General features: G+C 71.1%; 92 protein-coding genes, 2 pseudogenes and 1 riboswitch. Of the genes and pseudogenes, 30 read left to right on the plus strand and 64 right to left on the minus strand.

Annotated elements, in window-relative coordinates:
- Positions 1 to 357: 357 nt before the first annotated feature.
- From ACIBK6_RS34355 to thyX, 3 genes are all read right to left on the minus strand, one after another.
- On the minus strand, positions 358 to 2,043 hold the full coding sequence (locus ACIBK6_RS34355; protein ID WP_399056044.1) for a ribonuclease J: 1,686 nt from the start codon (positions 2,041 to 2,043) through the stop codon (positions 358 to 360).
- 126 nt (positions 2,044 to 2,169) lie between these two features.
- Positions 2,170 to 3,069, minus strand: coding sequence for a 4-hydroxy-tetrahydrodipicolinate synthase (dapA, locus tag ACIBK6_RS34360; protein WP_399056046.1), 900 nt, complete (start codon positions 3,067 to 3,069; stop codon positions 2,170 to 2,172).
- Positions 3,070 to 3,281: 212 nt separating this feature from the next.
- Positions 3,282 to 4,022: an FAD-dependent thymidylate synthase gene (gene thyX, locus ACIBK6_RS34365; protein WP_399056048.1), complete on the minus strand. Its 741-nt coding sequence runs from the start codon at positions 4,020 to 4,022 to the stop codon at positions 3,282 to 3,284.
- Between the two features lie 199 nt (positions 4,023 to 4,221).
- Here thyX and ACIBK6_RS34370 point away from each other — a divergent pair, with 199 nt between their 5' ends.
- Positions 4,222 to 4,461, plus strand: coding sequence for a hypothetical protein (locus tag ACIBK6_RS34370; RefSeq protein ID WP_399056050.1), 240 nt, complete (start codon positions 4,222 to 4,224; stop codon positions 4,459 to 4,461).
- Positions 4,462 to 4,577: 116 nt separating this feature from the next.
- The gene (locus ACIBK6_RS34375) at positions 4,578 to 5,138 is read left to right on the plus strand and encodes a hypothetical protein (RefSeq protein WP_399056052.1); all 561 of its coding nucleotides are present in this window, start codon (positions 4,578 to 4,580) and stop codon (positions 5,136 to 5,138) included.
- Positions 5,139 to 5,271: 133 nt separating this feature from the next.
- Here the strand turns inward: ACIBK6_RS34375 and ACIBK6_RS34380 are convergent, their stop codons facing one another.
- The 6 genes from ACIBK6_RS34380 to eccD all read right to left on the minus strand — a co-directional run bounded on the left by ACIBK6_RS34380 (position 5,272) and on the right by eccD (position 12,433).
- Entirely contained in the window at positions 5,272 to 5,724 is a 453-nt protein-coding gene (locus tag ACIBK6_RS34380; protein WP_399056054.1) for a hypothetical protein, read from the minus strand.
- A gap of 17 nt (positions 5,725 to 5,741) precedes the next feature.
- Positions 5,742 to 6,494 carry a 4-hydroxy-tetrahydrodipicolinate reductase gene (dapB, locus tag ACIBK6_RS34385; RefSeq protein WP_399056056.1) on the minus strand — a complete coding sequence of 251 codons (753 nt, stop codon included), beginning with the start codon at positions 6,492 to 6,494 and terminating at the stop codon, positions 5,742 to 5,744.
- A gap of 19 nt (positions 6,495 to 6,513) precedes the next feature.
- A complete protein-coding gene (locus ACIBK6_RS34390; protein WP_399056058.1) occupies positions 6,514 to 7,893 on the minus strand; it encodes a M16 family metallopeptidase in 1,380 nt (459 codons plus the stop codon).
- On the minus strand, positions 7,890 to 10,109 hold the full coding sequence (locus ACIBK6_RS34395; protein ID WP_399056060.1) for a polyribonucleotide nucleotidyltransferase: 2,220 nt from the start codon (positions 10,107 to 10,109) through the stop codon (positions 7,890 to 7,892). The genes ACIBK6_RS34390 and ACIBK6_RS34395 overlap by 4 nt, the downstream gene beginning before the upstream one ends.
- Positions 10,110 to 10,443: 334 nt before the next feature.
- Positions 10,444 to 10,734 (minus strand): 30S ribosomal protein S15, encoded by a 291-nt coding sequence (rpsO, locus tag ACIBK6_RS34400; protein ID WP_344078972.1) that lies wholly within the window; start codon positions 10,732 to 10,734, stop codon positions 10,444 to 10,446.
- 196 nt (positions 10,735 to 10,930) lie between these two features.
- Positions 10,931 to 12,433, minus strand: a complete 1,503-nt coding sequence (gene eccD / locus ACIBK6_RS34405; RefSeq protein ID WP_399056063.1) for a type VII secretion integral membrane protein EccD — start codon at positions 12,431 to 12,433, stop codon at positions 10,931 to 10,933.
- A gap of 253 nt (positions 12,434 to 12,686) precedes the next feature.
- Between eccD and eccCa the strand changes: the two genes are divergently transcribed.
- Entirely contained in the window at positions 12,687 to 16,658 is a 3,972-nt protein-coding gene (gene eccCa, locus ACIBK6_RS34410; RefSeq protein WP_399056065.1) for a type VII secretion protein EccCa, read from the plus strand.
- Between the two features lie 132 nt (positions 16,659 to 16,790).
- Positions 16,791 to 17,096 carry a DUF397 domain-containing protein gene (locus tag ACIBK6_RS34415; protein ID WP_399056067.1) on the plus strand — a complete coding sequence of 102 codons (306 nt, stop codon included), beginning with the start codon at positions 16,791 to 16,793 and terminating at the stop codon, positions 17,094 to 17,096.
- Positions 17,097 to 17,171: 75 nt separating this feature from the next.
- Here the strand turns inward: ACIBK6_RS34415 and ACIBK6_RS34420 are convergent, their stop codons facing one another.
- The 7 genes from ACIBK6_RS34420 to eccB form a co-directional block, all read right to left on the minus strand.
- Positions 17,172 to 17,474 (minus strand): WXG100 family type VII secretion target, encoded by a 303-nt coding sequence (locus tag ACIBK6_RS34420; protein WP_399056069.1) that lies wholly within the window; start codon positions 17,472 to 17,474, stop codon positions 17,172 to 17,174.
- Positions 17,475 to 17,659: 185 nt separating this feature from the next.
- On the minus strand, positions 17,660 to 18,025 hold the full coding sequence (locus ACIBK6_RS34425; protein ID WP_399056071.1) for a WXG100 family type VII secretion target: 366 nt from the start codon (positions 18,023 to 18,025) through the stop codon (positions 17,660 to 17,662).
- A 49-nt stretch (positions 18,026 to 18,074) separates the two neighbouring features.
- Positions 18,075 to 19,199: a S8 family serine peptidase gene (locus tag ACIBK6_RS34430; RefSeq protein WP_399056074.1), complete on the minus strand. Its 1,125-nt coding sequence runs from the start codon at positions 19,197 to 19,199 to the stop codon at positions 18,075 to 18,077.
- 135 nt (positions 19,200 to 19,334) lie between these two features.
- Positions 19,335 to 21,014 (minus strand): hypothetical protein, encoded by a 1,680-nt coding sequence (locus ACIBK6_RS34435; protein ID WP_399056076.1) that lies wholly within the window; start codon positions 21,012 to 21,014, stop codon positions 19,335 to 19,337.
- A 2-nt stretch (positions 21,015 to 21,016) separates the two neighbouring features.
- Positions 21,017 to 21,439, minus strand: coding sequence for a hypothetical protein (locus tag ACIBK6_RS34440; RefSeq protein WP_399056078.1), 423 nt, complete (start codon positions 21,437 to 21,439; stop codon positions 21,017 to 21,019).
- A gap of 248 nt (positions 21,440 to 21,687) precedes the next feature.
- Positions 21,688 to 22,878, minus strand: coding sequence for a type VII secretion-associated serine protease mycosin (mycP, locus tag ACIBK6_RS34445; protein WP_399056225.1), 1,191 nt, complete (start codon positions 22,876 to 22,878; stop codon positions 21,688 to 21,690).
- A 68-nt stretch (positions 22,879 to 22,946) separates the two neighbouring features.
- Positions 22,947 to 24,473, minus strand: coding sequence for a type VII secretion protein EccB (gene eccB / locus ACIBK6_RS34450; RefSeq protein ID WP_399056080.1), 1,527 nt, complete (start codon positions 24,471 to 24,473; stop codon positions 22,947 to 22,949).
- Between the two features lie 183 nt (positions 24,474 to 24,656).
- Between eccB and eccE the strand changes: the two genes are divergently transcribed.
- The 8 genes from eccE to ACIBK6_RS34490 all read left to right on the plus strand — a co-directional run bounded on the left by eccE (position 24,657) and on the right by ACIBK6_RS34490 (position 36,907).
- Positions 24,657 to 26,009, plus strand: a complete 1,353-nt coding sequence (eccE, locus tag ACIBK6_RS34455) for a type VII secretion protein EccE (protein WP_399056082.1) — start codon at positions 24,657 to 24,659, stop codon at positions 26,007 to 26,009.
- On the plus strand, positions 26,009 to 26,740 hold the full coding sequence (locus tag ACIBK6_RS34460) for a hypothetical protein (protein WP_399056085.1): 732 nt from the start codon (positions 26,009 to 26,011) through the stop codon (positions 26,738 to 26,740). Before eccE ends, ACIBK6_RS34460 begins: the two co-directional genes overlap by 1 nt.
- 361 nt (positions 26,741 to 27,101) lie before the next feature.
- Complete coding sequence (locus tag ACIBK6_RS34465) at positions 27,102 to 30,803, plus strand: SCO5717 family growth-regulating ATPase (protein WP_399056087.1); 3,702 nt, start codon at positions 27,102 to 27,104, stop codon at positions 30,801 to 30,803.
- Positions 30,804 to 31,056: 253 nt separating this feature from the next.
- Positions 31,057 to 32,904, plus strand: coding sequence for an ABC transporter substrate-binding protein (locus ACIBK6_RS34470; RefSeq protein ID WP_399056089.1), 1,848 nt, complete (start codon positions 31,057 to 31,059; stop codon positions 32,902 to 32,904).
- A 3-nt stretch (positions 32,905 to 32,907) separates the two neighbouring features.
- Positions 32,908 to 33,972 (plus strand): ABC transporter permease, encoded by a 1,065-nt coding sequence (locus ACIBK6_RS34475; RefSeq protein WP_399056091.1) that lies wholly within the window; start codon positions 32,908 to 32,910, stop codon positions 33,970 to 33,972.
- 40 nt (positions 33,973 to 34,012) lie between these two features.
- Complete coding sequence (locus ACIBK6_RS34480; RefSeq protein ID WP_399056093.1) at positions 34,013 to 34,921, plus strand: ABC transporter permease; 909 nt, start codon at positions 34,013 to 34,015, stop codon at positions 34,919 to 34,921.
- Positions 34,918 to 35,865 carry an ABC transporter ATP-binding protein gene (locus ACIBK6_RS34485; RefSeq protein WP_399056095.1) on the plus strand — a complete coding sequence of 316 codons (948 nt, stop codon included), beginning with the start codon at positions 34,918 to 34,920 and terminating at the stop codon, positions 35,863 to 35,865. Before ACIBK6_RS34480 ends, ACIBK6_RS34485 begins: the two co-directional genes overlap by 4 nt.
- Before the next feature lie 43 nt (positions 35,866 to 35,908).
- The gene (locus ACIBK6_RS34490; protein ID WP_399056097.1) at positions 35,909 to 36,907 is read left to right on the plus strand and encodes an oligopeptide/dipeptide ABC transporter ATP-binding protein; all 999 of its coding nucleotides are present in this window, start codon (positions 35,909 to 35,911) and stop codon (positions 36,905 to 36,907) included.
- A 4-nt stretch (positions 36,908 to 36,911) separates the two neighbouring features.
- Here the strand turns inward: ACIBK6_RS34490 and ACIBK6_RS34495 are convergent, their stop codons facing one another.
- The 9 genes from ACIBK6_RS34495 to rimP all read right to left on the minus strand — a co-directional run bounded on the left by ACIBK6_RS34495 (position 36,912) and on the right by rimP (position 48,683).
- Positions 36,912 to 37,871 carry a bifunctional riboflavin kinase/FAD synthetase gene (locus ACIBK6_RS34495; RefSeq protein WP_399056099.1) on the minus strand — a complete coding sequence of 320 codons (960 nt, stop codon included), beginning with the start codon at positions 37,869 to 37,871 and terminating at the stop codon, positions 36,912 to 36,914.
- 44 nt (positions 37,872 to 37,915) lie between these two features.
- Positions 37,916 to 41,491 (minus strand): trypsin-like peptidase domain-containing protein, encoded by a 3,576-nt coding sequence (locus ACIBK6_RS34500; protein WP_399056101.1) that lies wholly within the window; start codon positions 41,489 to 41,491, stop codon positions 37,916 to 37,918.
- A gap of 192 nt (positions 41,492 to 41,683) precedes the next feature.
- Complete coding sequence (gene truB, locus ACIBK6_RS34505; protein ID WP_399056103.1) at positions 41,684 to 42,589, minus strand: tRNA pseudouridine(55) synthase TruB; 906 nt, start codon at positions 42,587 to 42,589, stop codon at positions 41,684 to 41,686.
- Positions 42,586 to 43,029: a 30S ribosome-binding factor RbfA gene (rbfA, locus tag ACIBK6_RS34510; RefSeq protein WP_399056105.1), complete on the minus strand. Its 444-nt coding sequence runs from the start codon at positions 43,027 to 43,029 to the stop codon at positions 42,586 to 42,588. Before rbfA ends, truB begins: the two co-directional genes overlap by 4 nt.
- A gap of 33 nt (positions 43,030 to 43,062) precedes the next feature.
- Positions 43,063 to 43,356 carry a DUF503 domain-containing protein gene (locus ACIBK6_RS34515; RefSeq protein WP_399056107.1) on the minus strand — a complete coding sequence of 98 codons (294 nt, stop codon included), beginning with the start codon at positions 43,354 to 43,356 and terminating at the stop codon, positions 43,063 to 43,065.
- A 154-nt stretch (positions 43,357 to 43,510) separates the two neighbouring features.
- Entirely contained in the window at positions 43,511 to 46,630 is a 3,120-nt protein-coding gene (gene infB / locus ACIBK6_RS34520) for a translation initiation factor IF-2 (protein ID WP_399056109.1), read from the minus strand.
- A 148-nt stretch (positions 46,631 to 46,778) separates the two neighbouring features.
- On the minus strand, positions 46,779 to 47,057 hold the full coding sequence (locus ACIBK6_RS34525) for a YlxR family protein (RefSeq protein WP_399056111.1): 279 nt from the start codon (positions 47,055 to 47,057) through the stop codon (positions 46,779 to 46,781).
- 106 nt (positions 47,058 to 47,163) lie between these two features.
- Positions 47,164 to 48,162 carry a transcription termination factor NusA gene (nusA, locus tag ACIBK6_RS34530; RefSeq protein WP_399056113.1) on the minus strand — a complete coding sequence of 333 codons (999 nt, stop codon included), beginning with the start codon at positions 48,160 to 48,162 and terminating at the stop codon, positions 47,164 to 47,166.
- Positions 48,163 to 48,164: 2 nt separating this feature from the next.
- The gene (gene rimP / locus ACIBK6_RS34535) at positions 48,165 to 48,683 is read right to left on the minus strand and encodes a ribosome maturation factor RimP (protein WP_399056115.1); all 519 of its coding nucleotides are present in this window, start codon (positions 48,681 to 48,683) and stop codon (positions 48,165 to 48,167) included.
- 191 nt (positions 48,684 to 48,874) lie between these two features.
- Between rimP and ACIBK6_RS34540 the strand changes: the two genes are divergently transcribed.
- The 3 genes from ACIBK6_RS34540 to ACIBK6_RS34550 are packed head-to-tail and all read left to right on the plus strand — an operon-like array spanning position 48,875 to position 50,766.
- Positions 48,875 to 49,402: a hypothetical protein gene (locus tag ACIBK6_RS34540; RefSeq protein ID WP_399056118.1), complete on the plus strand. Its 528-nt coding sequence runs from the start codon at positions 48,875 to 48,877 to the stop codon at positions 49,400 to 49,402.
- Positions 49,399 to 49,848, plus strand: a complete 450-nt coding sequence (locus ACIBK6_RS34545; protein ID WP_399056120.1) for a ferritin-like domain-containing protein — start codon at positions 49,399 to 49,401, stop codon at positions 49,846 to 49,848. Before ACIBK6_RS34540 ends, ACIBK6_RS34545 begins: the two co-directional genes overlap by 4 nt.
- Positions 49,849 to 49,866: 18 nt before the next feature.
- Positions 49,867 to 50,766: an aminoglycoside phosphotransferase family protein gene (locus ACIBK6_RS34550; protein ID WP_399056122.1), complete on the plus strand. Its 900-nt coding sequence runs from the start codon at positions 49,867 to 49,869 to the stop codon at positions 50,764 to 50,766.
- Positions 50,767 to 50,834: 68 nt separating this feature from the next.
- Here ACIBK6_RS34550 and ACIBK6_RS34555 read toward each other — a convergent pair whose 3' ends face one another.
- The 10 genes from ACIBK6_RS34555 to ACIBK6_RS34600 all read right to left on the minus strand — a co-directional run bounded on the left by ACIBK6_RS34555 (position 50,835) and on the right by ACIBK6_RS34600 (position 66,545).
- Complete coding sequence (locus tag ACIBK6_RS34555) at positions 50,835 to 52,535, minus strand: proline--tRNA ligase (RefSeq protein WP_399056124.1); 1,701 nt, start codon at positions 52,533 to 52,535, stop codon at positions 50,835 to 50,837.
- A 73-nt stretch (positions 52,536 to 52,608) separates the two neighbouring features.
- Entirely contained in the window at positions 52,609 to 53,172 is a 564-nt protein-coding gene (locus tag ACIBK6_RS34560; protein WP_399056127.1) for a GNAT family N-acetyltransferase, read from the minus strand.
- A 15-nt stretch (positions 53,173 to 53,187) separates the two neighbouring features.
- Entirely contained in the window at positions 53,188 to 54,030 is an 843-nt protein-coding gene (locus ACIBK6_RS34565; protein WP_399056129.1) for a GNAT family N-acetyltransferase, read from the minus strand.
- 212 nt (positions 54,031 to 54,242) lie between these two features.
- Positions 54,243 to 55,400 (minus strand): flavodoxin-dependent (E)-4-hydroxy-3-methylbut-2-enyl-diphosphate synthase, encoded by a 1,158-nt coding sequence (gene ispG, locus ACIBK6_RS34570; protein WP_399056131.1) that lies wholly within the window; start codon positions 55,398 to 55,400, stop codon positions 54,243 to 54,245.
- Positions 55,401 to 55,650: 250 nt separating this feature from the next.
- Positions 55,651 to 56,952, minus strand: a complete 1,302-nt coding sequence (locus ACIBK6_RS34575) for a M50 family metallopeptidase (RefSeq protein WP_399056133.1) — start codon at positions 56,950 to 56,952, stop codon at positions 55,651 to 55,653.
- Positions 56,949 to 58,199 (minus strand): 1-deoxy-D-xylulose-5-phosphate reductoisomerase, encoded by a 1,251-nt coding sequence (gene dxr, locus ACIBK6_RS34580; protein ID WP_399056135.1) that lies wholly within the window; start codon positions 58,197 to 58,199, stop codon positions 56,949 to 56,951. The genes ACIBK6_RS34575 and dxr overlap by 4 nt, the downstream gene beginning before the upstream one ends.
- 406 nt (positions 58,200 to 58,605) lie before the next feature.
- On the minus strand, positions 58,606 to 60,531 hold the full coding sequence (locus ACIBK6_RS34585; protein ID WP_399056137.1) for an acyl-CoA dehydrogenase family protein: 1,926 nt from the start codon (positions 60,529 to 60,531) through the stop codon (positions 58,606 to 58,608).
- A gap of 181 nt (positions 60,532 to 60,712) precedes the next feature.
- The gene (locus ACIBK6_RS34590; protein ID WP_399056139.1) at positions 60,713 to 62,158 is read right to left on the minus strand and encodes an aldehyde dehydrogenase family protein; all 1,446 of its coding nucleotides are present in this window, start codon (positions 62,156 to 62,158) and stop codon (positions 60,713 to 60,715) included.
- Between the two features lie 382 nt (positions 62,159 to 62,540).
- Positions 62,541 to 64,088 carry a PucR family transcriptional regulator gene (locus ACIBK6_RS34595; RefSeq protein ID WP_399056141.1) on the minus strand — a complete coding sequence of 516 codons (1,548 nt, stop codon included), beginning with the start codon at positions 64,086 to 64,088 and terminating at the stop codon, positions 62,541 to 62,543.
- 111 nt (positions 64,089 to 64,199) lie between these two features.
- Complete coding sequence (locus ACIBK6_RS34600; protein WP_399056143.1) at positions 64,200 to 66,545, minus strand: ATP/GTP-binding protein; 2,346 nt, start codon at positions 66,543 to 66,545, stop codon at positions 64,200 to 64,202.
- A gap of 256 nt (positions 66,546 to 66,801) precedes the next feature.
- On the opposite strand from ACIBK6_RS34600, the gene gabT reads away from it, so the two are divergent.
- Positions 66,802 to 68,136, plus strand: coding sequence for a 4-aminobutyrate--2-oxoglutarate transaminase (gabT, locus tag ACIBK6_RS34605; protein ID WP_399056145.1), 1,335 nt, complete (start codon positions 66,802 to 66,804; stop codon positions 68,134 to 68,136).
- Between the two features lie 108 nt (positions 68,137 to 68,244).
- Entirely contained in the window at positions 68,245 to 69,066 is an 822-nt protein-coding gene (locus tag ACIBK6_RS34610; protein ID WP_399056147.1) for a phosphatase PAP2 family protein, read from the plus strand.
- Positions 69,067 to 69,117: 51 nt separating this feature from the next.
- Here ACIBK6_RS34610 and ACIBK6_RS34615 read toward each other — a convergent pair whose 3' ends face one another.
- From ACIBK6_RS34615 to ACIBK6_RS34645, 7 genes are all read right to left on the minus strand, one after another.
- Positions 69,118 to 69,573 carry a hypothetical protein gene (locus ACIBK6_RS34615; protein WP_399056149.1) on the minus strand — a complete coding sequence of 152 codons (456 nt, stop codon included), beginning with the start codon at positions 69,571 to 69,573 and terminating at the stop codon, positions 69,118 to 69,120.
- Between the two features lie 189 nt (positions 69,574 to 69,762).
- On the minus strand, positions 69,763 to 71,184 hold the full coding sequence (locus ACIBK6_RS34620) for an NAD(P)/FAD-dependent oxidoreductase (protein ID WP_399056151.1): 1,422 nt from the start codon (positions 71,182 to 71,184) through the stop codon (positions 69,763 to 69,765).
- A 30-nt stretch (positions 71,185 to 71,214) separates the two neighbouring features.
- Complete coding sequence (locus ACIBK6_RS34625) at positions 71,215 to 72,018, minus strand: ABC transporter permease (protein ID WP_399056153.1); 804 nt, start codon at positions 72,016 to 72,018, stop codon at positions 71,215 to 71,217.
- Positions 72,018 to 72,932, minus strand: coding sequence for an ABC transporter permease (locus ACIBK6_RS34630; RefSeq protein WP_399056155.1), 915 nt, complete (start codon positions 72,930 to 72,932; stop codon positions 72,018 to 72,020). The genes ACIBK6_RS34625 and ACIBK6_RS34630 overlap by 1 nt, the downstream gene beginning before the upstream one ends.
- The gene (locus tag ACIBK6_RS34635; protein ID WP_399056157.1) at positions 72,929 to 74,080 is read right to left on the minus strand and encodes an ABC transporter ATP-binding protein; all 1,152 of its coding nucleotides are present in this window, start codon (positions 74,078 to 74,080) and stop codon (positions 72,929 to 72,931) included. The genes ACIBK6_RS34630 and ACIBK6_RS34635 overlap by 4 nt, the downstream gene beginning before the upstream one ends.
- Positions 74,081 to 74,231: 151 nt before the next feature.
- Positions 74,232 to 75,518, minus strand: a complete 1,287-nt coding sequence (locus tag ACIBK6_RS34640; protein WP_399056159.1) for a spermidine/putrescine ABC transporter substrate-binding protein — start codon at positions 75,516 to 75,518, stop codon at positions 74,232 to 74,234.
- Positions 75,519 to 75,571: 53 nt separating this feature from the next.
- Complete coding sequence (locus ACIBK6_RS34645) at positions 75,572 to 77,095, minus strand: gamma-aminobutyraldehyde dehydrogenase (protein ID WP_399056161.1); 1,524 nt, start codon at positions 77,093 to 77,095, stop codon at positions 75,572 to 75,574.
- A gap of 151 nt (positions 77,096 to 77,246) precedes the next feature.
- Between ACIBK6_RS34645 and ACIBK6_RS34650 the strand changes: the two genes are divergently transcribed.
- A complete protein-coding gene (locus ACIBK6_RS34650) occupies positions 77,247 to 77,840 on the plus strand; it encodes an NADAR family protein (protein WP_399056163.1) in 594 nt (197 codons plus the stop codon).
- Positions 77,841 to 77,893: 53 nt separating this feature from the next.
- Here the strand turns inward: ACIBK6_RS34650 and ACIBK6_RS34655 are convergent, their stop codons facing one another.
- Positions 77,894 to 78,646, minus strand: a complete 753-nt coding sequence (locus ACIBK6_RS34655) for a DUF4190 domain-containing protein (protein ID WP_399056165.1) — start codon at positions 78,644 to 78,646, stop codon at positions 77,894 to 77,896.
- Between the two features lie 141 nt (positions 78,647 to 78,787).
- Between ACIBK6_RS34655 and ACIBK6_RS34660 the strand changes: the two genes are divergently transcribed.
- The 5 genes from ACIBK6_RS34660 to ACIBK6_RS34680 all read left to right on the plus strand — a co-directional run bounded on the left by ACIBK6_RS34660 (position 78,788) and on the right by ACIBK6_RS34680 (position 83,836).
- Positions 78,788 to 79,819 carry an adenosine deaminase gene (locus tag ACIBK6_RS34660; RefSeq protein WP_399056168.1) on the plus strand — a complete coding sequence of 344 codons (1,032 nt, stop codon included), beginning with the start codon at positions 78,788 to 78,790 and terminating at the stop codon, positions 79,817 to 79,819.
- Positions 79,820 to 79,875: 56 nt separating this feature from the next.
- Positions 79,876 to 80,559, plus strand: a complete 684-nt coding sequence (locus ACIBK6_RS34665; RefSeq protein ID WP_399056171.1) for a glycerophosphodiester phosphodiesterase — start codon at positions 79,876 to 79,878, stop codon at positions 80,557 to 80,559.
- A 109-nt stretch (positions 80,560 to 80,668) separates the two neighbouring features.
- On the plus strand, positions 80,669 to 81,820 hold the full coding sequence (locus ACIBK6_RS34670; protein ID WP_399056228.1) for a sensor histidine kinase: 1,152 nt from the start codon (positions 80,669 to 80,671) through the stop codon (positions 81,818 to 81,820).
- Positions 81,817 to 82,476, plus strand: coding sequence for a response regulator (locus ACIBK6_RS34675; protein ID WP_399056173.1), 660 nt, complete (start codon positions 81,817 to 81,819; stop codon positions 82,474 to 82,476). Before ACIBK6_RS34670 ends, ACIBK6_RS34675 begins: the two co-directional genes overlap by 4 nt.
- Positions 82,477 to 82,624: 148 nt before the next feature.
- On the plus strand, positions 82,625 to 83,836 hold the full coding sequence (locus ACIBK6_RS34680; RefSeq protein ID WP_399056175.1) for a serine hydrolase domain-containing protein: 1,212 nt from the start codon (positions 82,625 to 82,627) through the stop codon (positions 83,834 to 83,836).
- Positions 83,837 to 83,996: 160 nt separating this feature from the next.
- On the opposite strand, the gene ACIBK6_RS34685 is transcribed toward ACIBK6_RS34680, so the two are convergent.
- From ACIBK6_RS34685 to ACIBK6_RS34695, 3 genes are all read right to left on the minus strand, one after another.
- Entirely contained in the window at positions 83,997 to 84,842 is an 846-nt protein-coding gene (locus tag ACIBK6_RS34685) for an MOSC domain-containing protein (RefSeq protein WP_399056177.1), read from the minus strand.
- A gap of 90 nt (positions 84,843 to 84,932) precedes the next feature.
- Entirely contained in the window at positions 84,933 to 86,129 is a 1,197-nt protein-coding gene (locus ACIBK6_RS34690) for a spermidine/putrescine ABC transporter substrate-binding protein (protein ID WP_399056179.1), read from the minus strand.
- A gap of 151 nt (positions 86,130 to 86,280) precedes the next feature.
- The gene (locus ACIBK6_RS34695; RefSeq protein ID WP_399056181.1) at positions 86,281 to 87,729 is read right to left on the minus strand and encodes a gamma-aminobutyraldehyde dehydrogenase; all 1,449 of its coding nucleotides are present in this window, start codon (positions 87,727 to 87,729) and stop codon (positions 86,281 to 86,283) included.
- A 181-nt stretch (positions 87,730 to 87,910) separates the two neighbouring features.
- On the opposite strand from ACIBK6_RS34695, the gene ACIBK6_RS34700 reads away from it, so the two are divergent.
- The 6 genes from ACIBK6_RS34700 (at position 87,911) to ACIBK6_RS34725 (ending at position 94,036) form a co-directional block, all read left to right on the plus strand.
- Complete coding sequence (locus tag ACIBK6_RS34700; protein ID WP_399056184.1) at positions 87,911 to 88,456, plus strand: Lrp/AsnC family transcriptional regulator; 546 nt, start codon at positions 87,911 to 87,913, stop codon at positions 88,454 to 88,456.
- Positions 88,441 to 89,820, plus strand: coding sequence for an aspartate aminotransferase family protein (locus tag ACIBK6_RS34705; protein ID WP_399056187.1), 1,380 nt, complete (start codon positions 88,441 to 88,443; stop codon positions 89,818 to 89,820). Before ACIBK6_RS34700 ends, ACIBK6_RS34705 begins: the two co-directional genes overlap by 16 nt.
- A 171-nt stretch (positions 89,821 to 89,991) precedes the next feature.
- Positions 89,992 to 90,729 (plus strand): ABC transporter ATP-binding protein, encoded by a 738-nt coding sequence (locus ACIBK6_RS34710; protein WP_399056189.1) that lies wholly within the window; start codon positions 89,992 to 89,994, stop codon positions 90,727 to 90,729.
- Positions 90,711 to 91,868, plus strand: a complete 1,158-nt coding sequence (locus ACIBK6_RS34715; RefSeq protein ID WP_399056191.1) for a hypothetical protein — start codon at positions 90,711 to 90,713, stop codon at positions 91,866 to 91,868. Before ACIBK6_RS34710 ends, ACIBK6_RS34715 begins: the two co-directional genes overlap by 19 nt.
- A 19-nt stretch (positions 91,869 to 91,887) precedes the next feature.
- The gene (locus tag ACIBK6_RS34720) at positions 91,888 to 93,012 is read left to right on the plus strand and encodes an LOG family protein (protein ID WP_399056193.1); all 1,125 of its coding nucleotides are present in this window, start codon (positions 91,888 to 91,890) and stop codon (positions 93,010 to 93,012) included.
- Positions 93,013 to 93,124: 112 nt separating this feature from the next.
- Positions 93,125 to 94,036 carry a hypothetical protein gene (locus ACIBK6_RS34725; RefSeq protein ID WP_399056195.1) on the plus strand — a complete coding sequence of 304 codons (912 nt, stop codon included), beginning with the start codon at positions 93,125 to 93,127 and terminating at the stop codon, positions 94,034 to 94,036.
- A 51-nt stretch (positions 94,037 to 94,087) separates the two neighbouring features.
- On the opposite strand, the gene ACIBK6_RS34730 is transcribed toward ACIBK6_RS34725, so the two are convergent.
- From ACIBK6_RS34730 to rpsB, 9 genes are all read right to left on the minus strand, one after another.
- Entirely contained in the window at positions 94,088 to 95,110 is a 1,023-nt protein-coding gene (locus tag ACIBK6_RS34730; RefSeq protein WP_399056197.1) for an ABC transporter ATP-binding protein, read from the minus strand.
- Entirely contained in the window at positions 95,110 to 96,723 is a 1,614-nt protein-coding gene (locus ACIBK6_RS34735; protein WP_399056230.1) for an ABC transporter permease, read from the minus strand. The genes ACIBK6_RS34730 and ACIBK6_RS34735 overlap by 1 nt, the downstream gene beginning before the upstream one ends.
- Positions 96,724 to 96,770: 47 nt before the next feature.
- Entirely contained in the window at positions 96,771 to 97,862 is a 1,092-nt protein-coding gene (locus ACIBK6_RS34740) for a thiamine ABC transporter substrate binding subunit (RefSeq protein ID WP_399056199.1), read from the minus strand.
- Between the two features lie 82 nt (positions 97,863 to 97,944).
- Positions 97,945 to 98,064, minus strand: a riboswitch (TPP riboswitch).
- 49 nt (positions 98,065 to 98,113) lie between these two features.
- The gene (gene rlmN / locus ACIBK6_RS34745) at positions 98,114 to 99,220 is read right to left on the minus strand and encodes a 23S rRNA (adenine(2503)-C(2))-methyltransferase RlmN (RefSeq protein ID WP_399056202.1); all 1,107 of its coding nucleotides are present in this window, start codon (positions 99,218 to 99,220) and stop codon (positions 98,114 to 98,116) included.
- Between the two features lie 90 nt (positions 99,221 to 99,310).
- Positions 99,311 to 100,420 (minus strand): phosphatidate cytidylyltransferase, encoded by a 1,110-nt coding sequence (locus tag ACIBK6_RS34750; RefSeq protein ID WP_399056205.1) that lies wholly within the window; start codon positions 100,418 to 100,420, stop codon positions 99,311 to 99,313.
- Entirely contained in the window at positions 100,420 to 100,977 is a 558-nt protein-coding gene (gene frr, locus ACIBK6_RS34755; protein WP_399056207.1) for a ribosome recycling factor, read from the minus strand. The genes ACIBK6_RS34750 and frr overlap by 1 nt, the downstream gene beginning before the upstream one ends.
- Before the next feature lie 124 nt (positions 100,978 to 101,101).
- On the minus strand, positions 101,102 to 101,890 hold the full coding sequence (gene pyrH, locus ACIBK6_RS34760) for a UMP kinase (protein ID WP_399056209.1): 789 nt from the start codon (positions 101,888 to 101,890) through the stop codon (positions 101,102 to 101,104).
- A gap of 160 nt (positions 101,891 to 102,050) precedes the next feature.
- The gene (gene tsf, locus ACIBK6_RS34765; RefSeq protein ID WP_399056211.1) at positions 102,051 to 102,887 is read right to left on the minus strand and encodes a translation elongation factor Ts; all 837 of its coding nucleotides are present in this window, start codon (positions 102,885 to 102,887) and stop codon (positions 102,051 to 102,053) included.
- A 120-nt stretch (positions 102,888 to 103,007) separates the two neighbouring features.
- Positions 103,008 to 103,937: a 30S ribosomal protein S2 gene (gene rpsB, locus ACIBK6_RS34770; RefSeq protein ID WP_399056213.1), complete on the minus strand. Its 930-nt coding sequence runs from the start codon at positions 103,935 to 103,937 to the stop codon at positions 103,008 to 103,010.
- Between the two features lie 293 nt (positions 103,938 to 104,230).
- Between rpsB and ACIBK6_RS34775 the strand changes: the two genes are divergently transcribed.
- Entirely contained in the window at positions 104,231 to 104,698 is a 468-nt protein-coding gene (locus ACIBK6_RS34775) for a M23 family metallopeptidase (RefSeq protein WP_399056215.1), read from the plus strand.
- 60 nt (positions 104,699 to 104,758) lie between these two features.
- Here the strand turns inward: ACIBK6_RS34775 and ACIBK6_RS34780 are convergent, their stop codons facing one another.
- From ACIBK6_RS34780 to ACIBK6_RS34820, 9 genes and pseudogenes are all read right to left on the minus strand, one after another.
- The gene (locus tag ACIBK6_RS34780) at positions 104,759 to 105,316 is read right to left on the minus strand and encodes a TetR/AcrR family transcriptional regulator (protein WP_399056232.1); all 558 of its coding nucleotides are present in this window, start codon (positions 105,314 to 105,316) and stop codon (positions 104,759 to 104,761) included.
- An 82-nt stretch (positions 105,317 to 105,398) separates the two neighbouring features.
- Positions 105,399 to 106,241: an RNA polymerase sigma factor WhiG gene (whiG, locus tag ACIBK6_RS34785; protein WP_053727942.1), complete on the minus strand. Its 843-nt coding sequence runs from the start codon at positions 106,239 to 106,241 to the stop codon at positions 105,399 to 105,401.
- 350 nt (positions 106,242 to 106,591) lie between these two features.
- Positions 106,592 to 107,758: a DNA-processing protein DprA gene (gene dprA, locus ACIBK6_RS34790; protein WP_399056217.1), complete on the minus strand. Its 1,167-nt coding sequence runs from the start codon at positions 107,756 to 107,758 to the stop codon at positions 106,592 to 106,594.
- Positions 107,755 to 108,273: pseudogene (locus ACIBK6_RS34795) on the minus strand (ATP-binding protein); the annotation flags it as partial. The gene dprA and the pseudogene ACIBK6_RS34795, both read right to left, overlap by 4 nt.
- A gap of 94 nt (positions 108,274 to 108,367) precedes the next feature.
- Positions 108,368 to 108,772 (minus strand): hypothetical protein, encoded by a 405-nt coding sequence (locus ACIBK6_RS34800; RefSeq protein ID WP_399056219.1) that lies wholly within the window; start codon positions 108,770 to 108,772, stop codon positions 108,368 to 108,370.
- Positions 108,769 to 110,856, minus strand: coding sequence for a hypothetical protein (locus ACIBK6_RS34805; RefSeq protein WP_399056221.1), 2,088 nt, complete (start codon positions 110,854 to 110,856; stop codon positions 108,769 to 108,771). Before ACIBK6_RS34805 ends, ACIBK6_RS34800 begins: the two co-directional genes overlap by 4 nt.
- Positions 110,853 to 112,715 (minus strand): hypothetical protein, encoded by a 1,863-nt coding sequence (locus tag ACIBK6_RS34810; RefSeq protein ID WP_399056223.1) that lies wholly within the window; start codon positions 112,713 to 112,715, stop codon positions 110,853 to 110,855. Before ACIBK6_RS34810 ends, ACIBK6_RS34805 begins: the two co-directional genes overlap by 4 nt.
- Before the next feature lie 50 nt (positions 112,716 to 112,765).
- Complete coding sequence (locus tag ACIBK6_RS34815; RefSeq protein WP_399056234.1) at positions 112,766 to 114,340, minus strand: integrase; 1,575 nt, start codon at positions 114,338 to 114,340, stop codon at positions 112,766 to 112,768.
- Positions 114,306 to 114,860, minus strand: a pseudogene (locus ACIBK6_RS34820) (ATP-binding protein); the annotation flags it as partial. The gene ACIBK6_RS34815 and the pseudogene ACIBK6_RS34820, both read right to left, overlap by 35 nt.

Genomic DNA, 114,860 nt, shown 5'->3' on the forward strand with positions numbered 1-114,860 from the left:
TTTGGCACGCTGTTGAGTTCTCAAGGAACGGACGCTTCCTTCGTACTCACCCTCTCGGGCTTTCCTCCGGGCGCTTCCCTTCGGTATTTCGTGTTTCCGACTCTATCAGACTCTTTCGTGTCCGATTCCCCGTCGAAATTGGGGTTCGCTTCGAGTTCTTCGCTTTCGCGTTTCCCTTTCGGCGTGACCCGACTTTATCAGAGAACCTGAGTCGGAATTTCCCGCCCCGTTCGGGGACTCCCGTGCGCACACGAGTGTGCTGGGGTTCCCGTTCAGGCGGAGACATAAACGTACTGGAGCGGGGCGCCCCGACGCAAATCGAGGCGCCCCGCTCCGGGCGTGCAACCGCTGTGAGCGTCAGACCTCGACGACCACGGGGAGGATCATCGGACGCCTGCGGTACGTGTCCGAGACCCACTTGCCGACCGAGCGGCGGATCAGCTGCTGGAGCTGGTGCGGCTCGACCACGCCGTCCTGGGCGGACCTGTTCAGCGCTTCCTCGATCTTCGAGACCACCGGGCTGAACGCGGAGTCCTCGATGCCGGAACCACGCGCCTGGATGTGCGGCCCGCTGGTGATCTTGCCGCTGCTGGAGTCCACCACCACGTACACCGAGATGATGCCCTCGTCGCCGAGGATGCGGCGGTCCTTCAGGGAGGACTCCGTCACGTCGCCGACCGAGAGGCCGTCGACGTACACGTAACCAGCCTGGACCTTGCCGACGATCCTGGCGGCGCCGTCGACCAGGTCGACCACCACGCCGTCCTCGGCGATGACGATGTGGTTCTTCGGCACGCCCGTGAGGGCTCCGAGCTCCGCGTTCGCCCGCAGGTGGCGCCATTCGCCGTGGACCGGCATCAGGTTCTTCGGCTTGCAGATGTTGTAGAAGTACAGCAGCTCGCCGGCCGAGGCGTGGCCCGAGACGTGCACCTTGGCGTTGCCCTTGTGGACGACGTTGGCGCCCCAGCGGGTCAGGCCGTTGATGACGCGGTAGACCGCGTTCTCATTGCCCGGGATGAGCGACGACGCGAGGATCACGGTGTCGCCCTGGACGATCCGGATCTGGTGGTCGCGGTTGGCCATCCGGGACAGCGCGGCCATCGGCTCGCCCTGCGAACCCGTGCAGACCAGTACGACCTCGTCGTCCGGCAGGTCGTCCAGCGTCTTGACGTCCACGACGAGGCCGGCCGGGACCTTCAGGTAGCCGAGGTCCCGCGCGATGCCCATGTTGCGGACCATCGAGCGGCCGACGAAGGCGACCCGGCGGCCGTACTCGTGCGCGGCGTCCAGGATCTGCTGGATGCGGTGCACGTGGCTGGCGAAGCTGGCCACGATGATGCGCTTGTCGGCGTTGGCGAAGACGGTGCGCAGGACGTTGGAGATGTCCCGCTCCGGCGGTACGAAACCGGGGACCTCGGCGTTCGTCGAGTCGGAGAGGAGGAGGTCGATGCCCTCCTCGCTCAGCCGGGCGAAGGCGTGCAGGTCGGTGAGACGGCCGTCCAGCGGGAGCTGGTCCATCTTGAAGTCGCCGGTCGCGACGGCCATGCCCGCAGGGGTGCGGATGGCGACGGCGAGGGCGTCCGGGATGGAGTGGTTGACCGCGACGAACTCGCAGTCGAAGGGGCCCAGGCGCTCGCGGTCGCCCTCGGCGACCTCCAGCGTGTACGGGCGGATCCGGTGCTCCTGGAGCTTGGCCTCGATGAGCGCGAGGGTCAGCTTGGAGCCGATCAGCGGGATGTCCGGCTTCTCGCGGAGCAGGTACGGGACGCCGCCGATGTGGTCCTCGTGGCCGTGCGTCAGGACGATGCCCTCGATGTCGTCGAGGCGGTCCCGGATGGAGCTGAAGTCCGGCAGGATCAGGTCGATGCCGGGCTGCTCCTCCTCGGGGAACAGGACACCGCAGTCGACGATGAGCAGGCGGCCGCCGAACTCGAAGACCGTCATGTTCCGGCCGATTTCGCCGAGACCGCCGAGCGGTGTGACGCGCAGGCCGTTCTTGGGAAGCTTCGGCGGGGTGCCGAGTTCAGGATGCGGATGACTCAAAAGACTCTCCTCACCACACGCGCCACGTACCTGTAGGGCACGTGGCGCGTATGTCATTCGTGCACTTGCTGTTATGTATGGGTTTCGCGCGTTCGTCTGGCGCGTATTCAGTTGTGAAGTCTGTGGTTAGAGCTGTACCCCACCGGCCGCCAGATCGAGCCCCAGCTGGCGGGATTCTTCCGCCGTGAGCTCGACCAGGGGAAGGCGCAGCGGTCCGGCCGGAAGCCCCTGCAGGGCGAGGGCGGCCTTGGTGGTGATGACGCCCTGGGTGCGGAACATGCCGGTGTAGACCGGGAGCAGCCGCTGGTGGATCTCGGTGGCCTTGCGTACGTCGCCGGCGAGGTACGCGTCGAGCAGGGCGCGCAGCTCGGGGGTGACCAGGTGGCCCACCACGGAGACGAAGCCGCAGGCGCCGACCGAGAGCAGCGGCAGGTTGAGCATGTCGTCGCCGGAGTACCAGGCGAGGCCGGAGCGGGCGATGGCCCAGCTGGCGCGGCCGAGGTCGCCCTTGGCGTCCTTGTTGGCGACGATCCTCGGGTGCTCGGCGAGCCGGACGAGTGTCTCGGTGTCGATCGGGACGCCGCTGCGGCCGGGGATGTCGTACAGCATCACCGGGAGTTCGGTGGCGTCGGCGATGGCCGAGAAGTGCCGGAAGAGGCCCTCTTGCGGGGGCTTGTTGTAGTACGGCGTCACGGCGAGCAGGCCGTGAGCGCCGGCACGCTCCGCCGTACGGGCGAGTTCGAGGGTGTGGTGCGTGTCGTTGGTGCCGATTCCGGCCACGACATGGGCGCGGTCTCCGACGGCTTCCAGTACGGCCCGTACGAGCTGGTCTTTCTCCGCGTCGCTGGTGGTCGGGGACTCGCCGGTGGTGCCGTTGACGATCAGCCCGTCGTTGCCTGCGTCGACCAGGTGGGCGGCCAGCCGCTGGGCGCCGTCGAGGTCGAGTGCGCCATCCGCCGTGAAGGGCGTGATCATGGCGGTGAGGACCCGCCCGAAGGGGGTCTGCGGAGTGGAGATCGGAGCCATGGGTAACACGCTACTCGCTGCTCAGCGCCGGGTCCCCCCTCGGGGGCAGGTGACAAAGGGAGCCCGGCACTGCCTGCTCGGGGGTTCAAGCAGTGCCGGGTCCGTTTGATCAGCCTAGATGAACTTCACGAAACGCCGCAATACGGACACTTTGCACGGCCTATCCGCACATCTGTGCCGGTATGGGCGCGATCAGCCGTCAACCCGTGCGGTTACGGGGCCACCCGGCCGTTGGTGTTGAAGGCCGCGTGGGTGAGCGGCATGAGCCGGGCCCACTCCTCTTCCATCTTCTCGCCGACCATCTCGATCTCCCGCTGCGGGAAGGACGGGACCTTCGCCAGCTCGTGCTGGGTCCGCAGGCCGAGGAAGTGCATCAGGGAACGCGCGTTGCACGTCGCGTACATGGAGGAGAAGAGGCCGACGGGGAGCACGGCCCGGGCCACCTCGCGGGCGACACCGGCCGCCAGCATCTCCTGGTACGCCTCGTACGCCTGCTGGTAGGAGTCCTCCATCGCGCGGGCGGTCAGCTCCTGCTGCTCCGCCGAGCCGTCGACGAACTCGTACTTGCCGGGGCGGCCCTGCTGCACCAGCTTGCGCTCGGCGCCCGGTACGTAGAAGACCGGCTGGAGCTCCCGGTACCGGCCCGACTCCTCGTTGTACGACCAGCCCACGCGGTGCCGCATGAACTCGCGGAAGACGAAGATCGGGGCGCTGATGAAGAAGGTCATCGAGTTGTGCTCGAAGGGGCTGCCGTGCCGGTCCCGCATCAGGTAGTTGATGAGGCCCTTGGAGCGCTCGGGGTCCTTCTGCAGCTCCTCCAGGGACTGCTCGCCCGCCGTGGAGACACGGGCTGCCCACAGCACGTCGGAGTCGGACGCCGAGTGCTTCACCAGCTCGACGGTGACGTCGCTGCGGAAACTGGGCTTGAGGTCTGAGGCGGGGGTGTCGGTCACCGGCGGGTCCTTCCCATTGCGTCGCTCGGGCGGCGCCCACTCTACGGCCCGGCACTGACAACTCCAGCCCTGACGGGTCGTCACCACATTCTTCGGCCAATTCGGCGAATTCGGGCACCAATCGGCAGTTCCGTGCGTCTGTATCAATAAGCAGCAGCAAGTTCGGCAGCCCCTCGAGTTTCCCAGGAGATGTGCCCCCATGTTCCGCCGGCGTGAGCCCGTTCCGTTCGCATTCGTCGCTGAGGCCGACCGGTACCGCAGCAACGTCGAGCCACCGCCGCGCGAGCGCGCGAGCGCAGGTCAGCTCGTCGGCCGGACCCTGGTCGGGCTCACCGTCATAGCCGGGCTCACCGGTGCGCTGCTCTTCGGGATGCCCGCCATGGAAAGCCCCCGGTCCCCCGGGCAGAGCCAGCAGTCCGAGGCCTCCACCGGCCGCTGACCGGCTCCGAACCGCGCCGACGCGCGCCCGGACCCCGGAGGTGGCCGCACGGTGACCTCCTGGGTAGCCTCACCCCGAGCAGCCCAATCGAGCGTGCTTGTGAGTGAGGATCAGTCGTGCCCCTGCCCTTCCTGACGGCCGACCGCGCAGTTGACGCACCCGGTGAGTACTCCGACGACATCGCGCTGCCCTTCGACGACCACGATCGCTGGCGGCGCCCTTACCGGCCCGGCCCGTGGCGGGTCGCCGCGGCGGCCCTGCTGCTGCTCCTCGCCTCGTTCGTGCTGCTCGCCGCGGTGATCATCGCCGCCGCCGGGGAGCCCGTGGGCGGGCTGGTCGTCCTGGCGGTCGCCGTGCTCGTGATCACCTCGTCACTGCGGCTGCTGCGGGTCGGGGCCTGGGTCAGCCGGGCCGGGCTGCGGCGGGTCGCCTTCTTCTCGACCAGCACGGTGGCGTGGCAGCAGATCCGCGGCGTACGGACGGTTCAGCAGCCGGTGCGCTGGCTCGGGCTGCCGCGGACCGTGCAGGGGCAGGCGCTCATCGCCGAGCGACAGGACGGCCGGGTGCTGCCGCCGCTGCTCACGGATCGCAGTGCGGACTTCCTGGCCCGGGGCGAAGCCTTCGACCGTGCCGCGGACCTGGTGGAGGCCTGGGGCGACGAGTACCGGGCCCGCTGACCCGAAGGCCCTGTTCCGACGGCCCGCCCCCGAAGGCCCGGATTCCAAAGCCCCAGTTCCGAAGACCTGCTCCCGAAAGCCCGGATTCCGAAAGCCCGGTTCCGAAGCCCCGATTCCGAAGCTCCGGTCGGGGCTATGCCCCGGCCGGCTCGCACTCGCGCAGGGCGATCGCCCGCTGCATCGCCTTGCGGGCCCGCGGGGTGTCGCGGGCGTCCTGGTAGGCGATGGCGAGACGGAACCAGCAGCGCCAGTCGTCCGGGGCGTCCTCCGTCTCCGCCTTGCGGCGGGCGAAGACGGCATCGGCCGAGTCCCGGTCGATGCGGCCGCCCGCCGTGCGGACCAACTCGTCGACGGGCAGGCCGCCTTCGGCGTCCAGCTCGGCGGCGAGCTTGTTGGCCTTGGTGACGAACCGGGTGTTCGCCCAGAGGAACCAGATGCCGATCAGCGGCAGGATCAGCACGGCCACCCCCATGGTGACCGTGATCCAAGTGCCCTGTTCGATGAGCATCACGCCACGGCTGCCGGCCAGGACGAAGTAGAAGACCAGGACGGCGGCCGTGATGAGGTAGGTGATTTTCGCGCGCATGGGACCGACGGTGCCGCTCAGTTGAGGTCGAGGAAGTGTTCCAGGCCGAAGGTGAGGCCCGGAGTGGTCACCACGCGGCGGACGCCGAGCAGGATGCCCGGCATGAAGCTGCTGTGGTGGAGGGAGTCGTGGCGCACGGTGAGGGTCTCGCCCTCCGCGCCGAGCAGTACTTCCTGGTGGGCCAGGAGGCCGCGCAGCCGGACGGCGTGCACCGGGATGCCGTCCACGTCGGCGCCCCGGGCCCCGGCGAGCGCCGTGACCGTGGCGTCCGGCGCCGGGCCCACGCCCGCCTCGGCGCGGGCCGCCGCGATGAGCTGGGCGGTGCGCGTCGCGGTGCCGGACGGCGCGTCGACCTTGTTGGGGTGGTGCAGCTCGACGACCTCGACCGACTCGAAGTACGGGGCCGCGAGCTGGGCGAACTTCATCGTCAGGACGGCGCCGATGGAGAAGTTCGGGGCGATGAGCACCCCGGTGGACGGGGAGCCGTCCAGCCAGGTGTTCAGCTGCGCGAGGCGGTCCTCGGTCCAGCCCGTGGTGCCGACGACCGCGTGGATCCCGTGGCGTACACAGAAGTCCAGGTTGTCCATCACCGAGGCGGGAGTGGTCAGTTCGACCACGACCTGGGCGCCCGTCTCGGCGAGCGTCTCCAGCTTGTCGCCGCGGCCCAGGGCCGCGACCAGCTCCATGTCCTCGGCAGCCTCCACGGCTCGTACCGCTTCGGAACCGATGCGGCCCTTCGCGCCGAGGACCGCCACGCGCAGCTTGCTCATTCGCTTGTTTCCTTAAGGGTTACGAGACCGCTTCGTGGAGGCGGTCGGCCTGCTTGTCCTTCAGCGGGCCGATGACGGACAGCGAGGGACGCTGCCCCAGGACATCACGTGCCACCTCACGGACGTCGTCCGGGGTGACCTCGGCTATCCGGGCCAGCATGTCGTCGACCGACATCTGGGAGCCCCAGCACAGCTCGCTCTTGCCGATGCGGTTCATCAGCGCACCGGTGTCCTCCAGGCCGAGCACGGTGGAGCCGGAGAGCTGGCCGACCGCGCGGCCGATCTCGTCGTCCGAGAGGCCCTCGTTCGCCACCCGGTCCAGTTCGTCGCGGCAGATCTTCAGGACGTCGTGGACCTGGCTGGGGCGGCAGCCCGCGTACACGCCGAACAGGCCGCAGTCGGCGAAGCCCGAGGTGTACGAGTAGACGCTGTAAGCCAGGCCGCGCTTCTCGCGGACCTCCTGGAACAGGCGGGACGACATGCCGCCGCCCAGTGCCGTGTTCAGCACGCCGAGCGCCCAGCGGCGCTCGTCGGTGCGGGCGAGGCCCGGCATGCCGAGGACGACGTGCGCCTGCTCCGTGCGGCGGTTGAGCAGTTCCATCCGGCCCGCGGTCTTCAGTGCGCGGGTGCCGCCGCGCGGGCCGACCGGGACGGCGTCCGTACGCGACAGCGCGCCGGCCTTCTCGAAGGCCTTGCGGACCTGGCGTACGACGGTGGCGTGATCGATGTTTCCGGCGGCCGCGACGACCAAGTGGCGCGGATCGTAGTGCTTCTTGTAGAAGCGCGAGATCTGCGCCTGGGTGAGGGAGTTGATCGTGTCGACGGTGCCCAGGACCGGGCGGCCGAGCGGGGTGTCGCCGAGCATGGTGTGCGCGAACAGGTCGTGCACGCAGTCGCCCGGGTCGTCCTCGGTCATCGCGATCTCTTCGAGGATCACGCCGCGTTCGGCATCCACGTCCTCGGCGAGTATCAGCGAGTCCGTCAGCATGTCGCACACGACGTCGATCGCCAGCGGCAGATCGGTGTCGAGCACCCGCGCGTAGTAGCAGGTGTACTCCTTCGCCGTGAAGGCGTTCATCTCGCCGCCGACCGCGTCGAGCGCGGAGGAGATGTCGAGGGCACTGCGCTTGCTGGTGCCCTTGAAGAGGAGGTGCTCCAGGTAGTGCGTGGCGCCGTTCAGCGTCGGCGTCTCGTCGCGCGAACCCACCTGGACCCAGATGCCGAAGGTCGCGGACCGTACGGAGGGAAGGGTTTCGGTGACGACCCGCAGGCCGCCGGGGAGGGTCGTACGGCGCACGGTGCCGATGCCGTTCTGACCCTTCAGGAGCGTTTGGGTACGGGCGACGGCCCGCCCCTCCGAAGAGGGGCGGGCCGTCGTCGCGGAACTACGGGACGTCACTTGGCAGCGTCGTCCTTCTCGGCGTCGTCGGCCGTCTCGCCCTCGATCACGGGGACCAGGGAGAGCTTGCCGCGGGAGTCGATCTCGGCGATCTCGACCTGGACCTTGGAGCCCACACCGAGCACGTCCTCGACGTTCTCGACGCGCTTGCCACCGGCGAGCTTGCGGATCTGCGAGATGTGCAGCAGACCGTCCTTGCCGGGCATCAGGGACACGAACGCACCGAAGGTGGTGGTCTTGACGACCGTACCCAGGTAGCGCTCGCCGACCTCCGGCATGGTCGGGTTGGCGATGCTGTTGATCGTGGCGCGGGCGGCCTCGGCCTGCGAGCCGACCTGGGCACCGATGTAGATGGTGCCGTCGTCCTCGATCGTGATCTCGGCGCCGGTGTCCTCCTGGATCTGGTTGATCATCTTGCCCTTGGGGCCGATGACCTCACCGATCTTGTCCACCGGGATCTTGACGGTGATGATCCGCGGGGCGTTGGGGGACATCTCGTCCGGGGTGTCGATCGCTTCCATCATCACGTCGAGGATGTGGAGGCGGGCGTCGCGGGCCTGCTTGAGGGCCGCGGCCAGGACGGAGGCCGGGATGCCGTCCAGCTTGGTGTCGAGCTGGAGCGCGGTGACGAACTCCTTCGTGCCGGCGACCTTGAAGTCCATGTCACCGAACGCGTCCTCGGCACCGAGGATGTCCGTGAGGGCGACGTAGTGCGTCTTGCCGTCGATCTCCTGGGAGATCAGACCCATGGCGATACCGGCGACGGGGGCCTTCAGCGGCACACCGGCGTTCAGCAGCGACATGGTGGAGGCGCAGACCGAGCCCATGGACGTCGAGCCGTTGGAGCCGAGGGCCTCGGACACCTGACGGATCGCGTACGGGAACTCCTCGCGGGTCGGCAGGACCGGCACGATGGCGCGCTCGGCGAGCGCGCCGTGGCCGATCTCGCGGCGCTTGGGCGAGCCCACGCGGCCGGTCTCGCCGACCGAGTACGGCGGGAAGTTGTAGTTGTGCATGTAGCGCTTGCGGGTCACCGGGGAAAGGGTGTCCAGCTGCTGCTCCATCCGGAGCATGTTCAGGGTGGTGACGCCCAGGATCTGGGTCTCGCCACGCTCGAACAGCGCCGAGCCGTGCACGCGCGGGATGGCCTCGACCTCGGCGGCCAGCGTACGGATGTCCGTGATGCCGCGGCCGTCGATGCGGACCTTGTCCGTGATGACGCGCTGGCGGACCAGCTTCTTGGTCAGCGCGCGGTAGGCGGCGGAGATCTCCTTCTCGCGGCCCTCGAACTGCGGGAGCAGCTTCTCGGCGGCCAGCGCCTTGACGCGGTCCAGCTCGGCCTCGCGGTCCTGCTTGCCCGCGATCGTCAGCGCCTGGGAGAGCTCGCTCTTGACGGCCGCGGTCAGCGCCTCCAGGACGTCGTCCTGGTAGTCGAGGAAGACCGGGAAGTCGGCGGTCGGCTTGGCAGCCTTGGCGGCCAGGTCGGACTGGGCCTTGCAGAGCACCTTGATGAAGGGCTTCGCGGCGTCCAGACCGGCGGCGACGACGTCCTCGGTCGGCGCCTCGGCGCCGCCCTTGACCAGCTGGATGGTCTTCTCGGTGGCCTCGGCCTCGACCATCATGATCGCGACGTCGCCGTCCTCCAGGACGCGGCCGGCGACCACCATGTCGAAGACGGCGTCCTCGAGCTCGGTGTGCGTCGGGAACGCGACCCACTGGCCGTTGATCAGCGCGACGCGGACGCCGCCGATCGGGCCGGAGAAGGGCAGGCCGGCCAGCTGGGTGGACGCGGACGCGGCGTTGATCGCGACGACGTCGTACAGGTGGTCGGGGTTGAGCGCCATGATCGTCGCGACGACCTGGATCTCGTTGCGCAGGCCCTTCTTGAAGGACGGGCGCAGCGGGCGGTCGATCAGGCGGCAGGTGAGGATCGCGTCCTCGGAGGGCCGGCCCTCGCGGCGGAAGAAGGAGCCGGGGATCTTGCCGGCGGCGTACATCCGCTCCTCGACGTCCACCGTGAGGGGGAAGAAGTCGAGCTGGTCCTTGGGGTTCTTGGACGCGGAGGTGGCCGAGAGGACCATCGTGTCGTCGTCCAGGTACGCCACGGCGGAGCCGGCGGCCTGCTTGGCCAGGCGGCCCGTCTCGAAGCGGATGGTGCGGGTGCCGAAGGAGCCGTTGTCGATGACGGCCTCGGCGTAGTGGGTCTCGTTCTCCACTAGCGTTTTCTCCATTTGCTTGTCGTCTTTTCGTCCCGGGGCCCGTGTGGCACGGGGACGGTGGGGGTGACGAGCGGAGGAGCGCTCCTGAGGGCGGGCCGGTCTTCGATCGAAGCGCCCGGGTTCCTTGCGTTCCGGGGGCCACTACCGAGGACCGGCGGCGGAGGAGGGCTTCTGCTCGCTCGCGCGCGCGGTGAGCGCGTTCTGGTGAAGCGTCTTCTGGTGAAGCTTGTTCTGTTGTCCGTACCAGACTACTGAGCGTTCGGTACGTCCCGCACGTACAGCAAAGGGAGCGGCCCCCTAATAGGTGGGAACCGCTCCCTTCACAGCATGCTTACTTGGCGCCGCCGGCCGCACCGCGGCGGATGCCCAGGCGGTCGACCAGCGTACGGAAGCGCTGGATGTCCTTCTTGGCCAGGTACTGCAGCAGGCGGCGGCGCTGGCCGACCAGGATCAGCAGACCACGGCGGGAGTGGTGGTCGTGCTTGTGCGTCTTGAGGTGCTCGGTCAGGTCCGAGATGCGGCGGGAGAGCATGGCGACCTGAACCTCGGGGGAGCCGGTGTCGCCCTCCTTCTGGCCGAACTCGGACATGATCTGCTTCTTCGTAGCGGCGTCGAGAGACACTCGTACTCCTCAGTGGTGTTCGTGCGCCCACGAGTGCCCCTGGTCTGGATCTCAGGGGAGCTTCCGTGACTCGGAGGCGAAGGTCCGATGAGCGCAGCTTCCAGAGGAGCGGGGCTCTTCCGGGGAGCGCGTACACAAACGGCCGTCACACAGCGTACCAGTCCCCCGGGTGGCGGTTGACCCGGCGGAACGCGGGTCAGCTGCTCAGGGCGCGGGCCCTGGCGTACACGTCGAAGACGGCCAGGGTCAGCGGCAGCAGGGTGAGCAGCACGAATCCTTCGGCGATCTCCAGGAAGCGGCCCCAGAACGGGGTCACGCCGCGGCCGGGCACGATCAGCGCGATCGCGGTGACCAGTGCCGCGGCGGCGGCGATCGCGGCGACCAGCCACAGGGTGCGGATGTCGAGGGCTGCGGTGTCGCCCTTCAGCGCGTCCGCCATCAGGCCGCGCGGCGTGTTGACGCACAGGCCGAGGCCGAGCAGGGCGAGGGCGCCGAGCCCGGCGGTCAGGGTGGCGGCGACCTGGGCGGTGTAGCGGAAGAGGTGGGCCCGCATGAGCATGGCGACGCCGGTGGCCAGGGCCAGCAGGCGGCCCCAGGTGTTGTCGCTGAAGCCGAGTACCGCGGCGCCCGCGACCGCGAGGACGGCGCAGCCGCCGACCAGGCCGACGAGCAGCTCGTGGCCGCGCCGGGCCTGGGCGGCGATGCGCTCGGCGTCGACGGGCTCCGGCGGGGCCGGGTCGTCGCCGAGGTCGCGCCGGGAGGTGTGCGGGGGCTCGAAGCCGATGGGCAGCCGGGCGAAGCGCATGGAGAGGCCGGGCAGGAAGGCGAGCGCGCCGACGGCCAGCTGGGTGCAGACCGCGGCGGTCCCGGTGGGCTTCATCCCGGTCAGGATCGCGACGAACAGGACGAGCGCGCCCACCGCGGAGGCGAGCACGAACGCCACGAAGGGGCCGTCGCCGCGGGGCGAGAGCAGGGTCAGCACGAGCGAGGCGATCAGTACCGCCGCACAGGCGAGCAGCATCTGGAGCCGGCCGGCGCCGTGGTGGGCGGCGAGCGGCAGCAGCCCGGACCCGGCGACCGCGATGTTGGGCAGCGAGCCGAGGCCCAGGGCGACGGCGGAGAGCTGGTCGTCGTAGATCCGGGCGCGTACGGCCGCGAGGGTGAGCAGCAGCACTCCGGCGACAGCGGCGAGGATGCCCGGCAGGCCGTGCATGTCGTGGCGCGGGTCGGCGGTCCAGGCGGCGAAGGCGAGCAGGACGGTCAGCACGCCGCCGCCGATGAGGCCCGCGGCGCGGGTCAGGCCGGTGTTCCACAGCGTGCGGTCCCGGGTGACCGCAGAGGCGACGGCCTCGGAGACGTCATCGAAGACGGCGGGAGGCAGCGACTGCGAGAACGGGCGCAGCGTGAGCAGCTCGCCGTCCAGGATCGACTGGGCGGCGAACGAGCGGGCGCTGTCGAGGACGGTGCCGTCCCGGCGCACCAGCGAGTATCCGACGGGGGCGCCCTCGACCGGGCTCTGCTGCGCGAGCCGCAGGATCTCGGGGTAGATGTCGGCGACCGGGATGTCGTCGGGCAGCGCCACGTCGATCCGGCCGTCCGGCGCGACGATCGTCACCCGGCAGAAGCCGAGGCTCGCCCCGGCCCCCTGGACCGGCCGGCCGGGCTCGGCGGCCGTCGTCGCGGAGGTGGTCGTGCTCACCTTCGGCTCCCCCTTCACGTACGTGCGGCGCCCGGTGGTCCGCCGGCTGCCAGCGCCCGGTCCCGGGCGGTCCCCGCCGGACACGTCAAGTGCCCGGTTTCCTTCGCTCTGTTCGCGGCTGCTTACACGAACAGGCGGAATCCTATCGCCAGCCGATCACATCGGATGTCAGTAGGATCCCACCGCGGTCGGCGTTCGCCGGACACGGGGCGGCGGGCCGAACTTCTTCGGCTGCCAGGAGAATTGGTGCGTTGTGAGCCACATCATCGTCAAGCGCCCGCCACGGGCTCTGCCGTCCGAGGTGCCCGCGGAGGAGGTCGTCCTGCAGCCTCCGCCGGAGCTGCCGCGCGGACAGCAGGAGGGTGCGCTGATGCAACTCCTGCCCATGCTGGGCATGGGCGGCTCCGTGGTGTTCTTCTTCATGCCGAATTCGCAACCGTTCATGAAGGTCATGGGCATGGTGATGGTCGCCTCGACGGTGGCCATGTCGGTGGCGATGATCGTCCGCTACCGCAAGGGCTCCCAGGGGCAGTTGGCGGACCTGCGCCGGGACTATCTGCGCTACCTCGCGCAGACCCGGCGCTCGGCGGTCGAGACCGCGCACAGGCAGCGCGACGCGCAGTACTACCTGCACCCCTCCCCCGAGCAGCTGTGGGCGCTGGTCGCCGAGGGCAGCCGGGTATGGGAACGCCGTTCGGGCGACGAGGACTTCGGCCAGGTGCGCATCGGGCTCGGCCCGCAGGCGCTCGCCACCGAGCTGGTGCCGCCGCAGACCGCGCCGGTCGACCAGCTGGAGCCGCTGACGGCGGGCGCGATGCAGCGATTTCTGGCCACCCACCAGACGGTGGAGGACCTGCCGATGGCGGTCTCGCTGCGCGCCTTCTACCACATGACGGTCAGCGGACAGGCGCAGACGGCACGCGCCACCGTGCGCGCCCTGACCGCCTCGCTCGCCGCCCTGCACTCCCCCGAGGACCTGGTCATCGCGGTCGCCACGGCCCAGAACGCGTCCGCGCACTGGGAGTGGACCAAGTGGCTGCCGCACACCCAGGTCCCCGGCCTCGCCGACGGCGCGGGCAGCCGGCGCCTGATCAGCCGCAGCTCGGCCGAGCTCGAAGAGCTGCTCGCGCCCCGCCTCACCGGCCGCCCCCGCTTCCACCCGGAGGGCGCGCCGCTGCCGGAGGAACCGCACATCGTCGTCGTCATCGACGGAGTGTCCCTTCCCCCGCTGTCGGTCCTCGCCTCCCCCGAAGGCCTCCAGGGCGTCACTGTCGTCGAGGTCGTCCCCGGCGAACTCACCGGCGCCCGCGGCGAACTCGCCGTCGTCGTGCACCCCGGCACGCTGCGCCTGGAGTCGAGCCACGGCCTCGTGTACGAGGGCACGCCCGACCTCCTCCCGTACGAGTCCGCCGACGCGCTGGCCCGCCAGCTGGCCCCGCTGCGCATGGCCTTGGGCGGTGACGACGACGAACCGCTGCTCGCCAACCTGGAGTTCACCGATCTGCTGAACCTCGGCGACGCGGCGTCGGTGGACACCGCGCGCACCTGGCGGCCCCGCTCCGCCTCCGAGCGGCTGCGAGTCCCGATCGGCGTCGGCGAGGACGGCCGCCCGGTCATGCTCGACCTGAAGGAGGCCGCGCAGGACGGCATGGGCCCGCACGGACTGTGCGTCGGCGCGACCGGTTCCGGAAAGTCGGAACTCCTGCGCACCCTGGTGCTCGGCCTCGCCGTCACCCATTCCTCCGAGACGCTGAACTTCGTCCTCGCCGACTTCAAGGGCGGCGCGACCTTCGCCGGCATGGCGCACATGCCGCACGTCGCGGCCGTCATCACCAACCTCGCCGACGACCTCACCCTGGTCGACCGCATGGGCGACTCCATCCGCGGCGAGCTCAACCGCCGCCAGGAGATGCTGCGCGACGCGGGCAACTACGCCAACATCCACGACTACGAGCGGGCCCGGGCGGCCGGCGCCCCGCTCCAGCCCGTCCCCTCGCTCGTCCTGGTCATCGACGAGTTCAGCGAACTGCTCACCGCCAAGCCGGACTTCATCGAGATGTTCGTGCAGATCGGCCGCATCGGCCGCTCGCTCGGCGTCCATCTGCTGCTCGCCTCGCAGCGCCTGGAGGAGGGCCGGCTGCGCGGTCTGGAGACGTACCTCTCCTACCGGATCGGTCTGCGCACCTTCTCCGCCGCCGAGTCGCGCGCGGCCCTCGGCGTCCCCGACGCCTACCACCTGCCGAGCGTCCCCGGCTCCGGCTACCTGAAGTTCGGCACCGACGAGATGACCCGCTTCAAGGCGGCGTACGTCTCCGGCGTGTACCGCACGGGCGCCTACCGGGCCGCCGCGCTCGGCGGCCCGCTGCCCGTCGACCGGCGGCCGGTGCTGTTCACCGCCGCCGAAGTGCCGGTGACGTACGCCCCGACCGTGCCGGGTCCGCGGGCCGAGGCCGAGCCGCGGACCGATGACGCGCTCGCCGACACCGTGCTCGATGTGATCGTGCGCCGCCTCGAAGCACGCGGCCCGGCCGCCCACCAGGTGTGGCTGCCGCCGCTGGACAGCCCGCCGGCCCTCGACTCGCTGCTGCCCGGCCTCGCCCCGGTGCCGGGCCGCGGACTCACCCAGCCCGGCTACCAGGGCGCGGGGCGTCTGGTCGTGCCGCTCGGTCTCGTGGACAAGCCGTACGAGCAGCGCCGCGACCCGCTGTGGTGCGACTTCTCGGGCGCGGCCGGCCATCTGCAGATCCTGGGCGGCCCGCAGTCCGGCAAGTCGACGCTGGTGCGCACCCTGCTCGCGTCGTTCGCGCTCACCCACACCCCGCAGGAAGTGCAGTTCTACGGGCTCGACTTCGGCGGCGGCGGCATGGCCGCGGTCGCGGGCCTGCCGCACGTCGGCGGCGTCGCCTCCCGGCTGGACCCGGAGCGGGTCCGGCGCACGGTCGCCGAGGTGTACGGCGTGCTGACCCGCCGCGAGGAGTACTTCCGCTCGGCGGGCATCGCCTCGATCGCGGACTTCCGGGCCCGCCGGGCGCGCGGCACCATCTCGGCCGCCGACCAGCCGTGGGGCGACGTCTTCCTCGTCATCGACGGGTGGGGCAACTTCCGTACCGAGTACGAGGGTCTGGAGCAGGTCGTCCTGGACATCGCGGCGCGCGGGCTCGGCTACGGCGTCCACCTGGTGCTGACCGCGTCGCGTTCGATGGAGGTCAGGGCCAACCTCAAGGACCACCTCATGAACCGCCTGGAGCTGCGGCTCGGCGACACGATGGACTCGGAGTTCGACCGCAAGGTCGCGGCCAACGTCCCGGTCGGGGTGCCCGGCCGCGGCCAGTCCCCGCAGAAGACGCACTTCATGGCGGCCGTCCCCCGCATCGACGGCCTCCAGTCCGACACCGACCTCGCCGAGGCGACCGCGGCGCTGGCCACCGAGGCCGCCCGGCACTGGACGGCCCCGCCCGCGCCCGAGGTCCGCCTCCTGCCGCGCGAACTCCCGGCCGCCCAACTCCCGCCCGGCCACGCCTTCCCGGACCGCGGCGTCGCCTTCGCGCTCGACGAGAACAACCTGGAACCGGTCTTCGTCGACTTCGAGCAGGACCCGTTCTTCCTTGTCTTCGGCGAGGGCGAATCCGGCAAGTCGAACCTGCTGCGGCTCCTGATCACCCAGCTCACGCAGCGGTACGACGGCGACGCGTGCAAGCTGTTCGTGGTGGACAACCGGCGCGCCCTGCTCGATGTGACCCCGCCCTCGCACCTGGCCGAGTACATCCCCATGTCGAACGCCATGGACCACCACATGGACGCGCTGGCCGACCTGATGCGGCGCCGCGCGCCGAGCGCCGAGGTCACCGCGCAGCAGTTGCGCGAGCGCAGCTGGTGGCGGGGCCCCACGGTGTACGTAGTAGTGGACGACTACGACCTGGTGTCAACATCCAGCGGCAACCCGCTCGGCAAGCTCACCGAACTGCTGCCGTTCGCCCGCGATGTCGGCGTCCGCTTCATCATCGCCCGCTCCACGGCGGGCGCGGGCCGCGCCTCGTACGAGCCTTTCATGCAGCGCATGAAGGAACTGGGTGCCCAGGGCGTGCTCCTGGCCGGCGACCCGGCCGAGGGCGACATCCTGGCGGGCGTCCGCCCGCGCCCGATGCCGACGGGCCGCGGCGTGTTCGTGTCCCGCAGGCGGGGGAAGCCGCTGGTGCAGACGGGCTTGGTGGCGGGCGGGAACTGACGGACCGGGCGGGGGCGCCCTCGTTCTCATGCATTCTTCCCGCGCCCCCGCCCGCCGTGCGCAGTGCCAAGTAGGCTGAGCGGGCGGTTGGTTGGCTGCCCCATCAGTACGTCTGGAAGGAATCGCTCCGTCATGGCTGAGGAACAGGACCAGGAACTCCGGGAGCGCAAGGAGCGCGAGAAGAACGAGTTGTACGCCCTCGACATCTCGGGCGTCGAGTGGCACAGCGCGCCCGGGACGTCCGAGGACGAGGAGCGCGTCGAGATCGCCCATCTGCCGGCGGGCGCCGTGGCCATGCGGTCCTCCGTGGACCCGGACACCGTGCTGCGGTACACCGAGGCGGAGTGGCAGGCGTTCGTACTGGGGGCACGGGACGGGGAGTTCGACCTGGAGCCCTCGGTCCGCAATGGCGGGATCGAGGCGGGCTCGGCGCAGTAGCGCCGGGGCGTACCGACGCCGAACGGGGTGGGCACCTCCCGCGCGTGCCCACCCCGTCCGTATGTCCCGGCACTCCTACTCGAAGTAACCGGCCGCCTTGCGGTCACCGGCCCGGTAGGCCGGACCCGCCTCGGCCACGGCCTTGGCGATCTGCGTGAGGGAGGTGTGGACGCTGTCCGCGGTGTTGTTCCAGTCCTGCTGCTTCGCCGCGTACGCCTCGTGGGCCTGGCCCTCCCAGTTGCCGGAGGCCTTCTTGACCATGTCGCTGATGTCATCGAGGTCTTGCCGGAGCTTCCTGGCCTGGCGTTCGATGTCCGCGGCCGCACCCTCGAGGCTGCTGTACGTTACTCCGAGGACATCGCCGTTACCGCTGGGCATGGCTACCCCAATCTCTGTGATGAACAAGCTGGTTGTGAGCTGGCGCGGCGGTTCGGGCCGAACCCGGCGCGACTCGTACGTGCTGAGGTCCGCGTGGCGCTTCGGGTCGAACCGGGCGCGCGACGCGACTCGTACGTGCCGAGGTTTGCCTGACGCTTCGGATCGAACCCGGCGCGCGACGGCGACTAGTACGTGCTGAGGTTCGAGGTGATCGAGGCCGTGGCCCCGGCATCACCGCTGTAGCCGTCCACGACGTCGATGCCCATGAGGGCTTTGCGGACCTCTTCCTCGGTGTCGCCCTTGACCGTGCGGGTCGCCTTCATCGCCTCCAGGAAGTCCAGGAGGAGCCGGCCCAGGTGGACCATGCGATCGTTGATCTCCTTCTGCTTCTTGTCGAACGCGTGGGCACCGATGCCCTCCCAGGCCCCTTCGAGGCTGTTGATCACGTTCTGCAGACTGTGGAGCTGGCCCTTCACCGAGTCGAACCGGAGGAGGATCTTCCCCTCCAGCGCGATCATGTCGCTGTCGGATACCCGCTGGCCCTTTGACATGGCCTTCCCTTCGTGGTGGTGGTGCGGTGGGTGGAGCTGGAGGTGCGGCTCAGGCGCCGCGGCGCCGCATTCTGAGCACGGCGAACACTCCGCCGCCGATCACGACGAGCCCGGCGACGACGCCGCCCACGACCCACAACTGCCCGTTCCCGCCACCGGACTTGGCGGCGGCGGCCTTGGGGACGGGACTGGCAGCGGGCCCCGACGAAACGCCCGGCGCCGCACTGCTCCCCGCCTTGGCATCACCCGAAAGAGGGTCGACGTTGGGGGGGCCGGGGTTGATGCCGCTCTGCTCCAGGACGAGGCGGGGGCGGATCAGGCCGTGGCCCAGGAATCTGCTGGTCGTCTTCTTGTCCCAGGTGCGGCTGGCCGTGTCGATCATTACGCGCAGGACTTGGTTGGCCGTCCAGGTGGGGTGGGCGGACCAGATCAGAGCGGCGGAGGCGGACGCGATGGCCGAGGCTTGACTGGTGCCCTGACCGGTGCAGTATTTCTGGAAGGTGGCGTCGCACCACACCGGAATATTCAGCCCTGGGGATGCCAGGCCGACGAATTCACCAGTCTGCGAGAATTCCCCGACTTTGCCGTTTTCGTCGGCTGCACCAACGCCGACCACTCCGGGATACGCGGCCGGAAACTCCAAAAAGTCATCTGGCGAATCCCCGTCATTTCCAGTGGCAGCAAAGAGCAGCTTCCCTTTGGCCACAGCATATTTAATGGCCGCTTCCACCTCTGGATGCATGGCACGCCCACCGAATGACATGTTGATGATCTTGGCGTCCGTGTCCGCGGCGGCCCGAATGCCTGCGACCTCAGACTGGGTACGCTTGAGCTCCTCAGGATCCTTGAGCTGGATGCGCAGAGGAATGATCTTCGCGCCTGGGGCCAACCCTTTGAGGCCACCACCCTGTCCGGTGCCGGCAATCAACTCGGCCATGGTTGTACCGTGGCCGACGTAATCACTCGTCGCTCCGTACGCGGCGCCCTGTGGAACTTCCTGACTGAGCACCTGCCCCTTCAGGGAAGGGGTATCGGGATTAACGCCACTGTCCACAACAGCGACCTTTATTCCCTTGCCGGTACTTACCTTCCACATGTCCGCTGCATGCATGGCATCCAAATACCATTGCTTCGGCGCAACATCATCCGCGACAGCATGAGGAGCCAGCCCCACGGAAGTGATCGCCCAAACGGCAACCGCCGCGCACGCGGAGGCCGCCCGCCTCCGAGTCCGCGCTCCACTCGTCGAACTGGGCTTACCCGGTCGGCTCGTTCCTACCTTCATGCGTTCCTACGTCCTCGCCTGTGCCTAGTTGATCGCTGGTGGTAGGTAGTTCCGCCGGTCAGGCGCCTCGACTTCGCTTCCTTCGAGCGTGTGCTGTGGGCTCTGGTTCGTCTCGTCGTCGGGCTCCGCACCACTCTGGTCCCCCAGTGTTCTAACCAGCCCAGAGCCACCGGTGGTGAACCCCTTGCGGCTACCGCGGGTACTCGCCGAGCGATTCTGCGGTGTACCGACCACTCCATCGGCGTTACTCAAGGGGCGTCGATTCGTCTGCACCCCGCTGGATGAAGGAGTCTTCGGAGCCCCAACCACTCCGCGCTGACCAGGTCGGCTCGTGGAGTTGGATGGCATGCCTCCCGCACCGCCGACCACTGTGCCCCGCGGCATACGGGATCCAGTTGGACCCGGTGTCCCGATGCCCGGTCTGCCGCCTACGATCCCGTTGCCACGCGCTGTGGCTCCCGCTCCGGCACGTGATGGCGCACCGCCTGCGCGAGGAGTCCCGCCCGAGACGCCTTGCCCTATCGGCGACTGGTTGACCGATGCCGCTCCGCTGTTGCCGACCCCCTGCGCCGCCGACCCTGCACGCCCCAGTGGGTCGTTCGCACCGCGCCGCGCGACGCCCGTGGGTCCCGCGGGTGACTGAGTCGGCGCACCGAGCCCTCGTACAGCACCAAAAGCCTTCGCTGAACCACTCACGGTCGGGCTCACGAGCCCGTTCACGAGAGGCGGAACGGGACCCCCTCCCGGCCCGGTTGAGATAGGAGGTGCCGGAATCGCTCCCCCTTGGCTCGGCGCAGGAGCAGGCGCGGGCGGCGCGGTCACCGTGTTCAGTTCCGTACCCACGGGGCGGTCTATGACCGGAATTGACGGGACACCGGCGACATCTCCCTGATGGGCAGAATTGACCGTTTTCTCCATACGCGAGTGACCGATCGCACCGTCCGCCGCACCGTGGCGAGAAGTCGCCGCATCGACCGACCGGCGGCCCCCCGAGGACGGCTGCGTAATGGAGGGATCACCGATCCTGAAGTTGTCTCTCGGGGCCGGCACCCCCATCTCCGGCATAGGCTCAAACACCGGCGGCGTCTGAGCCGCAAGGTTCTGTTCCGAGACGGAGTAGAACGACGACAGGCGGTTCATCTGGTTGATCGCCTCTTGACGGTCCTTCTCCACCCGCACCGCCGCGTCGTACGACGCGTTCCCCGCAACCCGCTTCGTCGGAGGAATGTCCGTGACCTTTACGGGCTCGGTGCGATGGTCGCGCGGGGGCATCGCCTTGCTCACCGAGGCCAGTCCCGTTCCTGCCACGCTGATCTGAATGCCCGCGGTGTCTGCGAAGTCCGCCAATTGACGCGTTTTCGCGACGAGGCCCTGCCCCCATGTGCGGAAGGCCTTGCCCGACTCCCCTTCCCAGTCGACGTAGTCGACGTGGATGTTCAGTTCCTCCGCGGCCTTCTCGATCGCGTCCCGGGCGGCCCAAAGAGCTTCCCCCGCACTGGTGAGGTGCTCCGGGTTGGCGTTGTGGACCAGATCGATCATGTCGTTGAGCTGGTGCCCCTCGAAATCGGTCCGCCCGGCGGGGCGAGCATTCCCGACGGCGGGAAGGCTGGAAACCGCCTTCGACATGTTGGTGGACATGTCCCTGACGGACACCTGTAGGTCCACGCGTTCCGCGTCTGTCGGCTGCTGTTCCTTGTCCGCCACGGCTACCACCCTCCGCCATCGGTGTTGTCGGACTGGGCGGGCTTCCCGTCCTTGTAGCTCTGGGCCGCGCCGACGTCGTACTTGGTCGTGCTCTGAATGGCAGCGAACCGCTGCCGAGCCTCCTCATCCAAGTTGTCGAACCCCACATCCGCCCCATGCACAGCGATCCCCATCGCCTCGATCTGGTGGCCGAGCGACTTCGACAGCGAGGTCAGGCGTTCATGTACGCGGTGGTACTGGGTGAACAGGCCGTCGGCTTCCGGGAATGGGGACGTTCCGGCGCTGAAGGACGTGCGGGAGATCTGGTGGGCCGCGATCTTCGCGGGGCTCGCGTGTGAGCCCTCGAACTCCGCGAGCAGCGTGTCGATCCGGTCCCTGAAGGTCTTCAGCGCCTCCAAGCCCCGCCTGAGTTCGGCGGTTGGCATCGGTGCTGCCTCCGTCATGTCGGCAGGACGCCCCATGACACCCCTCCCCATGACCCAATTCCCCTTCGCCCGCGTGCGATCCGGCTGTACCGAATTTGCTCAAGCAACTCTCTATTGACATCACTTATCGCACCGCGGTCACTTTAGCCAATGCCGGCCACTCGCCCAACAGGGATTCCCCCGCGCCGAGTTGGCTCAGCGGTCCCAACGCTACAAGGGCTTCTCCCACGTCACATGAGTACGTCTACTCAGTTCCGTTCCGCCCCGGCCGGCCTCCGGCTCCGACGTCTCGCGTCCCTGATCGCCACCGCCGCGCCGCTCAGGACGGCGGCCAGGACCGCCGCGCCGACCGCCACGTAGGTGGCCAGGCGTTGCGTGCGCTGTTCGTCGGTCTCGCCCAGGTGGAGGGCGGCGGGGGTGGGGGCCTGGGCGGGGGTGATGCCCTCGTGCGCGACCGGTTTCTCGATCGGGTGGTCGTCCTCGGTGAGGGCGCGGACCGGGTCGACCACGCCCCAGCCGACCAGGCGGTCGTGGCCGGCCACGGAGCGTTCGGCGGTCTGCTGGATCTGGGCGACGATCTCGCGCTGGGTCCACTGGGTGTGCTTGGCCTTGATGAGGGCCGCGACGCCCGCGACGTACGGGGCCGAGAAGCTCGTACCGCTGTCGGCGCAGTGGCCGCCGCCGGGCACGGTGGAGACCATGTCGACGCCGGGCGCGGCCACGCCGACGAACTCGCCGGACTGGGAGAACGCCGCCCGCTCGTTGTTGCGGTCCGACGCGGCGACCGCGAGCACGCCCTGGTACGAAGCCGGGTACGTCTGCTTGACGTTGCCGCCCAGGCCGTCGTTTCCGGCGGAGGCGACCACCACGATCTCGTGGGCCAGCGCCGCCTCCACGGCCTCCTTCAGGGCCGGGTCCGGTTCCACCGCGTTCGCCGTGTCCTGGGAGATGTTGATGACGTCGGCGCCCGCACCGATCGCGTACCGGATGGCGTCCGCCAGGGTCTGCGCCGTGCCGTGGCCGTCCGCGTCGTTCTGCTGGATGGGGATGATCGTCGCGTCGGGCGCGAGGCCCACGAAACCCGTTCCCCTGGCGGGGCGGGCCGCGATGATCCCGGCGACCTTGGTGCCGTGCCCGACGGTGTCCGTCGTGCCGTTCTCGGCGCCGCGCGGAAGCGGCTGGCCGTTCGGGTCCTTGAGGTCCGGCTTCATGACGTTCTTGCCCTGGGAGGCGTCGACCGCGCCCGTGAGCTGGCTGTTCTTGATGTCGACACCCGTGTCGATCACCGCCACCTTCACGCCCTTGCCGGTCGACTGCCGCCACAGCTCGTCCAGGAGTACGCGCTGGAGCGCCCAGGGGCGGCCCGGGTACGGCTTCGAGGGGAAGGTGCACTGGTCCCCGCCGCCGTCGGCCGGGGCCGCGATCGCCGGGGCTGCCATGACTGTCAGGACCGAAACAGCCGACAGGGCAAGGGACTTGAGGGCGTACGCCATGGTCGAACCGCCCCTCAGGAGCCCTGGGGCTGGCGGGCCGCCCCGGTCGAGAGGCGGGGGCCGGTGGGCAGGAAGGTGGACCAGCTGATCGGGACCGGGGCCGGCTCGGACTTGGCGTAGCCGAGCCGGGTCTGGGCCTGCTGGGCCTCCTGCTGCAACTGCTTGCGCTGGTCGGCGGTCAGGCCCATACCCGAGTCGTCGCCGGCGCTGTCGCTGTTGGACTGCATCGCGTAGCGAAGGCCCGTGTCGGTCACCAGGAAGACTCCGCCCGCCCGGGTTTCGGAGCCCTGGATCTGGCGGAAGAGCTGGCCGGAGCCGGGGGTGACGTACGCACTGCTCGAACCGGTGGGCAGCGGGGCGGGGAAGTCGGTGCCCGCCCATGTGCTCATCGTCGTGTCGCCGTTGTCCTTGTTGACGTCGCGCAGCACGTTGCACACGGTGTTGCGGCTGCCGCTCGCGGTGCCCGCCTCGTTGACGGCCACCGGTATCTGCCGCGGCCACCGGCGCTGGGCCGCGAACTCCGTGGTCTCGGGCGTGAACGCGGCCGCGTTGGCCTCCGTCGCCCGGCCGGTCCGCATGAGCTCGCGCAGGTCGCGGCTGTTGAGGAGGAGCTTCGCGGTGAAGTCGGAGACCGGCGAGACCTTGCCCGGCCGGACGAGGTAGTACTGGGTGCCCGCGCCGTTGGGGGCCCGCAGCACCATGCCGACCCGGTTCAACTCGGGGTCGAGGCCGCCGGGCGCACCGGCGGGCGAGCCGATCTTGCCCTCGACCTTGGGGAAGGCGACCGGGTCGCCCGAACGCAGCGTCTCCAGCCACTCCTTGGACACCCGCTCGGGTTCGCGCCCCGCGCCGACCAGGGCGCGCAGCAGGAGTTCGTCGGTGCCGACCTGGTACTTGGTGCCCTGCGCGTCCACGACGTAACGGATCTTGCTGTCGGCCGCCACGACGTACATCAGCTCACCGCCGGTGAGCCGCCCGGTCCCGTCCGCGCGGGCCTTGTCGCGGTCGGCGAGGACGAACGCGGCCTTCTGGATGGCCCGGCCGCCGTCGGCGGGGCGCTCGCACACCGCCCAGCGCTTCGCCGATCCGGCCTCCGCGGCGGACGGCAGCCGGTCGGGGGCGTACGGGATGCCGAGGGTGGCGCCGTGCGGCAGGGAGCCCTTGTCCAGGACGGACTCGTCCACGTTGATGACCTGGCCCTTGTCCGGGTCGAGCAGGAGCTTCGCGGACGCCATGTTGAGGACGGGGTGCAGCTCCTTCGTGCCGTTGGTGGTCAGGACGACGTAGCGGGTGGTGGACTTGCTGGCGATGATCACCTTCTCGCCGGGGGTGTCCCAGCCGGGCGGCGCGGTGGGCTTGAACATCCCCCACGCCCCGAACGCGGCGAGCAGCACGACCGCCGCGATGCCGCCCGGAAGCACGGCGTGCAGCGGACGCGGAGCCCCCTCTTCCGAACCCGTCGGCGAGGGCTGGATGAACGACGCGAGCGTACGACGCTTCGCGAAGGTGTACGCGTTGAGCTCGTCCCGCCGTGATGCCATGAGTGTCCGTGTTCTCCCGTTCCCCCCGCGCGGCGCTGGGGGAGCCCGTCCCCCGCCCTCCGTTGTCAGACCAGCCCCCTACTATGCCTGTTACGTGATCGTACGTCCGGGGGCGGGTAGGGTGGCCAGATCCTCAAGCCCCTTATTGGCCAGGGATTTTCGAGGAGTTCGGGGGGTTCAGGGATGGTTTCGCCGACACGGACGCAGTCACGCTCCCGTGAACAGTCCGGTGCGCCCCGCGCCGCCGGTTCCGGCTCCCGGGTGCGTACGGAACCGGTCCGCAGCACCCCCGTTCCCGCGGCCGCCGGGCCCGTGACACCCCGCCTCAAGTCCCGTTCCGAACGCTTTGGTTCGTTCCGTCTGCAACAGCTGATTCTGGTCGAGTCGGCCGCCGCTCTGCTGCTCGCCGGGTGGGTGGCCGGCCCGATGGCGCTGGTGCCCGCGGGCGTCGTCGCCCTCGCCCTCGTGCTGCTCGCGGTGGTACGCCGCCGGGGGCGCTCACTGCCCGCATGGCTGGGCACCGCCTGGGCGCTGCGTGCGCGGCGGCGGCGTGCGGGTGCCACCCCGGTGCCGCCGGGCACGCTGCCGGGACTCGCCCCGGCCGTGGAGTGCGATCCGACGCTGCGGACGTACAGCCACGGGGACCGGGACCGGCGTCCGATCGGGATGATCGGGGACGGTGCCTTCCTCACCGTCGTCCTGCAGATCGAGTCGGACGCGACGGCGCTGCGGGCGGAGCGGGGCCAACGCCCGCTGCCCATAGGGCTGGTGCGCGATGCCCTTCACGTCGACGACATCCGGCTGGAATCGGCCCAGATACTGCTGCACACCCAGCCCGCGCCCGCACTGCGGCTGCCGCAGCAGTCCGTCGCGGTCACCAACTATGCGCCGCTGCACGCCCAGACCTCCTCGCCCGCGGTCCGCATCACGTGGATCGCGTTGAAGCTGAACCCGGAGCTGTGCCCGGAGGCGGTGGCCGCGCGCGGCGGCGGCATCGAGGGCGCCCAGAAGTGCGCGGCGCGCGCCGCGCTCCACCTGGCGAGCCGGCTGACCGGAGCGGGCCTGGGCGCCACGGTGCTGACCGAGGAGGAGCTGGCGGACACCGTGGCCACCTCGGCCTGCGCCAATCCGCTGGTGACGGCGCAGGCGGGCCGGACGGAGACGCCCCAGCGGCGTACCGAGGAGTCCAGTCGCTCCTGGCGCTGCGACAACCGCCGGCACACGACGTACTGGATACGGCGCTGGCCCCGGATCGACGGCGGTTCCGGGACGGGCGGGCTGCCCCAGCTCGTCGCCCTGCTGACGGCGGTTCCCGCGCTGGCGACCACGTTCAGCCTCACCATCGCCCGCGCGAGCGCCCGGGAGAGCACCATCAGCGGCCACATCAGGGTGACCGGCCGCAGCGAGGCCGAGCTGGCCGCGGCCCGGCAGGCGCTGGAGCGCTCCGCGCGCGAGGCCCGGGCGGGGCTCGTACCGCTGGACCACGAGCAGCTGCCCGGGATGCTCGCCACGCTGCCGTTCGGAGGTGCCCGCTGATGGCCACGACGACACCCGCCGCCGAGCGCCGCGCATCGCGCACCGGCTTCGGCCTCATCGGCCCCCGGCACCGTCGGCACACCCTGTCCGCCGAGCAGTTGGACAGCCTGGCGCTGCCCATCGGTGACGACGGCGTGGTCGTCGGGGTGGACACCGAGGGGCGGCCCGCGGTGCTCGGGGTGAACAGACCGACCGCGTACGACATCGTCCTCATCGGCGGTCTGTGGACGGCGCAGGTACTCGCACTGCGGGCGGCCGCCACCGGTACGCGCGTCGCGGTGGAGACCGGCCGGCCGCAGAATTGGGCCCAGTTGGTGCACGCGATCGCCAGCCAGAGCGGCATGACCGTGCACGATGTGGGCCGGGTGCCCCCGCTCGGCGCCTCCGCCGGTGAGCCGGTGCTCGTGGTGCGGGACTGCGGCATGCGCCCGCCGCGCGGCCGGGTGGTCTCGGCGCCCTGGCAGGCGGTGCTCACCCTGCTCCCCTACCTCAGCCCGGTCGCACCCCGGCTGATCCGGCAGGCACGGCTGGTCGGTGTGCAGCGGGTGTCACCGGACGAGGCGGCGCGGCTGGGCCGCCTCATCAATCTGCCGCGCACCGAGCAGGAATCCCTCTCGACGCTCGCCGACGGGGTGACGCTCTGGTGCAACGAGCGGGACCGGTCCTTCGCGATGACCCAGGCCACCGACACCGAGACCGGATTGTTGGGGAACGCCCGACGGGTCGACTGATACACCAGCGGAGCGGCGCGAGTTGACCCGATCTGACCGTTTCGCCCCGCACGCTCCGCCCCCGGCGGGTCACTTCATCGTCACCCGTGGAGCGAGGGTGACGAAAGGGACAGGCGATCGGGGTGGCCGGGCCTCCCACGTCGGTATTGCCGACGATTAGGGTGGGACCGAATGGGGGCAGGGCTCCGCGGCGAGAAGCGTCGTCCGTACGGTCCGGATGCCGCGTCGCCCGCGGCGGGCAGGGGCGGGCGGAACGCGCTCGACTCGGCGACCACCGCACAAGGGCTTGCCCCGCCCCGGCTCATGGATGCCAATGAAACCCACGGCCTACACCCGGTCACAGGCGAACGAAAGGAAACCGGTGAACAGCGACCAGGACCAGTTCCGCACCGGCGGGAACGCGCGAGACGAGAATCGGTCCGACGCCGATCCCGAGACCACGGGTGAGTTCACCATCGACTACACCCCGCCCGCCTGGTACACCCAGGGCGCGCAGGACACCCCGGCTCCGGCCGGTGAGCAGAGCGGTGGCACGGGGGTTCCACTGCCGCCGCCGGCCGGTACGCCGGTCGACGTGCCGGGACTGCCGCAGGCCGGCGGGTTCCAGCCGAACTGGGGCCCCACCCCGCCACCCCCGGGCCCGGCCCCGGCCGCCCAGACGCCGCCCCCGTCGCCCGCCTTCCCCGCACCGATGACACCGCCCCCCGCGCCCGAGGCGAGCCGCCCCACGGGCGAGGGCCAGGCCTTCGGCGGGGGCGACATCGAGAGCGGCGCGACGATGCGGTTCTCGCCGTCCGCGCTGAAGCGGGAGTTCGAGCAGCTCGAAGCGGCGGCGGCGGCCGCGGCGCGCGGCGAGTCGGCACCGGTGCCGGTGGCAGTTCCTGACGCCCCGTCAGCCACGGCGCCCGACACCGACGCGGTCCCGTCGGCCCCGGCCGAGGGCTCCGATGCCCCGGATACGGCGGATGAGGTGACCGAGCCGGCTCCGGCTCCGGCTCCGGCTCCGGCTCCGGCTCCGGAATCGATTACGGGTCCGGGTACGGACATCGGCGAGGAGGTCGCAGCGCCGACCGCCCACGAGGACGCTGCCGACTCCGGGGAATCGGACGGCTCCGGCGACTTCTCGGGGGATCGGTTCGGGGGTACGACCGTGCCCCAGGCCGGGGACGTGTCCGAGGTCTCGGTCACGGCCGAGGCGTCGCCCGGCGAAGCGGATGCCGCCGCCGGAGACGCCTCGCCGACCGCCATCCCGCCGGTCGACGCCCCTCCTGCGGACGCCGCTCCCACCAACGCCATTCCCACCGATGGCGTTCCTACCGACGCCATTTATGCGGACGCCGCCGGGGGCACCGCCCTCGCCGACGCCGCAGCAGTTGACCCGGCCACCGGCTCCGCCTCACCTGCCGTGGCTCCGGAAGCGGCCCAAAGCGGTCCCGCACCGGCCACGGTCACGGATGCCGAGCCTGCGGACGCTGCGCCCACAGATGCCGTTCCCACGGACGCGGCACGTGCCGACGCCCCCGCCGGCGCGGAGCCCCAGGACGCGCCGCTCGCGCCGCCCGCGCCGCCCGCTCCCGTCGATCAGCCGTGGGCCACCGGGGCCGGAGCGCAGCCCGGGTTGCCTCCGCTGCCGCCCGCGTTCCAGCCCGCCGCGCCCACCGCAGCGCCGCAGTGGCCGGTACCCGCGCAGGCGCAGCCGATGCCGGGCTCGTCCCCGGATCAGGCCGCCCCTGCGCCCGCGTGGCCGCAGCCGCAGGGTGGTTACGGGTTCCCCCAGCAGGGGGCGACTCCGCCGTCCGCCCCCAACTCCCCCGCGCCGCAAGGGAGTTACGGCTTCCCTCAGCAGGGCTCCACCCCGGCCAACCCCCCGGTCGCCCCGAACGCGCCCGCGCCACAGCCCAGTTACGGCTTCCCGCACCCCAGCGCAAACCAGCCCTCCGCACCACAGGCTCCCACCCCGGCGGATGCCCCCAACTCGCCTGCCCAACAGCAGCCCGCTTACGGCTTCCCGCACCCCAGCGCAAACCAGCCCTCCGCACCACAGGCCCCCACCCCGCCCGAGGCGCCGAACTCCCCTACGTCGCAAGGCGGTTACGGCTTCCCGCAGCAGGCCTCGGCCCCGGCCAACCCGAACTCCCCCGCCCCGCAGCCCAGTTACGGCTTCCCCCACCCGGGAGCCAACCCGGGGGCAAACCCGCCCGCCGCGCCTCAGCCGATGCCGGAGGCCGCGCCGCCCGTCGATCCGCGGTCCGGGACCGCGTGGCCCTCGCCGGTGACGCACGACCAGCGGGAGCGGTCGATGCCCGGGGCGCCGCTCGGGTACACGGCCGCCGTCGAGCTGTCGTCCGACCGGCTGCTGCGCAACAACAAGCCGAAGCCGAAGAGCAGCCGGGGCCCGGCCGCCGGTGCCTCGCGCTTCAAGTTCGGGGCGAAGAAGGAGGAGGCCGAGCGGCAGCAGAAGCTCAACCTCATCCGGACGCCGGTCCTCTCCTGCTACCGGATCGCCGTCATCTCCCTCAAGGGCGGTGTCGGCAAGACCACCACCACGACCGCGCTCGGCGCGACCCTGGCCACCGAGCGGCAGGACAAGATCCTGGCGATCGACGCCAACCCGGACGCCGGTACGCTCGGCCGCCGGGTGCGCCGCGAGACCGGGGCCACCATTCGCGATCTGGTCCAGGCGATCCCGTACCTCAACTCGTACATGGACATCCGCCGCTTCACCTCGCAGGCGCCGTCCGGGCTTGAGATCATCGCGAACGACGTCGACCCGGCCGTGTCCACGACGTTCAACGACGAGGACTACCGGCGCGCGATCGACGTCCTGGGCAAGCAGTACCCGATCATCCTCACCGACTCGGGTACGGGTCTGCTGTACTCCGCGATGCGCGGCGTGCTCGACCTCGCCGACCAGTTGATCATCATCTCGACGCCGTCCGTGGACGGGGCGTCCAGCGCCTCGACCACGCTGGACTGGCTCTCGGCGCACGGCTACGCCGAGCTCGTCCAGCGTTCCCTCACCGTCATCTCCGGGGTGCGCGAGACCGGCAAGATGGTCAAGGTGGACGACATCGTGCAGCACTTCCAGACGCGCTGCCGGGGTGTGGTCGTGGTGCCGTTCGACGAGCACCTGTCGGCGGGTGCCGAGGTGGACCTCGACATGATGCGGCCGAAGACCCGGGAGGCGTACTTCAACCTCTCGGCGCTGGTGGCCGAGGACTTCGTACGGGCTCAGCAGCAGCAAGGCCTGTGGACGGGCGACGGTCTCAACCCGCCCCCGACCATGGCCCCGCCGCTGCCCGGCCAGCAGGGCGCGCCCGCCCAGCAGTTCGCAGGCCAGGGCCAGGGCCAGCCCATGCCGGGCCAGCCGTTCCACCCGGGCCAGCCGTTCCACCCGGGCCAGCCCGGCCACCCGGGCCAGCCCGCGGCGGCCCAACCGCAGCCCGGCCAGCCCTTCCCGAACCAGGCGCACGGCCAAGCCCAGGCTCAGCCCGCCCCCGGCCAGCCGTTCCCGGCACAAGCTCAGCCGCAACCGGGCCAGCACTCGCCCGCCCAAAGCCAGCCCATGCCGGGCCAGCCCTACCCGGGCCCCGGTCAACCGCAGCCGGGGCAGCCTTTCCCCGTCCAGGCCCAGCCGTTCCCGAACCAGGCCCAGCCCGCTCCGCAGGGTCAGCCGCAGCCCGGCCAGCCCTACCCGGGGCAGCCCCAGCCCATGCCCGGCCAGCCCGCCGCAGCCCAGCCGCAGCCCGGCCAGCCCTACCCGGGGCAGCCGTACACGGCTCAGCCAGGGCAGCCGGGTCAGCAGCCGCAGCCGGGTCAGCAGCCGCAGGGCCAGTTCCCCCCGGCTCAGCCGGAACCCCCGCAGGGTCAGTTCCCCGGGCAGTCGCAGGGCCAGCCCTACCCCAACACCCCCCAGCCGCCCGCCGATTGGCGGCTCCAGCCGCCGCAGCCGCCCACCGCCGCAAACGCTCCCGGTCAGCCGGACCCGCAGGCGCCCGTTCCCCCGGCCGGGTGGCCCGGGGCCGAGCAGCCTCCGCAGTCGCCGCCAGCCCCTCAGCAGTAAGGCGTCAGAGGACTGGACCAATGAGGGCCCGCACCGTTCGAACGGTGCGGGCCCTCGCGCGTTTCCGCAGACCACCCGGCCTGCGATGCGCCGTTGACACGTCTAGACCACCGCTGGTAAACCTTCGCCCAAACCGGCCGCCACGCCCCCGTTCAAGCAACATCAGCCCGACCGCCAACCGGCGGTCGTCTGCCGCTCACCCTGCGATCAACCCTGCTTTTCCGTGCGAGTGATGACGCGAGGTCACCGTCCCATGGCAAGAACAGTTCCATCGCGCAAGCCCCTGCACCGGCCGCGGCCCCGGCGCCTGCTCGCCGCTGGCGCCGCCGCCCTCGCGCTGACGGCCGGGGCCGTACTCCCCGCCCAGGGCGCGGCGGCCGATGACGCGAAGGGCGGGGACAAGGTGCTCACCGTCGCCGTCTCGCAGAGCGTCGACTCGCTGAGCCCCTTCCTCGCCCAGCGGCTGATCAGTACCAGCGTGCACCGGCTGATGTACGAGTACTTGACGAATTACGACGCCAAGGACGGCCACCCCGTCCCGGGTCTTGCCACCGCGTGGAAGACCTCGCCGTCCAAGCTGACCTGGACGTACACCATCCGTACCGACTCGAAGTGGTCGGACGGGCAGCAGGCCACCGCCGAGGACGCGGCGTGGACGTTCAACAAGATGATGACGGACAAGGCCGCGGCGACCGCCAACGGCAGCTTCGTCGCGAACTTCAAGAAGGTCTCGGCCCCCGACCCGGCCACGCTCGTGGTCGAACTCAAGCAGCCGCAGGCCACCATGACCGCCCTGGACGTCCCGATCGTGCCGAGGCACGTGTGGGAGAAGGTCACGGACTTCTCGAAGTTCAACAACGACCAGCAGTTCCCGGTCGTCGGCAACGGGCCGTACGTCCTGACCGACTACAAGGTCGACCAGTACATCAAGCTCAAGCCGAACAAGAGCTTCTGGCGGGGTGCGCCCAAGTTCGACGCGCTGGTCTTCAAGTACTACAAGGACAATGACGCGGCGGTCGCGGCGCTCCAGAAGGGCGAGGTGTCCTTCGTCTCCAACGTGACGCCCGCGCAGGCCAGTTCACTCCGGTCGGCGCCGGACATCAAGGTCAACGACGCCCCCGGCCGGCGCTTCTTCGCGCTCGCCACCAACCCGGGCGCCCAGTCCAGGGACGGCAGGAAGTTCGGCAACGGCAATCCGGCGCTGCTCGACCCGAAGGTGCGCCAGGCGCTGTTCGCCGCGGTCGACCGCAAGGCGATTGTCGACAAGGTGTACCAGGGCCACGCCGTCGAGGGAGAGGGCTACATCCCGCCCCGGTTCGCCGACTACTTCTGGAAGCCGGCCGAGGGCCAGAAGATCGCGTACGACCCGGCCAGGGCGGCCTCGCTGCTCGATGAGGCGGGATACCGGACGGGTGCCGACGGCAAGCGGCCCGGCAAGGACGGCAAGCCGCTCGGTCTGCGGCTGCTCTGCCACGCCATCGACCCGAACGACAAGGCCGTCAGCAAGTACCTCCAGGAGTGGTGGGGCAAGCTCGGCATCGGCCTCACGGTGGACTGCGTCGACAACGTCACCGACCCGTGGACGGCCGGCGAGTACGACCTGGCCCTGGACGGCTACTCGGTCAACCCCGACCCGGACTACGTCCTGTCCATCCACACCTGCGCCGCGCTGCCCGCCACCCCCAAGGTCAGCGGCCAGACCGACGACTTCATCTGCGACAGGCAGTTCGACGACCTGTACGCGAAGCAGTCGGCCGAGTACGACACCGCCAAGCGGGCGGACCTGGTCAAGCAGATGGAGTCGCGGCTGTACGACACCGGGTACATGAACGTCATGGCGTACCCCAACGCGGTCGAGGCGTACCGCACCGACCAGATCAAGTCGATCACGACGATGCCCGAGGCCGCCGGCAACATCTACGGCCAGGACGGCTACTGGAGCTGGTGGTCGGCGGTACCTGCGGGCGGCTCGGCCGCCACCTCGGGCGGCGGCTCCTCCGCGGGTGTCGTCCTCGGCATCGTGGCGGGCGTGGTCGTGCTGGCCGGGCTCGGTGGATTCCTCGCCCTGCGCCGCCGGGCCGGCGCCGACGACCGTGAGTAGCCGATGACGACGGCGAGTTCGGCCGATACGCCCGCGGTGGTCGCCGAGGCGCGCACCGCGCCGCGCCGGCGCTCGGCCGCCGCGGGGCCGGCCCTCACGTATCTGCGCTACGTGGGCGGCAAACTGGCCGGGGCGGTGGTCTCCCTGTTCGCCGTCCTCGTCACGAGTTTCTTCCTGTTCCGGATCATCCCGGGCGATCCGGTGCGCACCATGACCCACGGGCGCCAGGTCTCCGCAGAACAACTCGCCAACCTGCGAAGCCAGTTCGGGCTCGATCTGCCGGTCTGGCAGCAGTTCACGGACTACTGCGGCAAGGCGCTCACCGGCGACCTGGGCACCTCGTACCAGTTCCACGCCCCGGTCAGCTCGCTCATCGCCCAGAAGCTGCCCGCGACGCTGCTCCTGACCGGAACGGCCGTGCTGCTCTACTCGGCGCTCGGCATCTGGCTCGGCACCCGTTCGGCCTGGCGCCACGGCGGGCTCGGCGACCGGCTCAACACGGGGCTCGCGCTGACGCTGTGGTCGGTGCCCTCGTTCTGGCTGGGGCTGCTGCTCATCATCACGTTCTCGGTGGGGGCGGGCCCGGTCCCGGGCCTGTTCCCGACCGGCGGCATGGAGTCCGGCGACACGACGGGCTTCGCCCACGTCCTGGACGTGGCGCACCACATGGTGCTTCCGGTGCTGACGCTGGTCGCGGTGCAGTACGCGCAGACCCTGCTCGTCATGCGGTCCTCGCTGCTCGACGAGATGGGCGGCGACTATCTGACGACGGCCCGCGCGAAGGGCCTGCGGGACGCTGCCGTACGCCGTCACCATGCGGTGCCGAACGCGCTGCTGCCCACGGTGACGATGCTGTTCATCAACCTGGGCCATGTGGCGGCCGGTTCGATCCTGGTCGAGACGGTGTTCTCCTGGCCGGGCCTCGGCGGGCTCTTCTACCAGGCGCTGAGCGTGCCCGATCTCCCGCTGGTCCAGGGCCTGTTCGTGGTCTTCGCGGGCGCGATGATCGTGATGAACCTCCTGGCCGACCTGCTCTATCCGCTGCTCGACCCGAGGGTGGGCCGATGACGACGACCACGTACGCCCTGCCCGGTTCGGGGGCGGTCCGATGACCACGACCGCAGCCCCCGGCACGTCGGGCTCCCTGGCCTGGGCGCGCCGCCGCGACTCGCTGGTCCGCTTCTGGCGCGCCTACCGTACGCACCGGGCCGGTCTGTACGGTCTCGCGGGCCTCGCCCTCATCGCGCTGATCGCATTCACCGCGCCGCTCACCGTCGGCCAGGACGTCCAGAGCGTGACCTCGGCGCCCGGCTCGGCGCTGGAGTCCCCGAGCGGTCGATTCCCGCTCGGCACCGATCAGTTCGGGCGCTCACTGCTCGGCCTGCTGATCTGGGGCGCCCGGATCTCGCTCGCGGTCGGGCTGCTGGCGGCGGCGCTGAGCGTCGCGATCGGCACGCTGGTCGGGATCGTCGCCGGGCATTACGGCGGATGGCTCTCGACCGTGCTCATGCGGATCACCGACTGGTTCCTGGTGATGCCGACGCTGGTCCTCGCGATCGTCCTCGCGACCGTGATGTCGCACAGCGTCTGGACGGTGATCCTGGCCATCGGCGTGACGTCCTGGCCGACGACGGCCCGCCTGGTGCGCGCGCAGACCATCGCGGTCGAGTCGCGCCCGTACATCGAACGCACCCGCGCGCTCGGCGGCGGCCACGGCCACATCATGACCCGGCACGTCCTGCCGAACGTCATGCCGCTGGTCCTCGCGCAGACCACGCTCGGTATCTCCAACGCCATCCTCACCGAGGCCACCCTCGCCTTCCTTGGCCTCGGCGACCCGACGGTGGTGTCCTGGGGCGGCATGCTCCAGGACGCCCGCGAGGCGGGCGCGGTGTCGTCGGGGCACTGGTGGTACCTGGCCCCACCGGGCATCGCGATCGCCCTGGTGGCCCTCTCCTTCACGCTCTGCGGCCGGGCCGTCGAGGCCGTACTGAACCCGAAGCTGGGGGCCCGATGAGCCTGCTGGAGATCAAGGACCTGCACGTCACGTACGAGACGGGCGCGGCGGCCGTGCGCGGGGTGGACCTGACGGTCGCGCCCGGCCGGAAGCTGGGCATCGCGGGCGAGTCGGGCTGCGGCAAGTCGACGCTCGCGATGGCGCTGCTGCGGCTGCTGCCCGCCTCGGCGACACTGACCGGATCGGTACTGCTCGACGGCGAGGACGTGCTCACCATGAAGTGGGGGCGGCTGCGGGCGGTCCGCTGGGCGGGGGCGTCCATCGTCTTCCAGGGGGCGATGCACTCGCTCAACGCGGTACACCGCATCGGCGACCAGATCGCCGAGCCGATCCTGCTGCACGGCCTCGCCGGCCCGGCCGCGGCCCGCGAACGGGTCGCCGGGCTCCTCGAACAGGTCGGCCTTCCCGGCTCGCGCGCGGACGCCTACCCGCACGAACTCTCCGGCGGCCAGCGCCAGCGCGTGATGATCGCGATGGCCCTGGCCTGCGACCCGGGGCTCATCGTGGCGGACGAGCCGACGACGGCCCTGGACGTGATGATCCAGGCCCAGATCCTGCGCCTGATCGAGCAGTTGGTGGCCGAGCAGGACATCAGCCTGCTGATGATCAGCCACGACCTGGCGGTCCTCGCCGACACCTGCGACCGGCTCGCGGTGATGTACGCGGGCCGCGTCGTCGAGGAGGGCCCGGCGCGCGAGGTGTACGAGGCGGCCCGCCATCCGTACGGCCGGGCGCTGTCCGCCGCGTTCCCCCGCATCGGCGACCCGGCATCGCGGCGCGCCCCCCGCGGTCTGCCGGGCGACCCGCCGGACCCGGCCGCCCTGCCGTCGGGCTGCACCTTCCACCCCCGCTGCCCGGTCGCCCTCGCCTCGTGCGCGACGGAGGACCAGGCGCTGCGCGAGGCCGGTCCGGGACGCCGTGCGGCGTGCGTCCTGGCGGGCTGACCCGTCCCGACCCCGGGCCCCGCCCCCTACGCAGGAGCACCCCATGACCACCTCTGCCCCCGTCCCCCTCCTCACCGCCACCGCCCTGCGGGTCGCCTTCCCCGGGCGGCGCGGGGCGCCCCCGGCGCGCGCGGTCGACGGTGTCGAACTCACCGTCGGCGCGGGCGAGATCGTCGCGCTGGTCGGCGAATCGGGCTGCGGCAAGACGACGCTCGCCCGCACCCTGCTGGGCCTGGTCACCCCGACCGGGGGCAGCGTCTCCTTCGACGGGAGCCCGCTCGACCACCACCCGCGCGCGCTCAAGGCGTACCGCAAACGGGCCCAGCTCGTCCTCCAGGACCCGAGCGGCTCGCTCAACCCCCGGCACACGGTGTACGACGCGGTCGCCGAGGGCCTGCGCATCCACGGCTCGGCCGACGACGAGCGGGAGTTGGTGGCCGAGGCGCTGTCCCGGGCCGGCCTGCGCCCGCCCGAGCGCTTCTTCCTGCGCTACCCGCACGAACTGTCGGGCGGCCAGCGCCAGCGCGTGGTCATCGCGGGCGCACTCGTCCTGAACCCCGAACTGATCGTCGCCGACGAGCCGGTGGCGTCCCTGGACGCGTCGGTACGCGGCGAGATCCTGGCGCTGCTGCTGCGCCTGCGGGACGAACTCGGCCTCTCCGCCCTGGTCGTGACCCACGACCTGGGCCTCGCCTGGAACATCGCGGACCGGGTGGCGGTCATGTACCTGGGCCGCATCGTGGAGACGGGCCCCGTCGAGGACATCCTGACGAACCCTCAACACCCGTACACCCAGGCCCTGTTGTCGGTTCTTCCGGAGTCCCCCGGCGACCCGGTGGTGCTGACGGGCGAGCCCCCGGACCCGTCCCGCATCCCGCCCGGCTGCCGCTTCCACGCCCGCTGCCACATCCTCGCCTCCGGCGAGGCGGACCGGGCGGGCGTGGCCGACCGCTGCCGCACCGAGGACCTCCCGGTCCTGCCCGGCGACGGGGCCACGCGGGCCGCCTGCCACTGGGCTGCGGCGGCGGTCAGGAACGAGTGAGGACCTAGTCCTGCCGGGCCTCGTACGCCTCGATCAGCTCGGTGGAGCGCTTCACGTCGTTGCCGATCGCTTCGAGGAGGTCCTCGATCGAGTCGAACTTGGCCATGCCCCGCACATAGGCGAGGAAGTCCACGGCGACGTGCAGTCCGTACAGGTCGAGGCCGACGCGGTCGATGGCGTACGCCTCGACGGTCCGCTCGGTGCCGTCGAACTGCGGGTTGGTGCCGACTGAGATCGCCGCGGGCATCCGCTCGCCTGCGGCTGTGAGCCAGCCCGCGTACACGCCGTCCGCCGGGATCGCGGTGTGCGGCAGGGTCTCGACGTTGGCGGTCGGGTAGCCGAGCTCGCGGCCGCGCTGCGCGCCGCGGACGACGACGCCCTCGACGCGGTGCGGGCGGCCGAGGATCTCGGCGGCGCCCTCGATGTCGCCGGTGGCGACGAGCCTGCGGGTCAGCGTGGAGGAGAACGGCTCGCCGCCGCCCGCCTCGCCGCGCACCCGCAGGTCGATGACCTCGACCTCGTAGTCGTACGTCCGGCCGAGCTCGGCGAGGACCTCGACGTTCCCCGCGGCCCGGTGCCCGAAGCGGAAGTTGGGGCCTTCCACGACGAGCTTCGCGTGCAACTTGTCGACGAGCACCTTCACCACGAAGTCGGAGGCCGACAGCTTCGAGAACTCGCTGGTGAAGGGGAGGATGAGGACCGCGTCGACGCCGAGTTCCCCCATCAGCTCCGCGCGCCGGTGGTGCGGGGCGAGCAGCGGCGGGTGGCTGCCGGGGCGGACGACCTCGCTGGGGTGCGGGTCGAAGGTCACGACGACCGACGGCACGCCCAGTTCGCGGGCCCGCTCCACGGCCCGCCCGATGATCAGCTGGTGTCCGCGGTGCACCCCGTCGTAGGAGCCGATGGTGACGACGCTGCGTCCCCAGTCCTGGGGGATGTCCTCCAAGCCACGCCAGCGCTGCACTGTGACCGCTCCTCGAACCCGTGTACGTCGTTGACCCTTACGCGTCATGCAGGTCTAAGACTGCCATGCCCGGTGGCCGGGGATGGCATCGGCATGGGACTGCCCAGCGTCTCCACCGCGCGACGGGCGCTCGGCCCGACCACCACCGACCACTCCTGCGGCGCCTGGACCAGCCATCCCGCGACCTGCGCGGCAAAGCCCGGGACCTCCTCGCACAGCTCGACCAGGCGCCGGTCGAACGCGGCCGCGCCCTCGGTCGTGCGGACGAAGAGCAGCCCGGTGCGGTGGACGAGGTCGCGGGTGCGCGCCTCGGCCCGCTGCCCGGAACCGGCGGCCGCGGCGCCGAGCAGCGCGTCCAGTACGGCCGGATCGCACGATTGGTACCGCTCGCCTTCGAGGAGTACGTCCAGGAGCTCGGCGCGCAGCGGGCGCGAGGCGCCGGTGCCGGGCGCGGCGAGGACCGGGGCGAGGGCGCGGCGGACCAGGTGGGCGCGGCCCCGCAGCAGACTGGTGACCATGGGGAAGAGGACCGCGCGGGCCGCCGGTCCGTATTCCAGGCGCCGCTCCACGAAGGCGGCCGCGTGCACCGCGCCCTCGGGGTGGTGCTCCACGTGGTCCCGGACGAGGGCCGCGGCCCGGCGGGCCAGCGCCGGGGTGTTGATCCCGGCGAGCGCGTCGATGACCTCGGCCGCCGCTTCGCCGGGCCCCTCCAGCCTCGTCCGGAAGGCCGCCAGAACGGGTTCGGGGTGGGTGTCGAGGGCGGTGACGAGCGCGGCCGCGGGGAGCGCGGGGTCCCCGGCCGCGTACCCGGCGAGCGCCTTGTCCAGGTGGCGGCCGCGGGTGTGCGGGTCGCGGACGAGCAGGGCGAGCGCGGCCCCGTGCAGGGGCGCGTCCCCGGGGCGGGCGAGCAGCGCGAGGGCCGCGTAGCGGAGCAGGTCGCGGTCGGCGGGGGTGTCGGCGCGGGGGGCGACCCGCGGTCCGTAGGTGGCGGCGGCGGCCCGCCGCTCGGGCCGGTCGTCGTGGGCCCAGCGGTCCACGGCCCGGCAGAGCGCGGACGGCTCGTCCTCGGCGAGGGCGGTGAGCAGTTCGTCGGCGCGGACGTGCGCGGTGGCCACGAGGGCCTCGGTCAGATCGTCGACGGCCAGCGCCCGGCGCGCGTACAGCAGGGCCTGCGCGGCCCGTGCGACGGTGGGCCGCACATCGGATCCGGGCGGCTCGGGCAGCGGCCGCTCGTCGGTGAACCAGCGGCACAGCAGCGGCTGTACGGTTCTGGGCTCGACGGTGAGCCGCCGGTCCACCGCGTCCAGGTACCGCCGGCGGCCCGGCTCCGCGCCGGGCACCCCGTCGGCGGGCACCAGGCGGCGCAGCAGTTCGAGCCTGCGGTCCTCGCCCATCCGCAGCCGCATCCAGAACCAGGGCCCGAACTCCCCGAGCCCGCCCAGATGCTGCGGTCCCCCGTCCCGCAGGGACCGCCCGCTGATGCGGTCCGCGAGCAGCCGGAGCACCTCCAGGTAGGGGCGTACGTCCGGCACCCGGAGCAGGGTTTCGGCGAGCAGCCGGACCGCCCACCACTGGGCGTCCACGAGCCGGGCGGGGTCGGCTCCGGGCGTGGGCGGCCGGTCGAGGGCATCCACCAACTCCTTGAGTTTCAGGGCGAGTTGGGTGGACCCCTGGTGGCTGCCGAGCAGCAGCATCGCCTGCAGGACGGGCCCGATGCGGTGCCGCGGCACCGGCAGGGAGCGGGCGGCGGGGGCGGCCCCGGAGCCCGGCGGGGGCGGCACCTGCCCGCCGGGCACGGCGCCGACGGCGGGCCGCGCGGGGAGCCGCATCACGGTCTGCGGATCGCCCTCCTCGTACCAGCGGTGCACCTGCGCGTACAGGGCGGCGTCGAGGTCGAGGTGGGCGGCCTGCAGCCAGTCGGCGAGTTCCTCGTGCGCGAAGCGGTAGCCGGTGCCGGCCGGCACGAGCAGCCCCTCCGTCAGCACCGCCGACGCCGATCCGGTGCGCCACGGGAAGATCTCCTCGAACGACTCCCGGTCCAGCTCGCCCTGGCCGGGGCCCAGACAGCGCCGGGCCGCCTCGTGCACCTGCCCGGCGACGCGGACCGCGAGCCGCCGCACCGCGCTCGCGCGCACCGGTGGGCGCGCGGCGGCGGCGATGCGTACCGCGATGCGCAGGCACATCAGGTCCAGATGGGCCGAGAAGACGTCCTCGCGGTCCGGTTTTCCCGCGACCTCGCCGGGCAGCGCGGCGCGGACCTCGGCGAGCAGTCCGAGGGTGAGCGGGTGGCGGGTGTCGGGCTCGGCGAGCGCGCCGTCCGGGATGCCGTAGCGTTCGCGGGCCCGCGCGGCCTCCTTGCGCCCGAGGTCGCCGACGCGCACGCCGTCCGGCAGCCGGGGCAGCCGGGCCGGATGCAGTACGCCCTGCGGATAGTGCGCGCCGGCCTGCTCCCAGTGCTCGGGGCGGCAGGCGACGACCATCCGCACCCCGGCCGCCCGCAGCCACCCGGCCGTTCCCGCACTCCATTCGGCGAGCCGGTGGGCGAGGACGGGCGGCATCTCCTCGGGCCCGTCGAGCAGGACGAGCAGCGGCCGGCCGGCCTCGCGGGCGAGGCGTGCCACCCGGTCGGGGGTGGCCGGGTCCAGGTCGCCGGGCGCCGGGGAGGTGGCGAGGATCCGCCCGGCCTGGCGCAGCGCGCGGGCCACGGCGTCGGCCACCGAAGTGTCGTCGGCGCGCAGGTCGGCGCCGCGCAGCCAGAGGGTCGGGGCGGGTTCGGCGCCGCCGGCCCGCCGCCCGGCGAACGCGGCGAGTTCGGTGGTGCGCCCGGTCCCGGGGTCCCCGACGAGCCCGAGCACCAGCGCGTCGCCCGCGCAGAACGCGTCCAACTCCTTGACGGTGGAGTGCCGTTCGACGGGGTCCTGCCACCCGCTGGGCCCGCCGGCCGACCCCACGGAGGTGGCGGTGAGCTGGAGCGCCCCCGCCAGGTTCAGGTCGCGGCCGTAGGCGGGCACGGTGGCGGCGTTGCGCCGCAGCAGTTCGGCGAGCGGTCCCTCCTCGGCGCGCAGCGGCACCGCGAACCCGCAGGTGTGGTGGGCGGCGTGCAGCGCGGTGCCGACCACCCCGATGACCGCCCCGGTGACGGCGTCGACGACCGGCCCCCCGCTGGCCTCCCCGCCGAGCCGCATGGCTTCGCTGCCGTCGGTGCCGATCGCCAACTCCAGTACGCCGCCCAGGAGATGGAAGCGGTCGGTGGCGGTATAGGTGACGACGGACGTGCCGAGCACCCGCGCCTCGCGCCACCCGTGCGCCGCGACCCGTACATAAGTGCCCGCGCCGATCGCGTCGCGCGCGGCGATGGGCAGCGGCCGCACCCCGAGCCCGTCGGTACGGACCAGCGCGAGGCCCGCCCCGGGCAGCGGGGTGAGGTCGTCCGCCTCGGCCAGCCAGGTCCGCTCGCGGGCGGCGTGCAGCACCACGCGGCTCAGTCCGTCGACGGCTTCGTGGCTGGTGACGACGGTCCCCCGGGCGTCGGCGACGAACCCGGTGCCCCGGGTCCGCCCCGCCAGATCGCAGATCCGTACGAGCGTGTCCCGGTCCTCTCCCCCAGCCCCGCGTCCCATGTCCGAAACGGTAGTTCTGGGGTGATCCGCCCGAGAAGAACGCCTGCCGAAAGCGCCCCCGCACGCTCCCGTGGTTCACTCCGAGCGCCTGCTCGAAGGGGTGAATCCCCCGGACCGGGCGGATAGACCCCTTGCGAGGGGGATCGTGGAGCGGGCCGGCCCGCCCGCTCCACGGTGGGCTCCGCGGAGCGCTCAGCCGAACACGGCGAGGCTCTTGGCCTTGCCCTTCTGGTTCTCCACCAGCGCGAGGAAGGTGCCCTGGGGCCCGAACACCCCGACCGGCTTCCCGGCCTCGTACTCGTCGGGCATGTCGAGGCGGACGCCGTTGAGCAGCAGCCCGCCGCGGCGTGCGTCGACGTCCCAGCGCGCGAAGGCGGCGGCCGCGGCCTCCGCGACCGGCATCACGGTGAGCGACTCCTGGAGCTGGTCCAGGGTGCGGGCCGCGTCGAGCCCGTACGGGCCGACCCGGGTGCGGCGCAGCGCGGTGAGGTGGCCGCCGACGCCGAGCCCCGCCCCGAGGTCACGGGCGAGTGCGCGGATGTAGGTGCCGGAGGAGCAGACCACGGAGACGACCAGGTCGACCACGGCGGTGCCGTCCTCGGCGACCGCCTCGCGGACGTCGTACACGCGGAAGGAGGAGACGGTCACCGGACGGGCCGGAATCTCGAACTCCTCGCCGCCGCGCACCCGCGCGTAGGACCGCTTGCCGTCGATCTTGATCGCGGAGACCTTGGACGGCACCTGCATGATGTCGCCGGTCAGCGCGGCGACCCCCGCGTCGATGCCCTCGCGGGTCACCTTGGAGGCGTCGGTGGACGAGATGATCTCGCCCTCGGCGTCGTCCGTGATGGTGTCCTGGCCGAGCCGGATCGTACCGAGGTACTCCTTCTCGGTCAGGGCGAGGTGGCCGAGCAGTTTGGTGGCCCGCTCCACGCCCAGGACGAGCACACCGGTCGCCATCGGGTCGAGGGTGCCCGCGTGGCCCACGCGGCGGGTCCTGGCGATGCCGCGCATCTTGGCCACGACGTCGTGCGAAGTGAAGCCCGACGGCTTGTCGACAATGACCAGGCCGTCGGGCGTCTTTGCTGCGCTGCTCATGCGGAGGCGTCGTCCTCGTCGCCGGGCTTCTTGTACGGGTCGGCGTCACCGGCGAACTTGGCGCCCGAGGACACCTCGCGCACCGCGGCGTCCGAGGCCCGCGCCTTGTCGAGGAGGTCCTCGATGGTCTTGGCGTTCTCGGGCAGCGCGTCCGCGATGAACGTCAGGGTGGGCGTGAACTTGGTCCCGGCGGCGGCGCCGACCGCGGAGCGCAGGATGCCCTTGGCGCTCTGAAGGCCGGCCGCGGCCGCCGCCCGCTCCTCGTCGTCCCCGTAGACCGTGTAGAAGACCGTGGCCTCCCGCAGGTCGCCGGTGACCCGGGTGTCCGTGATGGTCACGTGCGTTCCGAGGCGCGGGTCCTTGATACCCCGCAGCAGCTTCTCGGCCACCACCTCCCGGATGAGGTCCGCCAGCTTCTTCGCCCGCGCGTTGTCGGCCACTGGTCCTTCTCCTTCTCAAGCCTTGCTCAGTGTTCAGTCTTCGTCGCTGTGGAGCCTGCGTCTCACCGAGAGCAGCTCCACCTCGGGGCGGGCGGCGACGAGCCGCTCGCACCGGTCGAGCACGTCTGTGAGGTGCCCCGTGTCCCCGGAGACCACCGCCAGGCCGATCTGGGCCCTGCGGTGCAGGTCCTGGTCGCCGACTTCCGCCACGCTCACCGCGTACTTGCGCTGGAGTTCGGCGACTATCGGCCGGACGACGGAGCGTTTCTCCTTCAACGACCGTACGTCGCCGAGGAGCAGATCGAAGGACAGCGTCCCCACATACATGGATGTCCGGATGTCCCGCCGGTCCGGGTTAGAGGACCCCGCCAAAGACTTGGCAGGGACATCAGAACCGTACCGGAACGGCCGGGGCCGATCGACGGAAATAATCTTCCCGCCGATCGGCCCCGACTGCTGAGGTACGGGTCAGCCTCGCGGACTAGCCGCGCGGCTTCTCGCGCATCTCGTACGTCGCGATGACGTCGTCGATCTTGATGTCGTTGAAGTTTCCGAGGTTGATACCACCCTCGAAGCCCTCGCGGATCTCGGTGACGTCGTCCTTGAAGCGGCGCAGACCGGAGATGTTGAGGTTCTCCGCGATGACCTTGCCATCGCGCAGCAGGCGCGCCTTGGTGTTGCGCTTGACCTCGCCGGAGCGGACAAGCACACCGGCGATGTTGCCCAGCTTGGACGAGCGGAAGATCTCGCGGATCTCCGCCGTACCGAGCTCGACCTCTTCGTACTCCGGCTTGAGCATGCCCTTGAGGGCCGCCTCGATCTCCTCGATGGCCTGATAGATCACCGAGTAGTACCGGACGTCGACACCCTCGCGCTCCGCCATCTGCGCCGCGCGGCCCGCGGCGCGGACGTTGAAGCCGATGACGATGGCGTCGGAGCCGGTCGCCAGGTTGATGTCGGACTCGGTGACCGCACCCACACCGCGGTGCAGGACGCGGATGTCGACCTCGTCGCCGACGTCGAGCTGGAGCAGCGAGGCTTCGAGGGCCTCCACCGAACCGGACGCGTCGCCCTTGATGATGAGGTTGAGTTCCTGCACCAGACCGGCCTTGAGGGCCTCGTCCAGGTTCTCCAGGGAGAACCGCACGCCCTTGCGGGCGAAGCGGACGTTGCGCTCACGGGCGGCACGCTTCTCGGCGATCTGACGGGCCGTACGGTCCTCGTCGACGACCAGGAAGTTGTCGCCGGCGCCCGGGACGTTGGTGAGACCGAGGACGAGGACCGGGGTCGAGGGACCCGCCTCTTCCACGTTCTCGCCCTTGTCGTCGAGCATCGCGCGGACTCGGCCGTACGCGTCGCCGACCACCATCGTGTCGCCGACCCGCAGGGTGCCTCGCTGGACCAGGACGGTCGCGACGGCGCCGCGGCCGCGGTCGAGGTGGGACTCGATCGCGATGCCCTGCGCGTCCTGCTCCGGGTTGGCCCGCAGGTCGAGCGAGGCGTCGGCGGTGAGGACGACGGCCTCCAGGAGGGACTCGATGTTGAGGCCCTGCTTGGCGGAGATGTCGACGAACATCGTGTCGCCGCCGTACTCCTCGGCCACCAGACCGAACTCGGTGAGCTGACCGCGCACCTTGGTCGGGTCCGCGCCCTCGACGTCGATCTTGTTGACCGCGACCACGATCGGCACGTCGGCCGCCTTGGCGTGGTTCAGCGCCTCGATCGTCTGGGGCATCACACCGTCGTTCGCCGCCACCACGAGGATCGCGATGTCGGTGGACTTCGCACCACGGGCACGCATGGCGGTGAACGCCTCGTGACCCGGGGTGTCGATGAAGGTGATCCTGCGGTCCTCGCCGTTGACCTCGGTGGCGACCTGGTACGCACCGATGTGCTGCGTGATGCCGCCGGCCTCGCCCGCGACGACGTTCGTCTTGCGGATCGCGTCCAGGAGGCGGGTCTTGCCGTGGTCGACGTGACCCATGACGGTCACGACCGGCGGACGCGCGACGAGGAACTCCTCGCCGCCCTCGTCCTCGCCGAACTCGATGTCGAAGGACTCCAGCAGCTCGCGGTCCTCCTCCTCGGGGCTGACGATCTCGAGGATGTAGTTCATCTCATCCGCGAGGAGCTTCAGCGTCTCGTCGGAGACGGACTGCGTGGCGGTGACCATCTCGCCGAGGTTCATCATCACGGCGACGAGCGACGCCGGGTTGGCGTTGATCTTCTCCGCGAAGTCGGTCAGCGAGGCACCGCGCGACAGGCGGACGGACTGTCCGTTGCCGCGGGGCAGCATGACGCCGCCCACCGACGGGGCCTGCATGGCCTCGTACTCCTGGCGCCTCTGGCGCTTGGACTTGCGGCCACGACGGGCGGGCCCGCCGGGACGGCCGAACGCACCCTGCGTGCCACCGCGGCCACCGGGGCCACCGGGACGGCCCTGGAATCCGGGACGACCGCCGAAGCCGCCGCCACCACCACCGGGAGCGCCGCCACCCGGACGGGGGCCGCCGAAGCCGCCACCGCCACCGGGACGACCGCCGCCACCGGGACCCGCCGGACGGCCGGCGAAGCCGCCGCCGCCACCGGGACGACCGGCACCGCCGCCGCCACCGGGACGGCCACCGGGGCCACCCGGACGGCCGCCGGGGCCGCCGCCGGGACGCGGTGCGGCAGCGGGACGCTGCGGCATCATGCCCGGGTTCGGACGGTTACCGCCCGGAGCACCACCCGGACGCGGGGCGCCGCCCTGCGGACGGGGCATGCCGCCCGGGCTCGGACGGCCGCCGCCCTGACCCTGCGGACGCGGGGCGCCGCCGGGGCCGCCCTGCGGACGCGGGGCACCGGGAACGGCACGGTCGCCGCCGGGACGCGGGGCGCCGCCGCCGGGACGGGGCGCCTGCGGGCGCGCCATGCCGGTGGAGCCACCCGAGGTGAAGGGGTTGTTGCCGGGGCGCGGACCGGCCGGACGGGCACCGCCCGGTCGGGGGGCACCCTGACCCGCGGGGCGGGCCGGACGGTCGCCGCCACGGCCACCGTCGCGCTGGCCGCCGTCACGCTGACCGGCCGGAGCCGGACGGGCAGCGGCGGGACGGGGGCCGGGGGTGGCACCGGCGGGACGCGGGGCCTGGGGCGCCGCGGGCTGGGCCGGGGCCGGCGCCGAGAACTCGGCGGCGGGCACCGGGGTGACCGGGGCCGGCTTGGCCGGGGCGGGCTTCGGACCCGGGCGGGGGCCCGAGGCGGCCGGAGCCGGAGAAGAGGGGGTGCTGCTCGCCGGGGCGACCGGGGTGACCGGGGCCGCAGGCGCGGCGGGGGCCGGCTTGGGGGCCGGGGCGCCGGGCTTCGGGGCAGCGGGACGTGCCGCGGCGGGCGCCGCGGGCTTTGCGGGCGCGGCCTTGCGAGGCGCGCCGGGCTTGGCAGCGGACTTGCCGGCGTTGCCGCCGGGCCCCTGCAGTGCGTCAGTCAACTTGCGTACAACCGGCGCCTCGATCGTCGAGGACGCCGAACGGACGAATTCACCGAGTTCTTGGAGCTTGGCCATGACGACCTTGCTCTCCACCCCGAACTCCTTGGCGAGTTCGTATACCCGGACCTTAGCCACTTCGCTCCTTTTAGGTCCGGGTTACCGCCGGACCGTCGCTACTTCATGGGCGTACTCATCGCGTACTCATCGAGTGCTCATCGCAATCTCGACCTACTTCCAACTCGCGAGGTACCTGACCGCACGGGATTCCGTGCCGTACTTCTTCTTACGTTGCTGCCTGCTCGACGTATTCCCGCAGTACCGCGGTGTCGAGCGCTTCCTGGGCCCTGAGGGCCCTGGAGAACGCCCGGCGGCGGACCGCCAGATCGAGACAGACCGAGGCAGGATGCACATAAGCACCCCGGCCGGGCAGCGTACCGCGCGGATCGGGGGCGCAAGCACCCTCGACCGCCACGATGCGCAGCAGATCGCTCTTGGCCGCTCGCTCCCGGCATCCCACGCAGGTTCGCTCAGGGCAGGCGCGGGCGTGCGTCCGGCCAGACACGTTTAAGTCTACCTCCCCGCACCGACCTCACCCGTTGGGGGCAAAAATCGAACGGTTGTTGTCCAGAAAGCCCACCCTGCCCCCAGAACAGGGGCAGGGCCAGTGGTTATTCCCCGGAGTCCCGGGCGGGCTGCTCGGTGTCCGGGCGGATGTCGATGCGCCAGCCGGTGAGGCGGGCGGCGAGCCGGGCGTTCTGCCCTTCCTTGCCGATGGCCAGCGAGAGCTGGTAGTCCGGCACGGTCACCCGGGCGGAACGGGCCGCCAGGTCCACGACCTCGACCTTGGAGACCCGGGCCGGGGACAGCGCGTTGGCCACCATCTCCGCCGGGTCGTCCGACCAGTCGACGATGTCGATCTTCTCGCCGTGCAGCTCGGCCATGACGTTGCGCACCCGGCCGCCCATCGGGCCGATGCAGGCGCCCTTGGCGTTCAGGCCGCTGCGCGTCGAGCGCACCGCGATCTTGGTGCGGTGACCGGCCTCGCGGGCGATCGCCGAGATCTCCACCGAACCGTCGGCGATCTCCGGGACCTCCAGCGCGAACAGCTTCTTGACCAGGTTCGGGTGGGTGCGCGACAGCGTCACGGACGGACCGCGCACGCCCTTCGCCACCCGTACGACGTACGTGCGAAGGCGCAGCCCGTGCGTGTACTCCTCGCCCGGCACCTGCTCCTGCACCGGGAGCATGGCCTCCATCTTGCCGATGTCGACCAGTACGTTCTTCGGGTCCTTGCCCTGCTGGACGACGCCGGTGATGACGTCGCCCTCGCGTCCGGCGAACTCACCGAAGGTGATGTCGTCCTCGGCGTCGCGCAGCCGCTGCAGGATGACCTGCTTGGCGGTGCTCGCCGCGATCCGGCCGAAGTCGGACGGGGTGTCGTCGAACTCCTTGGCCTCCTGGCCCTCTTCGAGGTCGGCCGGGTCTTCCTTCGCCCACACCGTGACATGACCGTTCTCACGGTCGAGCTTCACGCGCGCACGCCGGAAGCTGCCCTCGGTGCGGTGGTAGGCGATGAGGAGCGCCGACTCGATCGCCTCGACCAGCAGGTCGAAGGAGATCTCCTTCTCCCGGACCAGACCCCGCAGGGCACTCATGTCGATGTCCACGGCTACGCCTCCTCTTCGTTGTCAACGTCGTTCTTGATGTCTTTGTCTTTGCGGTTGAACTCGATCTCGACCCGCGCCTTGGCGATCTCCGAGAACGCGATCCGGCGGGCGGTGGGCTTGCGCCCCTTCACGCCCGGGATCTCGGCGTCGATGCCTTCGTCGTCGGCCTTGAGGATCCGCGCGACCAGTTCGCCGCCGTCGTGCAGGTGCAGCCTGGCGAGCCGTCCGGTGGCGCGCACGTAGTGGCGCAGTTCGGTGAGCGGGCGCTCGGCGCCCGGAGACGTCACTTCGAGGACGTACTCCTCGTCGCCCATCGCATCGTTCTGGTCGAGCAGTTCGGAGACGGCCCGGCTCAGCTCCGCGCAGGCGTCCAGCTCCACGCCCTCGTCCGAGTCGACCACGATCCGCAGCACGCGACGGCGGCCCGCCCGGGACACCTCGATCTCCTCGAGGTCCAGATCCTCCGCGCTGACGAGCGGTTCAAGGAGACCGCGCAGCCTGTCGCTCTGGGTCGTGCTCATCCGGGTGACTCCTCGGCCGCGTCTGCTGTTGTGGGGATCGTCGCGTACGGCGGCCGTCATCGAACCGCCGCCGTCAGGTCAAAGGGTATCCGGTCCCGGGGGGTGTTGCCGTCCACGGCCCGGCGCCCGCGGGTACGCTCGCCTGCGGTGATCACTCGGTCACCGGCGGACCGGCACACAGGGAGACGCACGTGCGGCATACGGGGACCACGCGAAGGCGGGTGCTGGCCGTGACGGGTGCGGCGGCCGCCGGGCTGCTGGCCGGCTGCTCGGGCAGCGCGTCCGACGGCGGCAGGCGTGCACCCGGGGCGCGTGAGGCCGCGGCCCGCGCGGAGGCGGCGCTGCGCGCCCGCACCTCGGCCGCGAGCCGGACGCTCGTCGCACAGTACGACGCGGTCCTCGCGATGCACCCCGCGCTGCGCCCACGCCTCGCGCCCCTGCGCGACCAGGCGGCCCAGCACACCACCGCCCTCGACCCCACGCCCTCCCCCTCCCCCGCTCCGTCTGTCTCTCCCGCTCCCTCCTCGACGCCCGAGATCTCGCCGGTTCCGGCCGACGCCGACGAGGCCGTCAAAGAGCTCGCGGACGCCGAACGGCGCACCTCCGACGCCCAGTTGGCGGCCCTGGCCACCGCGCCGCCGGAGCTGGCCCGCCTGCTCGCCTCGGTGTCGGCGTCCGGCGCCGGGCACGCGTATCTGCTCGCCGGAGGTGCCCAGTGACCGCCCAACCGCTGGACGCGGCACAGGCCGCGCTGGCCGCCGAACACGCCGCGGTGTACGGGTACGGGGTGCTCGGCGGCCGGCTCGCCGACGCCCGCGCCGGCCAGGCCCGCGAGGCCTACGCCGCCCACCGCTCCCGCCGCGACTCCCTCGCCCGTACGGTGCGCGACCTGGGCGGATCGCCGGTGGCCGCGGCCGCGGCGTACGCCCTGCCGTTCGCCGTGCCGGACGCCGCGTCGGCGCTGCGGCTCGCCGCGGAGCTTGAGGACCGGGTCGCGGGCGTCTACTCCGATCTCGTGCGGGCCGCCGAGGGGCCGCTGCGCCAGGAGGCGGCCGCCGCCCTGCGGGAGGCCGCGGTGCGGGCCGTGCGCTGGCGGGGCGGCAGCGTAGCCTTTCCTGGGCTCGCGGAACGCCCGAGCGCACCGGTTCCACCAGCTAGTACCTGAGCAAGGGGCACAACACGCATGGCTTTCGAACCGCCTGAGCGGCTGGTCCGCGCGCTCGGCGAGACGTACGGGGACGAGCTGGCCGGGCCCTGGCTCGACCGGCTGCCCGAACTGGCCGAGGAGTCGGCGGCCCGCCGCGGTCTCACGGTCGACCGGGTGCAGGCTCCCGGCGGCCGCTCCAGCCTGGTCGCCCTCGTACACCGTCCGGACGGCAGCCCGGCCGCGCTCAAGGTCGCCCCGGACTTCGCCCGTCCCGATCTGGAGCGCGCGGCCCTGGCGCACTGGAACGGCTGGGGCGCGGCGCAGTTGCTGGACGACGAGGTGTCCGACGGCGCGCTGCTCCTGGAGCGGCTGCACCCCGAGGTGTCGCTGCGCTCGCTGCCCGAGGCGAAGGCGCTCCTGGAGGCGGCCGGCACGGTGCGGCGCCTGTGGGTGGAGCCGCCGGGCGGCCACGCTTTCGAGACGGTGGCCGAGCGCTCCGAGCGCCAGTCCGCGCCGATGCGGGCGCCGCAGGACCCCGAACTCGCCCCGCTCGTCTCGGCCGCGCTCGCGGCCCGCGACGAACTGGCGTCCGCCGCCGCCGAGTCGGTCCTGCTGCACGGCAACTTCCGTCAGAGCAAGGTGCTTTCGGGCGAGCGGGCGCCGTGGCTGACGGTGGGGCCGGAGCCGCTGGTGGGTGAACGGGCCTATGACCTGGCGCGGTTGGTCCGCGACCGGGTGGAGGACCTGATCGCGGCACCGAGCGGGGCGTCCGCGGCCCGCCGCCGCGTCAGCAAACTGGCCGACTCGCTGGATGTCGACCCCGTACGGCTGCACGGCTGGACCCTGTTCCGAGCGGTCGAGTCCGGCCTGCGCGCCCGAGCGGCGGGCCGCCACCAGGACGCGGAACTCCTGCTGGAGTTCGCGGGCTGGCTGTAGCCGCCGAACAAAGCAAGGCCCCGCCCCCTGGAATCCACCGAGGGGACGGGGCCTTCGCCATGAGGCCGTCAGGCCGTCAGGCGGGCGATCGCCTCGGCGAGCGGGAGCTCTTCGCGCTCGCCCGTGCGGCGGTCCTTCAGCTCGAAGACGCCCTCGGCCACGCGCCGCCCGGCCACCAGGATCTGCGGGACACCGATCAGCTCGGCGTCGGTGAACTTCACGCCGGGCGAGACCCCGGCCCGGTCGTCCACCAGGACCCGCAGCCCGGCGGCCCGGAGCTGTTCGGCGGCGTCGAGTGCGGCCTCCGTCTGCACCGCCTTGCCCGCGGCGACGACGTGGACGTCGGCCGGGGCGATCTCGGCCGGCCAGCACAGGCCCTTGTCGTCCGCCGTCTGCTCGGCGAGCGCCGCGACCGCGCGCGAGACGCCGATGCCGTACGAGCCCATCGTGACCCGCACCGGCTTGCCCTGCTGCCCGAGCACGTCGAGCTGGAAGGTGTCGGCGTACTTGCGGCCCAGCTGGAAGATGTGGCCGATCTCGATGGCCCGGTCGAGCTTCAGGCCCGCGCCGCAGGACGGGCAGGGGTCGCCCTCTTCGACCACGACGACGTCGAGGTAGTCGTCCACCTCGAAGTCCCGGCCGCAGACCACGTTGCGGGCGTGCGTGTCCGCCTTGTTGGCGCCGGTGATCCACGCCGTGCCCGGCGCGATGCGCGGGTCGGCGATGTAGCGGACCTTCTCCAGACCCTGCGGGCCGACGTAGCCGCGGACGAGATCGGGGCGGTCGGCGAAGTCCTCGGCCGTCACGAGCTCCACGACCGCGGGCGCCAGGTGCTCTCCGAGCTTGCCGAGGTCGACCTCGCGGTCCCCGGGGACGCCGACGGCGACGATCTCGCCGTCCACCTTGACCAGCAGGTTCTTCAGGGTGGCCGAGGCCGGGACGCCCAGGTGGGCGGCGAGGGTCTCGATGGTGGGGGTGTCGGGGGTGGCCAGTTCCTCGACGGGCCCGTGCGCCGAGCCGTCGACCGGGGCGGCCACGAACGTCACGGCCTCCGTGTTCGCCGCGTACTCGCACGCCGGGCAGTCCACGAAGGTGTCCTCGCCCGCCGCGGCCGGCGCCAGGAACTCCTCCGAGGCCGAGCCGCCCATCGCACCGGACACCGCGGAGACGATCCGGTAGTCCAGGCCGAGCCGCGCGAAGATCTTCTGGTAGGCCGCGCGGTGCAGGGCGTACGACTCGGCGAGGCCCTCGTCGGTGGTGTCGAAGGAGTACGAGTCCTTCATCTGGAACTCGCGGCCGCGCAGCACACCGGAGCGCGGGCGGGCCTCATCGCGGTACTTGGTCTGGATCTGGTACAGCATCACCGGCAGGTCCTTGTAGGACGTGCACTGGTCCTTGACCGTCTGCGTGAAGATCTCTTCGTGCGTCGGGCCGAGCAGGTACTCGCCGCCCTTGCGGTCCTTGAGGCGGAACAGCAGGTCGCCGTACTCCTCCCAGCGGCCGCTCGCCTCGTACGCGTCCTTCGGCAGCAGCGCGGGCAGCAGGACCTCCTGCGCCCCGATGGCGTCCATCTCCTCGCGTACGACGGTGGAGATGTTGTCCAGGACCTTCTTGCCGAGCGGCAGCCAGGTCCAGATGCCGGCGGCGTTGCGGCGCACGTAACCGGCGCGGACCAGGAGCTTGTGGCTGAGCGTCTCGGCGTCCGCCGGGTCGTCGCGCAGTGTCTTGGCCATCAGACGGGACATGCGCTGGACGTGGGCGGCTGCCATGGATTTCTCTCCTGTACGTGCACGGGGTGATGCCTGGAGGTTAGCCGGGCGGCCCGAGTGCGCGGAAATCCGTTTAGCCGAATGCCGTTTGTGCGGGCCGCAGCAGTGGAAGAGGCGCGCCCATCACCGCGTACGGCCGCGCCGCGCTCGGGAAGTGCACCTGTCCGGCCAGATCGACGTAGCCGAGCGCCCGGTACAGGGCCCGGGCGGGGCTCTCCGTGTCGATCGCGGAGAGGATCGAGCGGGGTTCGGCGGCGGTGTCGGTGATGGTGGTGATGAGCGCCCGGCCCAGGCCCAGGCCCTGGTAGGCGGGGTGGACGTGCAGCTCGGTGATGACGAACGAGTCGTCGAGCCACGCGTCGGCGCCGTTGTGGCGCAGATACGGCTCGACGACGGTGGACCACCAGTGGGCGCGGTCGTTGGGCATCCCGTACACGAAGCCGACCAGCCGTCCCTCGGGGGTGGTGGCCCCCAGCGCCCTCGCGCCGGGCTGGGACAGGTGCCGCAGCACGATGTGGCGGCGGACCCCGACCTCGTCGGCGCTCAGTCCGAAGGCGACCGCCTGCACGGCGAGCGCCTCGTCCACGCGGGCCGCGAGGTCGAGCGGTCCGACCACTGCGTCAGAGTCAGGAGGCATGGGCGCACCCTAACCTCAGAACAGCACGCTCATGAACGCCCCGGTCTCACGGAAGCCGACCCTCCGGTAGCAGGCTCGGGCGGGGGCGTTGAAGTCGTTCACGTACAGGCTCACGATGGGCGCGACGTCCGCGAGGGCGTAGCGCAGTACGGCCGCCATGCCGGCGGCGGACAGGCCCCTGCCCCGGTGTTCGGGGGCGACCCAGACGCCCTGGATCTGGCAGGCCTGGGTGGTGGCGGCGCCGATCTCGGCCTTGAAGACGACCTTGCCGTCCTCGATACGGGCGAACGAGCGCCCGGATCCTACGAGTTCGGCGACGCGGGCCTGGTAGAGCAGACCGCCGTCACCGGCCAGCGGCGAGACCCCGACCTCCTCGGTGAACATGGCGACGCAGGCCGGCATGATCGTGTCCATCTCGTCCTTGTGGATCCGGCGGACGTACGGGTCGGGGGCGATGTCGTCCGGCATCCGCTCGGTGACCATGAGCGGCTGGTGCGGGCGTACGTCGCGGGCCGGGCCCCAGTGCGGTTCGAGCAGCCGCCACAGCTGGGCGGTGGGCTCGGCGGGGCCGACGATCGAGGAGCAGCGGCGGCCGGTGCGGCGGGCGCGGTCGGCGAAGGAACGTACCGCCTCGGGGGTCGCGCAGATCGGTACGAGGTTGGCGCCGGAGTAGCAGAGCGAGCGGAGGCGGCCGTCCGCGTACCAGCCCCACATCTCGCCGCCGAGCCGCCAGGGGTCGAGGCCGGCGATCTGTACGCGGGAGGTCACGAAGGCGTTGGCGACCGGGTCGCTCTCCAGGATGGCGAGCGCCGCGCCGAGGTCGCCGGGTTCGAGGACCCGGGTGGTGGTCTGCGTCAACACGAGGGGGCCTCACGGTACGGTCTGCTGATCTCCGCACTGTACCTGCCACCCTGGGGGCGGCGCCCCCATACCCCACACCCCCGGGGCTCCGCCCCAGACCCCAGGGGTTTGCCCACCCGGCCGCCCGTGCAAGGGGTTGGATGGCTCGGGTTCCTGGGGCTGCGCCCCAGCCCCCGGAGGGTTTCGGGAAGGGGCGGGGTGGGGGAAAGTCAGCCCGCCACCGACACCTGCGGCTCGCCCGATGCGACGCCGTCCTTCTCCATCTGCTCGGCGATCTTCATCGCCTCATCGATCAGCGTCTCCACGATCTTCGACTCCGGGACGGTCTTGATGACCTCGCCCTTCACGAAGATCTGGCCCTTGCCGTTGCCGGAAGCGACACCCAGGTCGGCCTCACGCGCCTCGCCCGGACCGTTCACCACACAGCCCATCACCGCCACCCGCAGCGGAACCTCCATCCCCTCCAGGCCCGCCGTGACCTCCTCCGCCAGCTTGTACACATCCACCTGAGCACGCCCGCACGACGGACACGACACGATCTCCAGACGACGCTGACGCAGATTCAACGACTCCAGAATCTGGATGCCGACCTTGATCTCCTCCACCGGAGGAGCCGACAGCGAAACCCGGATCGTGTCACCGATCCCCTCGGCCAGCAGCGCCCCGAAAGCGACCGCCGACTTGATCGTGCCCTGGAAGGCAGGACCCGCCTCCGTCACACCCAGATGCAGCGGATAGTCACTCTGCGCCGCCAACTGCCGGTACGCATTCACCATCACCACCGGGTCGTTGTGCTTCACCGAGATCTTGATGTCCCTAAAGCCGTGCTCCTCGAAGAGCGACGCCTCCCACAACGCGGACTCCACCAACGCCTCAGGCGTCGCCTTCCCGTACTTCTTCAGCAGCCGCGCATCCAGCGAACCCGCGTTCACACCGATCCGGATCGGCGTACCCGCATCCTTCGCCGCCCGCGCGATCTCCCTCACCTTGTCGTCGAACTGCTTGATATTGCCCGGATTCACCCGCACCGCCGCACACCCCGCGTCAATCGCCGCGAACACGTACTTCGGCTGGAAATGAATATCCGCGATCACCGGGATCTGCGACTTCCGCGCGATCGTCGCCAGCGCATCCGCATCATCCTGAGTCGGACACGCCACCCGCACGATCTGACAGCCCGACGCCGTCAGCTCCGCGATCTGCTGCAACGTCGCCCCGATGTCCGACGTCCGCGTCGTCGTCATCGACTGCACCGACACGGGCGCGTCCCCGCCGACCGCCACGGAACCGACCTGGATCTGGCGGCTCTTGCGACGCTCGGCCAGCCTGGTCGGTACGGACGGCATTCCCAGTGAAATCGCAGTCATCTGCTGTGCAACCCCAAGGTGTGGATCAAGGTGTGGATCAAGGTCCCGAGATCGGCGGGCTCCAGCCTTCGAGGTTACGTCACCGGGCGACCCCCGACTGCACCGTGCCCCGGTAGTTCACGCTAAGGGGCGGCCCGGGCACGCTGTGCGCCCGGGCCGCCCCCGCATCCGTACGACATCCCGTGTCGGCACGCCGCGTACCCCACCCGCGTACGAGACGCGCGTACGGCACAGGTGTCCGCCGCGTCCGTCAGGTGATCTTCACCGGGTTCACCACGTCCGCCACCAGGACCAGCAGCGTGAAGCAGATGAAGATTCCGGCCACCACGTACGCGACCGGCATCAGCTTCGCCACGTCGAAGGGGCCCGGGTCGGGGCGCTTGAGCACGCGGGCGAGGTTGCGGCGCAGCGACTCCCACAGGGCTCCGGCGATGTGACCGCCGTCCAGCGGCAGCAGCGGCAGCATGTTGAACAGGAACAGCGAGAGGTTGAAGCCGGCCAGCAGGAACAGGAACGTCGCGATGATGTTCGGCGTCGGGGCGTCCAGGTTGAGCACCTCGCCGCTGATGCGGGCCGCGCCGACCACACCGACCGGGGAGTCGGCCTTGCGCTGGCCGCCGTCGAAGGCCGCGTTCCACAGGTCCGGGATCTTGCCGGGCAGGGCGACGATCGAGTGCACGCCGTTCTGCACCATGTCGCCCATGCGGTTCACGGACGCGCCGAAACTGAGCGGCTGGATCTCGGTCTTGGCGGCGAAGCCGAGGTAGCCGGCCGGCACGAACTGGTCCGGGACGGCCTGGCCGTCCGAGCCCTTCTTCGCCACCATGTTCTTGGCGAGCGTGGGGTGCAGGGTGACCTGCTGGCCGCCGCGCTCCACGGTGACGGTGGCCGGGCCGATGGTCTCGCGGATCCGGTCCGAGAGGTCGGACCAGTCCTTCACGGGCTTGCCGTTGAAGGCGACGATCTTGTCGCCGGTCTTCATGCCCGCGGCTTCGGCGGGCGAGACGGCGTCGCCCGCCTTGCAGGTCTCGCGCTTCTCGCTCTGCGCGATCACACACTTCTGGACGCCCGCGACCTCGGTGGTCTGGGTCGCGGTGCCGAAGCCCATGAGGACGCTGAGGAAGATCGCGACGGCGAGCACCAGGTTCATGAACGGGCCCGCGAACATGACGATGACGCGCTTCCACGGCTTGCGCGTGTAGAAGAGCCGCTCCTCGTCGCCCGGCTGGAGCTCCTCGAAGGCCGCCGCCCTGGCGTCCTCGATCATGCCCCGGAACGGCGAGGTCGACCGCGCCTCAATGCGGCCGTCCTCCCCGGGCGGGAACATGCCGATCATGCGGATGTAGCCGCCGGCCGGAATCGCCTTGATCCCGTACTCCGTGTCGCCCTTCTTGCGCGACCAGATGGTGGGGCCGAAGCCGACCATGTACTGGGGCACGCGGATGCCGAAGAGCTTGGCCGTGGAGAGGTGGCCGAGCTCGTGCCAGGCGATGGAGATGAGCAGCCCGACGGCGAAGAGCGCTATGCCGAGGACCGTCAACAGGATCGTCATGCGCGTGCCTCCGCTGTTGCCTTCACGGCGAGTTCCCGGGCCCGGGCGCGTGCCCAGGTCTCCGCTTCAAGGACGTCCGAGACCGTGAGGGAAGTTCCCGTGGCGGGGGTGCCGTGCTCCGCCACCACATCGGTGACTGTCTCCATGATGCCGTTGAACGGCAGCCGTCCCGCCAGGAACGCGTCCACGCACTCCTCGTTCGCGGCATTGAACACCGCCGGAGCCGTCCCGCCCAGCTCCCCGACGTGCCGGGCGAGTCCCACCGACGGGAACGCGTCCTGGTCGAGGGGGAAGAACTCCCAGGTGGAGGCCGTGGACCAGTCGAAGGCGGGCGCCGCGTCGGGGATCCGCTCGGGCCAGCCGAGCCCGATCGCGATCGGTCCGCGCATATCGGGCGGGGTGGCCTGGGCCAGCGTGGAGCCGTCGGTGAACTCGACCATGGAGTGCACGTAGGACTGGGGGTGGACGACGACCTCGATGCGCTCGAAGGGGATGTCGTACAGCAGATGGGCCTCGATCACCTCCAGGCCCTTGTTGACCAGGGTCGCCGAGTTGACCGTGATCACGGGGCCCATCGCCCAGGTGGGGTGGGCGAGCGCGTCGGCCGGGGTGACGTCCGCGAGCTCGCTCTTGGTACGTCCCCGGAAGGGCCCGCCGGACGCGGTCACGACGAGTTTGCGCACATCGGCGCGTTTCCCGGCCGCCAGCGCCTGGAACAGGGCGGCGTGCTCGGAGTCGACCGGGATGATCTGGCCCGGCTTGGCGATGGCCTTGACGAGCGGGCCGCCGACGATCAGCGACTCCTTGTTGGCGAGGGCGAGCGTGCGGCCCGCCTCCAGCGCCGCGAGGGTCGGGGCGAGCCCGATCGAGCCGGTGATCCCGTTGAGCACGGTGTGGCACGGCGACGCGGCCAGTTCGGTGGCGGCGTCGGGGCCCGCGAGGATCTCGGGGAGCGGCTCGCCGCCGTACTGCGCGGCGAGCGCCTCGCGCAGCGCGGGCACGGCGTCCTCGCGGGCGACCGCGACCGTACGCACCTTCAACTGCCGGGCCTGCTCGGCCAGCAGCCCGACCCGGCCGCCGGCCGCGGACAGCGCGGTGACGCGGAAGCGGTCGGGGTTGCGCAGGACCAGGTCGATGGCCTGGGTACCGATGGACCCGGTGGATCCGAGGACGACCACATCGCGTCGGCCAACGGCTGGATCGAAGGCGATGTGAGGGTCGGCGAGGGGGGCTGGGCTGTCGCTCATCCCCCCATTGTTGCCGCATCCCCTGTGCGCCCGGACAGCGCTCCTGTCAATAAGGCCGGGAAGGTGCCGCGAGCCGGGTGCCCGGGGTCCCGCGCGGCAGCGGCCGCCAACCGGAGTTCAGGGTTCGTCCGGTGCCCGGGGGCGCACCCGGGCCGCTCGCGGAGCCCGCGCCCGCCGAGCCGCGCTTCAAGGCGCTCAGGGAAGCCGGCGTGATCCGCCGGTGGCCCTACGGCCTGGAGCGGTGCGGCCAGGTGCGCACCGAGGATCCCGAAGAGCGCTTCCCTGGGCTGCTCGCCCTGGTCGCCGACTGGGCACCGGAGCGGACCTGGGGGGTGTCCGCTGGGTCACGACGCCCGACCCACCGGACACCCCCTGGCCGCCTCGGCGCCCCAAGTCCCCTACCGGATCAGCGAATTGGGCGGTGGACGTTTTCGTTCTTGGCCGGGCCGGGGGTCGCGTCGGCGATCCAGGGGCCGTCGTCGGACGGGTCGATGACGCCTGCCTCCAGCCAGGTGTACGCGCCGTCGAGCACCCCGTCGACGATCTTGCGGTCGAGGTCGTCGGTGTTGCTCCACAGCCGCGTGAAGAGCTCCTCGACGCGGATGCGGGACTGGCGGCAGAACGCGTCCGCCAGCTGGACCGCCTCGCGGCCGTGGTCGCCGGTGGCACGCAGGTGCTCGGCCCGTACGCAGGCCGCGCTCATCGCGAACAGTTCGGCCCCGATGTCCACGATCCGGCCGAGGAAGCCCTGCTTGGTCTCCATCCGGCCCTGCCAGCGCGACATCGCGTAGAACGTCGAGCGGGCCAGCTTGCGCGCGGAGCGCTCGGCGTAGCGCAGATGCTGGGCGAGCGGGCCGAACTCGGCGTACGAGCGCGGGAGTTGACCGGCGCCCGCGACCAGCCTGGGCAGCCATTTGGCATAGAACCCGGCCGCGTTGGCGCCCGCCTTCGCCTTGTCCTGGAGGGACTTGTCGGGGTCGATGAGGTCGCCCGCCACCGACAGGTGGGCGTCGACCGCCTCCCGGGCGATCAGCAGGTGCATGATCTCCGTGGAGCCCTCGAAGATCCGGTTGATCCGCATGTCGCGGAGCATCTGCTCGGCGGGGACGGCCCGTTCGCCGCGGGCGGCCAGCGAGTCGGCGGTCTCGAAGCCGCGGCCGCCGCGGATCTGGACCAGCTCGTCCGCCATCAGCCAGCCCATCTCGGAGCCGTACAGCTTGGCGAGGGCCGCCTCGATGCGGATGTCGTTGCGGTTCTCGTCGGCCATCTGCGAGGAGAGGTCCGTCATGGCTTCGAGGGCGAAGGTGGTCGCGGCGATGAAGGAGATCTTCCCGCCGACCGCCTCGTGCCGGGCGACCGGGCGGCCCCACTGCTCGCGTACGCCCGCCCATTCACGGGCGATTTTCAGACACCATTTGCCGCTGCCCACGCAGAGTGCGGGCAGCGAGAGGCGGCCCGTGTTGAGCGTGGTCAGGGCGATCTTGAGGCCGGAGCCCTCGGGGCCGATCCGGTTGGCGGCCGGGACGCGGACCTGGTGGAAGCGGGTGACGCCGTTCTCGATGCCGCGCAGGCCCATGAAGGCGTTGCGGTTCTCGACCGTGACGCCCGGCGAGTCCGCCTCGACCACGAAGGCCGTGATGCCGCCCTTGTGGCCCTCGGACTTCGGCACCCGGGCCATCACGACCAAGAGGTCCGCGACGACGCCGTTGGTCGTCCACAGCTTGACCCCGTCCAGGACGTACGCGTCGTCGCCGTCGGGGACCGCCGAGGTCGCGAGCCGCGCCGGGTCGGAGCCCACGTCGGGCTCGGTGAGCAGGAAGGCGGAGATGTCGGTACGGGCGCAGCGCGGCAGGAAGGTGTCCTTCTGCTCCTGGGTGCCGAACAGTTTCAGCGGCTGCGGCACACCGATCGACTGGTGCGCGGAGAGCAGCGCGCCGATGGCCGGGCTCGCCGAACCGGCGAGCGTGAGCGCCTTGTTGTAGTAGACCTGGGTCAGCCCCTGGCCCCCGTACTTCGTGTCGATCTTCATCCCGAAGGCGCCGAGCTCCTTGAGCCCGTTCACCACCTCGTCGGGGATCCGCGACTCGCGCTCGATGAGGCGGCCGTCGACGCGGGTCTCGCAGAAGTCGCGCATCTTGGCGAGGAAGGCCTCGCCGCGCGCCACGTCGTCCGGGGCGGGCTGGGGATGCGGGTGGATCAGGTCGAGGCGCAGTCGTCCGAGGAACAGTTCCTTCGCGAAGCTGGGCTTGCGCCAGTCCTGCTCGCGGGCGGCCTCGGCGACCTGGCGGGCCTCGCGCTCGGAGACCTTGGCGGTGTGCTGTGGTGCGGTCATGAGGGGTTCTCCTCGCCGCGGGCTGATGGCTGCGGGCGGCTGCCCGTTACCGGGTGGTGCTACCCGTCCGTATGTACCCGATTCCCGGCACTTGGACCACCCCTCGCGGGCACCTGACGTACGACGGCGGCCGGAACCCCCGCACAGTGGGTTCCGGCCGCCGGTCTGGTCGCGTCGTCGGCTACAGGGCGAGGCCCGTCAGGACCAGGACGCGCTCGTAGGTGTAGTCGTCCATGGCGTAGCGGACGCCCTCGCGGCCGACGCCGGAGGCCTTGGCGCCGCCGTACGGCATCTGGTCGGCGCGGTAGGACGGCACGTCGCCGATGATCACGCCGCCGACCTCCAGGGCCCGGTGGGCGCGGAAGGCGGTCTGCACGTCGTGCGTGAACACCCCTGCCTGGAGGCCGTACTTGGAGGAGTTGACCGCGGCGAACGCCTCGGCCTCGCCGTCCACCTTCTGGACGGTGAGGACGGGTCCGAAGACCTCCTCGCAGGCCAGGGTGGTGTCGGCGGGCAGCTCGGTCAGCACGGTGGGCGCGTAGGAGGCGCCGTCGCGCTTGCCGCCGGTGAGCAGCTTGGCACCCGCCTGTACGGCCTCGTCGACCCAGGACTCGACGCGCACGGCGGCGGCCTCGCTGACCAGCGGGCCGACGTCGGTGGCGGAGTCGGACGGGTCGCCGGTGACCTGCGCCTCGACGGCGGCGACGATCTTCGGGAGCAGCCGGTCGTACACGGCGGCGTCCGCGATCACGCGCTGTACGGAGATGCAGGACTGGCCGCCCTGGTAGTTGGAGAAGGTGGCGATGCGGGTCGCCGCCCAGTCCAGGTCCTCCTCGCGGGCCCAGTCGGCCAGCACGACGGCCGCGCCGTTGCCGCCGAGCTCCAGGGTGCAGTGCTTGCGCGGCACCGAGTCCATGATCGCGTAGCCGACCTTGTCGGAGCCGGTGAAGGAGATGACCGGGAGGCGGTCGTCCTGCACCAGGGCCGGCATCTTGTCGTTGGCGACCGGCAGGACGCTCCACGAACCGGCGGGCAGCTCGGTCTCGGCGAGCAGCTCGCCGAGGACGAGGCCCGAGAGCGGGGTGGCGGGGGCGGGCTTGAGGATGATCGGGGCGCCCACCGCGATGGCCGGGGCGACCTTGTGGGCGCACAGGTTCAGCGGGAAGTTGAACGGCGCGATGCCGAGGACGACGCCCTTGGGGAAGCGGCGGGTCAGGGCGAGGCGGCCCACGCCGCCGCCGTCGGTGTCCAGGCGCTGGGCCTCGCCGCCGTTGAAGCGGCGGGCCTCCTCGGCGGCGAACCGGAACACGGACACCGCGCGGCCGACCTCGCCGCGGGCCCACTTGACGGGCTTGCCGTTCTCGGCGGAGATCAGCTGGGCGATCTCCTCGGTGCGCTCGGCCAGGCGGCGCGAGACGTGGTCGAGGGCGGCGGCCCTCACGTGCGCCGGGGTCGCCGCGAACTCCTCCACGACGGCGTGGGCGGCGGCCACGGCCTCCTCGACCTGGGTGTCGGTCGGGATGGACACGGCGGCGACGAGACGGCCGTCCCAGGGCGAAGTGACGTCGAAGCTGTCGTCGCCGGTGGCCTCGCGGCCGGCGAGCCAGAAGGCGTGGGTAGAAGTCATGCCCTCACGGTAGGCGGGCGGGGGCGGGTGCGGGTTTGTCCGGGGTGGAGTGGTCGGGGCGCGGGTTGCGCCGCTTTGTCATCCCGACCGGGCGGGGGTGCACCGGGGCTCCGCACCAGACCCCGGGAGGCCCCACCCCACCCCTTCCCGAAACCCTCCGGGGGTAACCGTTCGGCTGCGGACCGTACGTGGCTGGTCGCGCAGTTCCCCGCGCCCCTGGCGGGGTGCATTCCCAGCCCGTCATGGGGTCCCCCCTGGCCCTCAAGGCCTTGGGGGAGATTGAGGACGAGCGTCCTTCAGGCGCGAACGGGGTCTGGGGCGGAGCCCCAGGAGCTCTTTCACCCCCGGCGGGTTTCGGGAAGGGGCGGGTTGGGGGGAGAACTCAGGCGTCCGGGGCCGATGTCGCCTTCAGCGCCAGCCACAGCTCCATGCGGACGTCCGGGTCGTCCAGGGAGCGGCCCAGGATCTCCTCCACGCGGCGTATCCGGTAGCGCAGGGTGTGGCGGTGCACGCCGAGGTCCGCAGCCGCCGCGTCCCACTGGCCGTGCCGCGAGAGCCAGGCGCGCAGCGAGGCCACCAGATCGCCGCGGCCGGTCGCGTCGTGCTCGTACAGCGCGCGAAGCATCCCGTCGGCGAAGGCCCGCACCGCGTCGTCGGCGAGCAGCGGCAGCACGGAGCCCGCGACGAGCTCCTCGTGCTCGACGAGCGGCTTGCCGCGCCGCCGGGCGACCGAGAGCGCCTGTTCGGCCTGCTTGTACGCGGAGGCCGCGGCGATCGGCCCGGCCGGGGCGGAGAGCCCGATGACGAGTTCCTCGCCCTCGGCGCACTCGTGGGACAGGCAGGCCGCGACCGCCTCGCCGCCGTCCGCGGCGAGCACGACGAGCCGGCCGGACTCCGGCACCGCGAGGACCGCCTCGCCGCAGCGGGCGGCGGCCGACTCCATGGTCTCGGCGAGGACGCCGAGCCCTCCTTCGCCCTCGCCCGCGACCTCGGCGATGACCAGGCGGAACGGCGCGTCCAGGAGCCCGCCGTACAGGTCTCCGGCGACCGCGCGGGCGTGGTCCTGCTGGCCGGAGAGCAGCATCCGCAGGATCGCCGCGCCCAGGCGCTGCTCCGCGGACTGGAGGGAGCGGGAGCGTTCGGTGGTGAGGGTGAGCAGGGCGACCGCGGAGTGCACGGCGTACCGCTCGGCGGTGCCGAGCGGCGCCCCCGTACCGACGGCGAGCGCGCCGCGCATCCGGCGTCCGGTGCCCAGCGACTGGAGCTCCACGCGGTCGCCGGACGCGTCGTCGCCCCCGCCCACCACCGCGCTGGCCGGGGCGGCGCGTTCGCGCAGCCGGGCGACGTCCGCGGTGAGCCGGGCGGCGCGGCGGGCGGCCCATTCGGGTGCCGCGGCGACGACCGCGCCGGACGCGTCGTACAGCGCCGCCCAGCCGTCGACATGCGCGGCGAGCCGGGCGATGAGGTCGGCCGGCCCCTCGGAGAGCGCCGCCCGGGTCAGCTCGCGCTGGGCTTCGAACCCGGCGGTGACCGCGCGGTACTGGTCGGCCGAGATGGCCGCCGAGACCGCCTTGGAAATGGCCAGGAACGGCGTACGCCGCGGCACTTCGAGCAGCGGGAAGCCCTCCTCGCGGGCCGCGGTCAGCAGCGCGTCCGGTACGGATTCGTAATTGACGCCGACCGCGAAGCCGAGCCCGACCACCCCCGCCTTGGCCAGCCTGCGCACATAGCGGCGCATGGTGTCGGGGTCCTCGGCGTCCAGCGTCATGGCGGTGATGAGCAGCAGCTCGCCGCCCTCCATGTACGGGACGGGATCGGCGAGTTCGCTGACGTGGGCCCAGCGCACCGGGCGGTCCAGCTGGTCCTCCCCCGCGCGCACGGTGAGTTTGAGCGCCGAGTGCTGGACGAGCGAGGCGAGCGTGGGCGGCATGGGACCGGTTTACCTTCGGCAGGGGATTGCTACGTCCCGTATGAACGGAGCACTCCCATTTTGCCAGCTGGGCCAGGTCCCGCGGAGCCGTTCACCCCTGCGGAACCGGCCTCAGCCGCGCAGGTCCACGAGGAGCGGCGGTGCGTGCTCGCCCTGGACGGTGGTCAGGGAGAGCACGGCGTGCCCGGCGGGCACCTGGTGGGCGAGCTCCGAGGCCGACCAGCGTTCCCGCTCGACCTTGCGCACGGTGACGGCGTCGGTCGTGACGGCCTTGCCGGTGACGAGTTTGCGCAGCGCGTGGACCGCACGGGTGAGCGGCTGGTCGGCGAAGACGGTGTGCTTGGCGACCTCGGTGGTCTCCACCCACTCGGTGCCCCAGGCCTGCGCGAAGAGCCGCCCGTCCCAGGTGGTGACCCCCGAGAACGTCATGTGGCAGCCGGCCGAGCCGAGCAGCGAGGTGTGCAGCTGTTCCGGTACGTCGCCGAGCGCACGCAGCGTGAGCAGCACTCCGGCGTTGCAGTTCCGCAGCCGCTGCAGGGCACGTACGGATTCGGCGGTGACGGCGTGGGTGGCGTCGTCCACGGCCAGGAAGGCGAAGAGCGAGCGGTCCCGGCGGGCGGCCGCCGCGGCGGTGAACTGGGCGAGGACGAGCCGGGTGAGCAGGTGCGCGGCTTCGGGGTGGGAGCGTTCGGGCAGGTCGATGCGGACCCGCAGCGGGTGTTCGAGGGAGCGCAGCGAGAAGGGGCGGGTCTCGCCCGTGGTGTCGAAGAAGCCCTCGAAGGCGGGGCGGTCGAGTACCGCGACGCGGGCCGCGAGGGCGAGCCCGGGATCGCCCGGGGTGCCCAACTGCCGTGTGCGGGCGTCGAGTTCGCGATGGTAGGCGCGGTGTTCCTCGGCGTGGAGGCTCGCCCGGAGCTCCGCCAGGGCACCGGGCGAGCCGTCGAGCAGCTCGCGCAGCACGGGGACGGCGGGGAAGCGTCCGTGGGCCGCGCGGTAGGGGCCGAGCAGCTGGGCCAGGGCGGTCGCGGCCCGCCGCGAGTCGACCTCGGGCAGATCGCCGGCGAGGGCCTCGGCGAGCAGCGCCGCGGCCTCGTCGGGGTCGGCGGCGGCGCCGTACAGGTCGAGGTCGTACGCGGATGCGGGATCGCCGGGCTTGATCACCACGTCGTAGCCGTCGTCGGGCCCCAGCGGGGTGCCCGCCGCGCACACCGCGACCACGGCGGCCTTTCCGGCGAGCGCCTGGAGCGCGAGCGACTCCACCACGGGCCGCACCAGGTGCCGGGTCTTGCCGGAGCCGAACGGACCGACCGCGAGCAGCGAGGAGCCGAGGGCTGCCGGGTCGATCGCGGCGCCCGCGCCCCGGCGGGCGGGCGGGGTGCGTTCGGCGTCGGGGTAGCGGCCGATCCGCACCTGCGAGGTGAGCAGGTCGTGGGTGGCCGCGCGGGCCGGCAGGTCGCGGTCGCCGGAGGGGTGCGGACAGGCCCGCGCGCCCTGGCCGACGACCGCTTCGGTGAACGCGCCGAACCGGGCGGGGTCGGCCTCGACGGTGGCCCAGGCGCGCCGGATGCGTACGCAGTCGACGTCGTTCATCCGCCCGGCCCGCTCGTCCGCCACGAGCCGGTCGGCGACGGCGCCCTGGCCGGCGGCGCGCAGCTGGGGCCAGTCGGCCGGGGTGGGGGCCGCGGACCCGGAGGGCGCGGCCTGCGCCGGGGAGTCCGGCTTGCGCCCGCGCCGGCGTACGTGCCCCAGCCAGTCGCCCGCCTTGGCGAAGGGCCACAGGACCGCGCCGCCGACCAGGGCGTACAGGGCGTAGTTGACGAAGGTGACCACCGCGCGGTCGCCGTTGGTGGTCCACGAGACCGGGAACAGGCTCCAGACGGTGAAGTAGAACGGGAACAGGCTGGTCCCGATCACCAGCCACACCGCGGCCGCCCCCGCGAGTCCGGTGCGCAGCGCCCGTTCGGGTTGCGGGTGATCGACGGCGTACCGCCGGAACACCTCCAGCCAGTTGCCCATCCGCCCGAAGACGTAGATCAGCAGCGCCGCGAACAGGCTGTTGTAGACCTCGATGGCGGTCAGCGCGGCCGGGGGCCGGGGGTAGGTCCACCACTCGGTGGGGGTGAACAGTTCGAGCAGGACCCGGCTGTGCGGGATGTAGCCGTTGGTCCACAGCGACCAGACCAGGGTGGCCGCGAGCAGCGCCACGAGTGCGCCGACGAGCAGCGCCCGGTCGGGCACCCGGTCCGGGTCGGCGTCGGGGCGCGGCCGGTGCCCGTAGCGCCACAGGCCCGGTTCGGCGGGGGCCCGCGGGGTGCGCAGCCAGTCGCCGAGGGCGGGCCCGGCCGTCGGCGCCTGAACCGGCCGGGGCGGGAGCGCCGGGATCGGGGGCGGTCCGGCGGGGCGCGGGACCGCCCCCGATCGGGTGCCGCGTGCGTCGTGCGTGCCTTCGGTGTCCATCGACCCCTTGCCCCCTGACCAGCCGGGTCCGTACTGAGCGGTGCGAACGCTCAATCTAGTGGCAGCACGCGGCGGTTCACCGGTACCGCGCGGCACGGGGCCGCCCGGCCGCGCCCGGGGCAACTGTCCGCCGAGGACAAGGGACACACCCCCACCACTACCGAACGGCGCATGCCACACCCCGCCCGCGCGCCCTAGCCTGCCAAGAAAGCCAAGGAAGCGTCCGAAATCCCCCAGGAAACCCCAGGAGCCCCGCATGAGCGCCATCCCGCAGGAGCGCCGCGTCGTCACCGCGATCCCCGGCCCGAAGTCGCAGGAGCTGCAGGCCCGCCGTCTCGCGGCGGTCGCCGCCGGTGTGGGCTCCACGCTGCCGGTCTTCACCGCGCGCGCGGGCGGCGGCATCATCGAGGACGTCGACGGCAACCGCCTGATCGACTTCGGTTCCGGCATCGCCGTGACCTCCGTCGGCGCCTCCGCCGAGGCCGTCGTGCGCCGCGCGACCGCCCAGCTCGCCGACTTCACCCACACCTGCTTCATGGTGACGCCGTACGAGGGCTATGTGGCCGTCGCCGAGCAGCTGGCCGAGCTGACCCCGGGCGACCACGCCAAGAAGTCCGCGCTGTTCAACTCGGGCGCCGAGGCCGTCGAGAACGCCGTCAAGATCGCTCGTGCGTACACCAAGCGCCAGGCCGTCGTCGTCTTCGACCACGGCTACCACGGCCGCACCAACCTGACGATGGCGCTGACGGCCAAGAACATGCCGTACAAGAACGGCTTCGGTCCGTTCGCGCCCGAGGTCTACCGGGTGCCGGTCGCCTACGGCTACCGCTGGCTGACCGGCCCGGAGAACGCCGGCGCCGAGGCGTCCGCGCAGGCCATCGACATGATCAACAAGCAGATCGGCGCGGACAACGTCGCCGCGATCATCATCGAGCCGGTGCTCGGCGAGGGCGGCTTCATCGAGCCGGCCAAGGGCTTCCTGCCCGCGATCAGCCAGTTCGCCAAGGACAACGGCATCGTCTTCGTCGCCGACGAGATCCAGTCCGGCTTCTGCCGCACCGGCCAGTGGTTCGCCTGCGAGGACGAGGGCATCGTCCCGGACCTGATCACCACCGCGAAGGGCATCGCGGGCGGCATGCCGCTCGCCGCCGTGACGGGCCGCGCCGAGATCATGGACGCCGCGCACGCGGGCGGCCTCGGCGGCACCTACGGCGGCAACCCGGTTGCCTGCGCCGCCGCCCTCGGCGCCATCGAGACGATGAAGGAGCTGGACCTCAACGGCAAGGCCAAGCGCATCGAGGAGGTCATGAAGGGCCGCCTCGCGACGATGGCCGAGAAGTACGACATCATCGGCGACATCCGCGGCCGCGGCGCCATGATCGCCATCGAGCTGGTCGAGGACCGCGCTTCCAAGACCCCGAACCCTCAGGCCGCCGCGGCGCTCGCCAAGGCCTGCCACGCGGAGGGGCTGCTCGTCCTCACCTGCGGTACGTACGGGAACGTCCTGCGCTTCCTGCCGCCGCTGGTCATCGGCGAGGACCTGCTGGGCGAGGGCCTCGACATCATTGAGCAGGCCTTCACCGGCGTGTGACGCTCCGTATCCGTGGCGGACGGTGCCTGTGAAGAACGTGTGGGGGGCCGATGGCGGGATGGAGTTCCCGCTGTCGGTCCCCCGCGCTCTGCCGTACGGTTTCTGCAGATGAGAGAAACACCCCGTCCGCAGGAGACTGCGGACGACTCCAGGGCGGAGCATCCCCAGCCTTGCCCTGGTCGTGCCCTCGCGCACACCACTGGAGCCGCAGGCTCCGGAACTCCTCACCGATCGGATGGCCGTCCGCCCCATACCCCCCGGGGCGCGCGGTTCGCCGGTCAAGGCGGCGGCCCCGGAACCACCCCCCCTGTTCCGGGACCGCCGGCTTTCCTCTTCGCCGGGTTCGCCACGCTGCTGTGCGTGTTCGCGGTCATCACCTGGCAGGTCGCGTCCGACGGCCCGCTGCGCCGCCTCGACGAGCGCCTCGACCGCACGGCCACCGGCCACGGGCCCGCCGCGCTCAGCCAGTTCCTCTCCGACCTCGGCAGCATGCCGGTCGCGCTTCCCGTCCTCGCCCTTGCCCTCGCGTACGCCCTGTGGCGCGGCCGCCGCCGCCAGGCGCTGATCGCCGCGGTGACGATGGCCGTTGTGCCGCTGCTGGTCGTGCCGCTGAAGGACTGGATCGCCCGGCCGGGACCGCTGGAGGCCGCCACCGGCTACTACCCGTCGGGCCATACGGCGACCGCGATGGTGGCGTACGGCGGTGTGGCGCTGCTGCTCGCCCCGGATGTGCGCCCCCGGTGGCTGATGCCCGCCGCCGCGGCGGTGCTGACGGGGGCGACGGGCATCGGCCTGGTCCTGCACGGCTACCACTGGCCCCTTGACGTGGTGGGCAGTTGGTGTCTGTGCGGGGCGCTCCTCATGGTCAGCTCCACGGGTATGCGTCGAAGTTCTTCGAGAACTCCCCGCCGTCGGCCGATCGACGGTTGACGGTTTCGGGGCTGGTTGCCCCGGCGTCCACGGAACCGCCTTCCGCCGCGGTCAGTGCCGGTCCCGCGCGATGTGGGCCGCGGCCTCATGCATAGCGAGTTCGAGCAGGGTCGGATCGGTGAGGGTGCCCGAGCCGTCCGGCGGCACCAGCCAGCGCACCCCGCCGGTCGCCCGGCCCGGGTACGGGACCACGATCCAGGTACCGGCGCCCGCGCCGCGCACCCCCGTGCCGAGCCACCGGGTGGCGGTGCCCGGCGGCACGAAGAAACCCATCCGCTCGTCGCCGAAGTCGGCGAGCACCGGGCCCGGCCGGTCCACGAGCCGGGTCAGCACGCCGAGCGTGCCGCGGCCGAGCCCGCCCGGCAGGATCAGTACGTCCCAGCGCCGGCCGGCCGGAAGGAGCGCGACCCCCAGGGGGTTCCGCTCCCATTCCCACCGGCAGGCGTCCGGATCCGGCGCCACCGACGCCAGCCATTCCACCGCGCTCTTTGCCCCCGAGGCAGCCATTGCCCGTCCTCCGTTCCCAGGCCCACTCCGCAGGGCGCCGTCAGGGCGTCCATCAGGGAGAGAGGGGTGGAGCCGAACTATGACGCCACTTCCGCCGTTTATCGGTAGTGAACGGGGTCACGTCATGATCAAAAAGAGTGCGCCCCCGGCGTGACCGGGGGCGCACGGAACGATCAGACGATCAACCGGTCAGCTGTCGAAGCCCAGGCCGACCCGGTCCATGGCCTTGAGCCACAGATTGCGCCGGCCGCCGTTCTCATCCGCCCGGGCCAGGGACCACTTGGTGAGGCCGATGCCCGCCCAGGCGACCGGCTCCGGCGGGAACGGCAGCGGCTTGGTGCGCACCATCTCCAGTTCGGTGCGCTCGGTGCGCTCCCCCGCCAGCAGATCGAGCATCACATCGGCGCCGAAGCGCGTCGCGCCGACCCCGAGTCCGGTGTACCCGGCGGCGTACGCGACCCGTCCGGCGTGGGCGGTGCCGAAGAACGCCGAGAAGCGCGAGCAGGTGTCGATCGCCCCGCCCCAGGCGTGGCTGAAGCGCACCCCCTCCAGCTGCGGGAAGCACCGGAAGAACTGCTCGGCCAGCTTGGCGTACGTCTCGGGCCGGTCGTCGTACTCGCTGCGCACCTTCCCGCCGTACGGGTAGATCGCGTCGTAGCCGCCCCACAGGATGCGGTTGTCCGCCGACAGCCGGAAGTAGTGGAACTGGTTGGCCGAGTCGCCGAGCCCCTGGCGGCGGTGCCAGCCGATCGAGGCGAGCTGGGCGGCGTTCAGCGGTTCGGTCATCAGCGCGTAGTCGTACACCGGGACCGTGAACGGCCGCAGCCGCTTGACCAGCGAGGGGAAGACGTTGGTGCCGAGCGCGACCTGCTGGGCGCGGATCTTCCCGTACGGGGTGCGCACACCCATGCCGGTGCCGACCCGGGCCAGCGAGAGGCCCGGGGTGTGCTCGTGGATCCGTACGCCCAGATCGAGGCAGGCCCGCTTCAGGCCCCAGGCCAGCTTGGCCGGGTGGAGCATCGCGACGCCGCGCCGGTCCCAGAGCCCGCCGAGGAAGGTGGGCGAGTCGACCTCGGCCCGCAGCTGCTCCTCGTCGAGGAGTTCGAGCCCGCCGAAGCCGAGCCGGTTCGCCTCCTCGTACATCTCGTGCAGCTCTTCGAGCTGGTGGGGCTCGGTGGCGACGTCGATCTCGCCGGTCCGCTCGAAATCGCAGTCGATCTTGTAACGGGCGACGGCGTCCTCGATGGCGTCCAGGTTGGCCGCGCCCAGCTCCTCCAGCTTGGCGAGCTCGCCCGGCCAGCGGGCGAGGCCGTTGCCGAGGCCGTGGGTGAGGGAGGCGGCGCAGAAGCCGCCGTTGCGGCCGGAGGCGGCCCAGCCGATCTCCTTGCCCTCGATGAGGACGACGTCGCGGCCGGGGTCGCGCTCCTTGGCGATGAGCGCGGTCCACAGCCCGCTGTAGCCGCCGCCGATGACGAGCAGGTCGCACTGCTCGTCACCGGTGAGGGCGGGCAGCGCCTCGGGGCGGCCGGGGTCCTCCAGCCAGAAGGGGACGGGCCTGGCGCCCGCGAGAGACTGTGTCGCTGCACTGTTCATGGCTCGGGTCACGGCCATGATTTCCAACTCCCTCAGAACTGCGTACGGTTACGCTTTCGCGCTGTTCTTGCGCCGGTTCGCGATGAGCTGTCCGGCGGTGACCACCACTACGGCGATGATGAACATGGCCGTACCGATGACGTTGATCTGCACGGGTGTGCCGCGCTGCGCCGAGCCCCACACGAACATCGGGAAGGTCACGGTGGAGCCCGCGTTGAAGTTGGTGATGATGAAATCATCGAAGGAGAGCGCGAAGGCGAGCAGCGCGCCCGCCGCGATGCCGGGTGCGGCGATCGGCAGCGTCACCCGCAGGAACGTCTGGACCGGACCGGCGTAGAGGTCGCGCGCGGCCTCCTCAAGACGCGGGTCCATGGACATCACGCGGGCCTTGACGGCGGTGACGACGAAGCTCAGACAGAACATGATGTGGGCGATCAGGATCGTCCAGAAGCCCAGCTGCGCGCCCATGTTGAGGAAGAGCGTGAGCAGGGATGCGGCCATCACGACCTCGGGCATCGCCATCGGCAGGAAGATCAGCGAGTTGATCGCGCCGCGCGCCCGGAACCGATAGCGGACCAGGGCGAACGCGATCATCGTGCCGAGCACGGTCGCGCCGACCGTCGCCCAGACGGCGATCTGGAGCGACAGCGAGAGCGAGCCGCACATGTCGGCGACGCCGCACGGGTCCTTCCAGGCGTCGGTCGAGAAACGCGTCCAGGAGTAGTTGAAGCGCCCGTTCGGCTTGTTGAACGAGAACACCATCACGACGACGTTCGGCAGGATCAGATAGGCGAGGGTGCCAAGGCCCGCGATGACGACGATATTGCGGCGAAGCCACTTGGGAACGGGCATCAGACCAGGTCCTCCGTGCCGGCTCGGCGGATGTAGACGGTGACCATGACCAGGACGATCGCCATCAGGATGAAGGAGAGGGCGGCGGCCGTCGGATAGTCGAGGACCCTGAGGAACTGCGACTGGATGACGTTGCCGACCATCTTCTGGTCGGTGGAGCCGAGCAGTTCGGCGTTCACGTAGTCGCCGCTCGCCGGGATGAAGGTGAGCAGCGTCCCGGAGACCACGCCGGGCATCGACAGCGGGAAGGTCACCTTGCGGAAGGTGGTGGCGGGCGTCGCGTACAGGTCGCCGGCCGCCTCGTGCAGCCGGGAGTCGATGCGCTCCAGGGAGGTGTACAGCGGCAGGATCATGAACGGCAGGAAGTTGTAGGTGAGTCCGCACACCACCGCCATCGGCGTGGCCAGGACCCGGTTGCCCTCGGTCCAGCCCAGCCAGTTGGTGACGTCCAGGACGTGCAGGGCGCCGAGCGCGTGCACCACCGGGCCGCCGTCCGCCAGGATCGTCTTCCACGCCAGGGTGCGGATCAGGAAGCTGGTGAAGAACGGCGCGATCACCAGGACCAGGACCACATTGCGCCAGCGGCCCGCCTTGAACGCGATCAGATAGGCCAGCGGATAGCCGAGCAGCAGACACAGGAGCGTCGCGGTGCCCGCGTACAGCAGGGAGCGGACGAACTGCGGGTAGTACTCCTTGAAGGCGTCCCAGTACGTCTGGAAGTGCCAGGTGACCTGGAAGCCCTTCTCAAGTGAGCCCGTCTGTACGGAGGTTGAGGCCTGGTACACCATCGGCAGCGCGAAGAACACGATCAGCCACAGGATGCCGGGCAGCAGCAGCCAGTACGGGACGAGCCGCTTGCGGGTGGACGCCTTGCGCACGGGCAGTTCCGCCGGCGCTTCGGCCACGGCGGTCACGCGGCGTCCTCGACCTTCTCCACGCCCGCGTCGATCGGCTGGGCCGCGTCGAGACCGAAGGTGTGCGCCGGGTTCCAGTGCAGTACGACCTCGGCACCGGGGGTGAGCCGGGTGTCGCGCTCGATGTTCTGCTCGTACACCGAAAGGCCGCTGCCAGCCGGGGAGTCCACGAGGTACTGGGTGGAGACGCCGATGAACGAGGAGTCGACGATCCGGCCGGTGACGCGGTTGCGGCCCTCGGCGATGGCGCCCTCGTCGTCGGCGTGCGCGAGCGAGATCTTCTCCGGGCGTACGCCGACGAGCAGCTTGCCGCCGCTGCTGGTGGGGGCCGAACATCGCCCGCCGGGCAGCTTCAGCTTGGCGCCACCCGCGGTGACCACCACGTCCTCACCGTTCTTCTCGGCGACCTCGGCCTCGATGAGGTTGGAGGTGCCCAGGAAGTTCGCGACGAAGGTGGTCTGCGGGTTCTCGTACAACTCGGCGGGCGCGCCGAGCTGTTCGACACGGCCGCCGTTCATCACCGCGACCGTGTCGGCCATCGTCATGGCCTCCTCCTGGTCGTGGGTGACGTGGATGAAGGTGATGCCGACCTCGGTCTGGATGCGCTTGAGCTCCAGCTGCATCTGGCGGCGCAGCTTCAGGTCCAGGGCGCCAAGGGGCTCGTCCAGGAGCAGCACCTGGGGGTGGTTGATGAGGGCGCGGGCGACCGCGACGCGCTGCTGCTGACCGCCGGAGAGCTGGTGCGGCTTGCGCCTGGCGAAGTCGCCGAGCTGGACGAGCTCCAGCATGTCGTCGACCTGCTTCTTCACCGACTTGATGCCGCGCCGGCGCAGCCCGAACGCGATGTTCTCCGTCACATCCAGGTGCGGGAAGAGGGCGTACGACTGGAAGACGGTGTTCACCGGCCGCTTGTACGGCGGCAGGTCGGTGACGTCCTGGTCGCCGAGGAAGACGGTGCCGGTGGTCGGCTCCTCCAGGCCCGCGATCATGCGGAGCGTGGTGGTCTTGCCGCAGCCGGACGCGCCGAGCAGGGCGAAGAACGAGCCCTGCGGAACGGTCAGTTCGAGCGGCTGGACGGCGGTGAAGGAGCCGTACGTCTTGCTGATCCCGGTGAGGCGGACGTCGCCGCCGGCGGTGCTGTCTGTCATGGGTGAGGTCCCAGGGGGGTGTCGAGGGGGAGGGGGAGGTGGGCTCAACGCCCTTGAGGGGCGCGGGGCTGTGACATCGTGCGGCTCCGCCGCGTGGGCGCGACCAGCCACGCACGGCCCGCAGTCGAAGAACACGCACACCCGCGGAGCACTACGCGCCGATGAGCTTGGAGAACTTCTGCTCGTACGCCGTCTCCTCGGCCTCGCTGAGCGAGCGGAAGGAGTGGGACTTCGCGGTCATCGCCTTGTCCGGCAGGATCAGTTCGTTCTCGGCGAGCTTGGGGTCGATCCTGGCGAGTTCGTCGCGGACCCCGTCGACCGGGCAGAGGTAGTTGATGAACGCGGCGAGCTTGGCGGCCACCGGCAGCTCGTAGTAGTAGTCGATCAGTTTCTCCGCGTTGCTCTGGTGCCGGGCCTTCGCCGGGACCAGCAGGTTGTCGGTGGAGGTCATGTAACCGGCCGCCGGGATCGCGTACTTGATGTCCGAGTTGTCGGCACGCAGCTGGGTCACGTCACCGCCCCAGGCGACACAGGCCGCCAGGTCGCCCTTCACCAGGTCGCCGGTGTAGTCGTTGCCGGTGAAGCGGCGGATCTGCTTGGTGTCGACGCCCTTCTGGAGCCGGCCGATCGCCGCGTCGAAGTCGGCGTCGGTGAACTTCGCCGGGTCCTTGCCGAGGTCGAGCAGGGTCATCCCTATCGTGTCGCGCATCTCGGACAGGAAGCCGACCCGGCCCTTGAGGCTCGGGTCGTCGAGCAGCTGGGTGATCGAGTCGACCTTCTTGCCGCCGGTCGCCTTGGCGTTGTAGGCGATGACGGTCGGGATGCCGGTCCAGGGGTAGGAGTAGGCGCGGCCCGGGTCCCAGTCGGGCATGCGGAACTGGGGAGCGAGGTTGGCGTACGCGTGCGGCAGGTGGGACGGGTCGAGCCGCTGCGCCCAGCCGAGCCGGATGAGCCGGGCGGCCAGCCAGTCGGTGAGCACCATGAGGTCCCGGCCGGTGTCCTGGCCGGCCGCGAGCTGCGGCTTGATCTTCCCGAAGAACTCGACGTTGTCGTTGATGTCCTCGGTGTACTTGACCTGGATCCCGGTGCGGCGGGTGAACTCGTCCAGCGTCGGATGGTGCTTCTTGTCGTCGCTGATGTCCATGTACTGCGTCCAGTTGGAGAAGTTGATCTCCTTCTCCTGGGCGGAGTGGTCCGCGTTGGACGGTCCCGTGCCGTTCTCCTTGGTGGCGGCGGGGATACCGCAGGCGCTCAGGGTGGCGAGGCCGCCGACGGTGAGCGCGCCGATGCCCGAGGCGCGCAGCAGCGAACGGCGGGTCAGGGCGCCCCTGCCGTTGGTCAAGCTGCGCCGGACGGCGGCCAGTTGGACCGCGGAGAGGGGGTCCCTCCCTGCTCGAACGGAGTTGAAAGCTGGGAGGTCGGGCTCGTACTGCTCCATGCGCTGTATGCCCTTTCGGGTGGGTTCGGCGGCCGCTGGTCCGGCGGCCTTGTCTATCGGTCCCCGAAGATCGTGCGGTGCCAGTCCTTCCTGGCGACCGCTGTGTTGTCGTACATCACGTGCTTGACCTGCGTGTACTCCTCGAAGGAATACGCCGACATGTCCTTTCCGTAGCCACTCGCCTTGTAGCCGCCGTGCGGCATCTCGCTGATGATCGGGATGTGGTCGTTGACCCAGACGCAGCCCGCCTTGATCTCGCGGGTGGCCCGGCCCGTGCGGTACACGTCGCGGCTCCAGGCGGAGGCGGCGAGTCCGTAGGGGGTGTCGTTGGCGAGCGCGATGCCCTCGTCGTCGGTGTCGAAGGGCAGCACCACCAGCACCGGGCCGAAGATCTCGGCCTGGACGATCTCGCTGTCCTGGGCGGCGTCGGCGATGAGCGTGGGCCGGTAGTAGGCGCCGTCGTTCTCGGGGGCCTCGCCGCCGGTCACGATCCGGGCGTAGCCCCGGGCCCGCTCCACGAATCCGGCGACCCGGTCGCGGTGGGCGTGCGAGATCAGCGGGCCGAGGTCGGTGTCCGGGCGGAACGGGTCGCCGAGCCGGACGGTCTCCATGAGGGCCGCGACCTGGCCGACGAAGGCCTCGTACAGCGGGCGCTGGACGTAGGCGCGGGTGGCGGCGGTGCAGTCCTGGCCCGAGTTGATGAGCGAGGCGGCGACCGCGCCGTTGACGGCGGCCGCCAGGTCGGCGTCGTCGAAGACGACGAAGGGGGCCTTGCCGCCGAGTTCGAGGTGAAGGCGCTTGACGGTCGCCGTGGCGATCTCGGCGACCCGCTTGCCGACCGGCGTGGACCCGGTGAAGGAGGTCATCACGACGTCCGGGTGCCCCACGAGGTGCTCGCCCGCGTCCTTGCCGGCCCCCGTCACGATGTTGACCACGCCGTCCGGGATCCCGGCCTCCTTCGCGGCCTCGGCGAACAGGAGCGAGGTCAGCGGGGTGAGCTCGGCGGGCTTGAGGACGATGGTGTTGCCCGCCGCGATCGCCGGGAGGATCTTCCACGCGGCCATCTGGAGCGGGTAGTTCCAGGGCGCGATGGACCCGACGACCCCGATCGGCTCGCGGCGCACGTACGAGGTGTGGTCGCCCGAGTACTCCCCGGCCGACCGGCCCTCCAGGTGCCGGGCCGCGCCCGCGAAGAACGCCGTGTTGTCGACCGTGCCGGGCACGTCGAACTCCCGGGTCAGCTTGATGGGCTTGCCGCACTGGAGGGACTCGGCCTGCGCGAACTCCTCGGCGCGCTCGGCCAGTACACCGGCGAGGCGGTGCAGGGCGGCCGAGCGCTCGCCGGGGGTGGTGGCGGACCAGCCGGGGAAGGCGGCCTTGGCCGCGGCCACGGCGGCGTCGACGTCGGCGGGCCCCGCGAGTTCGTAGGCGTACACCGCTTCACCGGTGGCCGGGTCGATGACCTCGTGCCGCCGCCCGGAGGTGCCGGGGCGCAGCCGCCCGCCGATGTACTGGGCGCCGGCCGCGAAACGGTCCTGGGCCCGGAAGCGATTGCTGTTGCCGTTGTCGGTGTCCATCTCGCCCACGTTCTTCGTAGCTTCGGCTCGATTTGAGTGCCGATCCTGGCAGAGCTGCACCTGGCCAACAAGTGATTCCGTTGTTGCCTTTTGGTTACGCGACGGAATCTGTCGACCATGTGTCGCGTCCGGGTGGGAATGGCCCGACGGAGTGTCAGTGGCGCGTGCCAGACTCGCGTGCATGGCAGAGATCACGGGGAATCCGGACCGGTTGGACGAGCTGATCGCCCAGGTCAAGAGCGGTGCGCGCATCAAGTTCCTGCACTTCTGGGGCCACCGGCCGAAGCCGGACGGCTCGCTCGGGCCGAGCTGTTTCAGCCAGTGGTGGCCGTCGCCGTTCACGGTCGACGCAGTGGAGTACGCGACGGCCGAGCACTGGATGATGGCGTCGAAGGCGCGGCTGTTCGGGGACGCGGACGCGGAGCGTGCGGCGCTGACGGCGGCGAACCCGGCGCTGGCGAAGAAGGCCGGGCGCCTGGTGCGCGGCTTCGACGAGGCGGTGTGGCAGCGGGAGCGGTACGGCATCGTCCTGGCCGGCAGCCTGCACAAGTTCGGTCAGGACGCGGCGCTGCGGGAGTATCTGCTGGCCACCGGGGACCGGGTCCTTGTCGAGGCCAGCCCGCTGGACCGGATTTGGGGCATCGGCCTGGCGGCGGACGCTCCGGAGGCGGCGGATCCCGCGCGCTGGCGGGGGCTGAACCTGCTGGGCTTCGCGCTGACGGAGGCACGGGAGCGGCTGCGCTGAAACGGCGGCTCATCCGTGCGGAGGGGGCACCCCCTCCGCACGGACGGAGTTGCTCAGCGGGCGGCGGCCGCCAGCGACAGGAAGGCCCCGTAGTCGTTGGAGTTGATGGTGTGCGGGGACGACGGTGCGTTGGCCACGAGCACGATCATCAGGACGAGGATCAGGATGCCCAGCACGATGCCGACGATACCCATGATGATGCCGGCCAGCGCCTGGCCGCGGTTGTTCGCCTCACCGCGGGCGACCCGGCCCTTGCCGAGCAGCCCGAAGATCAGGGCCAGCACGCCGAGCACGATGCCGGCGAGGCCCCAGGTGCAGATCATGAGCACCAGGGAGGTGATGCCGAGCACCATCGCGGCGGTGCCGAAGCCGTTCTGCGGGGCGGGCATCCCGGTCCAGCCGGGGTAGCCGTAGGAGGACTGGCCCGGGTAGCCGGGGTAGCCCTGGGCGGGCTGCTGCGGGTAGCCGGGGTAGCCGTAGCCGCCCGGGGCCGGCTCGCCGGGGGCGGGCGGGAGTCCCATCGGCGACTGCTGGCCGGGTGCGGGCGGGGGTCCCATCGGTCCGCCGAAGCCGGGGCCAGGGGCGTGCTGGCCGGGCGCACCGGGGAAAGCGCCGGGGGTTCCCTGGGCCGGGGCACCGCTGTGGCCGTCACCGGGGGCCCCGGGTATGCCGGGGCCGCCGGGTATGGAGACGACGGTCTGCTGGTCGTGCACCGGCGGCTTGTCCAGCGGAACCTTGTGCTCCGGCGGCGCCCAGGGGTCGCGGGGCTCCGGGCCTCCAGACGGCTGCTGGGTGTTGTCTGACATGGGCCTCCCCCATCGTGGTTCCGTCATGCTACGGCCCGGGTCTTCGGCGGGACGCGCCCGGCCTACCATGATCCCCGACCGGCGAAGGCCGACGACGCCGACCGCGCGAGGACCGCCGCGCCAGACCCCATGGAGGACCCCATGACCGACCTGCACCCCTTCATCGCGGGGCTGCCCAAGGCGGAGCTCCACGTGCACCACGTCGGTTCCGCGTCCCCGCGCATCGTGGCCGAACTGGCCGCCCGCCACGCGGACTCGAAGGTCCCCACCGACCCCGAGGCACTCGCCGACTACTTCACGTTCACGGACTTCGCGCACTTCATCGAGGTCTACCTCTCGGTGGTCGACCTGATCCGGACACCGGAGGATGTGCGTCTGCTCACGTACGAGGTGGCCCGGGACATGGCCCGGCAGAACATCCGGTACGCCGAGCTGACCATCACGCCGTTCTCCTCCACCCGCCGGGGCATCGACGAGCGGGCGTTCATGGCGGCGATCGAGGACGCCCGCCGGGCCGCCGAGGCCGAGTTCGGCACGGTGCTGCGCTGGTGCTTCGACATTCCCGGCGAGGCGGGCCTGGAGGCCGCCGCCGAGACGGCCCGCCTCGCCACCGAGGACGGCGTACGCCCCGAGGGCCTGGTGTCCTTCGGCCTCGGCGGCCCGGAGATCGGGGTGCCCCGCCCCCAGTTCAAGCCGTATTTCGACCGGGCCATCGCCGCCGGGCTGCACTCCGTACCGCACTCGGGCGAGTCGACCGGCCCGCAGTCGATCTGGGACGCGCTGACCGAGCTGCGGGCCGAGCGCATCGGCCACGGCACCAGCGCCACCCAGGACCCGGCGCTCCTCAAGCACCTCGCCGACCACCGGATCGCCCTGGAGGTCTGCCCCACGTCCAACCTGGCGACCCGGGTGGTGGCGGACCTGGCCGACCATCCCGTCAAGGAGATGGTGGCCGCGGGCGTGCTCGTGACCATCAACAGCGACGACCCGCCGATGTTCGGCAGCGACCTCAACAACGAGTACGCCGTCGCCGCCCGCCTCCTGGACCTGGACGAGCGGGGCCTCGCGGGCCTCGCCAAGAACGCCATCGAGGCGTCGTTCCTGGACCCGGCGGGCAAGACGAAGCTCGCCGCCGAGATCGACGACTACACGGCGCGGTGGCTGGCGCGCTGACGTCGCGATGAACGGGCCGGCTGGCTCAGCTCGATGCCGCTCAGCACAATGACCCCATGCGCACCGTGACTGTTGTGGGCCACCGCGGCGACCCGTACCGCGTCCGCGAGAACACGCTCCCCTCCATCGCCTCGGCACTGGAGCGGGGCGCGGACGCGGTGGAGATCGATGTCCGGCCGACCCGGGACGGCGTGCCCGTGCTGCTGCACGACAAGACGCTGAAGCGGCTGTGGAACCACGACCGCCCGCTGGCCGCGCTCCCGTACGAGGAGGTGCGCGAGGTATCGGGCGGCCGGATTCCCACGCTCCGCGAGGCGCTGATGTTCGTCGGCGCGCGCCGGGTGATGATCGATCTGCCGGGTGCCACCGAGGAGTCGGTGCGCACGGTGGTGGGCACGGTCCGCGAGTGCGGGGCGGGCGAGCGGGTGTACTACTGCGCGGGCCCCCTCACCATGCTGCGGGTGCGCGCCGCCGACCCGGGCGCCGAGATCGCCCTCAGCTGGACCTCCCCGGCCGCGCCACGGCCCGCGCTGATCGCCGACGTGCGGCCGCGCTGGCTCAACTACCGCTTCGGGCTTGCCAGTTCCGAGGTGGTGGAGTCGGTGCACCGGAACGGGATGCTCGTCTCGGCGTGGACCGCGGACACCCGGCACAGCATGCGCCGGCTGATCGAGCGGGGCGTGGACTCGATCACCACCAACCGGGTGGACGCGCTGTGCGGGATCCTGGCCGGGCGATAGCGGCTCGACGGGGGGACACGGGGTGCACGGGGAGCGGTTGACGGCACGACTGCGGGCGGCGAACGGGTGGGTGGTCGACACCGGTCTCGCCCTGCTGGTGCAGGTGGCGATGTCGATCCCGTTCGTCGTGGACCGGCCCGACGGGCTGCGCCCGGCCACCTGGGCCGACTACGCGCTGACCTCGCTGTCGGTGCTGCCGCTGGTGTGGCGCCGCCGGGCCCCGGTGGCGGTGGCGCTCGCGGTCCTGGCGGCCGGAGCGGCGTACAAACTGAGCCTGGACGGGCCTGGCCAGCCGCTGCCCTATCCGGGGCTGGTCGCCCTGTATTCGGTCGCCGCGCTGTCCCCGGTACGTAAGCGGGTCGCCGTCGGCACGCTGGTCGCCGCGCTGATCCTGCCCTCGGTGGCGCTCAACACCCAGGACGCCAAGGAGTTGATGTTCTCCTTCTTCGTCTTCGGCGCGGCGTACGCGCTGGGCCGGCTCACCCACACCCGGCAGGCCTACACCGCGGCCGTCGAGGACCGCGCGGCGCAGCTGGAGCGGGCCAACCGCATAGAGGCCGAGCAGGCCACGGCTCGTGAACGGGCGCGGATCGCACGGGAGATGCACGACATCCTGTCGCACGCCGTCAGCATCATGATCGTGCAGGCGGAGGCGGGCCCGGTGGCGGTGCGGGCGGCACCCGCGCGGGCGGAGGCGGCGTTCGAGGCGATCTCCGAGACGGGCCGGGACGCGATGGTGCAGCTGCGCAGGATGCTGGGGGTGCTGCGCGAGGAGACCACACCGCGGGATTCCGCAGCCGCCCCGCGCGAGCCGCAGCCGGGCATCGCGGCACTGCCCGCGCTGGTCGAGCGGGTGTCCCTCGGCGGCCCCGCGGTGGCGTACGAGACGACGGGCACACCCCGCCCGCTACCACTGGACGCCGAGGCCACCGTGTACCGGATCGTGCAGGAGGCCCTGACCAACGCGGTCAAGCACGCGGCGGCGCGCACGGTCTCCGCACAACTCGCCTACGGAGACGACGAGTTGATCCTCACCGTACTGGACGACGGGCGTGGTCCCGACGCCGCACAAGGACCCGGCACCGGGCACGGCCTGATCGGCATCCGCGAGCGCGCGGCGGCCCACGGCGGCACCGCCTCGGCGGGGCCGGGTCCGGATGGCCGGGGCTTCGAGGTCAGGGCCGTCATCCCGCTGGACGCGATCACCCCCGGCCCGCCGGACGCCCCCCTTGTAATCTCCCCTGCGGAGGTGGGGACATGACGATCCGTGTGGTGGTGGCCGACGACCAGGAGCTGGTGCGCAGCGGCTTCGCGCTGATCCTGGACGTGCAGCCGGACATCGAGGTGGTCGCCGAGGTGGGCGACGGCGCCCAAGCCGTGGACGCCGTAAGGCGGTTGGCGCCCGATGTGGCGCTGCTCGACATCCGCATGCCGCACCTGGACGGCATCGAGGCCTGCCGCGCGATCAGCGCGCACAGCGCCTGCCGCACGGTGATGCTGACCACCTTCGACTCCGAGGAGTACGTGTACGAGGCGCTGCACGCCGGGGCGAGCGGGTTCCTCCTCAAGGACGTCCGGCGGGACGATCTGGTGCATGCGGTACGGGTGGTGGCGGCCGGGGATTCGCTGGTCGCGCCGTCGGTGGCGCGGCGGCTCATCGCCGAGTTCACCTCCCGGCCCGCGACCCCGGCCGCCGCCGGGCGGCTCGACGCACTGACCGCGCGCGAACGCGAGACGCTGCTTCTGCTGGGCCGCGGTCTGTCCAACGCCGAGATCGCCGCCGAACTGACCGTGTCCGAGCACACGGTGAAGACCCATGTGGGCAACGTCCTGGCGAAGCTGGGCCTGCGGGACCGCATCCAGGCGGTGATCTGCGCCTACGAGACGGGCCTGATCTCGGCGGGCGCTCCCTCCTGAGGGGGAGGACGGCACGGCCCGACTCCCGCGCACGGGTGAGGAGTTCGGGCTCCCAGAACCGCCCGCTCCGGCGATCCGCCGGGCGCCCGTGATCAGCAGGATGGTGTCCATCAGCACGACGGACCGCCCGGATCACGGAGACCACCTCATGAACGCCCGCACCCGCACCACCCTGATCGCCACCACTCTCGTCCTGGGGGTCGCCGCGGGCCCGGCCACGGCTGCGGCCCCGGCGCCCGGGGCGCACCTGGCCGCGAGCCACCAGGACAGCGGCAGCCTCGACACGGCCGCCCTGCGCGCGGCCATCGCAGGTGCCGGGAAGCCGGGCGCGGACGCGACCGCGGCGCTGGTGCGGGTCGGCGGCGCCGAGGGGACCTGGCGCGGCAGCGCCGGGGTGCACGATCTGACGAGCAACCGCCCAGCCGACCCGGACGCCCGCTTCCGGGCGGGTTCGGTCACCAAGGTCTTCACCGCGGCCGTGGTGCTGCAACTCGCGGGCGAGGGCAGGGTCGACCTGAACCGCCCGGTGCGCGCCTACCTGCCCGATCTGATCCCGGCGGCGTACGCGAAGGTGACGGTGCGCCAGCTGCTCAACCACACCAGCGGCATCCCGTCGGCCGGCTCGCCCGACGACTCCCGGGAGTATCTGTACGCTCACCGCTTCGAGAGCCGCGACCCGGCGGACGTGGTGCGCGAGGCGACCGCGCAGAAGCCGGACTTCGCGCCCGGCACCGAGCAGCACTACGACAACATCGGCTACACCGTGGCCGGTCTGCTGGTCGAGCGGGTCACCGGCGACTCCTACGCCCACCAGCTCACCACCCGCATCCTGCGGCCGCTGCACCTGAACGACACCTGCGCTCCGGGCGCCGACCCCACCATCCGCGGCCCGCACAACCACGGCTACCAGGTCTTCGCCGGGCCGGACGGCTCCACCGAGCTGCGGGACGTCACGGTGTGGGGCGAGGGGGACACCTGGGCTGCGGGCGATCTGATCTCCACCACGGCGGACCTGGAGCGCTTCACTCGCGCCCTGTTCACCGGCCGGGTGGTGCGCGGACCACAGCTGAAGGAGATGTTCACGCTGCCCGGCCCGTCCGTGCGCGAGGTGACCACCGGCAAACCGGCCGCGTACAGCGTGGGGCTGTCGACGATGCGGCTCGGCGGGCGCGACGTGTGGGGCAAGACGGGCGGCCGCTGGGGCTACAACACGGTGATCGCGGCCGCGTTCTCCCCCACCGGCGCCCTCGCGCGGACCCTGGTCTACAGCGTCAACTCCACGGACGCGAAGGGCTCGGACATGAACCGCACCGCGATGCGCGTCATGATCGCCACCTTCGGGGCCCCGGAGCCCTCCTGACCACCCGTCACCTCACGCCACGGCGGGCACCGCCGCCGGCTCCCCCACCGCCATCGCCTCCAGCGCCTTGCTCTTGCAGCGCACCATGTACAGCGGGATCCCTCCGAACGCCCCGAAGGACATGTCGATCACCGTCGTGGGCTCACTTGCCCGGCCCGCGTCACGAAGCCTCCTGCAGCGTGATCGCGTCGCCCACGCGGACCGTGCCCGCCTCCAGCACGTCGAGGTACACGCCGAGGCAGGACAGCCTGCCCAGGTCGAAAACCGGTACGCGGTGCGCTCGGGCGACGGCACGCATGATGCCGGGGTCCGGCGGCAGTTCGTCATGGCCAAGGGTGGGGACCACACAGCGCGGCGTGGGCACGACAGCCCGGAGGAGTGCCTCCCCCACGCGCAGGTGTGATCCCAGCCAGGCGTCCTCGGGAAAGCCCGGCCCCTCACCGGTGTCCACGACAAGGTTCGGGCGGAAGCGGCGCGCGTCGAAGTCCCCGGCCGGATGGACGGTTCGCATCCGGGTCAGTGACGCCGTGGTGACGAGATGGACCCGGCCGAAGTCGAAGAAGGTCCCCGGGGAAACGCTGCCCGATGTGATGCTCTCCCCGGTCGCATCGACGAAGGCCGACTCCCGGACGGCCTCCGGGACTCCGCCCTCGTACTCGGGTACGGCGCGCTCCAGCCTGCCTCGCTCCGGCACGACGGCCGAGACGCGGACCCGACGGCCGATCAACTGGGACAATCGCGCGTCCAGACCGGGGTCTTCAGCGGGCAGGGCGGTCCCGTCCGGCAGCACGACCTCGACCGCGCCGGTGTCGTCCATCCGGCTGCGGCAGCCCAGCAGGGCCCCCCACTTCCGCGGATGCTTGGCGCTGCCCACCGCGCCCGTCTCATCGAGCACGGCGCACACCCGGTCCCCGAAGAGCCCGCTCTCCGTGACCGCCACGGCGATCACGGCCTCGCCCAGCATCGACTTCACCGGATACCGGTACAGCGCTGTCACAGTCCCCATGGATCAATTGTCCCGCCGGTCCCCGGGTTTCCTCGACGAACACCGGCTACTGGACGCCGGCGGGCGTCTCGTCCGGCCGCTGCCGGCCGGCTACAGCCCAACGATCGCGTTCCACCGCTTCGCGAACTCCACCCGTTCCTCCGACGTGATGTCCCGCGCGATCGCGAGCCTCTTGCGCATCGCGTCGTCCGGGAAGATCAGCGGGTCTTCGGCGAGTGCGGCCCGGTCCTTGTCCTTGGAGGCGGCGAGGACCTCGCGGGCGGCCGGGACCGGGCAGACGTAGTTGACCGAGGCGGCCAGTTCCGCGGCCACGTGGGGGTCGTAGTAGTAGTCGACCAGCGCCTCCGCGTTGGCCTTGTGGCGGGCCAGGTTGGGGATCATCATCGACTCGGCCCACAGCTCCGCGCCCTCCTCGGGCACCACGAACTCGATGTCGGGGTTGTCCGCCTTGAGCTGGAACACATCGCCGCTGTAGGCCTGACAGGCCAGTACGTCGCCCTTGTTGAGGTCGCTGGTGTAGTCGTTGCCGGTGAAGCGCCGGATCTGCTTCTTCGCCACCAGCTTCTGGACCCGGTCGCACATCCGGTGGAAGTCGGCCGCGGTCCATTTGGTGATGTCGACGCCGTCGCCCTGCATCAGGAGTGCGAAGGACTCGTCGAGGCCGGAGAACAGCGTCACCTTGCCCGCGAGCCGCGGGTCCCACAGATCGCTGACGTGCTTGATCTCGCGTCCGAGCTTCTTCCTGTTGTACGCGATGCCGGTGATCCCGGACTGCCACGGGACGCTGTGCAGCCGCCCGTTGTCGAAGGCGGGCGTGCGCAGTTGGGGGTCGAGGTACCTGGCCACGTTGGGCTGCTTGGCGCGGTCCATCTCCTGCACCCAGCCGAGCCGCACGAACCGGGCCGCCATCCAGTCGCTGATGACCATCAGGTCCCGGCCGGTCTCCTGGTGGTTCATCAGCGCCGGGCTGATCTTCCCGAAGAACTCGTCGTTGTCGTTGATCTCCTCGGTGTACGTGACGGAGATCCCGGTGCTCCTGGTGAACGCGTCGAGGGTCGGCCGCTTGGCGGGGTCCTTGTCGTCGACGTCTATGTAGAGCGGCCAGTTGGCGAAGGTGAGGCTCCTGTCGTCCGCCGAGCGGTCGCGCCCGGCCCGCTCGCCGGGTTCGACGTACGCCGCGGGGACCCCACAGCCGGCCAGCGCGGCCAGCGCGGCCCCGCCGCCGAGGGCGCGCAGGAGGCTGCGGCGGGTGAACGGGCTGCTGGCGCGGTACGCGGTCGGTGGCATTCCCGCAGGATGCCCGCCCGCGCCCGCCCGCTTCAATGGACGCTGCGTACAGCCGTACGCCCCCGGCCAGACACCCTGTCGGGGGGCGCGGGGCAGCGAGAAGGGGCGGGGGAACAACTCCCCCGCCCCTTGTGTGCGTTCGGGCCGCGGCTCAGCCCTCGATGGACGTCATCACGTGCTTGATGCGGGTGTAGTCCTCGAAGCCGTACGCCGAAAGGTCCTTGCCGTAGCCGGACTTCTTGAATCCGCCGTGGGGCATCTCGGCGACCAGCGGGATGTGGGTGTTGATCCAGACGCAGCCGAAGTCCAGGTTCTTGGACATCCGCATGGCGCGCGCGTGGTCCTTGGTCCACACCGAGGAGGCGAGCGCGTACTCGACGCCGTTCGCGTACTCCAGGGCCTGGGCCTCGTCGGTGAAGGACTGGACGGTGATGACCGGCCCGAACACCTCGTTCTGGATGATCTCGTCGTCCTGCTTGAGGCCGGAGACGACGGTCGGGGCGTAGAAGTAGCCCTGCTCGCCGACCCGGTGGCCGCCCGCCTCGACCTTGGCGTGCGCGGGCAGCCGGTCGATGAAGCCGGAGACCTGCTTGAGCTGGTTGGCGTTGTTGAGCGGGCCGTACAGCACGTCCGCGTCGTCGGGCTGCCCGGTCTTGGTCTCGGCTGCGGCCTTGGCGAGCGCGGTCACGAAGTCGTCGTGGATCGACTCGTGCACGAGCACGCGGGTCGCGGCCGTGCAGTCCTGGCCCGCGTTGAAGTACCCGGCGACCGCGATGTCCTCGACGGCCTTGGCGATGTCGGCGTCCTCGAAGACGACGACCGGGGCCTTGCCGCCCAGCTCCAGGTGGACGCGCTTGACGTCCTTGGAGGCGGACTCGGCGACCTGCATGCCGGCCCGTACGGAGCCGGTGATGGAGGCCATCGCCGGGGTCTTGTGCTCGACCATCGCGCGGCCGGTGTCGCGGTCGCCGCAGATGACGTTGAAGACGCCCTTGGGGACGATCGCCCCAATGATCTCCGCGATCAGCACAGTTGAGGCCGGGGTGGTGTCGGACGGCTTGAGGACGACGGTGTTGCCCGCGGCGAGCGCCGGGGCGAACTTCCACACGGCCATCATCATCGGGTAGTTCCACGGCGCGACCTGCGCGCAGACACCGACCGGCTCGCGGCGGATGATCGAGGTCATCCCCTCCATGTACTCGCCGGCGCTGCGGCCTTCGAGCATCCGGGCCGCGCCCGCGAAGAAGCGGATCTGGTCCACCATCGGCGGGATCTCTTCGCTGCGGGTGAGCTCGATCGGCTTGCCGGTGTTCTCCGACTCGGCGGCGATCAGCTCCTCGGCGCGCTCCTCGAAGGCATCCGCGATCTTGAGCAGGACGCGCTGGCGCTCGGCCGGGGTGGTGTCGCGCCAGGCCGGGAAGGCCGCGGCGGCGGCCGCCATGGCGGCATCGACGTCCTCTTGGCCGGAGAGCGGCGAGGTGGCGTACGCCTGGCCCGTGGCCGGGTTGACCACCTCGATGGTCCGCCCGTCGGCGGCATCGCGGAACTCCCCGGCAATGTAGTTACGTAGTGTGCGCAGCCGACGCAGTTCGGTGGTCACTTCGCTGGCCTCCCGGTCCGATGTCCGATGGGTGAGACAGCCCACCCTAGTCGGTGAGGTGACGCTTTCGACAGACCCGACGCCCCTGAACTTCGGATTCAGTTCCCTGGAGGTCACAGAACAACGAATTTCATCGCTTCGGGGTTGCGGGACGGGCGAGTCGGGGTGCACAGTGGCTCCCGTGGCCAGTCGAAGCGCAGACCCCAGGACCGGGAACGGATCGCCCTCCCGTCCCCCGACCACCGCCCCGCAAGGAGACGCTCCGCGTCGCAGCAACGGAACGTCGGTCGACGCAGTGTCCCTGGCGATCATCGAGCAGCTCCAGGAAGACGGGCGCCGCCCGTACGCCGCGATCGGCAAGGCCGTGGGCCTGTCCGAAGCGGCCGTGCGCCAGCGCGTCCAGAAGCTGCTCGACCAGGGCGTGATGCAGATCGTCGCCGTCACCGACCCGCTCACCGTGGGGTTCCGGCGCCAGGCGATGGTCGGCATCCGCGTCGAGGGCGACCTCGACCCGGTGGCGGAGGCGCTGACGGCCATGGCCGAATGCGAGTACGTGGTGATGACCGCGGGCTCCTTCGACCTGATGGTGGAGGTCGTCTGCGAGGACGACGACCACCTCCTCGAAGTGATCAACAAGAGGATCCGCGCCCTCCCCGGCGTGCGCTCCACCGAGAGCTTCGTCTACCTCAAGCTGAAGAAGCAGACCTATATGTGGGGAACCCGATAGCCGTGAGCAAGGACCTCAGCCAGACCGCCTACGACCACCTGTGGATGCACTTCACCCGCATGTCGTCGTACGAGAACGCGCCCGTTCCCACCATCGTCCGTGGCGAGGGCACCTACATCTACGACGACAAGGGCAAGAAGTACCTGGACGGCCTGTCGGGCCTGTTCGTAGTCAACGCCGGCCACGGCCGTCACGAGCTCGCCGAGACCGCGTACAAGCAGGCGCAGGAGCTGGCCTTCTTCCCGGTCTGGTCCTACGCCCACCCCAAGGCCGTCGAGCTCGCCGAGCGCCTCGCGAACTACGCGCCGGGCGACCTCAACAAGGTCTTCTTCACCACCGGTGGCGGCGAGGCCGTCGAGACCGCGTGGAAGCTGGCGAAGCAGTACCACAAGCTCACCGGCAACCACACCAAGTACAAGGTCATCTCGCGTGCGGTCGCCTATCACGGCACCCCGCAGGGCGCCCTGTCCATCACGGGGCTGCCGGCCCTGAAGGCCCCCTTCGAGCCGCTGGTCCCCGGCGCGCACAAGGTGCCCAACACCAACATCTACCGCGCCCCGATCCACGGCGACGACCCGGTCGCCTTCGGCCGCTGGGCCGCCGACCAGATCGAGCAGGAGATCCTCTTCGAGGGCCCCGAGACCGTCGCCGCCGTCTTCCTGGAGCCGGTGCAGAACGCGGGCGGCTGCTTCCCGCCGCCGCCCGGCTACTTCCAGCGGGTCCGCGAGATCTGCGACAAGTACGACGTGCTGCTCGTCTCCGACGAGGTCATCTGCGCCTTCGGCCGGCTCGGCACGATGTTCGCCTGCGACAAGTTCGACTACGTCCCGGACATGATCACCTGCGCCAAGGGCATGACCTCGGGCTACTCCCCGATCGGCGCCTGCATCATCTCCGACAGGCTGGCCGAGCCGTTCTACAAGGGCGACAACACCTTCCTGCACGGCTACACCTTCGGCGGCCATCCGGTCTCCGCCGCGGTGGGCCTGGCCAACCTCGACATCTTCGAGCGCGAGGGTCTCAACCAGCACGTGCTCGACAACGAGGGGGCCTTCTTCGACACCCTCAAGAAGCTGCACGACCTGCCGATCGTCGGCGACGTCCGCGGCAACGGCTTCTTCTACGGCATCGAGCTGGTGAAGGACAAGGCCACCAAGGAGAGCTTCAACGACGAGGAGACCGAGCGCGTCCTGTACGGCTTCCTGTCGAAGGCGCTCTACGACAACGGCCTGTACTGCCGGGCCGACGACCGCGGCGACCCGGTCGTCCAGCTCGCCCCGCCGCTGATCTCCACCCAGGAGACCTTCGACGAGATCGAGGGCGTACTGCGTCAAGTTCTGACGGAGGCTTGGACGAAGCTCTGACCGTCCGTGCCACGGCCCGGCCGCGCCCATCCGAGTGAGATGGGCGCGGCCGGGCCGCGTGCTGTCCGGCCAGCCACCCGCCACTCCCTAGCGTGCCCAGTGACCGATCGGCCCCGCCTTCGTTCCCCCGTACGAGGAGCAGGCAATCTGATCCGAACCGAGGTATGCACCATGGTGGCTCCGCCGGACAACGATGTGCTGTGGGCGCGTTCCCTGCACCATTCCCACAGTGGCTCGCCCGCTCTGACCGGCGTCAGCGTCGAGGTCCGCGAGGGCGAGATCCTCGCCGTCGGCGGTCCGCGCGGCTGCGGCAAGACGACCCTGCTGCGCTGTCTGTCGGGCCAGCTGGTGCCCGACGAGGGCGAGGTGTGGTTCAACAGCGGCCCGGTGCACAAGCTGGGCGCCGCGGCCCGCGAGCAGCTGCGCCGCGACCGCTTCGGCTGGATCGGCCCCGAAGCCACCCTGGTCCCCGAACTGAACGCCTGGGAGAACGCGGCCCTGCCGCTGCTGCTGCGCGGCATCGCGCACCGCACCGCGAAGAAGGCTGCCCTGGAGTGGCTGGAGCGCCTCGACATCGACACGTGCGCGAAGAAGCGCCCGCACGTCCTGCTCCAGGCGCAGCGCCAGCGCCTCGCGATCGCCCGCGCCCTGGTCACCTCCCCCGCCGTGCTGTTCGCGGACGAGCCGACCGCGACCCTGCACCGCGCCGATGCGGCCCAGGTGCTGCGCACCCTGCTCACCGCGGCCCGCTCGCACCAGATCACCACGCTCATCGCCACCCACGACACCGAGGTGGCCGCGCTCGCCGACCGCACGGTGGTCCTGATCGACGGCCGCCGGGTCAACTCCCGCGGAAACAACGGTACTTCGGGTGCGGAGGGCCTTGAGGCGTGCTCGCTCTCCGTCTAGCCCGCGGCACCCATCCCTTGATCCTGCTGCGCCGCCTGGTGGTGGCGGCGGCCTCGGCCGGGGTCGGCTTCCTCCTGCTGTGCACCCTCGGCTACGCGGTCGACCATCCCTCCGGGGCGGGGCTGCGGCTGCTGTGGTGCTCGGTTCCGCTGGCGGCCTCGGTGCACCTCGCGGTCGCCGTGGCCCGCACCGACCCGAGCACCCGGCCGCGCGCGGGACTGTCCGCGGTGGGCCTGGGCCCGGCCCGGCTGACCACGATCGCCGCCGCGTCCACGGCGGTGGCCTGCACGATCGGCTCGGCGGTGGCGCTGGTGACGTATCTGCATCTGCGCGGCGACGTCACCGGCCTCCCCTTCGACGGCACCGCTGCCGGCCTGCTCGCAGCCGACCGGCCGATGCCGCTGGCGGGCGCCCTGACCCTGCTCACCGTCCCGCCGGTGGCGGCCTCGGCGGCGGCCTCGGTCGCGCTGCGCCCGCGCACCCGGCGCCCCGCCGACACCGACGAGCCGGTCCGCCCCGAGGAGCCCACGGCGACACCCGGCGGGCTGCCCTGGGGCGTCACGCTCGTCGCGGCGGGGCTCGCGGTCGAGTCGTACCTGAGCCGTGGCGCCCAGGATTCGGCCCTTCCGATGCCGGGCCACGCGCAGGGCAGCCCGGTCGGGGTGCTCGCCGGGTGGGCACTGACCGCCCTGGGCCTGGCGGTGGCGGGTCCGGGCCTCGCGCACTTCAGCGGGCGGCTGCTGCAGAGCGCCCGGCCGGGCGCGGCCCGGCTGCTCGCGGGCCGGGGCCTGATGGCGGAGGCCCGCCGCATCGGGCGCCCGCTGGGTGTGGTGTGCGCGGTGGCCTCCGGGGCGATCGCGGCGGCCTCACTGTACGACGGCCGGGGCCCGCACCCCTTCGGACCGATGACCGGCCTCGGCGCGGCCCTGGTGATGAGCTGCACGGTGGCCACGCTGCTGACCGCCGCACTGGAGTCCCGGCACGCCCGCGCCGAGACCACGGCCGCGCTGCTGAGCCTCGGCACCCCGACGAAGCTGCTCCGCGGCGCCGTGGCCCTCAGGGCGCTCGCGCTGCTGGCCGTGTTCGCGCCGCTGACCTTGGCGATCGCCGAACTGGCGGCGCTGCCGTTGCGCAACTGACCGGCATTAACATGACGAGATGCCGAACGAAGACGTGCAGTTCCCTTCGGGCAGCGACATCGAGATCGAGTCGCTCGACGAGTTCGACACGGCCGTCGCCCGCGGCCCGCTGGCCGGATTCCGGGTGCAGTCGGTCGATCTGACGGCCCGTACGGTCGCGCTGCTCGCCACCGACACGGCGGGCGCGGTCTTCCTCGGCTGTGCGATGCAGCCGGACGCTGCGGCGAAGGTCCGCGCCGACGGCGCCCTGGTCTTCCCGCCCGTCCCGCAGCTGCCCTTCGACCCCTACCGGGGCGGGCTCTACTCCCCCGCCGAGCTCTTCGAGGGCCTCGCCCAGGGGTACGAGCACACACCCGACGCGCTCTCCTACGCCTGGTACCAGCAGACCAAGGCGGACGGCGACGTCTTCTCCTCGATGCTGCGCTCCATCCACGACGACGCGATCTCCGACGCCCTGGACGAGCTCCTCGTGGGGGCGCGCGTGGTGGGCGTGATGGGCGGCCATGCCATGGCCCGCGGCACCGCCGAGTACGAGGGCGCGGCCGTGCTCGGCCGCACCCTGGCCCGCGAAGGGTTCACGGTGGCGACGGGCGGCGGCCCGGGCGCGATGGAGGCCGCGAACCTCGGCGCGTACGCGGCGCCTTTCGCCGACGCGATGCTCGGCTCGGCCCTCCAACTCCTCGCCAGGCAACCGTCGTTCGGGCCGTCGGTGTCCCGCTGGGCGCGGGCCGCCTTCGAGGTCCGTACGCGATGGCCGCGCGGCGGCACCTCGGTGGGCATCCCCACCTGGTTCTACGGCCACGAGCCGCCGAACGCCTTCGCGAACGCGATCGCCAAGTACTTCGTCAACGCCACCCGCGAGGACGGCCTGCTGGCCCGCTCCACCGCGGGCGTCGTCTTCCTGCCCGGCGCGGCCGGCACCGTTCAGGAGATCTTCGACAACGCCACGCCGAACTACTACGAGTCGCGGGGCGGCCCGACGCCGATGGTCCTGGTCGACCGGGCGCACTGGACGGAGCACCTGCCCGCCTGGCCGCTGCTCCGGGCGCTGGCCGCGGAACGCCCGATGGCGGCGCGGGTCGCCCTGGTCGACTCCGTCTCCGAGGCTCCCGAGGCCCTGGCCCGCATGTCCCGCGAGCCCTGAGCGCGGACGGGCCGAAAAGTACGGAACCCCAGGCAACTCCCAAGGACCAGTAAACGTCTGGTAAAGCGGAGTGGGGCGAACCGGTTGCCCCCGCCAGGAACGGGAGTCACTCGTGCTGCTCGGTCTGCTGACCGCCATAGCCGCCTCGGTCTGCTACGGCACGGGCTCGGTCCTGCAAGCCGTCGGATCCCGCAAGTCGGCCCGCCGCGACGCGGCCGCGAGCGACCGGACCCAGCACGGCGGACCCAGCCTCTCCTCCACCGCGAAGGCGGCGACGACCTGGGAGTTCATCGTCGGCACCGTCCTCGACTTCGTCGGCTTCGGGCTCGGCGCACTCGCGGCCCGCCTGCTGCCCCTCTTCCTCTCCCAGACGGTGATCAGCGCGAACCTGGTCATCACGGCCGTCCTCAGCGTCAAGCTGCTCGGCATCCGGCTGAGCCGCGCGGAGTGGACGTCCATCGGCGTGGTCTGCTCGGCCCTGGTCCTGCTCGCGTCGGCCGCGGGCCACGAGGGCAGCGGGCACACCCCGGTGGCCACGCACTGGTGGCTGCTCGCCATCGCGCTGCTCCTGATGGCCGGGGGCACGGTGGTGGTACGCCTGCTCGGCGCCCGCGCCGCGATCCTCGCCGGTCTGCTCTCCGGCCTCGGCTTCGGCGCGCTCGGCGTCGGCGTCCGCGTCCTGGACGGCGTCGCCCCCTTCGATACGGGCGCCCTACTCACCGACCCCGCCCTGTACGCGATCCTGGTGGCGGGTTGTGGCGGCATGTATCTGCACACGGTGGCCCTGCAGATCGGCTCGGTGAACGGTGCGACGGCGGCGCTGGTGGTGGGCGAGACGGTGCTGCCGGGGGCGATCGGGGTGCTGTGGCTGGGCGACGCGTCCCGCGCGGGCCTCGCGTGGATGGCGGTCCTGGGTTTCGTCCTCGCGGTGGCGGGAGCGGTGGCGGTGGCGTGGTTCGGCTCGCCGGACACACACGGCTCGGCGGAACCCGCCCCGGCGAAGGAACTGACCCCGACGAGCTAGGGAGCGGCGTCCGGGGCGGAGCCCCCACCGGCCCGGAGGCCGGCTGCGCCCTCAGCCCGCCGGCAGCACCACCACGCCCGGCGCCGCGAAGGCGACGCCCACCCGGTCACCCGCCTCCGGCGCCGATTCCAGCCCGCACTCCGCCTCCAGCAACGGCCCGCCGGACGGCCGCAGTCGCAGGGCGACATGGTTGCCGCGGAACGTCCGCGCCACCACCGCGCACGGCAGCCCGTCCCGCTCCGGTACGAGTCGGACGCCGGCGGGGCGGACCAGCAACCGCACCGCTCCCTGCGCCGCACCCGGCGCCACCGGCACCTTCCCCCACGGCGTGTCCGCCACCTCCCCCGCCACCGTCGCCGGCACCACGTTCTCGAAGCCGAGGAAGCGGGCCACGAACTCCGAGGCCGGCTGCTGCCACACCTGGAGCGGCGTACCGGTCTGCGCGATGCGGCCGTCCCGCATCACCACCACCCGGTCGGCCAGCGCGAACGCCTCGCCCTGGTCGTGCGTGACGGCGAGCACCGTCGTACCCAACCGCCCGAACAACGCCCGGAGTTCGACCACGAGGCGTTCGCGCAGGGTGCGGTCGAGCTGGCCGAGCGGCTCGTCCAGCATCAACAGCCGGGGCGAGGGCGCCAGCGCCCTGGCGAGCGCGACGCGCTGCTGCTCGCCGCCGGAGAGCGCGGCGACGGCCCGCCGCTCGGCGCCCGGCAGCCCGACGAGATCCAGCAACTCACCGACCCGGCGGGCCTGTTCGTCCCGCGAGGCCCGGCGCATGCGCAGCCCGAACGCCACGTTCCCGGCGACGTCGCGCTGCGGGAAGAGCTGGTGGTCCTGGAACATCAGGCCGAGCCCGCGTCTGTGCACGGGCACCCCGGCCTGGTCGGCGCCACCGAGCAACACCCGCCCGCCGTCGGGGACTTGGAGGCCTGCGACGACCCGCAGCAGGGTCGACTTGCCGCTGCCGCTCGGCCCGAGCACGCACACCGTCTCGTGCTCGGCGACCTCCAGGTCGACCGCGTCGAGCGCGGCCCGGTCGCCGAACCGTACCGTCACGCCGTCCAGTGTCAGCATCAGAACTCCCCGCTGTGGTCTATCCGCAGGCGTTCGAGGACGAGCAGCGACACCGCGCACACCACCATCAAAATCGTGCTGAGGGCCATCGCCTGGCCGTAGTTGAGGTCGCCGGCCCGGCCCAGGAGGCGGGCGACGGCGACGGGCAGCGTCGGGTGGTCGGGCCGCGCGATGAAGACGGTCGCGCCGAACTCGCCGAGCGAGACCGCGAACGCGAAGCCCGCCGCGATGAGCAGGGCCCGCCGCACCAGCGGCAGGTCCACCTCGCGCCAGGCCCGCAACGGGGACGCACCGAGCACGGCCGCCGCCTCGCGCAGCCGCCCGTCCACCGCGCGCAGCACCGGCAGCATGATCCGTACGACGAAGGGGGTGCCCACCAGCGCCTGGGCGAGCGGCACCAGGATCCAGGAGGTCCTGAGGTCGAGCGGCGGCTTGTCGAGGGTGATCAGGAATCCGAAGCCGACGGTGACGGCGGAGACGCCGAGCGGCAGCATCAGCAGCGCGTCGAAGCCCCGCACGAGTCGTCCGCTGCCGCGCCGGGTCAGGGCGGCCGCCGCCAGTCCTCCGATGACGAGCGCGATCGCGGTGGCGGCGAGGGCGTACTGGACCGAGTTCCCGATCGCCTCGATGGGCGGCACGAGGAAGCTGCCGTTGTCGCCCGCGGTCTGGAGCGCCCGGTAGTAGCCGAGCCCGTAGCCGTCGGGGGTGTCCAGGGAGCGTGCGATCAGCACGCCGACGGGGAGCAGGATCAGCAGCACCACGACCGCGAGCACGGATGCCAGGAGTGTCCACTGGCCGGCGCCGCGCGGGCGGCGGGCGGTCTGGGCGGGGTCGACCAGTTTCAGGGCGGTCTCGCGGCGGCGCACCGTCCGGGCGTGCACGGCGAGGACCGCACCGACCGCCGCGAACTGCACGATCGTCAGGACGGCCGCGGTCGGCAGGTCGAGGAGTTCGGCGGTCTGCCGGTAGATCTCCACTTCGAGGGTGGAGAAGGTGGGGCCGCCGAGGATCTGGACGACGCCGAAGGAGGTGAAGGTGAACAGAAAGACCATGAGCGCGGCCGCCGCGACCGCGGGGCCGAGCGCGGGCAGGGTGACCTTGCGCCAGGCGGCGAGGCGGGAGGCGCCGAGGACCCTGGCGGCCTCCTCCTGGCGGGGGTCGAGCTGCGACCACAGGCCGCCGACGGTCCGTACGACCACCGCGTAGTTGAAGAAGACGTGCGCGAGCAGGATCGCCCACACCGTCGTGTCCAGGCGCACCCCCCACAGCTGGTCGAGCAGCCCGCCGCGGCCGAGCAGCGCCAGGAACGCGGTGCCCACGACGACCGTCGGCAGCACGAACGGCACGGTGACGACGGCCCGGAGGAGCTGTTTGCCGGGGAAGTCGAAGCGCGCGAAGACGTATGCGCCGGGCAGTGCGATCACCAGGGTGAGCGCGGTGGAGGCGAGCGCCTGCCAGGTGGTGAACCACAGGACGTGCGCGATGTCCGGGTCGGTCAGCACCTCGGCGATCCGGCCGAACTGCCAGGCGCCGTCCGCCGTGAGCCCGCGGCCGACGATGGCGGCCACGGGCCAGGCGAAGAACAGCGCGAAGAACACGGCGGGCAGGACCATCAGGCCCAGCCGCACCGCGTTGCCCCGCAGCTTCCCCCAGGGGCGGCCTACTTCAGGACGAGCGAGGACCATGTCTTGACCCACTGGTCACGGTTCTTGGCGATCTTGTCGGGGGCGACCGTCGCCGAGTTCGTGATCTTCGCGCCGAACGTGGTGAACTCCGGCGGGACCGCCGCGTCCTTGGCGACCGGGTCCACGAACATCTGGAGCGGCATGTCCTCCTGGAACTTCTTGGAGATCAGGAAGTCCAGGAGCGCCTTGCCGCCGGCCTCGTTCTTCGCTCCCTTGAGCAGGCCCGCGAACTCGGTCTGACGGAAGCAGGTGCCGGTGGCGACGCCGGTCGGGGCCTCGGTGGGCTTCGGGTCGGCGTAGATCACCTCGGCGGGCGGGCTGGAGGCGTAGGAGACGACCAGCGGCCGGTCGCCCTTGGCCTTCTTGCCGCCGGCCGAACCGGAGAAGTCCGTGTTGTACGCCTGCTCCCAGCCGTCGACCACCTTGACGCCGTTGGCCCTCAGCTTCTTCCAGTAGTCCTGCCAGCCCCCGTCGCCGTACTTGGCGACCGAGCCGAGCAGGAAGCCGAGACCGGGAGAGGACGTCGCCACGTTCTCCGTGACGAGCAGGTTCTTGTACTCGGGCTTGATCAGATCGTCGAAGGACTGCGGGGGCGCCAGCTTCTTGTCGGCGAAGTACTTCTTGTCGTAGTTGACGCAGATGTCGCCGGTGTCGATGGGCGTGACCCGGTGCCGGTCCTTGTCGAGCTGGACGTCGGCGGGCAGCCGGTCCAGGCCCTTGGCGGCGTACGGCGTGAAGATGCCGTTGTCGAGGGCGCGCGAGAGCAGTGTGTTGTCGACGCCGAAGAAGACGTCGCCGCGCGGGGAGCCCTTGGTGAGGATCTCCTGGTTGAGGGCGGCCCCGGCGTCCCCGCTCTTGAGGACCTTCACGGTGTAGCCGGTCTGCGCGGTGAACGCCTTGAGCACCGCGTCCGACGCCGCGAAGGAGTCGTGGCTGACCAGCGTCACGGTCTTGTCGCCCGTGGCGCCGGACGTCTTCTTGCCGTCCGAGCCGCCGCAGGCCGCGAGCGTGGCGACCCCGAGGGCGGCGGCGAGCGCACCGGCCGCGAGCCTCTTGGTACTGCGCATTTCTTCATTCCTCCTGGACATGACCAGGAAGAGACGCGGCCCTGCCCGCACGACACGGGGTCGTGCGGGCAGGGCGCAACAGCTTGAGTAATCGCCGAACTTCCTACCCCGAATGACCGGGGCAAGGTTCAGAGGGTCTGCGGGCCGTTCCCTGAAGCGGGTCCCGCACTCTCAGCGCTGTGGCGCTCCCCTGTCGGAATATGCAGATGTTTCCGGCCAGATTACACGGGCCCCTTCGCCGCACCCGGGCCCTATCGCTCGGAGGCGGCGAGCTGACCGCAGGCTCCGTCGATCTCCTGGCCCCGGGTGTCGCGGACGGTCACGGGCACGCCGTGCGCCGCGATCGCCTCGACGAACGCCTTCTCGTCCTCGGGCCGCGAGGCCGTCCACTTCGATCCGGGCGTCGGGTTCAGCGGGATGAGGTTGACGTGCACCCGCCTGCCCTTGAGCAGCCGGCCGAGCAGATCGCCGCGCCACGCCTGGTCGTTGATGTCGCGGATCAGGGCGTACTCGATGGAGATGCGGCGCCCGGACTTCTCGGCGTACTCCCAGGCGGCGTCGAGGACCTCGCGCACCTTCCACCGGGTGTTGACCGGTACGAGGGTGTCGCGCAGCTCGTCGTCCGGCGCGTGCAGGCTGACGGCGAGGCGGCACTTGAAACCCTCGTCGGCGAAGCGGTGCATCGCTGGCACCAGGCCGACGGTGGAGACGGTGATGCCGCGCTGGGACAGGCCCAGACCGTCCGGCTCGGGGTCGGTGAGACGGCGGATGGCGCCGACGACGCGCTTGTAGTTGGCGAGCGGTTCGCCCATGCCCATGAAGACGATGTTGGACAGGCGGGCGGGGCCGCCGGGGACCTCGCCGTCGCGCAGCGCGCGCATGCCGTCCACGATCTGGTGCACGATCTCGGCGGTCGACAGGTTGCGGTCCAGGCCCGCCTGGCCGGTGGCGCAGAACGGGCAGTTCATGCCGCAGCCGGCCTGCGAGGAGATGCACATCGTCACCCGGTCCGGGTAGCGCATCAGGACGGACTCGACCAGCGTCCCGTCGTGCAGCTTCCACAGCGTCTTGCGGGTGGTGTCGTCGTCGCACGAGATGTGCCGTACGACCGACATCAGATCGGGCAGCAGCTCCTCCTGGAGCCGGCCGCGCGCGGCGAGCGGGATGTCGGTCCACTCGGCCGGGTCGTGGGCGTACCGCGCGAAGTAGTGCTGCGAGAGCTGCTTGGCGCGGAACGGCTTCTCGCCGATCGCGGCGACGGCTTCCTTGCGCTCGGCGGGCGAGAGGTCGGCGAGGTGCCGCGGCGGCTTCTTGGCTCCGCGGGGGGCGACGAAAGTGAGTTCTCCGGGCTTGGGCATGGTTCCTCAAGTGTCTCAGACGTACGGAAAAGGGCTCGCCGTCCTGTGGACGACGAGCCCTCACCGTTCAAAGCCGTACGAAAGCGCAGGTCAGCCGGTACCGACGAAGATCGCGAGGAGCAGCCACACCACCGGCGCGGTGGGCAGCAGGGAGTCCAGACGGTCCATGATGCCGCCGTGGCCCGGCAGCAGGGTGCCCATGTCCTTGATGCCCAGGTCCCGCTTGATCATCGACTCGCCGAGGTCGCCGAGCGTGGCACTCGCCGCGACCGCGACGCCGAGCAGCAGACCCTGCCACCACGTGCCGTCGTCGATCAGGAACTGCATGCACAGCGCACCCGCCACCATCGCGAACGACACCGCGCCGAACAGACCCTCGCGGGTCTTTCCGGGGCTGATGCGCGGCGCCAGCTTGTGCTTGCCGAAGCGCCAGCCGATCGCGTACGCACCCGTGTCGCTGACCACCGTGAGGAGCAGGAAGGTGAGCACCCGCCAGGGCCCGTCGGAAGCGGTGAGCAGCATCGCGACGAAGGTGGCGAGGAACGGCACGTAGAACGCGGCGAACACGCCCGCCGTGACATCCCTGAGATAGCCCTCGGGCGGTTCGGTCATCCGCCACACGAGCACCGCGAGCGAGGTGAGCGCCATGGCGACCCACGCGCCCTCGGCGCCGCTGACGTACCCGGCGACGACCATCGCCGCGCCGCCGACCGCGAGCGGCACCAGGGGCGCCTTGATCTGCTTGCGCTCGGCCAGGCGGCTGGTCAGCTCCCACAGACCGACGACCACGGCGACCGCGATGACCCCGACGAAGACGGCCTTCACGATGAACAGCGACGCGAGGATCACCGCGCCGAGCCCGACACCGACCCCTATCGCGGCCCGCAGATCGCGGCCTGCCCGCTTCTTCTCCGGCTGCGCGGGCACGGGCGGGATGGGCGGAGGGCTTGCCATGGGCTCCTGCGGCATCTCGTCGCGGAACAGGGGACCGCCCAGCCGAGCGGCCCCCGGATCGTGTTCGTCGCGGTCTTCGGCATCGCTGCCCGCGTCGGGGACGACGGGCATCTGCTGCGTCCTCGACAGAGGCGGGGCGTCATACGCATCGTACGCAGACCCCGCCGGGAACGCCCCCTGGGAAGGCCCCTCGGGGGTTCCCCAGTATTCGGGTCTCGGCGGAGCCCCCCAGGAAGAGTCGTTCATCAGACCTCGAGCAGCTCTGCTTCCTTGTGCTTGAGCAGCTCGTCGACCTGCGCCACGTACTTGGCGGTGGTGTCGTCGAGCTCCTTCTCCGCACGGCGGACCTCGTCCTCGCCGGACTCCTTGTCCTTGACGAGCTTGTCGAGGGCGTCCTTCGCCTTGCGGCGCACGGAGCGGATCGACACCTTGGAGTCCTCGGCCTTGGTGCGCGCGACCTTGATGTAGTCCTTGCGGCGCTCCTCGGTGAGCTCCGGGAAGTTCACGCGGATGATGCTGCCGTCGTTGCTCGGGTTGACGCCCAGGTCCGAGTCGCGGATGGCCTGCTCGATGTTGCGCAGCGCGCTCTTGTCGAACGGGGTCACCACCGCCATGCGCGGCTCCGGCACCGAGAACGAGGCCAGCTGGTTGATCGGCGTCAGCGCGCCGTAGTAGTCCGCCACGATCTTGTTGAACATCGCCGGGTGCGCACGCCCGGTGCGAATCGCGGCGAAGTCCTCCTTGGCGACCACGACGGCCTTCTCCATCTTCTCCTCGGCCTCGAGGAGGATTTCTTCGATCACGCTTTGCTCCTGCATGTCTTGGGTGGGCCGGGAGTTCTCAGTGCGACCTGAGGTCTTGGGCCCTGGATAACCAGCGTCGTTCCCTGCACGGTGTCCGACCGGCAGGGGATTGTCCATCCCCCGGTCAGGCCCGGGTGCCCTGGTCGCTCACGAGAGTGCCGATCTTCTCACCCTTGACGGCGCGCGCGATGTTGCCCGCCGTGAGCAGCTCGAAGACGAGGATCGGGAGGTTGTTGTCGCGGCACAGGGTGATGGCGGTCATGTCGGCGACCTTCAGGTCCCGGGTGATGACCTCGCCGTACTCCAGCGCGTCGAACTTCACCGCGTCCGTGTTGACGCGGGGGTCGGAGTCGTAGACCCCGTCCACCCCGTTCTTGCCCATCAGCATGGCCTCGGCGTCGATCTCCAGGGCACGCTGGGCCGCGGTGGTGTCGGTGGAGAAGTACGGCATGCCCATGCCGGCGCCGAAGATGACGACGCGGCCCTTCTCCAGGTGGCGTACGGCCCGCAGCGGGATGTACGGCTCGGCGACCTGACCCATCGTGATGGCGGTCTGGACGCGCGAGTCGATGCCCTCCTTCTCCAGGAAGTCCTGGAGGGCGAGGCAGTTCATGACCGTACCGAGCATGCCCATGTAGTCGGAGCGCGCCCGGTCCATGCCGCGCTGCTGGAGCTCGGCGCCCCGGAAGAAGTTGCCTCCGCCGATGACGACGGCGATCTGCGCGCCGTCCCGGACGACTGCGGCGATCTCGCGGGCGATGTTGTGCACGACGTCGGGGTCGACACCGAGCCCCCCACCGCCGGCGAACGCCTCACCGGAAAGCTTCAGCATGAAGCGCCCGGCCACCTTGCCGTCATCGCGCTTGTTGTCGGCCGAGTGATCGGCCTTGGCGGCGTCCGCGCCCTGATTCATGGGGATCTCCTCGTGCACATACGAAGAAGGCCATTGCCGGTGGGTACTCGTAGTCCCTAGCGGCAATGGCCTCCTCGTCAGATCTGCGGTCGTCTGTCGCGTGCGCGGCCGACGACTGCCTCAGACCCTAGCGGGGTCTAGTGTCGAACGCTGAACAGACTCAGATGCCGACCTTGATGCGCGTGAAGCGCTTCAGGGTGACACCGGCCTCCTTCAGAACCTGCTCGACGGACTTCTTGTTGTCGAGCGCGTACGGCTGGCCAAGGAGCGTGGCCTCCTTGAAGAAGCCGTTGACGCGACCCTCGACGATCTTCGGAAGCGCAGCCTCCGGCTTGCCCTCGGCGCGGGTGGTCTCCTCCGCGACGCGGCGCTCGGTCTCGACGACCTCGGCCGGAACGTCCTCGCGGGACAGGTAGCGCGGCGCGAAAGCGGCGATGTGCTGCGCGACGCCCTTGGCGACCTCGGCGTTGTCCTGGTCGAGCTCGACCAGCACACCGATCTGCGGGGGCAGGTCGGGCATCGTGCGGTGCATGTACGCGGAGACGAAACCGTCGGAGAACTGCGCGAAGCGGTCCAGGACGATCTTCTCGCCGAGGTTGGCGTTGGCCTCGTCGACGTACGCCTGAACCGTCTTGCCGGCCTCGATCTCGGAGGCGAGCAGCGCGGCCAGGTCGGCCGGCGAGGTGGCGGCGACGTGCGCGGCCAGCGCGGCGGCGACGGCCTGGAACTTGTCACCCTTGGCGACGAAGTCCGTCTCGCACTTCAGCTCGACCAGGACGCCGGAGGTCTTGTCCTCGGCGATGACGGAGACGACGGCGCCGTTCTCGGCAGAACGGCCCTCGCGCTTGGCGACGCCCTTCTGACCCTTGATGCGCAGGGCCTCGACGGCCTTGTCGACGTTGCCGTCGGCCTCGTCCAGGGCCTTCTTGCAGTCCATCATGCCGGCGCCGGTGAGCTCACGGAGCTTCTTGACGTCAGCGGCGGTGTAGTTCGCCATGAGTCTGTGTTTCTCTCTCGGAGTCTGAAAGATCTACGAAGATCTGCGGGGCTACGGGTCGACGGCGGGGGCTTGTGGCCCCCGCCGTCAACTACCGAACCTGTGGGTCCCGGTGAGGGGTCAGGCCTGCTCGGCGTCCGCGGCCGGAGCCTCGGTGGCCTCGGCGGCCTCGGCGGCCTCGGCGGCCGGAGCCTCGACAGCGGCCTCGGCCGGCTTCTCGGCCTCGGCGGCGGGGGCCGCAGCCTCGACGGACTCCTCGGAGTCCGCCTTCTTCTCACCCTCGAGCAGGTCGCGCTCCCACTCGGCGAGCGGCTCGCCGGCCGCCTTCTCGCCCGGCTTCGAGTCGCCGGTGGCCACGCCGGAACGGGCGATGAGGCCCTCGGCGACGGCGTCGGCGATCACGCGGGTGAGCAGGGTGACGGAACGGATCGCGTCGTCGTTGCCCGGGATCTTGTAGTCGACCTCGTCGGGGTCGCAGTTGGTGTCGAGGATCGCGACGACCGGGATGTGGAGCTTGCGCGCCTCACCGACGGCGATGTGCTCCTTCTTGGTGTCGACGATCCAGACGGCGCTCGGCACCTTCTGCATCTCGCGGATACCACCGAGGGTCTTCTCCAGCTTGGCCTTCTCGCGCGAGAGGACCAGGAGCTCCTTCTTGGTGAGACCCGAAGCCGCGACGTCCTCGAAGTCGATCTGCTCGAGCTCCTTGAGGCGCTGCAGACGCTTGTAGACGGTGGAGAAGTTGGTCAGCATGCCGCCGAGCCAGCGCTGGTTGACGTAGGGCATGCCCACGCGCGTCGCCTGCTCGGCGATCGCTTCCTGCGCCTGCTTCTTGGTACCGACGAACATGATGGAGCCGCCGTGCGCGACGGTCTCCTTGACGAACTCGTAGGCGCGGTCGATGTACGACAGCGACTGGAGCAGGTCGATGATGTAGATGCCGTTGCGCTCGGTGAAGATGAAGCGCTTCATCTTCGGGTTCCAGCGACGGGTCTGGTGACCGAAGTGGACGCCGCTCTCCAGCAGCTCCCGCATCGTGACGACGGCCATGGCCGTACTCCTTGAGATACTCGGTTACCGCGGCGGCCGGTCGGCTGCCGCGCCTGACGCCCCGGTACGCCGTGCCCTGAACCCGTGACGGGCGAAGGACCGAGAGGCGCGGCCAGCGATGATCGTGAGACCACTGGCGGGGCGTGCGAAGTCGACCCGGTGACCCGGATCGCCACAAGAAGTGTACGGGACCCGCACAGTGCCGGGTGACGGCGCTGTCCACAACCGCCCAGTACTCCACAGTTCCGAGCCAAGATCCACACCGCGGAGGCCTGCGGCGGGACCCTGAGCCCATGTACCGAGCACTCTTCCTCCTCGCCCTGGCCGCAGCCGGCTGGCCGGTCGTCCCACCGGCCGTCGTCCACCCCTGGGCCCCACCGGCCACCCCGTACGGCCCCGGCCACCGCGGCATCGACCTCGCCGCACCCCCCGGGACCCCGGTACGGGCAGCCGCCACCGGCCGCGTGACCTTCGCAGGCCAAGTAGCAGGCCAAGGAGTCCTGACCATCACCCTGCCAGGCACCACGACCCCACCCTTGAGAACGACCTACGAACCCGTACGCCCCCTGGTCACCCAGGGCACCGAAGTGACCGCGGGCGAGGTGGTGGCCACCACCTCCGAGGGCCCCTCTCACTGCCCCACGGGTTGCCTGCACTGGGGCCTGCTGAGAGGCGACACCTATCTCAACCCGCTGCTCCTGCTGCACCGGGCAGGGCCATCACGGCTGCTGCCGGTGGTGGGGGTGGTTGAGCCGGGGTGAGGGGGTGGGGGTGGGGGGCGGGGGGGGGAGGGGGCGGGGGGGAGCCCCCTCCCCGAAGCTTCAGCCTCTGACGCCGCGCAGCGCCATCGCCACCGCCGCGTCCGCGATGGAGGTCAGGGGTTCTGTGGGGCCCTGTTCGATGCGGCGGACCGCTGCGTCGACGATGCCCTGGAGCAGCAGGGCGGCGAGGCGGGGCTGGTCGTGGTCGAGGTCGGCCAGGGCTTCGACGATCATGGCGATGAGGCCGCCGTGCGCGGCGCGGATCTTTTCGCGGGCGCCAGCGTCGAGCTCGCTGGCGGAGATCGCGACGACGGCCCGGTGGCGCTGGTCGCCGACGAGGCCGAGTTGGTGGCGCACGTACGCCTCGACCTTGCCTTCGGGGGTTTCGGCCCGCTGCATCGCGCCTTCGATCTCGGCGGCCCAGAGCGGGAAGTCGACGGCGCAGAGTTCCTCGACCACCGCGGCCCGGGAGCGGAAGTACTCGTACACGGATGAGCGGGCGAGGCCGGTGCGCTCGGCCAGGGCGGGGAAGGTCAGCGCTTCCGTGCCGCCTTCGGACAGCAGGGAGCGTGCGGCGTCAAGGAGGGCGTCGCGCTGCATGGTGCGGTGCTCGGCCACGGAGGCCGCTCGGATCCTGGGCACTGCTCCACTTTACGGCCGGGGCGGCGGGGCTATCGGCAGGGACGTTCACCGGTGTCCCTCATCGCCCGACGTCGGCCAGTTTGGCCCTCAGCTGGAGCACCGATTTGGTGTGGATCTGGCTCACCCTGCTCTCGGTGACGCCGAGTACGTTGCCGATCTCGGCGAGGGTGAGGCCTTCGTAGTAGTAGAGCGTGACGACGGTCTTCTCGCGTTCGGGGAGTGTGTTGATGGCGCGGGCGAGCAGTCGGCGCAGTTCACGGTCTTCGGCGACTTCGACGGGGTCGTCGGCGGAGGTGTCCTCCAGGGTGTCCATGAGGCTGAGCCGGTCGCCGCTCTCGCCGCCGACGTGCAGCAGTTCTTCGAGGGCGACGACGTTGGCGAGGGACAACTGGCTGAAGACGGCGTGCAGTTCCTCGACGGCAATGCCCATTTCGGCTGCGACCTCCGCCTCCGACGGGGTGCGTCTCAGCTGCGCTTCGAGGGTGGCGTAGGCGCGTTCCACGGCGCGGGCCTTCTGCCGTACGGAGCGCGGGATCCAGTCGAGGGCGCGGAGTTCGTCGATCATCGCGCCGCGGATCCGGGTGATGGCGTACGTCTCGAACTTGATGGCCCGCTCGATGTCGAACTTCTCGATGGCGTCGATGAGCCCGAAGACCCCGGAGGACACGAAGTCGGCCTGTTCGACGTTGGGCGGCAGGCCCACGCTCACGCGTCCCGCGACGTACTTCACCAGGGGCGAGTAGTGCAGGATCAACTGCTCGCGCAGCCGCTCGTCGCCGGTGGCCTTGTACGACCGCCACAGCTCGTCGACGGACGAGGGTGCCGGTGGCCGCACTGTGCCGCTGCCGCGGGCAGCGGGGGGCGCTGCCGTGCGGTCAGACCCGGAGGTGTGCTGGGGCATGCGTTGCCTTGAGCCGTTCTGCTGTGACGTGAGCGGTGGGGGCTGTTCCGGTCGGGGTTCTCGTGAGCGTAGCGTGACTGAGCTGTCGCGGTGTGCGAAGGCCGGGAGGTCGGGCGGGGTCTCTCCCGTGGGCCTGGGCGCAGGTGCAGGTGGGGGCCGCCGCGCTGGGTGTCGGCCCCGAAAGCGCTGTCGTGCGGCTCGCGGTGGACGTCGCCTTTTCAGTGCCTGTGTCCCGATCCCGTCCGGTGGCCCGCGGCGCTGGGCGCGCACGCTCGTACGCTGGACGCGCCGTGGGCCGATCCGGAACGGGTTCGGACCAGGCTCTCACCCTGTCACCCGAATGCCCCAGGTCAAGCACCGCCTCGCCGGGCGCCTGCCGGGCGCAGTGCTTCAGCGGTCAACTTCCAGCTGTCGCCCACGCGTTCGACAAAGCCGAGGGAGTGGAGTTCGTAGAGTCTGCCGAGTGCTTCGTCGGTGCTGGTGCCGGCTTCGCGGGCGAGGTCGCGGGCGGCTGCGGTGCCGCGTGCGGGGAGGGCTTCCAGTACGCGGGCGGCGCCGGGGGCGAGGAGGTCGCGGGGCAGTACGGGGCCGCGACGGGCGGGGGCGAGTTCGCCCATGTCCCCGACGAGTTCGATGACTTCCGCGGCGTCGGTGACCAGGACCCCCTCGCCGCGCAGGAGTTCGTGCACTCCGGCGGAGAGTCCGCTGGTGGCGGGGCCGGGTACGCCCATGGTGTAGCGGCCGAGTTTCTGTGCGGCGCGGGCGGTGACGAGGGAGCCGCTGCGGTATTCGGCTTCCACGACGACGGTTCCTCTGGTGAGGGCGGCGATGACACGGTTGCGCAGGATGAATCTGCTGGGTGTCGGGTGGTCGCCGGGCGGTAATTCACCGATGAGGAGGCCCTGTTCGGCGATGCGTCCGATCAACTCGGCGTGCCCGCGCGGGTAGACGACGTCGACTCCACAGGCGAGGACGGCGATGGTGGCTCCACCTGCGGCGAGGGTGCCGCGGTGGACGGCGCCGTCGATGCCCGCGGCCGCTCCGGAGACCACGACCCAGCCTTTCTCGGCGAGGCCGGAGCCGAGCACGGCACCCATGTGGGCTCCGTAGGGCGTGCAGGCCCGGGCGCCGACGACGGCGACCGAGCGCAGCGCCCACATCCGCAGGTCGGGGTGGCCTCGTGCCCAGAGTCCGACGGGGCGTGCGTCCGCGAGGTCGTCGAGTTGTCGTGGCCATTCCTCGTCGCCGGGGACGAGGAAGCGGGCGCCTGCCGCGGCGGCGGTCGCCAGGTCTTGTTCGGGGTCGGCCGCAGCGGCCCGGCGGCGGTGGTTTGCGAGTCGGGCGGGGCTGGCGCCGGGCAGGTCGTCCTCGGGGCCCTGGGGTGCGGTGAGGCGGCGCATCAGTTCGACGGGGCCGTAGGTGCGCAGCCAGCGGCCGCCGCGTTCGTCGCCGGGTTCGATGACGCGGGTCAGGGCGGCTCTGGCGAGGCGTTCGGCTCCGGCCGCCGGGGTGTTCACGGGGTGCTCCCGGTCGGCATGGGTGCGCCGCGGGAGATGCCGGTGCGCAGTTCCAGGGCGAGGGCGACGTGGCCCGCGTCGGGGCGGTCGTCTCCGGCGAGGTCGGCGATGGTCCAGGCGACGCGCAGCACGCGGTCGAGGCCGCGGGCGGTGAGCAGTCCGCGTTCCATGTCGCGTTCGGCGCCGGTGAGGGCGCCGGGGGCGGTGAGCCAGCGGGTGCGCAGTTCGTGTCCGGGGATTTCGCTGTTGCTGGTCCAGGGGGTGTCGTGGAGGCGGGCGGCGGTGCGTTCCCGGGCGGCGAGGATGCGTTGGGCGACGGCGGCGCTTGCTTCGCCGCGGCCGCCTCCGCCGAGGAGGTCTTCGCGGCGTACGGGTTCGACTTCGACGCGTAGGTCGACTCGGTCGAGGAGGGGGCCGGAGAGGCGTGCCTGGTAGCGGCGGATCATGGAGGCGGGGCATTCGCAGCCCGCTCCGTGCAGGGTGTGCCTGCCGCAGGGGCAGGGGTTGGCGGCGAGGTTGTGGACGGAGTTGAGAACTGACCGTTGACCGCGATCCGAGTTCAACCACGACGGCGGTGGCGGCCTAGCACAGGTTCTTGTTGTTCCTGATTCAACGACGCAGGGTTCGGCTGTTGATGCTGGTGACCTTCGAGGCCTCCTCCAGTGCCTCCTGGAGCCGTTCGTTGCGGAGGGATAGGTTCTGAACCAGCGCGGCGGCGAGGGCAAGTTGAGAAGTCAGGTCGCGGTTGCGGCGGCGGAGCTTGGCATTGCGGGCGACGAGTCTGTCGTGCTCTGTCGGGCCACTACTCCGGGCCGTACTCGGTGTTGCTCGATGATCGGCAATCTCTTGGACGATGTCGGGGTAGCGGCGCCGGAAAGTGGTGTTGCTCAGGTCGAGGTGGCGGGCCAGCATGAGGACACTGGGCCGGGTGTTGGTTGCTCTGCAGGTGTCCAGCACTGCCTGGAGGTGCTTGCGGACCAAGGCTTCGGGAAGGTCGGGGACGTGGCGTCTCATGTCGGAACGACCTCCTGTCCGTTGCTGGTCAAGAACTCGACGACCTCAGCTCGCCGGTTCTTCTGCAGCTGCCGGAGGCGGGGCGCCAGCGTGGGGCGTGAGGCGAGCCGTCTGTCGATGCGTGCGACCTCGCGTTGCCAGACGGCGACGTTTTCGGGAGTGAGGGCGACGTTGCGGCAGGCTAGCGGCAGACAGCCGCCATGTGAGGGCAAGCCTTCGCTGTTGCCGCGTCGGGCCTTTTCGCAAAGAGCTTTGGCGGGGTCGTTGACGCAGGTGATGTACTCACCGGGATAGATCGCCGGATCATTCCGCTTCATGATCCGTTTCAGGCGGTGCTTGTCCAGGGCGATCTGCCCTTGGAACTGTGCGCGATCACCGAAGTCCTTCAGCCTGCGGGCCGCTTCCTCCGCAGACGGACCAGCAAGGTCGAGATGCTGGTGAGCTTCGATCATTTCCATGTAGACCTCGCCGCGGGCGATCGCCTGCTCACTTTCGACCTCGGCGCGGAACCCGGAGTCGCTGGTGCCGGCGTAACCCTCGAACATCTGGATGCTGTGGTGACGGTATTGGAGGGCGCCCGCGATGACGCCGCCGGGGCGCCGGGCGATGAACCAGGCCAGGGTGCGCCGGAAGTGACTGGTCCTGAGCTTGAGCGGATGGCCAGGGCCGGCGGCGATGGTGTCGGTGCGGTTGCGTTCTGAGCAGAGGACGTTCACGAAGGCGACGAAGTCGTTCAACTGGTTGTTGGTCGCGTTGGAGCTGAGGGCCAGGTTGATGCCCTTGTGGCCGCCGGCGCCATGGGGAAGTCGGCCAAAGAGGTAGTCCTGGGTCGGGGGGTGAAGCTGTTCAAGGACGTTGATCGCGCGGGCGACGACGGCGTTGACGACCCAGGTTGCGGGGACACCCGCGATATCGTCCTCGCCCTTGAACGCCAAGCTGTGGAGCTTCCAGCGGTAGGGGGTGCCGTCCTCGTCGCACTTGGTCTTGAGGCAGTCCCGCTTGATGTGCTTGACCTCGGAGTCTCTTATGCCGCTGAAGAAGGCGATCACCAGATAGCACGCGGCCTGCAAGTGACGGCTGAGGCGGGCGAGACTGTATTTGGCGGTGTGGTGAGTGGTGATCGCTGGAACCCAGGGCTCGCCGTCCAGCTGCCCTTGAGTGTCCTCGATGAAGGAGCTGTCGGTGACGCCGACGACGGCGGCCGTGGCGTCGATGGCCTGGCGGTGCCGGTCGACCGAGGTGCGGTCGCAGGCCAAGGCCCAGGACAAGTAGAGGCCGCTGGGCTGTCCTTGGTAGCCGGGCAGCGGACGTCCTGTGGCGATGTGTTCGTCAAGCAGGCGCTGAAGCCGCTCTCCGACCCTCGTGTGGAATGAGGACTCGCCGGTGGCGACCTTGCCGCGGGTCTCCCGCCACCTCCGGTCGGCCTTGAGGATGTCGGTGGCGAAGTCGTCGATGAACCGCAAAGCCCAGATCACCAGCGGGCCGAGAACCCCTTCGGGCAGCCGGTCGGTGCTGTTCTCCCCTCTCCTGACCGACTGGGACTCGCCCCAGCCGTCCAGGTGGAGCGGGTCGAACCTCAGCGCGTCCTCGTCCAGGTGCCGACGCCAGCGCCAGAACAGTCGCAGGTGTGCTCGGGACCGCTGGCGTTGTCCGGGGTTGTGCGGGAAGCGGGCCAAGAGGTGCTTGCGGTAGTCGGTGAGGTCCTTGGGCGAGAGAGCAGACAGCTCGATCCGGTCTGGTGGCCACCGGCCGTCAAGCCACTTCAGGAACCGTTTGATCTCGGTGAAGGTGGTCCTGAGGGACGACACGGATGGCGGCTCCTCGCCGTCCGGTAGCTCCAGGGACAGCAGTGCATAGAACAGCCGCTTCGCCGACGGGCGGAACCGCTGCGGAAGGGTGGGGAAGTTCAGGATCAGGGAGCCCTCGTGGGCCTTGAGCCGGGCTGGTGTCATCCGCCAGATGTCATCGCTGTAGCGCGAGGTCTCGTGCAGTTGAGCCCCGGTCCTGAGCTGGCGGCCGTGCAGGACGTACGGGTCCTTGAGTGTGACGGCCGAGGGGTTGGCGGCGAAGGTGGCGATGCTCATGGCAGTTCCCAGGGGGCTTCGACGAGGTCGAGGAGGGCGTCGGGCAAGGGCTGCTGGCGTACTTTGTCGACTTCCGCCGGGGTGAACTTGGCGAGGATGTCGCGCCGGACGGCGACCCAGGCAGGCCCGTAGCGCTTCCACCAGGCGTCTTCGCTCATGCGCTCACGCAAGGCACCCAGGCCGTTCAACAGGCCGAGGAGTTTCGGGAGATGCGTCCGCGTGACCAGACAGTTTCCGCAGTGGAAGCAGGCCAGGAACGAGTCTCCGCAGGGGGCTCCCGTCTCCGGGTGATGTTCATGGTCCTCGCAGGCCGTCCAGGCCGTGTCCAGATCGCCGCTGGCAAGTTCCCGGGCGGTGTGCGGGGCAAGGCCGGCGTCTTCAAGCTGCTGCGGTGATTCGGCATCCGGGATCACGATGGGTTCGCCGCGTCGGCCGACGGCGGTTGCATGCGCGTCCCAGGCCGCCTGTTCGGCATCTGCGAGGGCTTCGGTGAGAACCTCTTCGGCCCACTCCCGGGTGGCCTCGTCCGGCTTGAGGTAGTTCGTGAACAGAACCTGGGCCGTGTTGCTCTTCGCAGAGGACGGTAGGTGTCCGCCGAGCTGCTTGGTGCGGCGGGCATCGGCGCTGGTCTTGATCTGGTTGAAGGTGATCGTGAGGGATGTCGCCTTGGCAGGGGCGGCGGGCTCGGCCTTGGCCGTGTTCGTCTTGGCGTCCCGCTTCGCGGGCGGTGGATCTGCGAGCACGGGCTGGCTGCGGCCGGCCGCCCAGGCGGACAGTCCGAGGCCGGGGCAATGACTAAGTTTGATCTCGTAGGGGGCGAAGTGCTCGGCCCGCCCCCGGTCGCCGCGGGGGCGGTTGCGCCATAGAGACAGCGCGGCGGAGGAACCGCTGAAGCCGCGGCTGCGGTCTGTGAGCTCCAAGAGGAGGAGATAGAGACCGCCGGCTGTGTGCAGCTGCCGCTCCTTCGGACCGATCTCCCAGGTCGCGGTCTCGAACCATCGTTTGGTGCCGCGTCGACGTTTGACCACGGTGAGCTCGACCGCGCGGTCTTCCAGGATGCGGTGCTTCGCGGGAAGCTCCTTGATCGTCTCGCCGTTCCGTTCGGTGACCAGGGCCAGAAGGATCATCAGCGGCGGCAAGTCGTTCCAGGTCAAGAACAGGTGCGAGGCAAGCTCACGACGTTCGTGACGCTCCAGGATCCCGGGTCTTGGGGGAACCTCGCCGGTGGCGGCGATCCCAGCCAGAGCCTCCGCCAACTCCAGTCTTTCGCTGGTGAGTTGACCGGGGTCGTCGTGGAATTGGCGTACGAGTTGTTCTCCTGCCCGGATGCGTCGGACGATGCGGGCGGTGTCTGCTCGGGCGGCCGCGGTGAGCCGGTCCAGCTCGCCGCTGGAGTAGCCGCCCACCGGTGTGGACTTGGGGGTGGGTAGACGCCGGTTGAAGGCGTCCCAGGCATCGGCGGGCAGGCGGCCGTGCAGGCGCTTGTCCCCGAACTGGGTCCGCAGTTCGAGCATGTCGCTGTATCGAGTGCTCTCTGAGGCGTCGGAGCGTGTGGAGAAGGCATCGACGTGAGCCCGCTTGAGGTCACCAGGAGTAGCTGGCTCCGGATCCAACGTGGCCAAGAAGCGAGTCCAGCAGCCCAAGACTCGCCATGAGTTCCTGGTTCCTTCCAGCGTGTGAGGGCCGCCGCTCGGGCCGATCCGCAAGGCGAGCGACTCGGCCAGCAGTTGGTGCCAGCCGGGCATCAGCAGGCCGCCGACGTCAAAGCTCGCTCGTCGGTCGTCATCCCCGTGGAAGTCGACCACCAGGCCGCCCGACGGGCGTTCACGGATCTGCGGGGGTGCTTCGTAGCCATCCACCGGCAGACTGGATGGCCGACCGGGGCCGGTGCTGCCGCGGCCTCGGCGTGTCACGACGCCACCTCCGTCTCCGAGGGAAGCCCGGACGGTGGCTTCTCGTCCCCGAGGACGCCGAGCGACGTGTCGCGCGGGTCTTCCCAGGCGTCGGGGACCAGGGCCATGCGGGTCTCCATCTCCAGTTCCTGCAGGGCATGCAGATAGATCAACGTCGACAGCTGTGAGGCATGTCCGAGTCTGCGGCGGACCCAGTCCATGGGGTCGCCGAAGATCCGCTGGTAGTGCAGGCGTTGGGCCGGGTTCATGTCGCCGAGGGCAGCGATGTGTCCGCGCTGAAGCTGTTCGAGGGTGATGACCGCAAACGTGTGCCTCAGCAGGTGGGCGTGTGCGAAGACGTCGAGGCCCTGTTCCTCGCACCTGCGATTGGCGTCGGTGAACATGTCCTTCCAGGTCGACACGGACAGCGGCATGCCGCTCTCGCCGAGCCAGAACATCGCGGGCTCCAGGCCGTCCTCGGTGTCGATCAGCAGCCGTTGACGCTCGCGCGGGTCCAGGAGGCGGACGTCGACCTTCTCGCCACGGTTGATGCCGCTCGTGTACTGAGCCAGGTGCGGCCGTTCCGGATCGGAGATGATGATCGGCCGCCGGATCCTGTCGTAGCGGCCCGCGTCCCGGGCCTCCTCCACGACCCATCGCCGGTCCTCCATCGCGTAGGCGGTCAAGTCCCGGCGGACCGAGGCTGGTTCATAGACCCAGCGGGCTGAGTCTCGTTTCGCGATCGCCGCGGGCAGCCAGGACTTGCTGTAGCCGGCCGGGCCCGGACCGGTGGGCACTTCCGTGATGAGGCGGCTGGCCTGCTCTTCCAGCCGCAGGCCGGTGCGAACCGTTGAGTCGGAGAAGGTCTGGTTGCGCGGGGCCCACCGACCGCGGAAGTTGTCCCGGGGCAGGCCCTCGCGGTCGTAGCCGAGGACACCGACGTCCCGCCATCGGCGATAGGAAACGGCGGGCAGCCACTCGATGACCTGGCCGCCCTGGTCGTGCGCATAGGTCGCCGGCACCGTCTCCTCGGTGCTGGCGGGCTTCGAGTGCCGCCTGCCCTTCTTCGCGTCGTGATGCCCGTCACGGCGGGGGCGCTGCGGGATCGGAACCTCCGCCACCCACAGCTTCTTCTTCGCGTAGACGTAGAACTGCTGCAGGTGGGAGATCTCTTGGCTCCAGGTGTCGCCGTCGACTCGCGGTCCGCGCGGATCACGACGACGCCAGTAGTGGTAGGCCGTGTGATCGGCCTCGGTCGCGTCCCGCCAGTCCTTCCCGCCCCGGCTCCGGTGCAGGAAGTTCAGCTTCCGGCAGAGGGCCGACGCCCGGTTGAGCTGGCTGTTCAGCGGACCTTCCATGAGGTTCACCTGATGGAAGTACGAGTTCAGGTCCGTGTCGTAGACGAAGCACGGCGACAACAGGTACGGCGTGCCATCGGGAATGCCCAGGTCATCGAGCCATAGCTCCCACTCGTCCGGGGAAATCCGCAGGTGCCAGGGCTGCGGATCAGACTGCGGTAAGTCCCGCGAGCTGTAGTGGACTGACCAGGCCCCTTGTCTCAACACCCGCAGACCGTACAGCCACTTGGTCACTGACCAAGCGTGCACAAGCCTCGACCATCTGGAAGCGGGCGGGGAGGCGGACGACTCCGGCGCTGCGGGCGATGACGACGTATCCGGATTCCAGTGGCTGGCGGAGTGCGTCGAGGGCTTTGCCGGTGAATTCGGGGGCTTCGTCCAGGAAGAGCACTCCTCGGTGGGCGACGGAGACGGCGCCGGGGCGCGGGAGTCCGTTGCCGCCGCCGACGAGGGATTGCATGGTGGCGGAGTGGTGCGGGGCGCAGTAGGGGGCTCGGCGTACCAGGGGTTCGCCGGGCGGGAGGATGCCGGCGACCGAGTGGACGGCGGTCACTTCGAGGGATTCCTGTCGGGTGAGGGGCGGCAGGATGCCGGGAAGTCGTTCGGCGAGCATGGTTTTCCCGGCGCCCGGGGGTCCGGAGAGGAGCAGGTGGTGGCCGAACCCCGGGGAATTGCATTGGATGCATGACTCGACCTGGGGCGATCCGCTGATCTGCATACTTCCTCCTCCCTGCCTGAACTTCAAGCCGTGCCT

Origin of the sequence: Streptomyces sp. NPDC050485, assembly GCF_044458185.1 — a bacterium.
Taxonomy (GTDB): Bacteria; Actinomycetota; Actinomycetes; order Streptomycetales; family Streptomycetaceae; genus Streptomyces.

Bases quoted from the DNA above. Each gene is read 5' to 3' on its own strand.
- dapA (WP_399056046.1), bottom strand. From the start codon at position 3,069: ATGGCTCCGATCTCCACTCCGCAGACCCCCTTCGGGCGGGTCCTCACC.
- ACIBK6_RS34370 (WP_399056050.1), top strand. From the start codon at position 4,222: ATGTTCCGCCGGCGTGAGCCCGTTCCGTTCGCATTCGTCGCTGAGGCC.
- ACIBK6_RS34380 (WP_399056054.1), bottom strand. From the start codon at position 5,724: ATGCGCGCGAAAATCACCTACCTCATCACGGCCGCCGTCCTGGTCTTC.
- dapB (WP_399056056.1), bottom strand. From the start codon at position 6,494: ATGAGCAAGCTGCGCGTGGCGGTCCTCGGCGCGAAGGGCCGCATCGGT.
- ACIBK6_RS34415 (WP_399056067.1), top strand. From the start codon at position 16,791: ATGGCTGAGGAACAGGACCAGGAACTCCGGGAGCGCAAGGAGCGCGAG.
- ACIBK6_RS34420 (WP_399056069.1), bottom strand. From the start codon at position 17,474: ATGCCCAGCGGTAACGGCGATGTCCTCGGAGTAACGTACAGCAGCCTC.
- ACIBK6_RS34425 (WP_399056071.1), bottom strand. From the start codon at position 18,025: ATGTCAAAGGGCCAGCGGGTATCCGACAGCGACATGATCGCGCTGGAG.
- ACIBK6_RS34440 (WP_399056078.1), bottom strand. From the start codon at position 21,439: ATGCCAACCGCCGAACTCAGGCGGGGCTTGGAGGCGCTGAAGACCTTC.
- mycP (WP_399056225.1), bottom strand. From the start codon at position 22,878: ATGGCAGCCCCGGCGATCGCGGCCCCGGCCGACGGCGGCGGGGACCAG.
- eccB (WP_399056080.1), bottom strand. From the start codon at position 24,473: ATGGCATCACGGCGGGACGAGCTCAACGCGTACACCTTCGCGAAGCGT.
- eccE (WP_399056082.1), top strand. From the start codon at position 24,657: ATGGTTTCGCCGACACGGACGCAGTCACGCTCCCGTGAACAGTCCGGT.
- ACIBK6_RS34460 (WP_399056085.1), top strand. From the start codon at position 26,009: ATGGCCACGACGACACCCGCCGCCGAGCGCCGCGCATCGCGCACCGGC.
- ACIBK6_RS34470 (WP_399056089.1), top strand. From the start codon at position 31,057: ATGGCAAGAACAGTTCCATCGCGCAAGCCCCTGCACCGGCCGCGGCCC.
- ACIBK6_RS34475 (WP_399056091.1), top strand. From the start codon at position 32,908: ATGACGACGGCGAGTTCGGCCGATACGCCCGCGGTGGTCGCCGAGGCG.
- ACIBK6_RS34480 (WP_399056093.1), top strand. From the start codon at position 34,013: ATGACCACGACCGCAGCCCCCGGCACGTCGGGCTCCCTGGCCTGGGCG.
- ACIBK6_RS34485 (WP_399056095.1), top strand. From the start codon at position 34,918: ATGAGCCTGCTGGAGATCAAGGACCTGCACGTCACGTACGAGACGGGC.
- ACIBK6_RS34490 (WP_399056097.1), top strand. From the start codon at position 35,909: ATGACCACCTCTGCCCCCGTCCCCCTCCTCACCGCCACCGCCCTGCGG.
- ACIBK6_RS34500 (WP_399056101.1), bottom strand. From the start codon at position 41,491: ATGGGACGCGGGGCTGGGGGAGAGGACCGGGACACGCTCGTACGGATC.
- truB (WP_399056103.1), bottom strand. From the start codon at position 42,589: ATGAGCAGCGCAGCAAAGACGCCCGACGGCCTGGTCATTGTCGACAAG.
- ACIBK6_RS34515 (WP_399056107.1), bottom strand. From the start codon at position 43,356: ATGTATGTGGGGACGCTGTCCTTCGATCTGCTCCTCGGCGACGTACGG.
- rimP (WP_399056115.1), bottom strand. From the start codon at position 48,683: ATGAGCACGACCCAGAGCGACAGGCTGCGCGGTCTCCTTGAACCGCTC.
- ACIBK6_RS34550 (WP_399056122.1), top strand. From the start codon at position 49,867: ATGGCTTTCGAACCGCCTGAGCGGCTGGTCCGCGCGCTCGGCGAGACG.
- ACIBK6_RS34555 (WP_399056124.1), bottom strand. From the start codon at position 52,535: ATGGCAGCCGCCCACGTCCAGCGCATGTCCCGTCTGATGGCCAAGACA.
- ACIBK6_RS34560 (WP_399056127.1), bottom strand. From the start codon at position 53,172: ATGCCTCCTGACTCTGACGCAGTGGTCGGACCGCTCGACCTCGCGGCC.
- ispG (WP_399056131.1), bottom strand. From the start codon at position 55,400: ATGACTGCGATTTCACTGGGAATGCCGTCCGTACCGACCAGGCTGGCC.
- ACIBK6_RS34575 (WP_399056133.1), bottom strand. From the start codon at position 56,952: ATGACGATCCTGTTGACGGTCCTCGGCATAGCGCTCTTCGCCGTCGGG.
- dxr (WP_399056135.1), bottom strand. From the start codon at position 58,199: ATGAGCGACAGCCCAGCCCCCCTCGCCGACCCTCACATCGCCTTCGAT.
- ACIBK6_RS34585 (WP_399056137.1), bottom strand. From the start codon at position 60,531: ATGACCGCACCACAGCACACCGCCAAGGTCTCCGAGCGCGAGGCCCGC.
- ACIBK6_RS34590 (WP_399056139.1), bottom strand. From the start codon at position 62,158: ATGACTTCTACCCACGCCTTCTGGCTCGCCGGCCGCGAGGCCACCGGC.
- ACIBK6_RS34595 (WP_399056141.1), bottom strand. From the start codon at position 64,088: ATGCCGCCCACGCTCGCCTCGCTCGTCCAGCACTCGGCGCTCAAACTC.
- ACIBK6_RS34600 (WP_399056143.1), bottom strand. From the start codon at position 66,545: ATGGACACCGAAGGCACGCACGACGCACGCGGCACCCGATCGGGGGCG.
- gabT (WP_399056145.1), top strand. From the start codon at position 66,802: ATGAGCGCCATCCCGCAGGAGCGCCGCGTCGTCACCGCGATCCCCGGC.
- ACIBK6_RS34610 (WP_399056147.1), top strand. From the start codon at position 68,245: ATGAGAGAAACACCCCGTCCGCAGGAGACTGCGGACGACTCCAGGGCG.
- ACIBK6_RS34615 (WP_399056149.1), bottom strand. From the start codon at position 69,573: ATGGCTGCCTCGGGGGCAAAGAGCGCGGTGGAATGGCTGGCGTCGGTG.
- ACIBK6_RS34620 (WP_399056151.1), bottom strand. From the start codon at position 71,184: ATGGCCGTGACCCGAGCCATGAACAGTGCAGCGACACAGTCTCTCGCG.
- ACIBK6_RS34625 (WP_399056153.1), bottom strand. From the start codon at position 72,018: ATGCCCGTTCCCAAGTGGCTTCGCCGCAATATCGTCGTCATCGCGGGC.
- ACIBK6_RS34635 (WP_399056157.1), bottom strand. From the start codon at position 74,080: ATGACAGACAGCACCGCCGGCGGCGACGTCCGCCTCACCGGGATCAGC.
- ACIBK6_RS34640 (WP_399056159.1), bottom strand. From the start codon at position 75,518: ATGGAGCAGTACGAGCCCGACCTCCCAGCTTTCAACTCCGTTCGAGCA.
- ACIBK6_RS34645 (WP_399056161.1), bottom strand. From the start codon at position 77,095: ATGGACACCGACAACGGCAACAGCAATCGCTTCCGGGCCCAGGACCGT.
- ACIBK6_RS34655 (WP_399056165.1), bottom strand. From the start codon at position 78,646: ATGTCAGACAACACCCAGCAGCCGTCTGGAGGCCCGGAGCCCCGCGAC.
- ACIBK6_RS34660 (WP_399056168.1), top strand. From the start codon at position 78,788: ATGACCGACCTGCACCCCTTCATCGCGGGGCTGCCCAAGGCGGAGCTC.
- ACIBK6_RS34665 (WP_399056171.1), top strand. From the start codon at position 79,876: ATGCGCACCGTGACTGTTGTGGGCCACCGCGGCGACCCGTACCGCGTC.
- ACIBK6_RS34670 (WP_399056228.1), top strand. From the start codon at position 80,669: ATGTCGATCCCGTTCGTCGTGGACCGGCCCGACGGGCTGCGCCCGGCC.
- ACIBK6_RS34675 (WP_399056173.1), top strand. From the start codon at position 81,817: ATGACGATCCGTGTGGTGGTGGCCGACGACCAGGAGCTGGTGCGCAGC.
- ACIBK6_RS34680 (WP_399056175.1), top strand. From the start codon at position 82,625: ATGAACGCCCGCACCCGCACCACCCTGATCGCCACCACTCTCGTCCTG.
- ACIBK6_RS34685 (WP_399056177.1), bottom strand. From the start codon at position 84,842: ATGGGGACTGTGACAGCGCTGTACCGGTATCCGGTGAAGTCGATGCTG.
- ACIBK6_RS34690 (WP_399056179.1), bottom strand. From the start codon at position 86,129: ATGCCACCGACCGCGTACCGCGCCAGCAGCCCGTTCACCCGCCGCAGC.
- ACIBK6_RS34710 (WP_399056189.1), top strand. From the start codon at position 89,992: ATGGTGGCTCCGCCGGACAACGATGTGCTGTGGGCGCGTTCCCTGCAC.
- ACIBK6_RS34720 (WP_399056193.1), top strand. From the start codon at position 91,888: ATGCCGAACGAAGACGTGCAGTTCCCTTCGGGCAGCGACATCGAGATC.
- ACIBK6_RS34730 (WP_399056197.1), bottom strand. From the start codon at position 95,110: ATGCTGACACTGGACGGCGTGACGGTACGGTTCGGCGACCGGGCCGCG.
- ACIBK6_RS34735 (WP_399056230.1), bottom strand. From the start codon at position 96,723: ATGGTCCTGCCCGCCGTGTTCTTCGCGCTGTTCTTCGCCTGGCCCGTG.
- ACIBK6_RS34740 (WP_399056199.1), bottom strand. From the start codon at position 97,862: ATGCGCAGTACCAAGAGGCTCGCGGCCGGTGCGCTCGCCGCCGCCCTC.
- rlmN (WP_399056202.1), bottom strand. From the start codon at position 99,220: ATGCCCAAGCCCGGAGAACTCACTTTCGTCGCCCCCCGCGGAGCCAAG.
- ACIBK6_RS34750 (WP_399056205.1), bottom strand. From the start codon at position 100,420: ATGAACGACTCTTCCTGGGGGGCTCCGCCGAGACCCGAATACTGGGGA.
- pyrH (WP_399056209.1), bottom strand. From the start codon at position 101,890: ATGAATCAGGGCGCGGACGCCGCCAAGGCCGATCACTCGGCCGACAAC.
- tsf (WP_399056211.1), bottom strand. From the start codon at position 102,887: ATGGCGAACTACACCGCCGCTGACGTCAAGAAGCTCCGTGAGCTCACC.
- rpsB (WP_399056213.1), bottom strand. From the start codon at position 103,937: ATGGCCGTCGTCACGATGCGGGAGCTGCTGGAGAGCGGCGTCCACTTC.
- ACIBK6_RS34775 (WP_399056215.1), top strand. From the start codon at position 104,231: ATGTACCGAGCACTCTTCCTCCTCGCCCTGGCCGCAGCCGGCTGGCCG.
- whiG (WP_053727942.1), bottom strand. From the start codon at position 106,241: ATGCCCCAGCACACCTCCGGGTCTGACCGCACGGCAGCGCCCCCCGCT.
- ACIBK6_RS34800 (WP_399056219.1), bottom strand. From the start codon at position 108,772: ATGAGACGCCACGTCCCCGACCTTCCCGAAGCCTTGGTCCGCAAGCAC.
- ACIBK6_RS34805 (WP_399056221.1), bottom strand. From the start codon at position 110,856: ATGAGCATCGCCACCTTCGCCGCCAACCCCTCGGCCGTCACACTCAAG.